A 115,343-nucleotide genomic window follows, 5' to 3' on the forward strand; every position below is an offset into this window, starting at 1 on the left:
GAGCATCCTGGCCTCTTCCTGGGCCAGGACGACAACCCGCCGCGCGCGGTCGGTGAACCTCTCGAACATCTCGTCGCTCCTCACAGAGCGGTTGGGCAGCGTCCAGAACGTCCGGACCTGTCCTTCCGCATGCTAGCCCGCCCCGAGGAGGCCGCCCGGTGCAGTCCCACCAGGAGACGTTCCCCAGCTAAGCGCTGTTCATCCTCATCCAACTACCGCGACGGTGCGCGATGTTCCCGCTACGCCTCAAGCGAACGGGGCCTTTCCGCAGGTCGCCGCGGCTGCCTTCGAGACGCGCCGAATGCACGAATCCGTCGCGTCACCTCCGCACCTCCGACACGAACAGCACCGGCGTCCTCGGGAAGAAACCCGGAGCGCACGCGCGAGCCTTGCCCGGGTTCTGCGGATCGCGCCGAGAGAGCCGGTCAGGCCCCCGCGACGGCGGGCGTCCGCCGAAGGAGAAGCGGCCGCATGTCTTCGCACTGAGCGTTCTGTGCGTGCCGCAGCCGGGCGCCCCAGGGGTCATCCCCCGGGAGAAACCACACGCGGAACTTCACGAAGGCGAGCGCCCGCTCACCGAGCGGTTGCACCCCCGCGCACCTCCCGCAGCGAGCGTTCTACGCGAGCCGCAACGGGGTCCGAGGGTCGCCCCCCAGAGAAACCAAGGACTGGCCGCCGACGAAGGTAAGCCAGGCTCACCGAGCAGGTCCGCCCCACGCCCCCGCGGCGAGCGTTTTACGCGAGCCGCAGCGGGGGGTTCCGGGGGGTCGCCCCCCCGGGAGAAACCAAGGACGGGCCACCGGCGAAGGTGAGCGAAGCTCACCGAGCAGGGTGGCCCGCCCGGACGGACGAACGGGCTCAGTTGGCCGCCTCGTACTGCTCGATCACATTCTGCGGGATGCGGCCGCGCTCATTGACCTTGATGCCATTGCGCTTGGCCCACGCGCGGATCTCGGCGCTGCGCTCGCGGCTCGACGCGCCGCGCTGCCGGCGGCCGCCCCGGCGGACACCGCCCGCCTTGCGGGACTTCTCGACGAACGGCTGCAGGGAATCCCGGAGCTTCTTAGCGTTGGCGCTACTGAGATCGATCTCGTACGAGGCGCCATCGATCGAGAACTGCACGGTCTCGTCCGCCTCGCCACCGTCGAGGTCGTCGACGAGAAGCACCTGAACCTTCTGTGCCATGGAGACAGACCTTTCAGCTGGAGCAAACTGCATTCGGTTGACAAACATATACCGCGATGCTTGCCGATGACAATTCAACACTCGCGATGAAGTTTGCTTGCCCCACGGTAACTCTTCGTAATCACGAGGACCGAAACCGGGTCGAGGGGCCCTTAGCCGCCGCGCCGGCCGGGCGCGCGGGAGGGCCGGGGGTGGCGGAATTGTCCGACCCCTGGAGCCGGATCACGATTTCGGCGTGACCGAGATCACGTCGCCCGGGCGGCCCGGACGATCTTGCATTGGGCGGGGTTTCCGGCCCGGCGGCTTTCGGGACGGCCCGCCGCGCCTGCGGAAATGAGGGCCCGGCCCACCTTAACGGGGAGGGCGGCACCGCCCCCCGCCACCCCCATTAACCCCGACGTAACGGCACTAACCACACCGGTGCGGGAATGCCGCGGCGGCCGCACCCCCTGTGACGTCGGCGTTGACGCCTCTGGAGGCCGGTCGTGTCGATAGATTCCGGCCGGGAGCTCCGTCGCGAAATCCATTGCCATCGCCGGGCGGCAGGGCCGACTTCCGGCGCTCGACCGCCGGTCGACCGCCGCCACACCACGTCGATAACAGCGGATAAGCAAGCAATCCCGTCACGCCGTCGAGCGCTTCACCCGGGGAACGGACATCGTTACGGGCCGCCGCCTGCGCCACGTCACCGTGCACCTACACCTCGGCACGCGACCGGAGCATACGGCACCGGCAGCCCAGGAGGCATGTCCGGTACCACCGCCCCGGCCATATCGATCACGCTCAGTAATCACCGGGGCGTCCGCGGTCCGATCCCGCGTTGAGCCGTGCGCAAGTCTTTACCCTTTGTCTCGCCGTTGACGCACGCCGGCCGTCCCAGGCGGCTCGGAAGGCGACAGCCGGCGCACTCGATGTGCGCGGCCGGTGAGCGCGCCCCAGCCGGATCCGGGCTCCCGTCTTGTGTACGACGCACAGAGATCTGGGCGGCGCGTTCTGACCTCTCTGAGCGACCCCGCCGACAATACGCCCTCATGGACACCCCATGGCCGATCCCGTCCGGTTCTCATAGCTCCCACGGCCGTATGGGCTCGCCCATCACCCTTAGACCGTCGACATAAGGCCATCGGCGTAGGCTCCGAGCACGGAACGGCCGCCGTTGTAAGGGGCGTCCGGGGGAAGAGACGCCTCGCGGAAGGGCCGACGGCGTAAGGGGTGGAGTAGGGCTTGGCCGCGCCGGGGAAGCGCGGCCGTTAGGGGGCCGGCCGCTCGTATGGGTCCGGGTAAGCGTAAGCGCTTGGACCGGCGTATGGGACCAAGGACGCTAAGCGCCCGCTGTAAGCGGCCCCTATAGCCGTACCGGCCTCCTATCGAGCTTCAGCCTTCTATGAGGGCATATGAGAGGTGTATGAGAACGAGGCGGAAGTACGGCGCGAAGTACGAAGCGCTCAGGCCTCCTGGGCGTCTGCCGCCGCCGCGACGGCGGCGGGCCGCCTGACCACGACCGTCCCCGCGAAACGGTCGTGCAGGGCCCTGCGGCGTGCGGACCGCTCCAGCCGCGACTCGAAAATCGCCCCGGCGTTCGCCACCCAGAACAGTCCCGCCACCGCCCCGAACACCGGGACGGGACGAACCGCGATGGGCAGGCAGTACGTAGCGGCCCGCAGCAGCGAACGGAGCACGTCCGGGCGTCTCCTGTCCACGGCGGGGCGGCCCGGGTCCTCACGGACGACTTCGATGCCCGCGACGCGCTTGCCCACGGTGCGCCCCCACAGCGCGAGCTGGATCCACTCGTAGACGAGCAGCAGCCCGGCCACGAGCGGTGGCGCGACCTTCTCGATGCCGAGGTCGGGGAAGCCTTCCCGGATCACCATGACCACGGGAAGGCCCACCACGAGCGTGTCGACGATGCGCGCGACCAGCCGCTGCCCCGGTTCGGCGAGTTCCGGGGCGCTCTCCCCCTCCGCCGGGGGAAGGGGGTCGGCGCCGGGTGCGGGAGGGGACGCCGCCACGGCGGGCTATCCCTCGTAGCCGGTGTGGCCGGGGTACTCGACCGTCCGGTCGGCGTGGTCGCCCGTCTGGTCGGAGTACTCGGAGTACTCCCCGCGCTCGTCGATGACGAGCGTCCCCGAGAAGCGGTCGTGCAGGGACTGGCGCAGCGGCTGGTCCCAGATGGCCCACAGATAGGCCATCACGGTGCCGATACTGACCAGCAGCATGCCGTAGGCGAAGTAGTCCCACACCTTCACGGCGAGCGCGAGGAAGAAGAAGAGGCCGAGCTGGTAGCCGATGTGCATGACGCCCGCGCGCCACACGGCCTGCGTCGTCGTCAGCGGCTCTCCCGCGGGCCGCGCCTGTACCACCCCCAGGTGCAGGACGCGCTTGCCCAGGGTCCGCCCCCACATGGCGAGTTGGACCGCCTCATAGAGGAACGGCAGCACCGCCAGTACCGCGAAAAGGGTGAAGATGATGGGCCAGTTCCAGATGCCGCCCTCGCTGCTGGCCTTGCTCCCGGAGGTGTCCAGGCCGATGATGCCGACGCTGATGGGAACGATGAGCGCGAATCCGAAAACGGCCACCAGGACGTTGTCGATGAGGCGCGCCCCGGCCCTGCGGAGGATCGGCGCCAGGGGAAGGTCCGCGGCGGCGGCGTCGTAGCCGCCACCGTCATATCCCTGGGCGGGCGGCTGCTGCCATTGCTGTTGCCATTGCTGCTGGGGGGCCACCCCGCCCTGCCACGGAGAACCGTGCTGCTGGGGCTGCTGCCACTGTGAGCCCTGCTGGGAGGGTGGGGCACCGTAGGACGGTCCGCCTTGGTAGGGCGGGCCCGGGGGCTGCCGCGGATAGGGCTGTCCGCGGTGGGGGGAGTCGCTCATCGATCAGTCCTCCAGGCGAAGCAACATCCGGGTATTGCCCAACGTATTCGGCTTGACCCGGTCGAGGTCCAGGAACTCTGCCACGCCTTCGTCGTAGGAACGGAGAAGCTCGTCGTACACCTCGCGCGACACGGGGGTTCCGAGGATCGGCTCGAAGCCGTGCCGGGCGAAGAAGTCCACCTCGAAGGTAAGGCAGAACACCCTTCCCACTCCCAGTTCCCGCGCGGTTTCCAGAAGCCGCTCGACAATCCGGTGCCCTATGCCGTGGCCCCCGTACTCCTTGTCCACGGCCACCGAGCGCACCTCGGCCAGGTCCTCCCACATCACGTGGAGGGCCCCGCAGCCCACGACGCGCCCCCCGCGCCCCCCTGGACGTCGCTCGTCCCCCGGCGCGGCGGCCCGGACGTCCTCGGCCACCCAGAACTCCTGGACGTCCTCATAGAGCGTCACCGTGGACCTGGCGAGCATCCGCCGCCCCGGCCCGGCGTACGCGTCGATGAGCCGCCGGATGTGCGGCACGTCGGCGGTACGGGCACGCCTGATCACGACTTCCACAAACAGGCGACATTATCGGACCGCGGGCGGCCTCCCGTGGCCGGTCCGTCACGCACGGCCGCCGGCACGGCGCCACAGACGACGCAGATGTACCGAAAGACGCGAACGGCATCGTCCGATACCGACCGTCCCCTCAAGCGGACAGAAAGTGAAATAGCGCACAGCGAAGTGATCGCACAAGCCCGCGAGCACCCGTGTTACATCTGAGCGTCCTCGGGTCACCTGCGATTTCGCATGTTCTGGTTGGCAGGCGACGAGCGCTCCGTTAGTCTCCTGCGCTGACATCGGACCCCCGTGATCGGGAGGCCGAACCGCCGAGTCCCGCGGGCCGCAGCCGGCGCCCCGCAGGAACCGGGGACCCGCGATCGGACGGTTCCGGGACCACTCCAGAGCCATGCCGACTGGGGTGAATCCGCACGGTGCGGACGCTCCGCACGTCCGCGGAAGGTGCAGCTCCGGCCCGAACCCGTCAGCTCACCCGGTAGGCGGACGAGGAGAGGAGAGTTCTTGGAGCCCTCGCGCCCCGCGTTCCTTTCGCGCCCGCTGCGTGCCGCGCAGGCCGCGGTCACCGCGTGCGCCGCCGCCCGCCCCGGCCGCAGGGCCGCCGCGGCGACCGGCGCGCTCGCCGCCGTCTCCCTCGTCGTGGCCGCGCCCGCCCCCGCCGCGCAGGCCGACCCCGAGCCCTCCACCAAGGAGCTGCGCGAGCAGGCGACCAAGCTCGCCGACCAGCTGGAGCAGCTCACCGAGCAGTACAACGGCCTGCGCGTCAAGCTGAAGCAGTCGCAGCGCGCCGCCAAGGTGGCGGGCGACAACGCCAAGCGCCAGCAGAAGGCGCTGGAGGAGGAGCGCGCCAAGGTCGGCAGCCTGGCGGCCACCAGCTACATGCAGGGCGGCGCCGACCCCACGGTCTCGTTCCTGGCCGCGCAGAACCCGCAGGCGATGCTCGACCAGGCCGCCACGCTGCACTACTTCGCCACCCAGGACGGCACCAAGGTGCAGGGCCTGATGCAGGCCATGCAGGCGGCCGAGCGGGCGCGCAAGTCCGCCGAGGCGCGCGCCGAGCAGGTCGAGCAGCTGCGCACGCAGCTGGAGGGCCAGCGCAAGAAGGTCACCACGGCCTACGAGAAGGTCCGCGGCAGGCTGGTCAAGCGCGACCCCACCCAGCTGACCAAGCTGCCCGTGGCCGGCACCGGCAAGGCCGCCCAGGCGCTGCGGTACGCGATGACCAAGATCGGCAGGCCGTACGTGTGGGGCGCGGAGGGGCCCAACACCTTCGACTGCTCCGGCCTGGTGATGTGGGCCTACCGGCAGGTGGGCGTCAGCCTGCCGCACTACACCGGCAGCCAGTGGAACGCCGGCACGCACATCTCCCGCGACCAGCTGCAGCCCGGAGACCTGGTGTTCTTCTACTCCGACCTGCACCACGTGGGCCTGTACGTCGGCAACGGCAAGATGCTGCACGCGCCGCAGACCGGCGACGTGGTGAAGATCGCGCCGATGGCGGGCCGCCCGTTCGCGGGCGGGGTCCGGGTCGCCTGAGGTCACCGGCGCACACGGGTCCGCGTGCGGGCGTGCTGCGACCGCCACGTCGGACCACGTCCGCGGCGACGTCTCCCACGGGGACCTACCCGAGGGGCCGCCGACGTCGCCGCGCGGGGTCGGACGGTGGTCGCCGATGCTCGGTCGTATGCTTTCGCGCCGCCGCCCGCCGGGGGGCGGGTGCGGGGGCGCGCCCCTAGATGAGCTGTCGCCGGGCCGCCCAGACCACGGCCTCGATGGGCGTGTTGACCTCCAGCCGGTCGCAGATGGTCCGCAGCCGGCGGCGCAGGGTCCGGGCGCTCAGTTCCAGCTTTCGTGCCGCCACGTCCGCGGTGACACCGCTGGCGATCTGCGCGAGGAGCTTGATCTCCTCTTCGCTGAGGCGCAGGTCGTCGGTGCCACGACGTGCGATGGTGGCCTGTTCCACTCCGTCCTCCCTCGTCCGTGGTGATGACCGCGGGGATGCAGCCGTCCGCTGCACAGGCACGGGCGGGCCTTGATCTGTACGCGTCGGGTTGCCGGGTCCGGGGCGGGGGGCCGGACCGAGATCATCGGTGTGCCTTGCCGTCTGGCGTGCTTTGGCCGGAGGTGGCCGATGGGCCGATTGCTCGGCGCCGAACGGGAACCCCGGGTAACGATTCAGTCGTTAGGCCGACCGGACGCGGATGCTCCTCGTCGCCTCGGGCGCGCGCACGATGATGTGGCGGGCTCGTGGCGGAGCGCGTCGTGTCCGGGACGGGTCATGATCGCCAATCACGTCAACCCATCCCTCCTCGTCCGATTCGCCCATACCATCGGGGGCGATGATCGTGAATCGTTTCAAGGCACGCTTCGGCTCGGAACGCTAGGCGGCCGGATCCGGCCCGTCAAGCGCGGATTAAGCACGTTGTGTGCTCTTATGACTACGGTCCGCGACCGGCTTCGCGGGGGTTCGGTGCGGACAACTCGATAACCTGCGAAAACCAGTCCGGGGTCGACGAGGAGAGACTTGCCTCAGAGCAGTATTCGGGAAGTCGCGAGGCGCGCCGGAGTCTCAGTTGGGACCGTTTCGAATGTCCTAAACCGGCCAGACCTCGTGGCCGAAGCCACCCGTGACCGCGTCCGCGCGGCCATCGAGGAGCTCGGCTTCGTGCGCAACGAGTCCGCCCGGCGGCTGCGCCAGGGCGGGCGCCGCGCGGACGGCGGTCCGCCCGGCCCGCGTCCCCGGCCGTTCGGCGTGGTCGTGGAGGACCTGACCAACCCGTACGCCACCGACGTGGCCCGCGGCGCCGAGCAGGCCCTCAACGCGGCGGGCCACGACGCGCTGTGGCTGACCAACGACCACTCCGCCGACAAGGAGCGCCGCTGCCTGGAACTGCTGGAGCAGCAGCGCGCCGCCGGGGTGCTGATCACGCCGGTGGGGCTGGGCCCGGCCGGCATCGTGCGGCTGCGCGCGGCGGGCATGACGGTGGTCCTGCTCGACCACGCCGGTCCGGGCGTGTGCTCGGTGCGGGTCGACCACGTCGCGGGCGGGGCCGTCGCCGCCGCGCACCTGCTCGGCCTGGGCCGCGAGCGGCTGGCGTTCGTGACCGGCGACCCGCATCCGCAGCCCTGCCAGGAGCGGCTGGACGGCGCCGCCCGCGCCCTCGCCCGGGCGGGCCACGAGCCCGCGGTCACGCTGACGCAGGCGTCGCTGTCGCCGAAGGAGGGCGGGGCCGCGGCGCGCCGCCTGCTGGCGCTGGACTCGGTGCCGACCGGCGTGTTCTGCGCCAACGACCTGCTGGCCGTCGGGCTGGTGAACGAGCTGGTGCGGCAGGGCGTGCGGGTGCCCGAGGACGTGGCGGTGATCGGCTACGACGACATCGAGCTGGCGGCCACCGCCGCCGTCCCGCTGACCACGATCCGCCAGCCCCGGCACGAGCTGGGCCGGGCGGCCGCCGAGCTGGCCCTTACCGAGGCCGCCGAGGCGGCCGAGGGCCCCGGGCACCAGCACCGCCAGATCGTCCTGACGCCCGAGCTGGTCGTGCGCGAGTCCGCGTAGCCGGTCGGCGGCGGCTCGCCGTGCCGCGAGCCGCCGCCGGTCGCGTCACTCCGGCTTGACCAGCGGGAACAGGATCGTCTCGCGGATGTTCTTGCCGGTGAACGCCATGATCATCCGGTCGATGCCGACGCCGACGCCGCCGGTGGGCGGCATCGCGTACTCCAGGGCGCGCAGGAAGTCCTCGTCCAGCTGCATGGCCTCCGGGTCGCCGCCGGCCGCCAGCAGCGACTGCTCGGTGAGCCGGCGCCGCTGCTCGACCGGGTCGATCAGCTCCGAGTAGGCGGTGCCCAGCTCGGTGCCGAACCCGATGAGGTCCCACTTCTCGGTCAGCAGCGGCTCCTCGCGGTGCTGCCGGGTCAGCGGCGAGGTCTCCAGCGGGTAGTCCATGACGAACGTCGGCTGGACCAGCGTGTGCTCGACCAGCTCCTCGAAGATCTCCTGGACGAGCTTGCCCTGCCCCCACTTGGGGTCCCAGGTGACGCCGCGCGCGTCGGCGTACTTGCGCACCTGCTCCAGCGGCGTGTGCGGGGTGATCTCCTCGCCGAGCGCCTGCGACACCGCCCCGTACAACGTGATGCGCGGCCACTCCGCGAGACCGAGGTCGATCTCCCGGCCGTCGCGCACCACCACCGACGTGCCCAGCGCGGCCACGACGCACCGCTGGTACAGGCGCTGGGTGAGGTCGGCCATGTCGTTGTAGTCGAGGTAGGTGCCGTACGCCTCCAGCATCGTGAACTCGGGGTTGTGCGTGGAGTCCGCGCCCTCGTTGCGGAAGTTGCGGTTGATCTCGAAGACCTTCTCGATGCCGCCGACGACGAGCCGCTTGAGGTACAGCTCGATCGCGATCCGCAGGTAGAGGTCCATGCCGTAGGCGTTGATGTGCGTCACGAACGGCCGTGCCGCCGCCCCGCCGTGGATCGGCTGCAGCATCGGGGTCTCGACCTCGAGGTACCCCTCCTCGTGCCAGAAGTCGCGCGCCGCCCGCACGGTGTCGCTGCGCAGCCGGGCCATCCGGCGCGCCTCGTCGTTGACGATCAGGTCGACGTAGCGCAGCCGCACCCGGGCCTCGGGGTCGGTGAGGCCGACGTGCTTCTCCGGCAGCGGCCGCAGGCACTTGGCGGTGATCTGGAACCGGTCGGCCATGATCGACAGCTCGCCGCGGCGGGAGGTGATGACCTCGCCCTCCACGCCGATGTGGTCGCCGAGGTCGACCTCGCGCTTCCAGAAGTCGAGCTGCTCCTGCCCGACGTTGGCCAGCGACAGCATGATCTGCAGGTCGCCGGAGCCGTCGCGGATGGTGGCGAAGCACAGCTTGCCGGTGTTGCGGATGAGCATGACGCGCCCGGCGACGCCGACCTTCTCACCGGTCTCGGTGCCCGGCTCCAGGTCGGGATATTTCTCCCGGATCTCGCCGATGGTCGCGGTGCGCGGGAAGCCGACCGGGTACGGGTCGATGCCGTTCTCGCGGAGCCGGTCCAGCTTCTCCCGGCGCACCCGCATCTGCTCCGGAAGCTCGTCGTAGGTCGCGTCACTCACGGGCTCAAGGCTATCGACCCACGTGAGTCGCTTGCGCGAGACCTTCGCTAGGCGACTAGCGCGCCGCCGCCTGGAGCACGTGTCGGGCCGACGCCCAGAGGCGCCCTGCCGACGCTGGGGCGGCGTCAGGCGGTGTTGCGTTCGTAGATCAGGCGCAGGCCGATGAGGGTGAGCCACGGCTCGAAGACGTCGATGCAGCGGGCCTCCTCCAGCACCAGCGGGGCCAGGCCGCCCGTGGCGATGACCGTGACCTCGGCCGGGTCGGCGGCCAGTTCCTCGGCCATGCGCTCCACGATCCCGTCGACCTGTCCGGCGAAGCCGAAGATGATGCCCGACTGCAGCGCCTCCACGGTGTTCTTGGCGATCACGTTGCGCGGCCGGACCAGCTCGATCTTGTGCAGCTGGGCGCCGCGCACCGACAGCGCGTCGATGGAGATCTCGATGCCGGGGGCGATGGCGCCGCCCACGTACTCGCCCTTGGCCGACACCGCGTCGAACGTGGTGGCGGTGCCGAAGTCGACCACGATCGCCGGGCCGCCGTGGGTGTGCACGGCGGCCAGCGCGTTGACGATCCGGTCGGCGCCGACCTCCTTGGGGTTGTCCATGCGGACCGGCACCCCGGTCTTCACTCCCGGCTCCACGATCACGGCGGGCACGTCGCCGTAGTAGCGGCGGCACATCTCCCGCATCTCGTGCAGGACGGACGGGACCGTCGAGCACAGCGCGATGCCGCTGATGTCGGTCTCGGCCAGCAGCGGGCTCTGCTGGACCAGGCCCTGCAGGACCACGGCGATCTCATCGGCGGTGCGCCGCGGATCGGTGTTGATCCTCCAGTGCTCGATCACCTCCGTGCCCTCGAACAGGCCGAGGACGGTGTGGGTGTTACCGACGTCGATGGTGAGCAGCATCAGGTCCCCGCTGGTCAGGTGAAGTCAAGGCCGATGTCGAACACGCGCGCCGAGTGGGTCAGCGCACCAACGGAAAGGTAGTCCACACCGGTCACGGCGACGTCTCGGGCCCTGTCCAGAGTGAGCCCGCCGCTGGCCTCCAGCTCGGCGCGGCCGTCCACCAGGCGGACCGCCTCGGCCATGTCGGCGGTGCTCATGTTGTCGAGCAGGATCGAGGTGGCGCCCGCCGCGAGCGCCTCGCGCACCTGGGCGAGGGTGTCGCACTCCACCTGGACGCGCAGGGACGGGTAGACGTCGCGGATCGCCGCGTACGCCTTGGTGATCGAGCCCGCGGCGGCGACGTGGTTGTCCTTGATCAGCGCGGAGTCGTGCAGGCCCATCCGGTGGTTGACGCCGCCGCCGCAGCGCACCGCGTACTTCTGCAGGGCGCGCAGGCCGGGCAGGGTCTTGCGGGTGTCGCGGACCCTGGCCTTGGTGCCGGCCATCGCGTCCGTCCAGGCGCGCGTCGCGGTGGCGATGCCGGACAGGTGGCACAGCAGGTTGAGGGCGGTCCGTTCGGCGCGCAGCAGCGCCCTGGTGGGGCCGTGCGCCGACAGCAGCACCTGCCCGGCGGTCACCCGGTCGCCGTCGGCGGCCCTGGCCCGGTAGGTCACGTCCAGCAGTTCGAGGACGACCTCGGCCACGGGGATCCCGGCGACCACGCCGTCCTCGCGGGCGGTGAAGTCGCCGGAGGCGGTGTCGTGCGGGGCGAAGACGGGCTCGCTGGTGACGTCGGTGTCCCCGTCCTCGGCCAGCGCCGTCCGCACGAGGTTTTCCACAGCCTGTGGATCGAGCCCGGCGTCGCGCAGCCGAGTCTCCAGCTCCGGCGTCATCGGATCGCCTTCCCTTCGTAGGTGGTGGTGAGACCGCCGCCGGCGAGGCGGGTGACGAGGTGACCGCGCCAGGCGTCGTCGTCGCGGTCGGGGCGGTCCTCGCGCCAGTGGCTCCCGCGCGTCTCGTCGCGCAGCCCGGCGGCGGCGACGATCGCGGACGCCACGGTGAGCAGGTTCGTCGCCTCCCAGGCCGCCACGCCCGGCTCCGCGGCGCCGCTCGACGTCGTGGCCGCGAGGCGGTCGAGTTCGCGGGCCGCCGTGGCGAGGCCGTCCGCGTCGCGGAGCACCCCGGCGTACGCGGTCATGATCCGCTGGATCTCGCCGCGCGCGTCCGGGTGGACGAGGCCCTGCGCGCCCCGTGGCGGCTCGGGCTCCCCGGTCGCCTCGCCGAGGTCGGCGGGCAGCGCGGCGGCGATGCGCTCGGCGAACACCAGGCCCTCCAGCAGCGAGTTGGAGGCCAGCCGGTTGGCGCCGTGCACGCCGGTGCAGGCGACCTCGCCGCACGCGTACAGGCCGGGGACGGAGGTACGGCCGAAAAGGTCCGTGCGCACGCCTCCGCTCGCGTAATGGGCAGCCGGAACCACCGGAATCGGGTCGATCACCGGGTCGATCCCGTGGTCGCGGCACGCGGCCAGGATCGTGGGGAAGCGCCGCTCCCACGTGCGCGCGCCCAGATGCCGGCCGTCCAGCAGCATGTGCGACGCCCCGGTCTCCCTCATCCGGATCATGATGCCCTTCGCGACGACGTCACGGGGCGCGAGTTCCGCCAGCTCGTGCCGTCCGAGCATGAAGCGGGTGCCGGACGCGTCGACGAGGTGGGCGCCCTCCCCGCGGACGGCCTCGGAGACCAGCGGCTGCTGCCCGCGCGCGTCGTCGCCCAGCCACAGCACGGTCGGGTGGAACTGGACGAACTCCAGGTCGGTGACCTCGGCTCCGGCGCGCAGTGCCAGCGCCACGCCGTCGCCCGTGGACACGTCGGGATTGGTGGTGGCCGAAAAGACCTGGCCGAGCCCTCCGGTGGCGAGCACCACGGCCCGTGCCCGCACCGCGCCGACCCCGCCCGGCTCCCCCTCCCCCATGACGTGCAGGGTGACGCCGGCGGCGCGGCCGGCGGCGTCCTTGAGCAGGTCGAGGACGAGGGCGTGCTCGACCACCTCGATGTCGGCGTCCTTGAGCGCGGCCCGCAGCGCCCGGCTGATCTCCGCGCCGGTGGCGTCGCCGCCGGCGTGCGCGATGCGGCGCCTGCGGTGGCCGCCCTCCCGGGTCAGCGCGATGCTCCCGTCGGCGGCGCGGTCGAACTCGGCGCCGAGGTCGATGAGCCGCCGGACCGCCTCCGGCCCCTCGGTGACCAGGACCCGCACCGCCGCCTCGTCGCACAGCCCGACGCCCGCGGTGAGGGTGTCGGCCAGGTGCTCGCCGGGTTCGTCGTCGGCCGCCAGCGCGGCGGCGATGCCGCCCTGCGCCCACCGCGTCGAGCCCGCGTCCAGCAGCGCCTTGGTGACCAGCAGCACCCGCCCGTGCGGGCGGCAGCGCAGCGCGGTGACCAGCCCGGCGATGCCGGACCCGATCACCACCACGTCCGTGTCGACCGTCCATCCGGGCGCCGGGGCGGCGAGCAGCCGAGGGATCATGCCCCCTCCTCAGGGATCGGTTCTCGTCATTGTGACATTAATCCGATCCGCCCCGAACGCCCGGGTATGAGGTTGGCCGCCGGAGATCAGCCGTGGACGAGGTCGCCGCGGGTCTGCGCGCTGCCGGGGACGGGCTCGGCCGGGTCGTCCCCCAACGAGATGATCTTGTTGTCGCGGTCGACGTGGACGACCGAGGGCCGGAACGACCGGGCCTCCTCGTCGGTCATGGCCGCGTAGCTGATGATGATGACCAGGTCGCCGGGCTGGACCAGCCGGGCCGCCGCGCCGTTGATCCCGATCACGCCCGAGCCGCGCTCCCCGGCGATCAGGTACGTCTCCAGGCGGGCGCCGTTGTCGATGTCGACGATCTGCACCTGCTCGCCCGGCAGCAGGTCGGCGGCGTCCATCAGGTCCTGGTCGACGGTGAGCGAGCCGACGTAGTGCAGGTCGGCCTGGGTCACGGTGGCACGGTGGATCTTCGACTTGAACATCGTCCGGAACATCAGGACTCCTCGCCGAACCGCAGGGGGACGTTGTCGATCAGATGGGTGGCGCCGACCCGGCCCGCCACGGCGAGCACGGCCGGGCCGGTGTGGGCGTCGTCGACCTCGGTGAACGTGGCCGGGTCGACCAGGACCAGGTAGTCGAGCGCGAGCGGGGGGTCGGCCGCGGCGGCCTTGTCGAGCACGGCGCGGGCGGCGCGCAGCACCGCGGACGGCCCGTCCGCGACGGCGTCCGCACCCGCCTGCAGCGCCTGCGACAGCGACACCGCCGTGCGCCGCTCGTCACCGGACAGGTAACGGTTGCGGCTGGACAGCGCCAGCCCGTCGATCTCCCGGACGGTCGGGCCGCCCACGATCTCGACCGGCACGTCCAGGTCGGCCACCATCCGGCGGATGAGCGCCAGTTGCTGGGCGTCCTTCTCGCCGAACACCGCCACGTCGGGACGCACCAGGTTGAACAGCTTCAGCACGACCGTCAGGACCCCGTCGAAGTGGCCGGGACGGGTGACGCCCTCCACGACGCCTCCCATCGGCCCGGAGTCGAGCCGCACCAGCGGCTCGGACGGGTACATGACCTCGCGGGTCGGCGCGAAGACGATGTCGACGCCCTCGGCGGCGCACGCCTCGACGTCGGCCGCGAACGTGCGCGGGTAGCGGTCGAAGTCCTCGTTCGGGCCGAACTGCAGCGGGTTGACGAAGATGCTCACCGCGACCGTGTCGGCCAGCTCGCGGGCCCGGCGGATCAGCGACCGGTGCCCCTCGTGCAGCGCCCCCATGGTGGGGACGAGCGCGAGCCGCCCGGACACGCCGCTGCGCACGGCGGCCAGTTCCTCGCGCGTCTTGGCGATGACGGGGGTCACGCCCTCTCCTTCACCCGTTCGACACCGGTAGCCCCGGTCATGTGGTCCCTCCTCCTTCGGTCCGCCAGGACGGTCCGGCCGCCGGGACGATCCGGCCGCCGGGACGGGTCAGTCGGCCAGGACGCCGAGCAGCCGTTCGGCGTCCTCGGCCTTGAGCAGCCCGGCGGCCAGGGCACGGTCCGCGGTGAGCCGGGCCAGCGCCACGTAGGCGCGGCGGCTCTCCGGCGACACGCGGCCCAGCTCGGCGACGTGCGCCTCGACCGTGCCCGCGTCGCCGCGGGCGACCGGGCCGGTGAGACCGTCGATGCCCAGGCGCAGCGCGTTGTCCAGGGCGGCGCCGAGCAGCGGGCCGAGCATGCGACCCGGCTCCGGCGCGCCCGCCGCGCGCAGCAGGTCCATGGCCTCGACCACGAGCGTGACCAGGTGGTTGGCGCCGCCGGCGAGGGCGGCGTGGTAGAGCGGACGGCGTTCCTCGGGGATCCACACCGGCTCGCCGCCCATCTCCACCACCAGCGCCTCGGCGACGGGACGCAGCGGCTCGGGCGCGGTGACCCCGAAGGAGATGCCGGTCAGCCGGTTGAGGTCGTCGGGCCGTCCGGTGAACGTCATCACCGGGTGCAGCGCCAGCGGCAGACCTCCGGCGCGGGTGAGGGGCGCCAGGACGTCGGCGCCGTACCGTCCGCTGGTGTGCGCCAGGAGCTTGCCCTGGATCGGGACGTCCGTGGCGGCCAGGCCCTCGGCCAGCTCCGGCAGCGCGTCGTCCGGGACGGTCAGCAGCACCAGGTCGGCGGCGGCCACGGTCTCCTGCGGGGTGGTGACGGCGGCTCCGGGCAGGCGTTCCTCGGCGCGCCGCCGGGACGCCTCCGACACGGCCGCCGCGGCGACGACGCGGTGCCCGGCGCGGGCGAGGGCGGCGCCCAGGGCGCTGCCGACCCGGCCGGCACCGAGAACGCCGACCGCCAGGCGGGCGGGACGGTCCTCGGGCCGCCCGCCGGACCCTCCCGGCCCGTTCCCGGGCGCGGCGGAAGACGGCGTGACGTGTGAGTCCATGGGTTCGTTCCAGTCCTCGGCTAGGTACCGGACGTGCGCGACCCAGAGTACCCGCGCGGCAAGCGCGTTTCCCCGCCGGGCCGAGTGCGCGCTGTACCGGATCGACGTTACATACCGGTGACGATATGCCCACCCAGAGTCACACGGTCGTCCGCGCACCAGGTCCGCGAACAAGACGAGGGGCGGCATGGCTCCGCCCCGCCGTCCGTCGGAAGACGGACGGCGGGGCGGGCCGTTTCGTCCGGGCGTCAGTCGTGGGAGAGGGCCTCGACTACGGATGTCCTGGCGGCGCGGCGGGCGGGCAGGACGGCCGCCAGCGTCCCGGCGACCGCCGCCAGCGCCACGAACGCCGCGATCCGCGGGTACGGCAGCGAGAAGACGATCTCGTCGGTCATCGCGGTGACCGACGCCCACCCGAACGCGATCCCGAGCGCCACCCCGGTGACCGCGCCGATCAGCGCCATGACCAGGGCCTCCACCGACAGCATCCGGCGCAGCTGGCGCCGGGTGACGCCGAGCGCGCGCAGCAGCGCCGACTCGCGGGTGCGCTCGACCACCGACAGCGTCAGCGTGTTGGCGATGCCGAACAGCGCGATGAGGATCGCCAGCCCCAGCAGCGCCGCGAAGATCACCAGCATCATGTCGATGGCCTCGGTGAACTGCTTCTTGATCTCCGCGGCGGAGGTCACCCGGACCGTCGGGTACGGCTTGGCGGCGGCCTCCACGGCGGCCCGCGCGCCCTCCCCGGCGGCGCCGTCACGCGCGTTGACGTAGAGCACCGACGCGTCCCGGACCCCGAAGTACCGGTCGAAGTCGGCCTCGGTGACCAGGTACGGCGGGACGGGGCCGTCCATGCCGGTGGTGCCGACGACCTTCAGCGTCAGCGGGCCCTGCCGGGTCTGCATCCGGACGGTCGAGCCGATCCGCAGCCCCTGGGACCGCGCGGTCATGTCCGTGACCGCCACCGTGCCCGGCCGCAGGTCCGCCAGCGCGCCGCTGGTGAACTCCGGCTTGAGGACGGTGCCGAGCGAGGACGCGGTGAGCGTGCCGACGATCCCGTCCTCGGCGCGGCCCGTGGCGCCGCCGACGCGCACCTCCTGCTCGCGCTGCTCGGTGACGGCGGCGACCTGCGGCAGCGCGCGCAGGCGGGTGGCCAGCGCGTGCGGGATGCGCTGCTCGTCGGCGCCGCCCCACTGGGTCTCGAGCTGGAAGTCCACGGGGAACTCCTCGGCCAGCTTCTTGTCGGCGGTGGCGGTGACGCTGGCGCCGAGCACCGCGAACATCGTCATCAGGCCGACGCCGATGGTCAGCGCGATCGTCGTGGTGGCGGTGCGCCGCGGGGAGCGCCGCGCGTTCTCCACGGCGAGCCGTCCCGGCACCCCGGCCAGGCGGGCGGGCAGCGCGCCCGCGACCCGTCCCAGCGGCCGCACCAGGGCGGGCATCAGCGCGGTCACCGCGAGGAACGCCAGGCCGCTGCCGGCCGCCACGACGAACATCGCGCTCTGGCCCTTCTCCATGACCGTCCCGCCGTACCCGAGAACGGCCAGGCCGGGCAGCCCGCACAGCACCGCGACGGCCAGGCGCGCCCAGCCGAGCCGGAACCGGTCCGTGCCCGGTTCGAGATCGGTGCGCAGCGCGGCGACGGGGGCGACGCGGGTGGCGGCGCGGGCGGGCAGCACCGCCGACACCATCGTGACGAGCACGCCGATCAGCAGGCCCAGGACGACCGTCCGGGGCGCCAGCGTCAGGCCGTAGGTGGGGATCTGCGCGTCGGGGCCGCCCAGCAGCGCCACCGTGCCCGCGCCGAGGCCGAGCCCCACGGCCAGGCCGAGCAGCGAACCGACCAGCCCGACGACCGCCGACTCGATGAGCACGCCGCCGAACAGCTGCCGCCGGGTGGCGCCGACGCAGCGCAGCAGCGCCATCTCGCGCATCCGCTGGGCGATGAGGATCGCGAAGGTGTTGTAGATGACCAGCGCCGACACCAGCATCGACACCAGCCCGAAGATCAGCAGTCCGGCCCTGATGAGCTTGGTGTCGGCGCCGGCGGCCGCGGCGAGCCGCTCGCCCAACTGTTCGCCGGTCAGCACCTCGGCGCCGGGTCCGGCGGCGGCGGCGACCGCGGCGCGGTCGGCCGGGCCCGCGATGTCGATCTCCCGGTAGGTCCGCTTGCCGGTGACGCGCATGGTGGTGGCGGCGTCGAAGCCGACCGCGCCGCGCATGCTCGCCTGGGTGTCGATGCCGAAGTCCGCCAGCCCGACGACGGTGAAGCGGTGCGGGCGCTGCCGGTGGTCCAGCACGGTGATCGTCTGGCCGACGGTGAACTTCTCGCGCTCGGCGGTCTCGGTGTCCAGTACGGCCTCGGCGGGGCCCGCAGGCGGCCTGCCGCGCTCGATCTCGTAGCGCAGCAGCCGTCCGGACGGCACCGAGATCCCGGCGGTGGGCATGTTGCCGACGGCCTTGCCGTCGCGGCCGATGAGCACGGCGTCCCCGCGTACGGTGCCCTGCGCGTCGGTCACGCCCGGCACGGCGCGGACGCGGTCCAGCAGCGCGGCGGGCAGTTGCTTCTCGGCGTCCTTGGGCAGCACCGCCATGTCGACCTTGTCGGCGGAACGGGCGAACTTCTCGTTCACGCCCGTCTGCATGGTGTCGGTCAGGACGAACGTCCCGGCGATGAAGCCGACGCCGAGGGTGATGGCCAGGCCGGTGAGCAGCAGCCGCAGCTTGTGGGCGCGCAGGCCCGCCAGTGTCGTCTTCAGCACCGCTCAGCCCCCAGGCCCTGCTCGCTCTGGGGGGACGACCCGACGGAGCCACCGGTGATGCGGGAGAGCCGGTCGAGCACGGCGTCGGGGGTCGGCTGGAAGATCTCCGAGACGATCTCGCCGTCGCGCAGGAACACGACGCGGTCGGCGTACGAGGCGGCCACCGGGTCGTGGGTGACCATGACGATCGTCTGCCCCATCTCCCGGACCGACGCCCGCAGGAAGCCGAGCACTTCGGCGCCAGCGCGCGAGTCCAGGTTGCCGGTGGGCTCGTCCGCGAAGATGACCTCGGGCCGTGCGACGAGGGCGCGGGCGCACGCCACCCGCTGCTGCTGGCCGCCCGACAGCTGGTTGGGCCGGTGGCCGAGCCGGTCGCGCAGGCCCACCACGTCGACGACGCGGTCGAACCACGCCTGGTCGGCCCTGCGTCCGGCCAGTTCCAGGGGCAGCCGGATGTTCTGCTCGGCGGTGAGGGTCGGCAGCAGGTTGAACGCCTGGAAGATGAACCCGATGCGGTCGCGGCGCAGCAGCGTGAGCTGCCGGTCCTTCAGGCCGGTGAGCTCGGCGTCGCCGAGCATGACCCGGCCGCCGCTGACGGTGTCGAGCCCGGCCAGGCAGTGCATGAGGGTGGACTTTCCGGACCCGGACGGGCCCATGATCGCGGTGAACGCGCCGCGGGCGAACGCGACGCTGACCCCGCGCAGCGCGTGCACCGCGGCGTCACCGCTGCCGTACACCTTGGACACCTCCACGGCGGTGACGGCGGGCGGCGCGGCGGCCCCGGCGGACGCGGCCGCCCCTTCGCCGGGGGTGTTGGTGAACGTGCTGGTCACGCTGGCTCCTTCGGGGACGTGGACAACGTGTTCCACGCTAGGAATCCGGCGCCGTCCCGCCATCGACCGCGCGTCCATGATCGGTGTCGGCGTCGGGGCTACCGCGCGGCGCCGCGTACGACCTGAGTCGTACGGCCCCGTCCCCCCGCGAGGCGACCGGGTGCCCGCCGCCGCGCGCACATGACAGAGCGCCGGAGACCAGCTCGTGGTCTCCGGCGCTCTCGTCGTTCGCCGTGTGCCGATCAGGGGCGGCGTCCCCGGGACCGCGCCGCGCCGATCGGCGGCGGCGGATCAGTAGCCGTACGGCCTGGGGTAGACCACCGCGGCGCCGCCCTTGCACCCGGCGCCGGCGAGGCCGACGGCGGTCAGCACCTGCGTGGAGTTGCCGCAGACGTTGACCGGCACGTTGGCCGTGACGGGGATCTGGTTGCCGGAGAGCACCCCGCCGGCGCCGCTGGTGACGATGTCGGCGTTGGCGGGCGCCGCGGCGATCAGGGCGGCACCGGTGACGGCGAAGCCGAGGACGCCGGTGGCGGCGAGCTTCTTGAGCACGTGAATCCTCCCGATAGATGGGGCCCGGACGGGCCCCGCCACTCGCATGGGCGCGTCACCTCGGTGAGGTAACCATCGGTAGTTATTCAGCTACTCACTGGTAATGAAAAGCGATCGGCAACTCCGGCCGCAAAAAGTCACCTCGGCGCAATGTTATCGTTACTCTATGTGACCATTCTGCCCGCTTTTGACCAGCCCCGTCTCGTACGCGAACACCACCGCCTGGACCCGGTCCCGCAGCCCCAGCTTGGTCAGGATCCGCCCCATGTGCGTCTTGACGGTCGCCTCCGACACGAACAGCCGCCCGGCGATCTCGGCGTTGGACAGGCCGCGCGCCACCAGCAGCAGCACCTCGCGTTCGCGCTCGGTCAGCGCGTCCAGCGCCCCGACCGCCTTGCGCTCGGCGTCCGGCAGGTGCATGGCGAACCGGTCCAGCAGCCGCCGGGTCGTGCTGGGCGCCACCACCGCGTCGCCCGAGTGCACCGCCCGGATCGCCTCGATCAGCTGCGCCGGCCCGGCGTCCTTGAGCAGGAATCCCCCGGCCCCCGCCTTGATCGCGGCGAACGCGTACTCGTCGAGGTCGAACGTGGTCAGGATGATCACCTTGGGCGGGCCCGGGTACGCGCCGGACACGATCCGCCGGGTCGCCTCGATGCCGTCCATGCGCGGCATCCGCACGTCCATGAGCACCACGTCGGCGCGCGTGGCCCGCAGCCGCTCCAGGGCCTGCGCGCCGTCCCCGGCCTCCCCGACGACCTCGATGTCCGGCTGGGCGTCCAGCACCATCGTGAAGCCCGCCCGCACCAGCTCCTGGTCGTCCACCAGCAGCACCCGCACCGGCCGCTCGCCGTCGGGCCCGCCGCCGGGGGCGCCTCCAGCCGCGTTCCCGGGCCACTGCGGCTCGCTCACGTCCTGACCTCCTCGCGCAACGGGATCCTGGCGACCACCTCGAAACCACCGCCCGGCCGCGGCCCGGCGCGCACGTGCCCCCCGTACACCGCGACGCGCTCGCGCATCCCGGCCAGGCCGTGCCCGCGGCCGTCGTCGGCCGCGGCGGCGCCGCGCCCGTCGTCGGTCACCTCGATCTCCAGCGCGTCGGCGCCGTAGCGAAGCCGGACCCGGGCGGTGGCGTGCGGGCCGCCGTGCTTGAGGGTATTGGTCAGCGCCTCCTGGACGATCCGGAAGACGGTCAGCTCCCGGCCCTGCGACATCTCCGGCGGCGTCCCCTCGCCGTCGAACTCCACCGGCAGCCCGGCCTCGCGCACCTTCTCCACCAGGTCGGCGAGCTGGTCCACGCCGGGCTGCGGCGCGTACGCGCCCTCGGACGGTTCCGGCACGGACGCCTGGGACGGCACCGCCTCGCCGCCCTCGCGCAGCACGCCCAGCAGCCGCCGCATCTCGGCCAGCGCCTGCCGCCCCGTCGCCGAGATCGCCTCCAGCGCGCGCCGCGCCCGGGCCGGGTCGCCGTCCATGGCGTACCAGGCGCCGTCCGCCTGCACGACGATCACGCTGACGTTGTGCGCCACCACGTCGTGCAGCTCGCGCGCGATGCGGGCCCGCTCGGCCGCCATCGCGATCTGCACCTCGGTCTCGCGCTCGCGTTCCAGCCGTTCGGCGCGCTCCTCCAGGGACCGCAGGTACTCGCGGCGCGTGCGCATGTGCAGCCCCAGCAGCCACACCCCCAGCGCCATGGCCGTCAGCGTCAGGAAGGCGTACCTGGGATCGGAGGCCTCGGTGGTGTACCGCGCCGTCGCCATGGCCGCGCCCAGCACCGTCACGGCCAGCGCGGCCAGCCCCCAGCGGAACGACGGTCCCGCCGCGATGGTGTAGAGCCCCATCAGCACCGCGGCGTTGGCCGGGACGATCTCCAGGTCCGCCGTCCACTGGACGAACGACACCAGCGCCACCACGGCGAACGTCGTGCGCGGCAGCGTGCGGCGCAGCGCCATCGGCCCCAGCAGCCCGGCGATCAGCGCCACGCCCTGCCAGGGGCCGATGCCGTGGATCCCGCCGTAGACCCCGGGGATCGTCATCAGCAGCCACGGCGAGGCGAAGAAGCAGTCCACGAGCGGGCGTTTGCGCCGCACCCAGTCCCAGGCTCTGCCGACCATGCCGTCCACCCTAGGTTCACGCACGTCAAGCGGGATCAGCCTGAGGTCGGACGCGCCTACCCCCGGGGACGGACCACCCGGCGGCCACGTCCGGTGCTCGTCGTCCTCCGCTCGCGGCGCGGCGTCAACCGGTAACGTCAAGGTGTGGCGGCGGCGTGGTTGACGTGGCGCACGGCGATGGAGCGGGCGCTGTACGGGCGGGACGGTTTCTATCGGCGCGGCGAGAACCCCGGCGACCACTTCCGCACCTCCGTGCACGCCTCGCCCCGGTTCGCCGAGGCCCTGGCCCGGCTGCTGGGCGAGGTGGACGCCGCGCTGGGCCATCCGCCCCGCGTCGACCTGGTCGACGTGGGCGCCGGATCCGGACGGCTGCTGGCGGGCATCCTCGACGCCGTCGACCCCGGCCTCGGCGCGCGGCTGGCGCCCACCGCGGTGGAGATCGCGCCGCGCCCGCCCGGCCTGCCCGGCCGGATCGCCTGGCGCGCCGACCTGCCGGACGCCGTCACCGGGATGGTCATCGCCAACGAGTGGCTGGACAACGTGCCGCTCGACGTCGTCGAGCAGACCTCCTCCGGGCCGCGCACCGTGCTCGTGGACCCTTTCACGGGCGACGAGCGTCCCGGCCCGGAGCCGTCCGACGAGGACCGCCGCTGGCTGGAGCGCTGGTGGCCGCTGCGCGAACCCGGCGACCGCGCGGAGGTGGGCCATCCACGCTGCGCCGCGTGGGCCTCGGTCATCGGACGGCTGCGCCGGGGCCTGGCCGTGGCCGTGGACTACTCCCACACCCTGGCGTCCCGTCCCGTCTACGGGACGCTGACCGGCTACCGCGACGGCGCCGCCGTCCCCGCCGTGCCCGACGGTTCGTGCGACGTCACGGCCCACGTGGCGCTGGACGCCTGCACGACGGCGGGCGAGGAGGCCGGAGCGACCGCCTCACTGCTGACCACCCAGCGCGAAGCCCTGCGCGCCCTCGGCCTGACCGGCACGCGTCCCCCCGTGGAGATGGCGCACAGCGACCCTCGGGCGTATGTCGCGGCCCTGTGCGCGGCCGGCGAGGACGCCGAGCTCATCGATCCGGACGGGCTGGGCGGCTTCGGCTGGCTCGCCCAGACGGTGGGCATCGACATGCCCGCGTCCCTGGCCGTACGGGCGTCCGTCTAGACCTCGACGTTCAGCGCCTGCAGGCCGCGTAGGACGAACCCGGGCTTCCACTTGGGCTCGTCCACCAGACGCATGCGCGGGGCGAGCCGCAGGAGCGCGCCGAACGACTCGGCCATCTCGATGCGGCCCAGCGGAGCGCCCAGGCAGTAGTGAATGCCCAGCCCGAACGTGATGTGCGGATTGGGGTCGCGCCCCAGGTCGAGACGGTCGGGCTCAGGGAACACGTCCTCGTCCCGGTTGGCGGAGGCGAACTGCAGCGCCACCTCGGCACCGCGCGGAATGTCGACCCCCGCCACCTGGACGTCCTCCAGCACCCACCGTTCGAACATCGGCGCCGGGGTGTCGTAGCGCAGCAGCTCCTCGACGGCCGACGGCACGAGCGAGTGGTCGGCGCGCAGCCGCTCCAGCTCACCCGGGTTGCGGAACAGCGCCCACCAGGCGTTGCCGGTGGCGTTGACCGTCGCCTCGTGCCCGGCGTTGAGCAGCAGCACGCAGGTGCCGACCAGCTCGTCCTCGGTGAGCCGGTCGCCCTCGTCCACCACCTGGGCCAGCGCGCTGATCAGGTCGTCGCGGGGCGCGGCCCGCCGCTCGCGGGCCAGGCCGCGCAGGTAGTCGGAGAACTCCACGGCCGCGCGCACCGCCGTGCGCTGCGCCTCCGGCGACGGGTTCAGCTCGTACATCCCGCAGATGTCGGCCGACCAGGGCCGCAGCAGGCCGCGGTCGGACGCGGGCACGCCCAGCATCTCGGCGATCACGGTGACCGGCAGCGGCTCGGCGACCTCGGCCAGCAGGTCGCCGCCGCCCTCGGCGACCAGCGCCCCGGCCAGCTCCTCGGCCAGCCCGCGGATCATGGGCCGCAGCCCCTCCACCATCCGCGCGGTGAACGCCTTGGACACCAGCCGCCGCAGCCTGGTGTGCACGGGCGGCTCCACGTCCAGCATCCCGGCGCGGATCAGGTCCCAGAACGGCTTGAGGAACTCCGGCTCGGGCTCGCGGCCGAACTCCTCGTGGGTGGCGACGTGCAGGTAGGACCGCCCCAGCCGCCGGTCGCGCAGCAACGCGTCCACGTCCGCGTGCCGCGTGACCACCCACTGCTCCGTGGGCTCGTGATAGAAGACGGGCCGCTCGGCGCGCAGCCGCGCGAACACCGGATACGGATCCGCCACGAACTCGGGCGACCACGGATCGTACTCCCGCTCCGCCGGAGGAACTTCGCTCATACCCCGGACCCTATGCCCCCCAAGCTGCACAAACCCCACCGCCGCGGGGGCGCCGGGGTCAGCGGGCGGCCCAGCGGCCGGGGTCGCCGCCGGCGGCTCGCGCGGCCTGGGCGCGCCGGGCCGTCGACTCGACGATCGCGCGGGCCTCACCGAGGTCGCGGTCGGCCGCCGCGACCCGCACCGGGCCCGGCGGCGCGTCGATGTGGACGGTGGCGAGCCCCAGCAGGCGCTGCAGCGGATTCACCGTCAGCCGCACGCTCTGCGCTCGCGCGTGCGCGATCACGTCCGTGCGGCGGCAGAGGTGGCCGTGCCGGGTCACGAACACCCGGTCGTCGGTGCCGGCGCTGGCCGCCCCGCCCGCGAGGCCCTTGGACGAGGCGGGCAAAAGCTGGACGGCGTCCACGTTCGCCCCTGGAAACACCTGCGCCACCAGGTGCAGCGCCACCTGCCGGGGCGCCACGGGCAGCAACACGGACGACAGCGCTTGGCGCTCCCCCGCGTACCCGGCCACGGTCACGTCGAGCCGCGCCCACCCGAAGGGCCGCCACAGGGACGGCTCCACGATGCTGATGGCCTGCACCCGTCCCGGGGGGACGGTCTGCATACGGGTCTCCAGGACCCCGTACCGCAGCCGTATCCCGTCGGGGGACGTCGCCACGGTGAAGGCGCCGTACATCACCATGGGCGCGACCACGGCACGCACCAGGCCCAGCAACGCGGGAATGGCCACGGCCAGCATGCCCAGCTCCGCGTACAGCAGGAGCAGCACCAGCGACACGAAGAGCAGCAGAGCCGTGCCGAGGACCGGCAGCCGCAACACGAGCGAACCGAACAGCGCCCCGCCGGAGACCCGCCACAACGGTCGTTCCGGGGCCTCCGGGGTGTGGCCGGGAAGACCCGCCGCGCGCGCCAGCAACTCCGCGCGCAACTGCTGCGCGGTGTTGCGCCCCAGGTAACGCAGTGCGATCTCGCTCTGCTCGCCCCCGGCCAACTCCACCCGTACCTCGGCCAAGGCGAACAGCCGCGTCACCAGGGGACGCACCACGTCGATGGCCTGGACGCGCGACAGCGGAATCCGCCGCTTGCGCTTGCGCAGCAGCCCCGTCTCCACCACCAGGTCGTCGCCGTCCACGCGGAACCGCAGGGCCAGCCACGTCCACAGCCCCACTCCCACGGTGATGACCGTCATGGGAACGGTGACGACGAGGAATCGCGTCGCCACCTCGGGGGTGATTTCGAGGACGACGCCGTCGTCGGTCTGGGTCAGCAGCAACGGCAGGCCCAGCAGCACGAAGTAGATGCTGAGAATAACGAACGTCCGCAACGGCCCGGTCGCCCAGTGCAGCCGATGCACACCCTCCGAGAACCGCACCGGCGGTGGGGCCTGCCCGAAATACGGCCCGTGCGGGCCCGGTGGATACGGATATCCGGCCGGGTGCCTCTGCGGCATCCCATGCGGCCCTGGAGGCCCGTAACCACCCGGGGCTCGATACGGCCCTCCGTACGGAGCTGGAGGTTGAGGAGGGCCGCTCACAAGCCCATGCTCCGTTCCTCGCCCTTCTGCGCCAGACGGTCGCGCAGCGAGGCCGCCTCGGCGGCCGGCAGGCCGGGGATCACCGCGTCGGTCGCGGCGGCGGCGGTGTGCATGCGCACGGTGGCGATGCCCATCCACTGCTCCAGCAGGCCGGCCGTGACGTCCACGAACTGCATCCGCCCGTACGGCACCACCACCAGGCGCTTGACGAACACGCCGTGCATGACGAGCAGGTCGTCACCGCGTTCGGCGTACCCCCACGACCGGTACGCCAGCTCGGCCACGACCCACGCCAGCACCAGCGAGATGAGCGCCGCGGCTCCCCACAGGGCCGCCCCCAGCGCCCCGCCGCCGCGTGACACCAGGAACGCCCCGAGCGCCGCGATCGGCACCGCCCACAGCGTCGCCGCGATCCGCCGATGCCAGGTGTACCGCTTCGAGATCCCCGCCCACGCCAGCCCGCCACCGGGCTGAAACGCCTGTCCCGCCGGATACTGCGGCACACCCATAGGCACACCCGGATTCGGCGCCCCCGGGTTCGGTGCGCCCGCATTCGGAGTCACGCCGTACGCCGTGCCCGCGCCCTGCGACGGGACCGCGCCCTGCGACGGGGCCGCGTTCTGGGGCGGGGCCGCGTTCTGGGGCGGGTTCGCGGCAGGCGGAACGCCCGGCTGGGGGGAGCCCGGAGGCTGCCTTGGCGCCGTCGAGGGGGCCTGCGGGGGCGGGTATCGCTCATGGCTGGGGTTCATTGCGTCCTAGTCAACCGGAAACCGCCGGAATACCGCGAGCCCGAAGCGTGGGACGATGTGCAGATGAGCATCGCACCCGCAGGTGAACGGTGGCGAAGCGGATGACCACGGAACGCATCGTCGGGATCGGCGCGGGGGCCAAGGAACTGGCCACCGAGGACATGATCCTCAACATCGGCCCGCAGCACCCGTCCACGCACGGCGTGCTGCGGCTGCGGCTCACGCTGGACGGCGAGCGCATCGCCACCGCAGAGCCGATCATCGGCTACATGCACCGGGGCGCGGAGAAGCTGTTCGAGGTCCGCGACTTCCGGCAGATCATCGTGCTGGCCAACCGGCACGACTGGCTGTCGGCGTTCGCCAACGAACTGGGCGTGGTGCTGGCCGCCGAACGCATGCTCGGCATGGAGGCCCCGCCGCGCGCGGTGTGGGCGCGCACCCTGCTGGCCGAGCTGAACCGGGTGCTCAACCACCTGATGTTCCTCGGCTCCTATCCGCTGGAGGTCGGCGCGATGACGCCGATCTTCTACGCCTTCCGCGAGCGCGAGCAGCTCCAGCGGGTCATGGAGGAGGTCTCCGGCGGCCGCATGCACTACATGTTCAACCGGGTGGGCGGCCTGAAGGAGGAACTGCCCGCCGGCTGGACGGCCCGCACCCGGCACGCGATCGCCGACGTGCGGGCGGGCATGTCCGACATCGCCGACCTGATCCTCGGGAACGAGATCTTCCGGGCCCGCACCCGCGGCGTCGGCGTCCTGACCCGCGAGCAGATCCTGCAGTACGGGGTGTCCGGCCCCATCGCCCGTGCCAGCGGCGTCGACTTCGACCTGCGCCGCGACGAGCCGTACCTGGCCTACGGCGACCTGGACGTGCGCGTCGTCACCCGCACCGAGGGCGACTGCCTGGCCCGGTTCGAGTGCCTGCTCGACCAGGTGTACGCCTCGCTGGACCTGGCCGACGCCTGCCTGGACCGCCTGGCCGACCTGCCGCCCGGCCCGATCAACCAGCGCCTGCCGAAGGTGCTGAAGGTCCCCGAGGGCCACACCTACGCCTGGACGGAGAACCCCCTCGGCATCAACGGCTACTACCTCGTCTCACGCGGCGAGAAGACCCCGTGGCGGCTGAAACTGCGGTCCGCCTCGTACAACAACATCCAGGTGCTGTCGGAACTGCTGCCCGGCAACCTGGTCGCCGACATGATCGCCATCCTGGGGTCGATGTTCTTCGTCGTCGGCGACGTCGACAAGTAGGCGGCGCGGGACCCCCGCCCCGGCGCCCGGCGCGGCGCCCGACGCGGCCGGGGGCCGCCGAGCCTCGGCCGTCTCAGGCTCGGGAGGCCCCCCGGTCGTGGTGCTCCTCGTCCGGGCCCTTGGGGACGCGGCAGGCGTACTCCAGGAAGTACGCCGCGCCCACCAGGACCACGGCGGCCACGAAGGTGGCGGTGCTGACGAAGAAGTCCTCGCGCGGAGTCGGCTTGTCCAGCGACCCCGACAGCGCGGCCGCGAACCCGGCGAACACGCCCGCCAGGACGGCCGCGGCGTGCGCGCTGGCCTTGCCCAGGGCCGCCATCCGGGCGACGACCAGCGGCTCCACCGGCTTGGTCCCCGGCCGTCGCCGGATGCGGCGCAGGATGTTCACGCCCGTGAACGCCTCGCCCAGCGCAAGCAGCAGCAGGGTCGGCACCGCCGTCCACGGCAGCGGCGGCAGCGACACGTACGCGGTGTCCAGCACCGCCCAGGTGATCAGTCCGATGACGATCACCAGGGCGAGCAGGAACGTCGGGCGGGACGGTCTCATGCAGGAGGCTGGAGGCTCAGGTCGTCGCGGCGGCGCACCGCGGTCGCGGCCTCGGCCTGCTTGGCCGCGGCCAGGTCGCCGACGCGTCCGTGCCCGGGCAGCAGCACGTCCGGTTCGATGTCGGCCCACGGCACCAGCACGAACGCCCGCTCGTGCGCGCGCGGGTGCGGCAGCGTCAGGTCGGGGTCGTCGGAGGTGATGTTGCCGAACATCACGATGTCGATGTCCAGCGTGCGCGGGCCCCAGCGGACCTCGCGCGTGCGCCGCATCGAGTTCTCGATGTTGAGGACCCGCTCCAGCAGGTTCTCGGGTGGCAGCCGGGTGTCGGCCACCAGCACGACGTTCAGGTAGTCGCCCTGCTCGGGAAGGGTCTCGCCGGGCGGGGCGTACGGGGCGGTCTCGTAAACCGGGGAGAGCGCCACGAAGTCCAGGCCGGGCGCGTCGAACAGCGCGTCGACGGCCTCCTGAATGTTGTCCAGCCGGTCGCCGAGATTGCTGCCCAGGGAGAACACGACGCGATGGGCGACCAGCATGTGGCCACCGGTCGCGGTGCGGTCGGGCATACGCTCGGACGCTGTCATGGACGACTCCTCCTGATCCTCACGGCCACGTCCGTGAAGGGGTGCGGCACCGGGGCGTGCGGCTTGTGGACGGTGACCTCCACCTCGGCCACCGCCCGGTCCTGCAGGCAGACTCCCGCCAGCCGGTCGGCCAGCGTCTCGATGAGGGCGACGGGTTCGCCCTCCACGACGGCGACCAGCCGGTCGGCGAGAGATCCGTAGTCGACGGTACGGGACAGGTCGTCGTCGGCCGCCGCCGGGCGGGTGTCCAGACCCAGCGTGACGTCCACCACGAACTCCTGGCCCAGCTCCCGCTCGGCGGGCAGCGCGCCGTGCCGCCCCCGGGCGCGGAGCCCGCGCAGTTCTATCCGGTCCAGCTCATTGCTCCTCTGTGTCGTTCAGAATCGGGGACCCGTGATGGACCAGCAGCCGCCAGCCTCCGCCGACGCGGACGAACACGTTCGTCGCGATCATGCTTCCCGCGGCCAGGAATCCGTTCTCGGCGCCCTCCTCGGCGGTCAGGATGTTCTCCTTGCACGTCACCACGGCCTGCTCGCCGTAAACGTCGGCCTCGACATCGGTCAGCACGAACTGGATGTACTCGGTGTTCGCCATGATCAGCGCCCATGACCGCAACACCTCGTCCCGCCCGCGCAACCGGGTCCACCCCGGATGCACGCAGGTCACGCCGGACGCGTACGGCCCGTCCGCCCACACCGCCGACATACGGTCCAGGTCGCCCGCCTCGAACGCCGCGTAGAACTCGGCGTTGGCCTCGACCAGCTCGTCACGCTCCACCGCACGACTCATCGCCTGCCACCCTGCACACCACCACCGCCACCCCACAACCCCCCGTCGCCACGCAACTCTCCCAAGCGCCCCACACCACCCGCCTGCACAACACCACCACCAGCCTGCGCCGCGCCACCACCACCCTGCGCGAGACCACCGGCCTGCGCGGCACCACCAGCCTGCGTACCACCGGCTTGCATGCGACCTTCGGCCTGCGCGGCGTTGTCGGGCTGCGGGTTCCCGTGGGGCGGGGGGCTGGACTGGGGGCTTGTCGAGGACGAGGGGAGGGGTGCGGTCTTGGCCGCGGCGGTGCGTACTGCGGCCGCCACCCGGACGGCGTCGGCGTTGGGGCGCACGTGGTGCACGCGTACGCACCAGGCGCCCGCCGCCGCGACCAGGGAGGACACCGCCACTGTGGCGTCGTCGCAGTCGGCGAACGGACGCGGCGTTCCGTCCGGGCCCGACAGCAGCCGTCCCAGGAAGCGTTTGCGGGAGGCGCCCACCAGCACCGGGTAGCCGGTGTCGTGCAGGACGTCCAGGTGGGCCAGCAACATCCAGTTGTGCTCGGCGTGCTTGGCGAACCCCAGCCCCGGGTCCAGCACGATCATGGACGGGTCGACGCCCTCGTCCAGCACCGCGTCCACCCGGCTCAGCAGCTCGTCGCGGACCTCCCGGACGACGTCGTCGTACACGGCCCGCGTCTGCATGTCGTGGCTGTGCCCGCGCCAGTGCATCACCACGTACGGCACGCCCGCCGCCGCCACCGCGCGCGGCATGTCCGGGTCGGCGAGGCCGCCGCTGACGTCGTTGACCAGCCGGGCACCGGCGGCCACCGCGGCCTCGGCCACCTCGGCGCGCATGGTGTCGATGCTGACCGGGATCCCCTCGGCCGACAGCGCCTCGATCACGGGGACGACCCGGCGCAGCTCCTCCTCGCGCGACACCCGCTGCGCTCCGGGACGGGTCGACTCGCCGCCCACGTCGATCAGGTCGGCGCCCTCGGCCACGAGGTCCAGCCCGTGCCGGATCGCCTTGTCGACGTCGAACCAGGCGCCGCCGTCGGAGAAGGAGTCCGGCGTCACGTTGACCACGCCCATGACGAGGCAGCGCCCTGGCGTGGGCAGCCCTGGGACGGCGGCGTCGGTCATGTTCCAACCCTATGCCTTGATCGCGTTGCCCCGGTCCACGGCCCCTTACCAACGGTGACCCGGGACGCCCACCGACGAACAGGGCCCCCGCCGTCACGGCGAGGGCCCGTCGGTGGCGTCGGGTCAGCTTCCGAGGATCAGCCCCATGGCCTCGGCGCGTGTCTCGGGACGGTCTCGGAACGCGCCGCGCACGGCCGAGGTCACCGTCTTGGCGCCCGGCTTGCGCACGCCGCGCATGGTCATGCACAGGTGCTCGGCCTCGATCACCACGATCACCCCGCGCGGCTCCAGGATCCGCATGAGCGCGTCGGCGACCTGGCTGGTCAGCCGTTCCTGCACCTGCGGCCGCCGGGCGTACACGTCCACCAGCCGCGCCAGCTTCGACAGGCCGGTGATGTGGCCCTTCTCGTTCGGCGTGTACCCGACGTGCGCCAGCCCGTGGAACGGCGTGAGGTGGTGTTCACACATCGAGTAGACCTCGATGTCCTTGACCAGGACCATCTCGTCGTGGTCGGCCTCGAAGACCTTGTTCAGGGCGTCCTCGGGGTCCTGGCGGAGGCCGGCGAACTGCTCGGCGTAGGCGCGGGCGACCCGGGCGGGGGTCTCGCGCAGGCCGTCGCGGTCGGGGTCCTCGCCGATGGCGATGAGGATCTCGCGGACGGCGCGTTCGATGCGCGCGTGGTCGAAGACGCGTTCGCCGCGGCCCGGCACCACCAGGCCGGAGCCGGCGGGCTCGCCGGTGGTGGCGGGCTCGCCGCCGTTGGCGGCGGGGTCACCGGAGACGCCGGTGGACCCGGCGGCCAGGTCGGCCGCCGGGTCCCGGAACGCGTCGTCGTCGTACCGTTCGGTCAAGACGATCAGCTCTCGCCCGAGGACGGGTGGTCGGGGGCGGGCTCTGCCTGGCCCGATCCCTGGCCGTTGTTCTTGGTCAGGTCCGCGACGTCCTGCGGGCCGAGCAGGGCCAGCTCCTTGGGCGTCAGGACCGGTGGCCGGTCGGACGGCAGCCGCTTGCCGTAGCCGGTGTAGGAGTTCTGGTGCGGCCGCTTGCGGATCGGCGCGAAGATCTCCAGCACCTGCTCCTTGGAGAGGGTCTCCTTCTCCATGAGCTGCAGTACCAGGTCGTCGAGGACGTCGCGGTACTCGACGAGGATCTCCCAGGCGGTGTCGTGCGCGGCCTCGATGTAGCGGCGGACCTCGTCGTCGATCGCGGAGGCGATGTCCTCGGAGTAGTCGCGCTCGTGGCCGACGTCACGGCCGAGGAACACCTCGCCCGCGCCGGTGCCGAACTTGCGGGCGCCGAGGCGCTCGCTCATGCCGTACTCGGTCACCATGTTGCGGGCGATCGAGGTGGCCTTCTCGATGTCGTTGGCCGCGCCGGTGGTCGGCTCGTGGAACACCAGCTCCTCGGCGGTGCGGCCGCCCAGCAGCATGGCCAGCTGGTCGGTCATCTCCGACCGGGTGGTGAGGAACTTGTCCTCCATCGGCAGGGTCATGGTGTAGCCGAGGGCGCGGCCGCGCGGCAGGATCGTCACCTTGTGCACGGGGTCGGCGTTCGGCAGCGCGTGCGCCACCAGTGCGTGCCCGCCCTCGTGGTAGGCGATGATCTTCTTTTCCTTCTCGGACATGACCCTGGTCTTGCGCTCCGGGCCGGCCATGACCCGGTCGATGGACTCCTCCAGGGTGTCCATGTCGATCAGCTTGCGGTCGAACCGCGCGGTCAGCAGCGCCGCCTCGTTGATCACGTTGGCCAGGTCGGCGCCGGTGAAGCCGGGGGTGCGCCGGGCGATGACGTCCAAGTCGACGTCGGGCGCGAACGGCTTGCCGCGGCCGTGCACCCGCAGGATGCCCTTGCGGCCCTCCAGGTCGGGACGGTCAACGGTGACCTGGCGGTCGAAGCGGCCGGGACGCAGCAGCGCCGGGTCGAGGATGTCGGGCCGGTTCGTGGCGGCGATCAGGATGACGCCGCCCTTGACGTCGAAGCCGTCCATCTCGACCAGCAGCTGGTTGAGGGTCTGCTCACGTTCGTCGTGGCCGCCGCCCAGGCCCGCGCCGCGGTGCCGGCCGACGGCGTCGATCTCGTCGATGAAGATGATCGACGGGGCGTTGGCCTTGGCCTGCTCGAACAGGTCGCGCACCCGGGAGGCGCCGACGCCGACGAACATCTCGACGAAGTCGGAACCGGAGATCGAGTAGAAGGGCACACCGGCCTCGCCGGCCACGGCGCGCGCCAGCAGGGTCTTGCCGGTGCCGGGCGGGCCGTACAGCAGCACGCCCTTGGGGATCTTGGCGCCGATCGACTGGAACTTGGCCGGGTTCTGCAGGAAGTCCTTGATCTCCTCAAGCTCCTCCAGGGCCTCGTCGGCCCCGGCCACGTCCGCGAACGTGGTCTTCGGCGTGTCCTTGGTGATCAGCTTGGCCTTGGACTTGCCGAAGTTCATCACCCGCGAGCCGCCGCCCTGCATCTGGTTCATGATGAACAGGAAGATCAGCACGATGACCACGATGGGCAGCAGGCTGAACAGCAGGTTGAGGAAGAAGCTCTGCTTGGGGACCTCGACGTTGTAACCCCCGGGCAGCTTGCCGGCCTGGGCCTGCTGCTGGAGCTGCTCCTGCAGCCGCAGTCCCTGGCCGTCGACCCAGCTCGCCTGCTGGTGCTTGCCGTTGGTGAGGGTGACCTCGATCCGCTGGTCCTTGTCAATGATCTTGGCGGAGCGGACCTGGCCGGCGGCGATCTCCTGGACCACCTTGGAGGTGTCGGTCTTCTCGTACGAGCGGCCGGGGTTCATCCCCCACATGACCATGGCGACCAAGAGGCCCAACAGCAGGATCCACAGCAGCGGCCCGCGAAAGTAGCGTTTCACGTCCATTTATCCGGTAACCCCTCCGGGGCCCGTCCCTCCTATTGCGATCCTCGCCCGTCCCGCAGGACGGACGCCACTGTGATCCGGCTCCATGCGTGCGGCGGACCCTCGCCGGAGCCCCCGGCCCGCCGAGGCGACCGGCCCCACCGGGCGGTTTCCCCGGCGCAGGTCCGGGACACCGACGGTACACCGGGCGGAGCGGGGGGCGCAGCCAGCGCGGATCCCTGATCCTTCCGGTATACCCGTCAGCCTCCAATGCAACGATCCACGCCGGTCTGATGTTCCCTGACGGCCGTCCGCGGGGTCTCCGCGGCCCCGCGCGGGCGCTTCACCGACGCCGGTGCCGGGCTCCCTCAGACGCTCTCACCTCCGTAAACGTGGGGCGCCAGCGTCCCCACAAAGGGCAGATTCCGATACTTCTCGGCATAGTCCAGGCCATACCCGACGACGAACTCGTTCGGAATGTCGAACCCGATGTAGCGGACGTCCACCTCGGTCCTGACCGCTTCCGGCTTGCGCAGCAGCGCGCAGATCTCCAGCGAGGCCGGGCCGCGTGAGCGCAGATTGCTGACCAGCCACGACAGCGTCAGGCCCGAGTCGATGATGTCCTCGACGATCAGAACGTGCCGGTTCATGATGTCTGCGTCCAGGTCCTTCAGGATACGCACGACCCCCGACGACTTGGTGCCCGAGCCGTACGAGGACACCGCCATCCAGTCCATGGAGACAGGTGTGTGCAGCGTCCGGGCAAGGTCCGCCATGATCATCACGGCGCCCTTGAGCACACCGACCAGCAGCAGGTCCTTGCCGGCGTAGTCGGCGTCCACCTGCGCCGCCAGCTCGCGCACCTTGGCCTGGAGCTGATCCTCCGGGATGAGCACCTTCGCCAGGTCGGCGCCCAGGTCCTTCTCGTCCACTACCCCACCCTCCGGGAAACGCATAGTCACTCGGGCCGGCCCGGGCCGAACAGCAGCCTTCCCTCTCGCCGGTACGCGCGCACGCCCCCGGGCAGGTCGACGTGCCGCTGTCCGCGCCAGGCGGTGACCAGCCGATCCACGTGTTCCACGTGAACGGCCGCGAGCGTACCGGGTGGGCTGCCCGCGGCTATCGCCGCCTTCCTCAGCACCCGTGTGCGTACGGCCTTGGGAAGCCCTGCCAGGCCGTCCAGGGTGAGCGCCACGGAGAACGGTTCTGGCGCGGTGGTTTCGCAATCGGCGTAGGAGCGGTCGGCGATGCCGTCCAGGGCGTCGGCGTCGTCGCGCAGCATACGTGCGGTACGGGCAAGCGCCTCGGTGATTCCGGGGCCGAGCGCCTTCTCCAGGACGGGCAACGCTTCGTGGCGTACGCGAACGCGCGTGTACGCGGGATCGTCGTTGTGGGGGTCGTCCCAGGGTTCCAGTCCCATGGCCAGGCACGCCCGTCGCGTGGTGGCCCTGTCGATGTCCAGAAGCGGCCGCACATAGCGGATCTCCCGCGCCTCAAGGGTGCGGACGAACGAGGGAGGCATGCCCGCGAGCGAACGGGCTCCCGAGCCTCGGGCGAGCCCCATCAGGACGGTCTCGGCCTGGTCGTCCCTGGTGTGCCCCAACAGCACGGCGGCCGCCCCCAGATTGGCGGCGGTCTCGTCGAGGGCGGCGTAACGGGCGTCCCGGGCCGCGTTCTCCGGCCCGCCATGGTCCCCCACCGTGACGTTGATCGCCCCCGCCGGGTCGAGCCCGAGGTCTGCCATCGCCCTGACGACCTTCTCCGCGCGCGTGGCCGAGCCCTCCTGCAGGCCGTGGTCGATCGTGACGCCCCCCGCCGGACGCCCCGCCCGGGGAGCCTCGAACGCCAGCGCCCCCGCCAGCGCGAGCGAGTCGGCGCCGCCGCTGCACGCGACGAGCACCATGCGTTCGGGCGGCAGCATGTCGAGGACGCGCCGTACCGCCACACGAACCGTCGCCACGGCCGGGTCAGGCCCCATTGCCCCTACCGCCCGCCGGTGACGCGCCCGGGGCCGGACGAGATGGCGGCGTTCACGCCCCGTTGGCCTCGGGGGTCTGCGCATCGGGAGTCGTCGCCTCGATGGCTCGGGGGCCGAGCACCCGGTCCATCCACAGTGCCGGCTCCTTGATCTCGTCGTGGGTGGGCAGCGTCTCGGCCGAATCCCACACCCGGTTGAAGCCGTCCATGCCGACCTCGGCCACCACCCGGTGGACGAACCGCGACCCTTCGGCGTACTGCCGCATCTTCAGGTCGATGCCGAGCAGCCGCCGGATGGTCTTGTCCATGCGGGTGCCGCCCTCACGGCGCCGCTGGAACTTGGCGCGGATCTGCTGGACGGACGGCACCACCTCGGGGCCGACCGCGTCCATGACGTAGTCGCCGTGCCCCTCGACCAGCGTCATCACGGCGGTGAGCCGGTCCAGGATCTCGCGCTGCTCGGGGGTCTGGATCGCGTCGATCAGGCTGGACTCACCGCCGCGCACGGCGTCGGCGATCGCGTCGGCCGCGTCCCTCAGGCGGTCCAGCAGCGCCCCGGGGTCGAGGTCGGAGGCGAGCAGGAACTTGGTCATCTGGTCCTGGACGTACTCGCGCAGCCACGAAACCCCGGTGAACTGGGCGCGGTGCGTCTCCTCGTGCAGGCACACCCAGAGGCGGAAGTCCCGCGCGTCCACGCCGAGCTCCTGCTCCACCTGGACGATGTTGGGGGCGACCAGGGTGAGTCTTCCGGTGGGAGCACGGCCGGACGGGTCCGGAGGCAGGAACAGCTCGTACTGGCCCAGCACCCGGCTCGCCATGTACGCGAGGATCGCGCCCACCTGCATGCCGGTCACGCGGGAGCCCACGGCCTGCACGACGACGCCCGCGCCCCCACTGCCGAGCAACCCCGTCCCACGGCGCTCGGCCATCTGCTCCATGAGGGGTTCGAGCACCACCCGGAAGCCGTCCACGTTCGCACGGATCCAGCCGGGCCTGTCCACGATCGTCGCCGGGGCGGGGGCGGCCTCCGCCCGCATGCCGGTGAAGTCGCCGACATGCCCGTGTGCGACGCGGGACAGCTCGCGCAGCTGCGCCACCACCTCGCGCGCCTCGGCCTGCCCGACCTGCGGCCCCGGCCGGACGAGCCGGGTGCCGGTCTGCACCGCGACGTTCCAATCGATCATTGAGGCGCTCATGTACTCCACCGTACGTTTCGACCCCGGCGCCTGAGCGCCCCTGCAGATCGTTCAACGAACAACCGATTCCGTTATCTCCCGTACGACCACATCCATACCCTCGGAGAACCGCGTACTCCACCCTCAGTTCGCCCCCAAACGCGGGCCGAGGCGGCCAAGCGCGCGCGGCGGCGGCCCCAAGCGCGCGCGGGCGCGGCCTCAGAAACGGCCGGGGCGGGCTCAGGTGCAGGCACAGGAGGCGACGACGGCGGCGAGGGCGTCGAGACGGGAGGGGTCCACCGTGCCCGTCCCGTCCCCCGCCATGAACGCGAACGCCAGCAGGCGCCCGTCGGCGTCGTAGGCGTATCCGGCCAGCGTGCTGACTCCCGCGAGCGTCCCCGTCTTGGCCCGGACGAGGCCGGCGCCCGCCGCACTGGAGGGGGCCATGTAGCGGGGCGGGGACAGGGTGCCGGAGAACCCCGCCACCGGCATGCCGGTGATCGCCGCACGCAGTTGGGGACGGTCGTCCGACGCGGCGAGGGCGACCAGCCGCGCCAGCGCGATCGGCGTGATCCGGTTGCCCGTGGACAGCCCGCTACCGTCGTTGACCATCACCCCGGCGGAAACGCCGAGTTCGCCGAGAACCTCCATGACGGCCTGGGCGCCCCCGGCGAAGGAGGGCGGATACCCCCTGTTCATCGCCACCTGACGGGCGACCGCTTCGGCGACGTCGTTGTCGCTCTCGGTCATCAGATGCTCCACCAGCACCGACAACGGCGGTGACTGCACGGCGCCGAGCCGGGCAGCGTCCTCGGGCGCCCTGGTCGGACGGCCCCGGGTGGCGGCGACGCCGTTACGGGTGAGCATGCGCGCGAACGCAGCGGCCGCTGCGGCGGGTGGGTCGCCCACACGGGACTTGGTGAGCGTGCCAGGGGCGACCCTGCCCTCGTCCACAGTGAGCGCGCTCACGGGGGCGACCTCGCCGTCCGGCAGGTAGTTGGGCTTCCAGCCCGCGGCGGTGCGCGGGCCCTGGTAGGCGGTCGCGTCGTAGTCCACGCGCACGCGACGCGTGCCGGACGCCTTGAGGGCCGCGGCCGTCTGCCGCGCGAGATCGGCCAGCGACGCGAACGCCGGACGCCCCTGCCCTGCGGACGCGGGGAGCGCGGTCAATGTAGGATCCCCGCCGCCGACCAGCACGACCCCGCCCCCGCCTCGGACGACCTTGGTGGCGATCCGGTGCTCGGGTCCGAGCGCGGCCAGCGCCGCCACGGACGTGACCAGCTTGGTGGTGGACGCGGGCGTGGCGGGTCGGTCACCGTTCTGGGCGAACAGCTGCCGGCCGGTACGGGCGTCGATCACGACCGCGTTGGTCGGGGTCTGCGAGCCGCCGAGCAGCCCGGCGAGCCGTCGTCCCAGAACGGAGGCGTCCGCCACGCCGTCGGCGGCACCGGCCGGTACGGCGGTGGCGAACGTGCGTACCGGCTCGCGTTCGGCAACGCCAGGTGGCTGTGGGGACAAGCGTCGGTCGGGTGTGAGTTTGGCCACTGCCATGCCCGCGCCTGCCGTCGAGACGTGAAGGAGGGAAAGTGTGACCATGACGAGGGCGCGCGTGCGTTTCGGCACGTGACCGCCCCTCTCCCCCTCAGCACCCACCAACGTGCGACATCCTTGTATAAGGGAACACCATCCTGTGCGGGCCGCCCTCGCCCGCGCGGGCTCCCGAAAGACTATTCACTGCGACGGCGCAGGGAGCGGAGGACATCGTGGATTTCGACGTCACCATTGAGATCCCGAAGGGTCAGCGGAACAAGTACGAGGTGGACCACGAGACCGGTCGCATCCGCCTGGACCGGATGTTGTTCACCTCGACGCAGTATCCGGCCGACTACGGGTTCATCGAGGACACCCTGGGCGAGGACGGCGACCCGCTGGACGCCCTGGTGCTGCTGCAGGAGCCGACGTTTCCCGGCTGCCTGATCCGCTGCCGCGCGGTCGGAATGTTCCGCATGACGGACGAGGCCGGGGGCGACGACAAGGTCCTGTGCGTCCCGGCCACCGATCCGCGTATGGAGCACCTGCGCGACATCCACCACGTGCCGGAGTTCGACCGCCTGGAGATCCAGCACTTCTTCGAGGTCTACAAGGACCTGGAGCCCGGCAAGTCCGTCGAGGGCGCCAGCTGGGTGGGCCGCGTCGAGGCCGAGGCCGAGATCGAGCGCTCCCTCAAGCGCGCCGCCGACCTGGGCGACCACAAGGGCGGCCACTGACCGCCCGTGCCCGGTCGTTGACCCGAGTCGTCGTCGGCTGGGCGGGGCAGGCCGGACGGCGCCGATCCGCTCCCGCCGTCCTCCGGCCGTGACCGCGCCACCGCCACCGCCCCGCCCCTGCCGCCGCTGTCGGGCGCCCCGCCGGACGCCACGGCTCACCTGTCTGGACGGGTGGCGCCGATGAGCCCCGGGCGCCAGATGCTGGAGATGCGCACCCTGCCCCCCGTGTAGGGGGCTTCCACCATGCGTCCCTTGCCGATGAACAATCCGACGTGGTGGATGGTGTCTGGGTCGGCGGTGTTGTACGCGTAGAACACCAGGTCGCCCGGGCGGAGACGGTTCAGTGGGATGTGCGGCCCCGACGTCCACTGCGTACCGGTCCAGTGGTCGAGTTGCACGCCCGCCTTGGCCCACGCGTACATCGCCAGCCCCGAGCAGTCGAATCCGTGAATACGGGAGCCGTGCGCGATGCCGTAGCTGGGCCCGCGGACGGTGCCCCCGCCCCACGAGTACGGCGTGCCGAGCCACCGAAGCGCTGCCCGGACCACGGCCGACCCCTGGGCGTGACTCCCCTCCAGGTCGACCCTCGTGGCGTTGGCGCTCGCCACCGCCTGACGACGCTGGCGAGCCAGATCGTCGGCGCGTTCCCGGGCGATGCCGAGTTCGCGTTCCAGACGCCGTTTCTCCGCACCGATCTCCCGGACGGCCTCCTGCTGCCGCTGCACGGCCTGTTCGGCCATCTGGCGGGCCCGCATCGCCCGCCGGGTCGCCGCGTTCTGTTCGGCCAGTGCCGACTGGGCTTGCGCGCGGAACACGCCGGCGACGTTGCGGGCGGCCTCCAACGCTTGGAGGAGCCCTGTACGGCGGCGCGCGAGCACTTCCAGGAGGCCGGCGCGGTCCATGAAGCCCTGCGGCCCGTCGCCCCCGGCGACGACCGACGGCCAGGCGTTGTAGCCGGTGTTGGCTTGGTACGCCTCGGCGGCGAACGCGGCCAGGTTCGAACGGACCTGTGAGTGCCTGCGTTCGGCCTCGGCCAAGCGCGTCAGGGCGTCCCGGTAGGCCGCGGCCGCCCTGGCGAGTTTGACCTGCTCGCCGTTGTAGCGCTCCACGGCGAGCGCGGCTGCGGCCGCGAGCCGGTCGAGTTCGCCCGTGGCCTGCGCGAACCGCACTTTGGTCCGGGCCACCTCGTCAGCGCGTTCTTCCGCACGACGCCTGGCCTGGTCCACGTCGCGGGCGTCCGGCACCGGATCGGCCATCGCCGGGCCGGGGGTGGTCGCGGCCGCCCCCGGAGAAGCCTCGAACCCAGGAACGGGCGGTACGCCCGTCACCGTGAAGACGGCGATGCCGCCCAGGGACACCAGGCGCTTGGCCGCACTCCACCGGCGCGCTGACGGCCGCTGCCCCGTGCGCGTTCCCAGAAACACGGTCCCCCCCACCGTGATCACCTGACGCGAGGACTTCTCGCACAGCCCCACGGGTGCGAGTCAGTCACTCAGGCCACAGAGATCACTACCCTAAGCGATCAGAACGCACACGCTGCAACCTTCCACCCCGGGTCGTCCCAACGGACGCGGACACCCGACCGGACGCAGCGCAGCACTGGCCGACCTGTTCAGGCGCCGGAGCCCTGCGGTTGCGGTGTTCCTTCGGAGGGCGACGGCGTGTCGGGCTCACGGGACGAGGGGGGCGGCGGCGTGCTCGTCTCTGACGGCGGCGAGTCCGACGGAGTTGGAGCCGAAGGGGACGGGTCGGAAGGGGACGGCTGCGGCGACGACACCGTGGGATCGGAGTCGCTGGGCCTCGGACGTGTCGTCGGGTCGGGCTGGGTGGGCGGACGCCACATGACGCGCACTCCCACACCGCCGGGTTGGAAGACGACGCCGCCTTCCCCCGTCGAGCCGCCACGCCTGGTGACGTCCACGTCGAGCGTGACGGTCTTCCCTGCCTCGATGCGTCCGGAGGTCCGGCCGAGCCGTATGGGTCCCCATGGCTTCGCCCGCCAGTTCACCGGACCGCCCTCGGCAGTCAGTTGGAGTGTGCCGTGAGCGCCCCCTGCCAGGTCCAAGTAGAGAGGCGCCACTGCCAGGCCGGCGGGTTGGCTGCGGGCGTCCCCGTGGTCCACGAGGCGAACCCCCGGAAGATTCACCAGTGCCGTAGGCGGGGCGGACGAGACGCGCGCGCCAAGCGGATAGGTCGCCGCCACGGGGGCGCTTCCGACGTCCGCCCCCGGCGACGGCTCGCCGCCCGTAGGCAACGGCAACGCGGACGGCACCGACGGACGCGGGAAGCCCCCGGCCCCGGCCGCCGCCGTACCCGTGCCGCCCTCTGCCGCGATCAGCCAGCGGAAAGCCACCCCACCGCCTCCCAGCAGCAACACGACCACCGCCACGGCCGCCACCGCACGCCCCGCCGCGGGACGCCGCCCCACGTACGGAAGACGGCGCCCCGACCGTGACATCCAGCGCGAAGAGGCGGAATGGCGCGATTGCTTGGGAAAGCCTGCCGGACCGAACGCGCCGACGCGCGTTGCGACGAACAACCGGTAGCCCACCAACTCGGGGTCGTAGAAGCAGGCCATCACCCGTGCCCGTAGGGACGCAGGCGGGCGGGCCCATGGCAGCAGCCCGTACACCTTGACCGCCGACACCGTCCGGGGACGCAGGGCCCGGCACACGTCGCACTCACGGGCGTGCCGCAAGAGCCGCTCGTTGAGATCCCCCGTGAAGGGGCCACGTCGCTGCCGCAGCAATGCCCCGCGTCCGGCACAGCCATACGGGCCCTTGTGGGCGAGGATCTCGGCGGTCAGAGCCGCCTCAAGGGCGGAGTGAGCGCGCCGGAGGTGGCTCTCCACATCCTTGACGGGCAGGCCGACCACCGCCGCCAGGTCGGACACCGGCAATCGGTGCCGCACCCGCAGTTCGAGCATCTCCCGGCTGAGCGGTTCCAGGGCCTGGACGGCCTGCCACGCCATCACACGCTGGTCGACGTCGTCCTGGTCATGGCTGGCGACGGGCAGGTCGGGAGGCTGGTCGTCCCCGGGCAGACGGCGCGCGCACTCCAAACGGGCGATGGCGTAGAGCCAGGCACAGAACCGATCGGCGTCGCGCAGCCGCCCGATATGCGCCTCGGCCACGATGAACGAGTCCCGCAACGCCGCTTGCGCGGCGTCCCGGTCGCGCAGGTGGAACCAGCAGTACCCGTAAAGGCGTCCGGCATAGGCGTCGTACACCGCCGCCGGTGCGGCCGGGTCCCGTTCACGCAGGGCCTCGACCAATAGACGGTCGTCCATGCCCTGCAAGGTAAGTGTTCCACGACCCCTCTACCGCCAATTCCACAAGATCGGAATGCCCGGCCCTCGATACATAACCAATTTCCACCAGATCGCCATTACCAGCGTGCGATGCCTGCATTGACCGCCTCATGCCCGAACCTCACCACCTGCCGCGAGTAGCTCAGTGCGACAGCAAGATCACCTCACGTAATAGCGGCAAAGCGGGCCGCATCCCGACACAACCCCTCACTCGCGAACGAAACCAACCGCCCTACAGCCTCCCTCGACCGGAACAGCTGCCCCTCAATCAGAATCGCCAGCGCAATACCGTCACACGGCGGCAAACCTTCACGCCAGCGCACACCGCGGCCGAAACCAACTCTCACCCCGGCAAAACCACCTCCACATCAGACTCCGCACGCCCTGCCAGCACCGCAGCAGGACCACCGGCGCAGCACTCCTCTCCCACAGACCCCAACGGGACACCGCCGCAGATCCGTCCTGCACCGCAGCCGCCCACTGCTCACCCCGTCGGCCATGCCGCCCGCCACTTCCGGCGGCCGAAATCCGCCGGCCGCCGACGATCAAGATCAAGAACGATATTGACAGTGTCACAATGACAGTGTCATCATGGGTGGCATGGCAGGCACCTGGACGATCAGCGAACTGGCCGAGCGGGCCGTCGCCGCCCTGTCGGCGGGCGATCCGCTGCACGTCAACGGCCGGGTGCGGGACCTGCCCAACGAACGGCTGATCCGCTGGTACACCACGATCGGGCTGGTCGACCCGCCGCTCGGGCGCCGCGGCCGCACCGCCGTGTACGGCCCGCGACACCTGCTGCAGATCGTGGCCGTCAAGCGACGCCAGGCCGCCGGCCGCACGATCGCCGAGATCCAGCTCGAACTGGCGGGCGCCACCGACGACACCCTGCGCGAGATCGCCCAACTCCCCGGCGCGCCGGCCGGCACCGAGACAGCAGAGGCCGCTCAGCCGCGAAGCCGCTTCTGGGCCACCCGCCCGACCACGCCCGACACTCCCTCGGACGTGACCTGGAAAGCCGACATCCGCCACACCTCGGATGCGAACAGCCCAGCCTCCTCACCGGCCCTACCTCCTGCGGCCACCACCAGCCCCCGCCGCGCCCACGTCGCCGCATCCACAGCAAGCGGCGGCGACCGCAACGACGCGCCCCCTCAGCGGAAGGCTTCGCCAGCCCCCGAGGCCGCCCCATTCCCAGAGACGGAAGCGCCGCCCCAGCACAACGTCTCCCAACCAAAGAGGGGCGCCGCCCTTCCAGAGGCACCACAGGCCGCAGCCTCATCCCTGGACGCCCCCGCTCCAACCCCCAGCGGTAACGCCTCACGCGAAAGCCGCCCCGCCGCGACCGCATCAGCCCCAAGCACAAACGCATCGCCCTTGGGCGACACGGCCCCAGGCCCAGCCGGACACGAACACGCTTCCCTCGTCCAAGGCGTGCGCCTGGCGCCCGGCCTCACCGTGATGCTCGACGCTCCGACGCTCAGCCAGGACGATCTCGCCGCGATCGCGAGCGCCGCCCGTCCACTGCTCGACGAGCTACGGCGCCGCGGGCTGCTCGCCCCCTTGGACACGCACATCGACCCCTCCGGGAGGCCTCAGTGACCGTCCACATCAGTCCCCTGCCCGACTCCGAGGCGCCACCGGATCCCGAGGGCGGGCTCGGCGCCCTGTCCACCGACCGGGGGAACCTGCCTCTCGACGCCGTCGACATCAAGGCCTCGATCACCGGGCTCGCCGCGGGAATCGAGCTGACGCAGGGCTTCCGCAACCCGTTCGACGTGCCGCTGGAGGCCACCTACGTCTTCCCGCTGCCGGACCGCGCCGCGGTCACCGCGCTGCGCATGGAGGCCGCCGACCGGGTCATCGAAGGGGTGCTCAAGGAACGGGAGCAGGCGCGCCACGACTACGACGCCGCCATCGCCGCGGGCCGGCGGGCCGCCATCGCCGAGGAGGACCGCCCCGACGTTTTCACCATGCGGGTGGGCAACATCCTGCCCGGCGAGCGCGTCACCATCCGGCTGACGTTGAACCAGCCGCTCCCCTACGAGGACGACCAGGCGACCTTCCGGTTCCCCCTCGTCGTCGCGCCCCGCTACATCCCCGGCACGCCACTGGACGACTCTCCGGCGGGGGATGGCGTGGCCTCCGACACCGACGCGGTGCCCGACGCGTCCCGAATCAGCCCCCCGGTGCTGCTCCCCGGCTTCCCCAACCCGGTACGCCTGTCGATCAGCGTGGACGTGGATCCGGCCGGCCTGCCGCTCACCGAGATCCACTCCGCCCTGCACGTGGTCGCCGAGGAGAGCGAGGGCGAGCGCACCACCATCCGGCTACGTCCCGGTGAACGGCTCGACCGCGACTTCCTCCTGCGCCTCACCTACACGCCGCAGGAGACCGCCTCGCTGACGTTGGTCCCGGACGACCATTCCGAAGAGGGAACGTTCACGCTGACCGTCCTGCCGACCGGACGGCACCGTCCCCGGCCGCGCGATGTCGTGCTCGTTCTGGACCGATCCGGCAGCATGCACGGCTGGAAGATGATCGCGGCCAGGCGCGCGGCCGCCAGGATCGTCGACACCCTCCGCAGCACCGACAGCTTCGCCGTGCTGGCGTTCGACAACGTGGTGGAACGGCCCCCGAACCTGGGCCCGGGACTGCTGCCGGGCACCGACCGTAACCGGTTCCGCGCGGTCGAGTTCCTCGCGAAACTCGAGGCACGCGGCGGCACCGAGATGATCGGCCCGCTCACGAACGCGTGCGACCTCCTGCGTGACTCCGGATCCGACCGGGTGCTGATTCTGATCACCGACGGCCAGGTCGGCAACGAGGACCAGATCCTCGCCCATCTGGGGCCCCGGCTGCACGGCATCCGGGTGCACACCGTCGGCATCGACCGGGCCGTGAACGCGGGATTCCTGCAACGGCTCGCGCAGACCGGTCAGGGGCGTTGCGAGCTGGTCGAGTCGGAGAACCGGCTGGACGAGGCGATGGAGCACATCCATCACCGCGTCGGCGCCCCGCTGGTGACAGATCTGCGTCTCGTCCCCGACGGCCTGCGTCTCGTCCCCGACACGGTGACCCCCAGCCGCCTCGGCGCCCTGTACCCGGGCGTACCGCTGGTGATCTCGGGCCGGTTCCAAGGCCCGCCCCAAGGAAGCCTGACCGTGCACGGCGTGACGCCCGAGGGGACGGCTTGGCAGCAGGGTTCCACCGGCGTCGTCTCGTCGGACGGCACCGTGGTCTCCCTCTGGGCCCGTGCCCACCTGCGAGACCTGGAAGACCGCTACCTCACCTCCGGCTCCGCCGACTTCGAGCGCCGGATCGTGGACACCTCCCTCCGCTTCGGCGTGCTGTGCCGCTTCACCGCGTTCGTCGCGGTGGACAGCCGAGTCGTGGCCGAGGGAGAAGCCCCGCACCACGTGGTGCAGCCGGTCGAACTCCCGGCAGGCTGGTCCGCCCCCGCCACCCCGATGGCGGCGTACGGCGCTGCGATGCCGGCCCCCGCAGGCCCGCTCCCACCCGCCGGCACCGGCGCCCCACCCGCATACGCGGGCCCCCCTCCCGCCGCGCCAGGCAGCGCCCACATGCCGGCCCGGGCACGAGCAAGGCGCCCCGGGTCTGCTCCCATCCCTGCCCCACGCCGACGCGACACCGCCCACACCAACGAACTCAACGAGACCCGGGAACGGCTCGCCGACTACCTACGGCGGCTGACCTCGACCCCCATCGCCGACCAGGCCCTACTGGCCGAACTGCTGGCCTTCCTGGAAGCAAGCGTTCAACGCCTCGAATCCGTCGGCACCGACGTCAGCGCCCTCTCGGCCCTGATCACTGACCTGCAAGCCGTCCGCACCCCGCTCGACGCCCCCCGTCTCCAGCAACTCTGGAACCGAACCATCACAACGCTGACCGACTTCACCACCCCAAAACCCCGCCCGAAACGCCCCTTCTGGAAACGCACCCCCTAGCCGGAACCGCCGGACGAGGCACCACCCGCTGGGACGACCCGCACTTCACCACCGGCTACGGCGGGCCCACAGGAACCCCCACGTGGGCGCCGCCGTGTGCGCACCGCAGGTGCCGTCGGTGCGGCTACACCACCTGTCGCTAACAACGCAGCCGCCCACGACTGCGCAACGGACGCCGCCATGCCCCGGCCGGATCAGCACCGGCTGGGGCCCTGCGCCACCTCCAGCGGCAACCGTGGCGGCACACCGGGTGCTGGCGGCCGGTTCCCGGGGGGCAGGGGGCGGGGTCGAGGGTGCCACGGCGGCCGCCACCGGGTCCGGTGTGGAGGCGACCAGTGGTCAAAGTCCTCACCGGGTCTGGGGGTAGCCGACCGTCGCCACCGCGCATACACCCACGACGAACACAGCGGCACCGCCCCCACGCGCTAACCGGAACAGGCAATGCCCTCACAGATCAACGGTCACACCGCTCTGGAGACTGGCTGGCACGTGCGGCAGCGGCCATGTCGGGCCAGTACAGGTATTGAGGCTGCATAAGGTGTCGAACGCTCAGTCATCGGCCGTCCCCCAAGCTTCCCAGGTCAGGCGTGCTTGGCCCGGTAGCGGCGGAAGAGTGGAAGGAGGTTGAGGGCCAGGCCGACCACTGCGACCGCCGTCACGAGGTTGACGCCCGGGTGGTACTGACCGAAGTCGGCGGCGCCTGCCGTGCCGGTGTGCGAGCCGCCTGCGACCAGGGCGGTGACGACGGCCAGCACCAGCGCGGCGCCGACCTGGCCGGAGGTCTGCACCAGTCCGGAGGCCAGTCCCTGCTCGGAGTCGTCGATGCCGTCGGTCGCCTGGGCCATGATGGAGCTGAAGCCGAACGCGAAGCCGCCGCCGAGCAGCAGCATGGTCGGCAGGATCGTCACCACGTAGTTCGGCGTGCTGCCCGCGGTGGCCAGAAACCACACGTACCCGAGGCTCAGCGAGGTCATCGAGGCCAGGATCAGCCGGGGCGTGCCGTACCGGTCGATGAGACGTCCGACGAACGGCGAGCCGACGGCCACGATCAGTCCGGCGGGCAGCAGTGCCAGCGCCATCCGCAGCGGCGACCAGCGCAGAACGTCCTGGAGGTACAGGGTCATCATGAACTGGAAGCTGAGGTAGGAGCCGAACAGCGCCACGATGCTGAGATTCGCGCGGACGATCGTGCCGATACGGAGGATGCCCAGCCGGATCAGCGGATGCCGGACGCGTGTCTCGGTGACGACGAAGCCGACGAGCAGGGCCGCGGCGAGCACCACCGCGCCGACCGTCACCGGGTCGAGCCAGCCGCGGTCCGGGGCGGACACCACCGTGTAGACGGCCAGCAGCATTCCTGCGGTCAGCGTGACAGCGCCGATCAGATCGTGGCCGCCCTCGGCGGCCGGCTTGTCACGGGGGATCAACGCGAGACCGGCGACAAGGGCGAGCAGCGCCAGCGGCACCGGGGTCAGGAACGTCCAGCGCCAGCCGAGGCCGGTGAGCAGCCCGCCCAGGATCAGTCCCGACGAGTAACCACTGGCTCCGAACACCGTGAACACCGACAGCGCACGGTTGCGCGCGGGTCCCTCGTGGAAGGTGGTGGTCAGGATCGACAACGCGGTCGGCGCGGTGAAGGCGGCGGCCAAGCCCTTGATGAAGCGGGTGGCGATCAGCAGAACACCGTCGTCCACCAGCCCACCCACCAGCGACGCGACGGCGAAGACCGCGAGCGCTGCCAGGAAGATCCGGCGGCGGCCGAGCAGGTCCGCCATGCGACCGCCGAGAAGCAGCAGCCCGCCGTAACCCAGCACGTAGCCGTTGACGATCCACTGCAGCGCGGTGGTCGACAGGCCGAGTTCGGCGCCGATGGACGGCAGTGCCACGCCGACCATCGAGACGTCCAGCCCGTCAAGGAACAAGACGGCGCACAGCACCGCGAGCACTCCCCACAGCCGGGGTGTCCAACTCTGCTGCTCGGGCACGGTCGCCGGTGGCGCGGCAACCGACACTCGTGAGGTTTCGGTGATAGTCACGAGGGAGGACAATACATGCACGTGCATCCAATGTCGACGCACAAGTTCCACGCGCATTTAATGCGGGTGCATCTGATGCGCGCGCATGATAAGATGCGCGTCATGGACACCGAGGCTGGCCTGGTCGCGCGGTGGCGGTCGCTGCTGACCTGCTACAACACCATCGCCTGCGAGCTGGACCGCCGCCTCCAGGAACGGCACGGCCTGAGCATGAGCGAGTTCGAGACGCTCGACCGACTCATCGACACCGGCTGTGACAAGTGCCGCATGCAGGAACTGGCCGGCGACATGTATCTCAGCCAGAGCGCCCTGTCCCGCACCGTCGCCCGGCTGGAGAAACACGGCCTCGTGGAACGCGCCATGTGCGACTCGGACCGCCGCGGAGTGTTCGTCAAGGCCACCGACGAGGGCCGCCAGCGCCACGCCGAGGCCCGCAAGACCCACCTAGAAGTCCTGGGCGAGCACCTCGACCCCTGACCCCTGCGTACGCCCCGCCACGAGCCTGCCCCATCACCGCACACCGCCGACCCTGCAGCGTTCACCACACCGGCCCCCGCCCTTGCCAGACCAGCACGCCCTCCCCGAGCAACACGGCACCCACGCCTAGCCGCGAACGCTACGTGCCCCGTACGCCAGCAACACCGCCCCCGCAAACCCTCCCGTCCTGGCGGCCTGCGACCCGCTGACCGGGCAGCAGATCCGGGCGTCCCGGGCGAGCACGCGCCGCTACGAGGATCCGGCCCCGGGCGCGATGGTCCACTTGGACGTCAAGAAACTCGGCCGGATCCCCAACGGCGGCGGCCGGCGCGTCCACGGCCACAGCGAGGCCGTGCGCGGCCGTGGCATCGGCTACGGCCACGTCCACACCGCCATCGACGACCACTCACGGCCGGCCTACGCCGAGATCCTGCCCGACGAGAAAGGCGTCACCTGCGCCGGCTTCCTGCCGTGGGCGGCGCGTTTCTTCGCCGCCCACGGCATCACCCGCATCCAGCGGATGAGGACCGACAACGCCAAGAACTACCGGACCAACCGCGCCTTCGCCCAGGCGCGCCGACCTAGGAGCCCGGCAGAAGTTCACCCGGCCCCGCCACCCGTGGACCAACGGTAAGGCCGAACGCCTCAACCGCACCCTGGCCACCGAATGGGCCTACCGGCAGCCCCACATCAGCAACCCCCAGGGCACCCAAGCCCTCGGCCCTGGCTCGACCACTACAACACCCAACGCCCTCACTCGGCCCTGGGCTGCCGACCACCCATCACCCGACTGACACCAAGACCATGACCAAGTACAGCTAGCGCTGCGGAGTGAGCCGTATGTGCTCAGAGAGCGATCGGCGGGTTCGGGAGGTACGCCATTCATCATGGACGGAGCATCAGCTACAGCCGGAGTCGGCGGACAGGAAGCGTTGCCAGCCCACCCACGTTCCCGACGACATCATTGGGTAGGTGCCGAGGCTACGTTGCGGTGATGCCACTGCGCGATGCCGCGTGCATCTGGTGAAGGACGACAGCCGCCTATGGCCGAGGTGTACGACGGGACCGTGTGAGAGACGGCTGGTGTACCAGTCGACGGCGTGTCACTTCGCGAGGGCGCGGCACCTCAACGAGGATCATGGACTGCGACTCCGTCCGTACGGAATGCTGGGCGCGGCAGTGTCGCGGTCGGTCTGGGGCGGGCTCAGTGGAAAACAAGGACGACCTCCCGAAGTGCGGCCACTGTGCCGGGTCGGGCGAAGTCACCTACGAGCGACCGCAGAAGGAGAACGACGGTTCGATCACATGGCGCACGAGCGTGGAGAACTGCCACGTCTGCCGGGGCACCGGAAGGTGCCGATGAACACTAAGCGCGCGCGTTGTGGGAACGTGCCATGCGAGTGGTGCGACCGCGACGACCGGGCATGCCGGTTCTGTCGCGGGTCAGGATGGTGGCGCCCGGAGCGTCCGCATCAGACTGCCGCCGGTGAGCTGTCGTGGGCGCGCGTGGACGAGCCTTGCCGCATGTGCGGCAACACCGGCAAGGAGCACAATGCCTTGAGCGCCCCTCCGGCGCACTGAGTGCGCCCGAGCAAGGTTCATTCACGAAGGCACGGCGGCATGCTTGGGCCGCAGGGGATATAGCGGTCTTGAAGAGTACGTCCGGATATCTGGGCGGGGCGAGGTTCGAGCCCTGCATGAGTCTGGCAGGGGTGGCGTGCCGTCCTTGCGGTCGTGTGCAGTGTCGCTGGCCCGGACGTCGTCCTAACGGCGGTGTCTGCGGCGACGGCATCTGTTTCACCGCGAGTTCGGCTGGTGACAGATGCGCCGTCATCTGCAGGACCGCTCTGGCTTGGCCTGCCGTCGATAGCGCCCCACCCGGAATCCGGCACGGCCTACCCTCGACGCATGGAGGACTCCGCGCCGCCGGTGCCCGGCATGGTCATCAGCATCCGCTCCCGCGAGGACGTGGTCATCGTCGATCCGGAACGTTTTCTCGCCACCGCCCGCCGTGCCTACCTCGAACTTCACCCGGAAGCCACCGAGGCCACCGCTGCCGAGGCCGTCGCCGACGTCCACGACGCGGTCTGGGCCTTGTTCGAACGCCACGGTCGCCTGGTGGAATCGCAGCCCTTCCCCACCGTCGGCCGCGGCGCCCCGCTTCCCGGCGTCCGCACCCTTGACCGCCCCGACGGCCTCTCCCCCGCAGGGAGCATCCAACGGATCGTCCTCAACGAGGACCGTCCCCTCCAGGACCACGGGTGTTTCCTTCCCGAAGACCCGTTCGCCCTGCCCTGAAAACGTCGGGGCGTCCTGTCAGCTGAACGCAACGGCCACGAATCGGGCGACCTTCAGTTGATTTGCCGGTCTGGCTCACGGATTCCGGATTCACCGGCCAGTTGGATTAACTGACGCGTCTTCAAGGGATCAGAAGTGCACCCGATCTGCGATTTCTCGACGCCGACGATGAAGGAGTGCGCATGACTCACAGGCATCCGAACTACCGGCGATAGCAGCGGCTCGTCAGCCACAAGGATGGAACGCTTTTCGAGCCCGGCTTGGCCGTTCACTGGAGGTGGGTGGCTCAACATCGTCGGTGGGGCGGGGCGTTCAAGGCGCGGCCGTGCAGCGCTTGCCTGGCCAACCGCGAGGCCGAGCGTCGGGCCGTGTGGAAGGCGGCCCGACGTCATCGAGTCCGCCCTGGCCAGCGGCTGGGGAGCGACGCGCTGTGGAGGACGACAGCGATCACACGAGGAGAACGATGGCGGCGGCCGCCGTGATGCAGAACAGCACACGCCACACCCACAGATGGTGGTCGATGTCATCGCCAAGCGCATACCGAGCGAGGGCGGCCGGGGTCGTGACGGATGTCGGCCTTGGCGCCCGGTTTCACCTCAGGCTCACTCCCTGACGAGCAGGCCGACTCGGCCTCGATCATCTGGCCGGTCCATGAAGGCGTCACCGGACCTGGTGGAGCGAGTGCGCCCCTGCCGCTGCGTCGACCGGCCCCTCGCACCGCTGGAAAACGATCTTCCTCGACGTGGCATCGGCTGGTCTGGGCTCGCACTGTCGCCGCTGGTCAGGGAGTTTCGTCAGTGGCCCTGTTCAGGTCGAGTGGGCCAGGTGGGCCGTCCTGTACGGCTGTGTTCAGTTGGGAGCGCCGTACCGATCTTTGAGATGGTCGGCGTAGTGCTGCAATGAGCGTGTTATGGGGTGGTGTTCGCCGAGGGCGTCTGCAGCACATCGCTCCGCCCGTGAAACTGCTGCGATTGCCTCAGATGCGCATCCCAGATCGCTGTAGCTGGAGGCCACGTTCCCCAGCCGGATGGGGACATCAGGGTGCTCGGGCCCCAGCGCGGTTTCGGTGATGGCCAGCGCACGCTTCCCCACCGCCAGTGCCTCGGCGGCACGTCCCAGAGCGTTGTACGTCAAGGCCAGATTCCCGAGGCTGATGGCCACGCGAGGATGGTCTGGGCCCAAGGCCGCCTCCGCGATGGCCAAGGCGCGCTCCTCCAACGGCAACGCCTCGGCGGCACGCCCCAAAGCGCAGTAGGTGATCGCCAGGTTCCCCAACCGATTGGCGACGTCAAGGTGCTCCGGGCCCCAGGCGGCCTCGCTGATGGCGAGCGCGCGCTTCTCCAACGGCAGCGCGTCAGCGGCACGTCCGAGACCACGGAAGGTGGAGGCCAGGTTCCCCAGGAAGATGGCCACACGAAGGTGGTCAGCGCCCAGTGTGCTTTCGGTGATGGCCAGCGCACGCTCCCCCAGTGCCAGTGCCTCGGTCGCACGTCCCAAGGCGCTGTACGTCGAGGCCAGGCTTCCCAGGCTCATGGCCACACGAGGGTTGTCCGGGCCGAAGGCCGCCTCGGTGATGGCCAGCGCACGTTCCTCCAGCGGCAGCGCGTCGGCGGCACGCCCCAGATCGCTGTAGGTGGAGGCCAAATTTCCCAACCGGACGGCCACATCGGGATGGTCAGGTCCCAGGGCCGCCTCGGTGATGGCCAACGCACGCTTTCCCAGCGCCAGCGCCTCGGCGGCACGCCCCAAAGCGCAGTAGGTGACGGCCAGGTTGCCCAACCGGACGGCCACATCAGGATGGTCGGGCCCCAGGGCCGTCTCCGTGATGGCCAGCGCGCGCTCCTCCAACGGCAACGCCTCGGCAGCGCGCCCCAGGCCGTTGTACGTCGAGGCCAGGTTTCCCAGACTGATCGCCACACGAGGATGGTCCGGGCCCAAGGCCGCCTCGGCGATGGCCAAGGCGCGCTCCTCCAGCGGCAGCGCCTCGGCGGCGCGCCCCAAAGCGCAGTAGGTGACGGCCAGGTTCCCCAGCCGGATGGCGACTTCGGGATGGTCGGGGCCCAAGGCTGTCTCGGTGATGGTGGTCGCGGTGGTGAGCATGGCCTGGGCTCGCTGGTGTTCGCCCTGAGAATGCAGGAACAGCGCCGTCTGGTTAAGGACCCGGCCGAGTTTCTCGGGTAGGCGCTCGGCCCGGTAGCGGCCGGCGAGGGCCTCGACATGTGGAACCAGCGACCGCCACAGCGGCCAGCCACCGACGTTGGAAGCCGGGTCGTCGGGCATGGCGTGGTCAAGCCAGTCGAGCGCGACCGCGCGGCTCACGCTGTGGTCCTGGTCCTCGGCGAAGGCGGGTGTGTGGGCCAGGACGGTCGCCTGGGTGAGGCGGTGCATCGCCACGCTCTGATGGGTCAAGGTGACCATGCTGTGGGAGGCCAGGGTTCCCAGCGCCTCGTCCACCGACTCCTCGATCTCGTCATCCATGCCGCCGAGCAGGACGCGGGGGATGTCGTCGGGGGCGTAGTGCGCCAGGATCACCGCGAGCGCCACCGCTTCGGCCGCCTGGTCGCTGAGGGTGTCCAGGGTGATGTCCCACAGGCGGGCGATGGTCGCCTGGGCCTTGTCGCCGTCGGCGGCCTTGTCGTAGTAGCGGGCCGGGTGCCGCCGCAACCGTTCCAGATACGTCCCCAGACCGATGCGGGTCTGGCGGATGTAGGCGGCGGCCTGGTCCAGAGCCAGCGGCAAGAACCCCAGTTCCTCGGCGATGGCCAAGGCGGTCTGCCGGTCGGCGGAGGTGTCGTGCCCGGTGACGGTTGTGATCAACTCGGCGGCCGCCTCCGGTGCCAGCAGGTCCAGCGGCAGCGTGGCGGTGGCACCGGGCCAGCGCACATCCCGGCGGCTGGTGATCACCACGTGGCCGCCCTCCACGCTGCCGAGCAGGCCGCCGATATGGGCGGGGTCGGTGACGTTGTCCAGCACCAGCAACCAGCCCGGATGCGCCCGCAACCACCCCAGTGCCCACGCGGCGGCGTCCTCGGTGGTGGCGGTGCGCGCCGCGTCGGGGACCAGGTGCCGGGCGAGCTCGGCCAGCCCCGCGTCGATCTGCCCTGGGTCGTCGGCGGTGATCCACCACACCAGGCTGTAGCGGTCGCGGGCGTGGTGGGCGTACTGCAACGCCAACTCCGACTTGCCGACCCCGCCCATCCCGTAGACCGCCTGTGACACCACGACCTCGACACTGGCCGCCAACGCCTGTTCCAACCCCCGGTAGGCGTCATCCCGTCCTACGAACACCGCGGTGGCGGGACGGGGCAACCCCACCACACGCGCCGCGGGCCGCACCCGATCCGGCGGCGGGAACGGCACCGCCTGCACTTGGTTGATCCGCACATGGTCGCCGGTGGCGATGACCCCGAGGTTGTCACCGCCGACCGCCGGCGCTCGGGCCCCAAGGGTTCGCGTCCCGGCCGCAGGCGACGGACTGACCCGATCCTCAGCAGGGTTGGTGCGGTCGGCCATCGCCGGTCACCGGGTGAAGCCGTTGTGGTCGCCGGTGGCGATGACGCCGTGGTTGGTGTGCACGGCCGGCGACCGGTCCCCGAGCGTCATCACCTGCGCCCCCGCATCGCGTGCCTCCTCTGCCAGCCGCGCCACCCGCGCGGCCAGGTCCGCATCGGCGGCCAGCGCCTTGCGGATCGCCTTGCGCAACACCGCCACGTTGTCGGCGTCCTCGGGATCGTCGATCACGTCGGCCAGCTCCTCGGGCGGCTCCTCACCGTCGGCACGGCCCCCGAAGATCCGCTGCGCCATGCGCCGCCCGAACCCGACCACGGCGGTGGCGGTCTCGTCCTGCACCTGGGCCAGCACCGCGCCCCCGTAGGCGGTGGCCGCCGCCGTCACATACGGCGTGACCTCACCCGCCAACTGCGCCAGATCCCCGGACATCCGCGTCTCCCCGTGAGCGTTCACAGTGACCGCGCCGCCACTGACGGTCACCTGGGAGGAGGGTAGACGCATCCCGCGCCCCTCGGGGATCAATCGCCTGCACCGGCCACAGTGGCCGCCGTGGCGCTCTGTCTGAGCGTGCAGGGACAGGGGCCTTCTCGTGGGCGTCCCCGTCTGGGCTGAGACGGCCGTGGCCGGCGCAATGAGGCGGGACCGGACGGAACACCGCTCGGCCATGCTGACCCGACGATCAGCGCCGACGTGCACATCGTGGGAGCCGCCGAGAAGGGCCGTTTCGCGCGATACGAGTGCCCTGGCTCGCGGGGTCCAGGGAGCGGCGAAGCCCCTTGGTTCGAGCTTGACCAGCCGACAGGCCAGTGGACTGGAGCTGTGCCGACAACGGCCCGCCGGAGCGATCGCCTGCCTGGTGGTCACCGCCCTCACATCGCATGGGCGATCACGCTCACCACCATGGCCGACCGCGGATCATCGACGTCGCCGACGCCGCGCCATGGCCTCGCGGCCCTGATCGAACTTCTGAATCAGCGTGATCGTTCTCGGGTACGAGGCGGCGTGATCCATGACAAACTCGAGCAGATGACCATTGGTAGCGCGATCCTATGGGGTCTCATTGTCGGCGGTTGGCAGCTTCTGGTCCACGACGCCAGAACCCGCATGGTCTACATCTACATGTTCGGAGTTCTGGCCCTGGGTTCACTGGGCTGGGCGTTCTTCGCCGCGTCCGGCGACGGGTTCGACTCGGACCTGGGGATAGCAGCACTCCACTTCGGCATCGCCACGGCGCTGGTGGCTGCCTTCACTCCGCTTACCCGGCGCAAGAGGGGCGCCCAGGAAAGGGACGCAGAGACCGTCGCCGGAAAACACTGGCAAGACCTGCCCTGAGTCGCTCGTTCAACCTGGGCGGACGGGCGACGCGGCGTGGCGGGACCAGGCAGGACAAGCCGCACGCCCGGCGCGCCGGGGGCACGGCCGCCTGGCGACGCGGAGCGGCGCCCCTGATTTCACGCGGCGTCACAGGCTGTTCGCCTTCTTGCATCTGACGGGCCTACACGGGCGCTCGGCGTGGTGAGCTGCTCAATCTCCGGTGGCGGGACGTCGACCTGGAGAACAAGCGCATCACGATCACGGGTTCCGTCGGCGTGGTCGACAACAGGCGCGTGGCGGACACCAAGAGCGGCCGGGCGCGGGTCGTCACGAGCGATGACGAGACCGTGAAGGTCCTGGATGATCAGCGCAGGGCGCAGGAGATCGACAGGGAGACGGCTGGCGACGCGTGGCGCGGTGAGCGAGACGGGTTCGTCTTCACGACCGGATGGGGTGATCCGCACGGCGTTAGCGCAGAGGGCCCTTCCGAGATCGGAAGGGCCCTCTGGCACGCGGAGCCGCCTGTCGGAATCGAACCGACGACCTGCTCATTACGAGTGAGCCGCTCTGCCGACTGAGCTAAGGCGGCGTGCCGTACCGGAGTCTACCGGTTCCTGGGGGCGATGCGTGCATCGGTTTTCAGCGGCAGACGGTGCCGTCCTTGGGAGGTTGGCCGGTGAGGAGGTAGCGGTCCGTTGCGGCGGTTATGCACGGGTTGCCCTGGAGGTAGGCGGTGTGCCCGTCGCCGTCGAGGGTCAGCAGGACGCCGGAGGAGAGTTCGCGGGCGAGGTTCCGGGCCCAGGAGTAGGGGGTGGCGGGGTCGCGGAGGGTGCCGATGACCAGGATGGGGGCGGCGCCCTTGGCGGCGAGGGGCTGGGGCTGCTGCTTGGTCTGGGCGGGCCAGTAGACGCAGGGCAGGCCGCCCCAGACGACGAACTGACCGAAGCGGGGGGCGACCTTCTCGGCCTCGTCCACCGACTTGCGGTAGGCGGACAGGTCGGGCGGGTTGGGCTTGTCGACGCAGTTGACGGCCATGTTGGCGTCGGTCTGGTTGCTGTAGGTGCCGTTCTGTTCGCGTTCGACCATCTGGTCGGCGAGCGTGATCAGCAGGGTGCCGTCGTTCTTCTGGATGGCCTGGGCGAGGGCCCGGCGCAGGATGGGCCAGTACTCCTTGGCGTACAGGGCGGTCGCCACGCCCATGGCCGCCCAGGACTCGGTGACCTGGCGGGAGTCGCGGGTGTTGGTCAGGGGGCGGGCGTCGGCTCGCTTCTGCAGGTCGGTGAGCCGGTCCAGGGCGGCGTCGGGGTCGGTGCCGAGGGGGCAGTCGGGGCGCTTGGCGCAGTCGGCGGCGAACGCGCGCAGGGCGGTTTCGAAGCCCTTGGCCTGCTCGACGAGGGTTTCGGTGGACGAGAGCTTCGGGTCGACGGCGCCGTCCAGGACGAGGGCGCGGACCTTGCCGGGGAACTGTTCGGCGTAGGACGCGCCGAGGTACGTGCCGTAGGAGGCGCCGTAGTAGGTGAGCTTGTCGTCGCCTACCGCGGCGCGCAGGACGTCCATGTCGCGGGCGGCGTTGGTGGTGCCGACGTACGGCAGGAGCTTGGCGGCCTTGGCGCGGCAGTTGTCGGCGTACTTGCGGCCCTCGGACGCTAGGGCGTCGACCTCTTTCTGGTCGTCGGGGGAGGTGTCGGCGGCGTAGAAGGCGTCCAGTTGCGGGCCCGTCATGCAGCGGAGCGGGGAGCTGGAGCCGACGCCGCGGGGGTCGAAGCCGATGATGTCGAAGCGCTTGCGCACGTCGGAGCCGAAGGTGCGGGCGGCCTGGCGGACGAACTGGACGCCCGAGCCACCGGGGCCGCCGGGGTTGGTGAACAGCGATCCGACGCGCCGGGAGCCGTCCTCGGCGGGCAGCCGGGTGAGGGAGATCCGCAGCCGGTCGCCGCCGGGCTTGGCGTAGTCGAGGGGGACCTCGGCGGTGGCGCACTGGAAGCCGTCGCCGCAGCCGGACCACTTGAGCCGCTGCTGGTAGTAGGTGTCCGTGCCCGCGGCGGCGCCGGCGGGCGGGCTCTGCTGGGACGTCTGCCCCCGTTGGGCGTCGCATCCGGCCACCATGGCCAGGGTGAGCACGATGGCGGTGGCGATGAGCCTCACTGGGTCCCCCGTCTCGTCGTCGCGGCCCGGCGTGCGCCACCCACGCTACGTGGTCGGACGGCGAGCTTCGCCCAGGCGGCGCCGGTTGGGGCGGCATCCGGCCCGGCGCGGCCACGGCAGAAGCCGAGCGAGGTGCGCCGAACCAGCCGACACGGGGGTCAGGCGTCGCCGAGGGCGCGTTCGATGCCGTCCAGCAGCCAGCGCAGCCCCTCCTCGAAGGACTCCTGCTGGGGGACGCCCTCGCGCATGGCGCGGCGCAGGTGCGGGAAGTCGCCTTCGGCGATCATCTGCTGGACGTAGGGCTCGCCGAGGTGGACGGGCTGGTGGTCGCGCAGCATCCGTTCGCGGACGACGTAGCCGGTCATGTAGTGGTCGACGGCCGTGACGATGCGGGCGGCGGTGGCGGTGTCGACGTCCAGGCCGGACAGGGCGCTCAGGTTCTGCTCGCCGTGGCGCAGCCCGTTGGGGCCGACGCGGGGACGGCGGGCCATCAGGTCGATCACCCAGGTGTGGCGCAGGATGACCTCGTGCTCGCGCCGGGCGATCACGGTGATCGCCTCCCGCCAGTCGGACGGCAGCTCGCCCTCGATGATCAGTTCCCGGTTGACCTCGTCGAACATGAGGTCGAATAGGTCCTCCTTGCGCTCGATGTGCGTGTAGAGGCTCATCGGGCGCACGCCGAGCGCGGCGGCGACGCGGCGGATGGACACCGCGTCCAGGCCCTCGGCGTCGGCGATCTCGATCGCGGCGGCCACGATCGCCTCCCGGGTCAACCGGGGGCGGCGTCCGCCGCGCTGCCGCGCCCAGACGGGTTCGGGGGGCGAGCTGCGGTCTCTGGCGGTTCCTGGCACGTCCCGATCCTACCGGTACGCCGTACCGGCCGACCGATACGGTGTACAACTCTGACCGTACGGCGTATCGTTCTCACCGATACACCGTACGGAGAGAGGACTGCTCTGCATGACCACCATCGACGCGCGGTTGCGGCGGCTGGCGATCGTCGTGCTGCTCGGGGCGATCATGACGGTGCTGGACACCACGATCGTCAACGTCGCCGTCACCACCCTGGGCACCGACTTCGACGCCTCGCTGTCGACCGTCCAGTGGGTGCTCACCGGGTACACGCTGGCGCTGTCCATGGCGATCCCGCTGACCGGATGGGCGGTGCGCCGGTTCGGCCAGCGCACCATGTGGCTGGTGTCGCTGGTGTTGTTCATCGGCGGGTCACTGCTGTGCGGGCTGGCCTGGTCGGTGCCCGCGCTGATCGTCTTCCGGGTGGTGCAGGGCGTCGGCGGCGGGATGCTGATGCCGGTCGGGCAGATGATGCTCGCGCGGGCGGCCGGGCCGGACCGCATGGCACGGGTGATGGCCATCGTGTCGGTGCCCGCGATGCTCGCCCCCGTGCTCGGTCCGGTGGTGGGCGGACTGATCGTCGGCCACCTCTCGTGGCGCTGGATGTTCTACGTCAACATCCCGTTCTGCGCGGTCGCGCTGGTGGCGGCGCTGCGCATGCTGCCCCGCGACACCGAGCGTGACGCGGGCGCCCGGCTGGACGTGCTGGGCCTGGCGCTGCTGTCGCCCGGCCTGGCGCTGCTGGTGTACGGGCTGTCGGAGGCCGGCGACGGAACGAGCCCGACCCGGGCGCTGGCCGGTGCCGGGGGCGGCGCCGTGCTGGTCGCCGCGTTCGCCGTGCACGCCCTGCGCAAGGGCGACGGCGCGCTGGTCGACCTGCGGCCGCTGCGCGCCCGCTCGTTCACCACGGCCACCGGCGCACTGTTCCTCTACAGCGGCGCGGCGTTCGGGCTGACGGTGCTGATCCCGCTGTTCGCGCAGGTGGTGCGGCAGGAGACGCCGGTGCGGGCCGGGCTGCTGCTGGCCCCGTTCGGGCTGGGCGCGATGGTCACGATGCCGGTCGCGGGACGGCTGGCCGACCGGTACGGCGCCCGGTGGCCGGCCGCGGGCGGGATGCTCGTGGCGCTGGGCGGGATGCTGGGCCTGACCATGGTCGAGCCGGGCACGGGCGAGCCGCTGATCATGGCCGCGGTGCTGGTGGTCGGCGTGGGGCACGGCGCCGTCGCGCCGGCGCTGATGGCGGCGGCCTACCAGGGGCTGCCGCGGGCGTCCGTCCCGGCGGCGACGACGGCCGCGAACATCCTGGTCCGTGTCGGCAGCGCGTTCGGCATGGCCGCACTGACGGTGATCCTGCAGATGTCCATGCGGGACGAGATCCCCGGGGCGAGCGGAAACCTGGAGGAGGTCGCCGCCCAGGCGTCCCGTCTGCCGGACGCGCCCGCGCTGCTGACCGACGCGTTCACGCACAGTCTGTGGTGGGCGCCGGCCATCGCGGCCGTGGCGCTGGTGCCGGTCGCGGCCATTCCGCGTAGGACGGGCGCTCCGCAGGTAAAGGATGTTTCTGAAAGGCCCGCCGCTCGGAAATAGCGGTAGGACGGCGCCTGTTGCCGCGATACATGAGCAGCAGCAAAAGCCGCATCCGAGTCGAGCAGTCGGCCAAGCGGGTCAGGGCCTACCTCGGGGGGCAGGTCGTGGCCGACACCGTGAGGCCGACGCTCGTCTGGGAGAGCCCTTACTACCCGACCTACTACATCCCGTTGGAGGACGTTCGGGCGGAGCTGGTGCCCGACGGTCCCGGCAGGCGCTCGCCGAGCAGGGGGGACGCGACGGCGTTCACCGTGAAGGCCGACGGGGCGCAGGCCCCGGGGGCGGCGCTGCGTTACGAGCAGTCGCCCATCGAGGAGCTGCGCGACCTGGTACGGCTCGACTGGGACGCGATGGACGCCTGGTTCGAGGAGGACGAGCAGGTCTTCGTCCATCCGCGCGACCCGCACCACCGGATCGACGTGCTGGCCAGCTCGCGGCACGTGCGCATCGAGGTGGACGGGGTGACCGTGGCCGAGTCGGGCAGCCCGCACCTGTTGTTCGAGACGGGGCTGCCCGTCCGCTACTACCTGCCGAAGACGCACGTGCGCATGGACCTGCTCGAACCGTCCGACACCGTCACCGGCTGCCCGTACAAGGGAGAGGCCGAGTACTGGTCGGTGCGCACCGGCGGTCAGGTGCACGAGGACCTGGTCTGGTCGTACCGCAACCCGCTGCCGGAGAGCCAGAAGATCGCCGGGCTCGTCTGCTTCTACGACGAGAAGGTCGACGTGTTCGTCGACGGCGTCCGGCAGGAGCGGCCCAAGACGAAGTTCTGACGCATTTTCGCAGGCGGGGACGGGAATTACGGCGCCTTTTTGTCACCGGGCATTACACCGTTCCGGCAAGGGATCGTGCGATGGTGTGAGGCCCGTAGCCGGAGAGGTCCATGCCCCGTTCATTCGCGCCGTCCGACCGTCGCCCGCGTTCCCGCCCGGCGATCCCCGCGCCGTCCCGGCTGCGGGGACGCCTGGCCGACGCCGCGCGCTCGCTGACCACGCCGCTGCTGCCCGACGACTACCTCGCGCTGGTCAATCCGCTGTGGTCGGCGGACGAGCCGCGCGGCCGCGTGGAGCGGGTGCGGCACGAGGCGCCGGACGCGGCCACGCTGGTGATCCGGCCCGGCCGCCGGTCCGCGCGGCCGCACCGGCCCGGCCAGTGGATCAGGCTCGGCGTGGACATCGGCGGCGTCCGGCACTGGCGGACGTTCTCGCTGTCGTCCCCGCCCCGCCCGGACGGGCGCCTCGCCGTCACGGTGAAGGCGGCACCGCACGGGCGCGTCTCCCGGTACCTCGTCCATGAGATCCCGGTGGGCGCGCTGGTCCGGCTGTCGCCCGCCGAGGGCGACTTCGTGCTGCCGGACCCGGTGCCGCCCCGGCTGCTGTTCGTCACCGCGGGCAGCGGGATCACCCCCGTCATGGCGATGCTGCGCGACCTGGCCGCACGGGACGCCATGCCGGACGCGGTGCTGCTGCATTCGGCGCGTACCGCCGATGAGGTGATCTTCGGGGCCGAGCTGCGCGAGCTGGCCGCCCGTCTCCCGGGCCTGCGGCTGTACGAGCGGCACACCGCCGTGGACGGCCGGCTCGTCCCCGACCCGGATCTGAAGGCGCTGTGCCCCGACTGGGCCGAACGCGACGCCTGGGCGTGCGGACCGTCCGGCATGCTCGACGACCTGGCCGCGCACTGGCGGGCGGCCGGGGTCGCCGAGCGGCTGCGCGTCGAACGCTTCCAGGCGACGTTCGCCGCGTCGAGCGGCGGAGGCGGCGGAGGCCGGGTGCGGTTCGCCGTCAGCGGCGTCGAGACCGACGCCGACGGCGACACCCCGCTGCTGATCGTCGGCGAGGACGCCGGGGCGCCGCTGCCCAGCGGCTGCCGGATGGGCATCTGCCGCGGCTGCGTCGGCCTGCTGCGTTCGGGCAGCGTGCGCGACCTGCGCACCGGCGAGGTGCACGACGAGGAGGGCCACCCGGTCCAGACGTGCGTCTCGGCGGCCGCGGGTCCCGTGGAGATCGATCTGTGAACCGCTCGGAGGAGAACGCCATGACCGCCACCACCGCCCATCTCACCGCGGACGACCACGCGGCGATCGCCCGCGAGCTGGACGCGTTGCGCGCGGAGATCACCGCCGACCTGGGCGACCGCGACGCCGCCTACATCCACCGGGTGATCCGCACGCAGCGCGCGCTGGAGATCGGGGGGCGGGCGCTGCTGCTGGCCTCCTCGCTGCCGCCCGCGTGGGTCGCCGGGACGGCCGCGCTCGCGCTGGCCAAGATCCTGGAGAACATGGAGATCGGGCACAACGTCATGCACGGCCAGTGGGACTGGATGCGCGATCCCAAGATCCACTCGATGACGTGGGAGTGGGACAACGTTTCCCCCGCCGAGCAGTGGAAGCACTCGCACAACGTCGTCCACCACACGTTCACCAACATCCTGGGCAGGGACAAGGACGTCGGCTACGGCATCCTGCGGGTGGCGCCCGAGCAGCCGTGGCATCCGATGTACCTGGCGCAGCCGCTGGTCAACGTGCTGCTGGCGATGTTCTTCGAGTACGGCGTGGCGGTGCACGACCTGGAGATCGACAAGGTGCTGGCGGGCACCGACGACCCGGAGGAGACCCGCGCCAAGCTGGCGGCGATCAAGCGCAAGATCCGCCGCCAGTGGGCCAAGGACTACCTGGCCTTCCCGCTGCTGTCGGGCCCGCAGTTCCTGTCCACGCTGGCCGCGAACTTCACCGCCAACGCCGTCCGCAACGTCTGGGCGCACATGGTGATCTTCTGCGGTCACTTCCCGGGCGACGTCGAGGTGTTCACCGAGGACCGGCTGGACGGCGAGACCAAAGGCGAGTGGTACGTGCGCCAGCTGGTCGGCTCGGCCAACATCTCCGGCGGCTGGCTGCTGCACCTGATGACCGGCAACCTCAGCCACCAGATCGAGCACCACCTGTTCCCCGACCTGCCCAGCAACCGGTACGCCGAGATCGCCCCGCGGGTGCGGGACCTGTGCGCGCGCTACGGCCTGCCGTACCACACCGGGCCGCTGCCCCGGCAGGTCGCGAGCACCTGGAAGAAGATCGTCCGGTACGCCTTCCCCGGCCCCCGCCGTCCGCGGCGTCCCGAGCCCGCCCCGGCCGCCGCCCCCGTCGCCGCCTAACCGGAGAACGCCCCGACGCCCCGGCAAAGGCCGACTCGCCTACCGCAGGGCCCTCTGGCACTGTGGAGCGCGGACCTGCCTGTCGCGAGGAGCGTCTATGAGTTCGGCTGTCAAGCATTGGGCGGTGGGGGCCGCGGGCGTGGCGGTGGCCGCCGGGGTGAACCTGGCCACGGGGCTGATCACCCGGAACTGGGGCGTCGCGTGGTTGGCGACGGCCGGGCTGGTGGTGGCCGGGGGCTGTCTGCAGGTGTGGATGTGGCGCCTGAACGGTTCCCAGGCCAGGCAGCGCGTCCACCGGACCACGGTCGACGGCAACGTGCGGCAGCGGCTGCCGGGCACGGGTGAGCAGTCGGTGACCGACTCCCATGTGGGCAGGGATCTGGAGCAGTCGCAGGGCGATGGCGCGTAGGCGGCGGCCGATCCGGATCGACCAGTCGATCCGCGGTGTGAGCGCGGGCGGCAACGTCCGGCAGATCGTGCGGGTCGGGCCGGAGAACGAACTGGACTCCGCCGCCGGCCTGCTCGCGGAGAAGGTCCTGGCCGATTTGGAGAACGAGGTGGGGTGCCAGGAGCTCAACCGTCCCCACCCGATCGGCATACGGTGGTCCCGCACCGAACGCCCCGGCGCGGAACTCGGCGGAACGGCGGCGGGGCGGCAGACGCTGCGCGACGGTGACGTCACCCAGATCTCCGCGTTGATCCGCGAACTGCCGCGGCGGCAGCTCGTGGTGCTGGGCAGGCGGGGCGCGGGCAAGAGCGTCCTGGCTCTGCTCGTGGCACGCGACATGGCGCGCTCCCGGAAGCCGGGAGAGCCGGTCCCGGTGTTGTTGCCGTTGTCGTCCTGGCGGCCCCGGCTCGACCTGCACACCTGGATGGCCAAACGCATCCTGGCGATCTGCCCCGAACTGGCGACCGAGTACGACCGCGAGACCGCGGCCAGGCTGGTCGAGCGGGGGCGGGTCATACCGATCCTGGACGGTTTGGACGAACTTCCCAGGGCCCTGCACGCGCCTGCCATAGAGGCCATCGACAAGGCCGTCCCGGACACCGTGCCGCTGGTGGTGACGTGCCGCGCCGGCGATTACGAACGCGCCGTCGCCGCCAGTGGCCAGTACCTCACCCGCGCCGAAGTGGTGCGGCTGGAAGAGGTCAAACCCACGACCGCGGTGGCCTTCCTGCGGGAGTCCGCCACATCGCAGGACCGTTGGGAACCGGTCTTCGACCATCTCCAGGCCGAGCCGGACTCCCCCTTGGCCGAAGCGCTGGCCAGCCCGCTGATGCTGTACCTGGCGCGCACGGCCTACCGGCCGAGCGACAAGAACCCCGCGGACCTGCTGCGGTACGAGACCCAGGAGGCCATCGAGAGCCACCTGCTGGAGAACTACGTCAGCGCGGTGTACGCCGAATCCTCCCGGCGGCGCCACCGGCCCCGTCAGGTCAGGCGATGGCTGGAGTTCATGGCCCGCAGGATGCGCGACCAGAACACGGTCGACTTCACGTGGCGGCAGGTGATCTCCCCGTTCACGGTTCCGCTGTTCGCCCTGGTGTACGGCACCCTCTGCGGCTGGTTCTGGTACCTGTTCTTCGGCGTCACGGCCGCGCTGGTGACGTTCTCGGTCACCGGGATCGCGTCCGCCGTCCTCGTCTTCTTCCTGCGGATGAACGACCGCCAGGAGCGCGACGAGGACCACGGCGACCTGACGTCCACGCTGCGGCGGCAGGCGTTGGCGACCGCGCTGGTGAGTGCCGTCGGCGCCGGCTCGACGATGCTGCTCGCGGCGTTGTGGCTGAACGCCGAAGTGGGCGTGGCCCCGGGCGTCGCCTGGCGGTACGGCGTCATCCTGGGGCTGGGCTTCGGCTCGGCGGTCCTGCTCGGTTCGAGCTGGGTGTCGTACGTGGTGTCGCATGTGTGGTTCTGGCTGACCCGCAGGCTGCCGCGCCCGTGGCGGCTGGCGGACTTCCTCGAGGAGGGCCACCGGCTCGGTGTGCTGCGCCCGGCCGGACCGGCGTACCAGTTCCGCAACGTGCGACTGCTCGAACAGCTCAGCGGCACGGCATGGTCGCCCGACGTCGCGGAGGACGAACCGCAGCAGGCGGTGGCCGAGGAGGCGCCGTGGTGGCGGCGGTGGATCCAGCCCGTCAAGACGATGGGCGTGCTGCTCGGCCTGATGATGATGGTGATCGCCTTCCTGTTCCTGTTCGCCGACAGTGTCGCCTCCCAGCAGGAGCTCAGCTATCGCTCCGGCCACCAGCCCGCCAGCTTCATCCGCTGCGACCCCTACGACCCCCAAGGGACAGGGGGATGTGTGGTCCGCGACACCACGCACACCTGGACGCTGCAAGCCGCGTCGACCATGGACACGGTCTTCGACGCGCCCTCCAAGGACAGGTACTCGGGCCTGCGCGTCGACGCCCTGAACGGGATACTCAAAGCCGACGGCTGTGCCGGGACCTCGGTTCAGGTGCTGTTGACCGTCGGGGATCTACGGCTGCGGCCCTTCGTCCTGAGGGACGGGACGTCGCGTTCCGCGCCCGTGGCCGGGTTCGGCGGCGACAGCCCCGCCATCGGACCGGTGCGGATCACGCTGCGCAGGCTCGACGGGCGACCCTGCGCGCTCCGCGTCCACTGGAGCAACCCCGGGATCCACATCGATCGCTACGGAGACGTCAGGCGGCGGCTCTCCTGAGCGGAGGGACGTGCGGGCCGGGGGGATCTCCTCGGCGCGATCCCGGTGTCGCGTGGCGCGGCGTCGTCAGTCCGCGGACGCGTCGCCGTACGAGGTGTTGCCGTACGAAGTGTTGCCGTAGGCGGCGTCGTGCTGGCGGCGCGGTGAGCAGACGGAGGCGGACGGGCACGAGCAGCGGCCGCCGCCGTTGAGGCGGACGGTCACGGTGTCGGACGGCACGTTGCGTCCCACCACCTGGCCGGGGCCCTCGGGCGTGTCGACGCGTTCGCCGAGCCGGGGCATCCGCTGGTGCGCCTGCACGTACAGCGGGTGCTCGTACTTCAGGCAGCACATCAGGCGCCCGCACGCCCCCGCGATGCGCAGCGGGTTGACGGGCAGGTCCTGCTCCTTGGCCATGCGGACCGACACCGGCTCGAAGTCCTTGAGGAACGTGGCACAGCACAGGTCGCGGCCGCACGGCCCGATGCCGCCCTGCAGGCGGGCCTCGTCACGGGGCCCGACCTGCCGCAGTTCGACCCGGGCGCGGATGTTGCGGGCCAGGTCGCGCACCAGGGCGCGGAAGTCCACCCGGTGCGGCGCCGAGAAGTAGATCTTGAAGACGTTGTCGGCGTCCAGGTAGTCGACGCCGATGACCTTCATCGGCAGCCCGTGCTTGCGGATCAGCCGCTTGGCGATCGAGCGTCCCTCGGCGCGGCGGCGGCGGTTGGCCTCGTCGCGGGCCAGGTGCTCGTCGGTGGCGGGACCGGCGCACACCGGCAGCCCCTCGATGTCCTCCGACACCCACTGCGGCGCCCACACGCACTCGGCGACCTCCGGGCCCGCGTCGGTCGGGACGAGCACCTTGTCGCCGACCTTGGGGGAGTGCGGGCCGGGGTCGAGGTAATAGAGCCGTCCGTAACGGGTGAAGCTGACGGCCATCACCATGCCCACGGTCTGTGCTCCGTTCGCCCGGTTCCGTGGGTCCAACCCTACGTGGTCCAGACTTCCACCGGTATGGACGGGTTGGCGGGACTACCGTGCGGTCACCGCGCCGACCGCGTCACCAGGCGATCGCGTCACCGTGCCGACCACGTGACCGGGCGACCGCGTCACCAGGCGACGTCGATGAGGTCGGCCGCCTGCAGGGGCCGTGCGCCGTCGGCGTAGAGCCGTCCGTCGGCGCCGAAGGCCAGCAGGTGCTTGCCGGTGTGGTCGCGGACGATCCGCAGGAGGCGGGACGTCGCCCCGCTCTGCTTCCACAGCACCTTGCCGGGCTGTCTGGTCTGCACCGTGTACGTCTGCAGCGACAACTGCCCGCGGGCGGCGAGGCCCGCCACGACCGTGCGGCCGTCGCGGCTGCTCAGCGCGGCCCCCGTACCGGCGGGCAGCTTCAGCACGGGAGTGCTGGCGCGCAGGTCCCCGGTTTGGCCCCGGGTGTCCAACGCGCGCATCTGCGTGGCGGTCTTCGTGGCGCCCGCACGCACCGGGGTCCACAGGAAGTTCAGGGTGTCGCCCGCCCACGACAGGCTGGCGACGCGCGCGGGTGACGCCGTCCGCCACATCTTGCGCTGCCCCGTCTTGGTGGACACGACCTGCACCTGGGGCGTCATGCCCCGGTAGGTGACGTAGGCGATGCGGTCGCCGTCCGGGTGCACCGCCATCTCCGACCACGCGGCCGACACCCCGGGCACGGCCGCGCGCGGGATGTCCGCGAGCCGCTCGGGACGGCCTTCCTTGTCCAGGTCGAGCCGCTGGAAGGTGACCCTGCGGGAGGCGTACGACGCGACGACGTACTTGCCGTCGCCGCTCGACGCGACCCGCTGGAACCGCCGTCCGGCCGGCGCCGCCACGGGCACTCCGACCGCGCCGCCGGTGCGCACGTCCCGCACCACCAGCGCGGCGCCGTCGCGCTGCACCCCCACGAAGCGACGCGGCTCGGTGCGCTGGCGCTCGGCCGCCGGTTTGGCGGCGTGCTGGTCGTCGTCCGAGCTCTGGTGTGCGTGCACCAGGTCGACGAAGCCCGCGATTCCGAGGGCGATCGTCGTGGCGACACCGACCGGCACCATGCTCCGCCAGACGCCGCGCACCCGGGGTCCGGCGCCCGCCTGCTTGTGCTTGCCGTCCATCGGGGAAGCCCAGCCACCTCTCCGCGTTCCCTTGGGTTAACGGACCCGTCGTTTCTATCTCATCTGCCACACACGGAATGCCATGATTGCGGAGTTAGTCGGCGGACGCTAACGAGTCCGGCATGTCGGCCATGCTGCCAAGCACGTTCCGCCGGGACACGCCTCCCCGCGTCTCGCCGCGGCAGCCCCGCACCGCCCAGCAGCGTAAGCCTTTCCACCGCGCACAGTGATCATCCGCGTCGGAGGCACGACCCGCCGTGCTGGTCAGGACGCCGCGGCCAGCGCGGCGGTGGCGGCTTCGATCGTCCGTGCCCGGTAGGAGGCGCCGAACAGGGCGACGTGGACGAGCAGCGGGTGCAGCTGGTGCAGTGCGACCCTCTGCCGCCAGCCGTCGGCGAGCGGCGCCGCCTCGTCGTAGGACGCCAGGACGCGCTCCAGGTGCGGGGCGCCGAACAGCGCGAGCATGGCCAGGTCGGTCTCGCGGTGGCCGCCGTGCGCGGCCGGGTCGATCAGCATGGCGCGGCCGCCCGTCCACAGCACGTTGCCCGACCACAGGTCGCCGTGGATGCGGCTCGGCGGCTCCGGCGGCCCGGCCAGTTCCTCGACGCGGTCGATGACCCGCTCCACCAGCCGCACGTCGGACGCCGACAGATGCGGCCGGGCCCGGCGCAGGAACGGCGCCAGGCGCCGCTCGGCGTACCAGCGCGGCCAGCCGCCTCCGTCGAGGGTGTTGTCCAGCGGCAGGTCGGCGATGTAGCCGTCCCAGGGCGCCCCGTACGCCTCCGGCGCGGACGCGGTGTGCAGGGCGGCCAGGTCGCGTCCGAAACGTTCGGCGGCCCGCGGCGTGGGCGGCTCGGCCGGCAGCCACGGCAGGACGAGCGTGTGCTCGTCGGCGGCCAGCACCTCCGGGACGGGCGCGTGCGGGCCCGCCTCGGCCAGCCAGCGCAGCCCCGCCGCCTCGGCCGCGAAGAACCCGCCGTCGGCGCACGCGGCCTTGACGAACACCTCGCGGCCGTCGGCCAGCGACGCCCGGTGCAGCGTCCACGAGTGGCTGCCGCCGAGGTCGGTGACGCGCTCGACGCGCGTGCCGAGCAGGCCGGCGACGTGCTCGGGGCGCGCCGCCACGGTCACGCCTCCCGGGCGAGGGACGTCTCGGCGCGCACGTGGTCCAGCAGCCTGGGCATCGCGGCCTCGACGAGCTTCAGCACGTGCTCGAAGTCGTCGTGCCCGCCGTAGTAGGGGTCGGGCACGTCCAGGTCGTCCCCGGCGTCGGGATCGAACTCGCGCAGCAACCGGATCCGCCCGCGTGCCGCGTCGTCGGGGGCCATGGCCCGCAGGTCCCGCAGGTGTCCCTGGTCCAGCGCGAGGATCAGGTCGTACTGCTCGAACCACTCGGGCTCGAACTGCCGGGCGATGTGCGCCGACCGGTACCCGGCCCGCCGCAGCGCGCGCACCGTGCGGGGGTCGGCGTCGTCGCCCGCATGCCACGGGCCGGTGCCCGAGCTGTCGACCTCGACGTCGAGCCCCTCCTCCTCGACGTGGTGCCGGAACACCCACTCGGCCATGGGCGAACGGCAGATGTTCCCCGTGCAGACGAACGTGACGCGGTAGGACATGCCCCCATCCTGCCCGACCGTCCCGGCCTCCCATTCCACGCGCTCGCCCCGGCAGCCCGGTGCCGGCGCCCCGCAGACCTTACTCTTTGTAGCTGGACAGAGACCCACAGTGACGGGCAGGGTCTGTCACGGGAGGTAACCATGCAGAAGACCAAGATGACGCTCGGCCTGACGATCGTCGCGACGCTGGGCCTGGGCCTCGCCCAGCCGTCCGGCGCGTCCACCGCGACGACCGCGACCGCCGGCCGCGCCCACGCCGTGGCGGCACCGGCCGACGCCCGGATCGCCGCGAGCTGTACCGGCCGCCTCATCCACCGGTGGCCGCTGCGCCACGCCAACACCACGATCGGCGAACTGGTGCTGTACTGGAACGCCGCCAACAAGACCAACTGCGCGCGCATGAACCACCTCGGCCCGACCCGCGGTGTGCGGCTGCGCACGGCCGTCTGGCTCGCCGCCTGCCGTGAACGGCGCGGCAGCACGTGCACCCCCGTCGCCGGGTCTCCGAAGGCCGAGGACGGCGTCTACGCCTCCTACGCCGGGCCCGTCACGGTGCACGCGGCGGGACGATGCGTCCACGCGGCCGGGGACATCTACTACCAGGGCGCCAAACGCCACGTCGACAGCAGCCCCTGGCTGGCCCACTGCGCCTAGCACTGCGGCCCCCGGCGGGTTCTCCCGCCGGGGGCCGCGTTCACATCGGCGGGGTCAGCGCGTGACGGCGCTCTGGGCGTCGACGATGCCGTACCCGTAGAAGCCGTTGCGGCTCTTGGTGCCCTCGCACGTATGCGTGGCGACGACCTTCTGGAACGAGCCGTCGGCCTGCTTCACGTACCGGGTGTAGGTGTACGACCCGCCCGCCGGGCAGGCGGTCTTGGTCGCGGTGCCCGTCAGGACGGACCGCACGGCGTCCGGGGCCATGGTCAGGCCGCCGTGGGCGCGGTCCCGCTTGCCGTACTTGCTGACGATCAGCGCAGCGACACCGGCCGCGTGCGGCGAGGCCATCGAGGTGCCCTGGATCGACTGGTAGTAGGCGCAGGTGCCGCCCTTGCAGTCGCGGATCACCCGCGGGGTGTTGGGCGTGCCGTCGGCGTTGAGCTCACCGCGCGCCCGCGCGATGGACTCGGGGTAGGCGGCCCAGATGCCCACCTTGTCGTCGAGCTTGCCGTCCGCGGTGTCGTACTTGTCGCCGCCCGGCGCGGCCACCTGGATGTAGCCGTCACCGTAGCTGGAGTAGTACGCCTTGCGCTTGCTGATCCCGGTCGAGGAGACGGGGATGACGTGGTCGCCCTCACCCGGCAGCGACAGGCAGCTCGCCGGGATCGTCCGCTCGTAGGGCTGCTCGCCGGGCTCGGACGCGAAGTCCGGGCTGGTGGCGTCGACATTGGTCTTGGTGTAGTCGATCGCCTCGTTGCCCGCGGCGGCGACCAGCGTGACGCCGTGCCTGTGCGCGAAGTTCAGCGCCCGGTTGGCCGCCTTGATGATCGTGCGCTGCTCGGCCTGGTCCTCGGGCGAGTCGGCCGGGTTGGACGCGCAGTTGAACAGCCACGGGTCGATGTAGTAGCTCATGTTGACCACGTCGATGCCGTGCTTGCCCGCGTAGGTCAGCGCGTCGACCGTCGGCTGCAGGAAGAAGTAGCCCGAGTCCTGGCCCGCGCGCAGGTTGACCAGCTGCACGTTCGGCGCGACACCCGCCATGCCCAGGCCGTTGCGCGGCGAGGCGATGGTGGACGCCACGTGCGTGCCGTGCTCGTTCTCGTCCACGTCGGCCGGGTCGTTGCAGGACTTGTCCGGCTCGTCCTCACACGGCCCGTCGACCTCCTCGCCGTTGGCGTCGGTGGGGATGTCGACGGTGAAGTTGCGGCTGAGCGCCCGGTTGAAGTTGGCCCGGATGTCGGGGTGGCTCCCGTCGATGCCGGTGTCGATGACGCCGACGAGCACGCCCCGGTCACCCGGCTCGGTCTTGTACGAGCCGTCGGCCGTGGCGCGGATCTGCTTCATGTCCCACTGCAGGTCCGCCAGCGGCTCGCCCTTCTTACTGGGCTTGACGGTGGTCGTGCCGGTGGTCTGGCCGCGGCCCTCCTTCTCCACGGAGAACTGCTTGGTGACCTTCCCCACCTTCGGGGCGTGGCCGATCACGCGGTTGGACGCGGTGCCGTCCAGGGCGCCCTGCCGGGCGGCCGCGGCGGCGAAGCCGGCGTTGGTGGTGCGGACGGTGGCCACGCCGACGTCGGCGTTCTCACTGACGATCGCGCCTCCGGCCGCCTCCACGGCGGCGCGGGCCTTGCTGAGGGAGACCCCCTCCTTGTAGAGGACGACGTACTCCGACGCCTTCCCCTGGGTCTCGGGTTGGGCCGGTACCGCCGACGCTGGCAGCGCGAGTGCCGTCGATGTGACGACGGCACAGGCGGCGGTGATCACGACGCGCCGCAAGGCAACCTCCTGGCGAATGGGGTGCTTGGCCCCGGTAGGTAGTAGATGGCCAGGAGAAGCTACGTGTGCGGCTGTTGAGAGTCCGGTACGGATATGTAACGAAACGGGACATGTCTTGTTATCCCGTTGATGTCCGAAATCCCCATCGGTCACCCTCGCGGCGCGTCCGGGGACGGCGGTCAGCCAGAGCCGGTGCGCAGGGCCAGCGTGAGCGCCTCGACGGCCAGCAGCGGATTGACGTTGGCGTCCAGCCGCTCCCGGCACTCCATGATCGCGTCCAGGCGGCGGACGGTGTCCTCGGGCGTACCCGCCGCCGCGGCCGTGCGCAGCTCCGCGGCGATGTCGGCGTTGACCAGCTCGCTGCCCGCGCCCAGCTGCAGGACCAGCACGTCGCGGTAGTAGTACGCCAGGTCCAGCAGCGCCCGGTCGAGGGCGTCGCGCTTGACCCGGGTGGCGCGGGACTTCTGCCGGTCCTCCAGCTCCTTGAGCGCCCCCGCGGTGCCGCGCGGCATGCGCCCCTTGGCGCTCTCGCCCAGCGCCTGCCGCAGCGCCGCCGTCTCGCTCTCGTTCAGCTCCTCGGTGGTGGCCTTCGCCTCCTCCTCGGCCGCCTTGACCAGCGCCTCGGCCGCCGTCACCGCGGGCGCCACCGACGTCAGCCGACGCGGCACGGCCAGCACCTGCTCCCGGCGCCGCCGGGCCTGCTCGTCGGTGGCCAGCCGCCGGGCCCGCTCGATGTGCCCCTGGGCCGCCCGCGCCGCCGCCTCGGCCGTCGCCGGGTCGATGCCGTCCCGCCGCACCAGCACGTCGGCGACGGCCGCGACCGGCGGGGTGCGCAGGGTGACCAGACGGCACCGCGACCGGATCGTCATCACCAGGTCCTCGGGGGACGGCGAGCACAGCAGCCACACCGTCCGCGGCGGCGGCTCCTCGATCGCCTTCAGCAGGGCGTTGGCAGCCGCCTCGGTGGCCCGGTCGGCGTCCTCGAACAGCACGATCTGCCAGCGTCCGCCGCTGGGCGAGGACGAGGCGCGCAGCACCAGCTCACGCGTCTCGCGCACGCCGTACGACAGCCCGGACGGACGCACCACCTCCACGTCGGCGTGCGTGCCCTGCAGCACCTGGTGGCAGGACGCGCAATGCCCGCAGCCGCGCGGCGTCTCCGAACACTGCAGGGCCGCGGCGAACGCCCGCGCCGCGGCGGAACGACCCGACCCCGGCGGCCCGGTGAACAGCCAGGCGTGCGCCATCTTGCCCGCGCCGCCGCCCGCGTCCCCCGCCGTCCGCCCCGCCACCGTGGCCTCGACGGCGGACCGCAGCTGCGCGACGACCGGATCCTGCCCCACCAGGTCATCCCACACGCTCACCCTGCTCCCCCGCTCACCTCCGGGGCGCCGAGAAGGCGCCGCCTTCCCTCCTCGCTCGTCCCTCGCTCGTCAGTCCAGGCGACGCCGCGCCCCTCCGGCTCGCTCACCCCTGCTCCCCCGCTCACCCGCTCGCCTCCGGGGCGCCCTCTCGGCGGCGCCTGCTCCTCGCCCGACAAGGCTACGGCCCCGCGGAAGGTCAGACGTCGGTGATCGCCGGGAAGGTGCTGGTGATGTCCTCGGTGCCCGCCGGAACGGGGTCGGGGAGGATCTCCCGGATGCGGTCCTGCACCATGCGGCTGATCTCGCTCTGCGGCAGGCTCGCGTCCACCACCAGGTAGCGGTCGGGGTCGGCGTCGGCCAGCGCGCGGAACCCCTCGCGCACCCGCTCGTGGAACTCGCGCGGCTCGGACTCCATGCGGTCGGCCGGGGACGCCAGCCGCCCCAGGCCCGTGTCCGGCGGCACCTCCAGCAGGACGGTCAGGTCCGGCACCAGCCCCTCGGTCGCCCACGCGTTGACCCCGGCGATCTCGTTCACCGGCTGGCGGCGCCCGTACCCCTGGTAGGCCAGGGACGAGTCGACGTACCGGTCGCTGACCACGATCGCGCCGCGCTCCAGCGCCGGCCGGATCACGTTGGCGACGTGGTCGGCGCGGTCGGCCGCGTACAGCAGCGTCTCCGCCCGCGCCGACAGCCCGGTGTTCTGCTTGTCCAGCAGCATCGCCCGCAGCCGCATGCCGATCTTGGTGGCGCCCGGCTCGTGCGTGGTGACCACGTCGTAGCCATGGTCGCGCAGCCAGATCGCCGCCAGCCGGGCCTGGGTGGTCTTGCCCGCGCCCTCGCCGCCCTCGAAGGCGACGAACACGCCGCGGTCGCGCGGGGCGGCCGCCTGCTCGGCGACCTGGCTCGGCGGCGTGTAGACCTCGCCGCGCAGGGCGGCCAGCAGGTCCGGCAGCAGCGGGACGCCGCGCCGGTCGTCCAGCCGCCGGTAGGCCAGCAGCCCGGCCAGCAGGGCGGGAACGGCGGCGATCAGCAGGGCCGCGCCCGTCCCGGCCAGCTCGTACGACCCGATCGCGTTGTCGCCCAGCGCCGCGGCCAGCGGCGGGATCACCGCGACCGCCACCAGCCCGGTGACCAGCGCCACGGCCCGCAGCCGGGCCAGCGCGGCGGCCGACGCGTCCGCCGCCGCCTCGGCCAGGCCGGTGGCGGTGGACCACGCCACCCCGGCCGCGACGCTCATGAACGACGTCACGAACACCACGACCACCAGGTCCCGCACCAGCGCCACCACGATCAGCAGCAGCGCGGCGGCCACCACCGCCAGGCCCAGCAGCCGGCTGCGGCTGAACGGGCCCAGCACGCGCGGCCCCAGGAAGACCCCGACCGCCAGCCCGACCGTCAGGCCGATGAGGACCGAGCCGAACCCGGCGTCGCCGCCGCCCATCTCGCGGGCGTGCCCGACGGCGACCGCCACGATCGCGGCGGCCGTCAGCACGGCCGCCGCGGCCGCCAGGAACAGCCCGCGCGGCGCGGGAACGCCGCGGAACAGCAGCAGCGGCGGCCACTGCGCGGTGCCCGGCGTCCCGCCCCCGCGCAGGTCGCGCAGCAGGGCGACGGACGCCGCCGCGCCCAGGAACACCACGGCGGTCGCGTACAGCGGAAGATCGGCCAGGTCGGCGGCGCGCGCGATCAGCGCCAGCACCGCGTACAGCACGGCCGCGACCGGCGCCGACCCGTAGGCGGCGCGCAGCACGGCCCGGCGCGCCTGCCCCTGCCGCTCGTCGTCGACCAGCGCGGGGACGGCCGCGTCCGGCACCGCCGTCCACGGCAGCGCCAGCACCGCCACCAGGAACGCCGCGACCAGCGTCCACGGCGTGGCCCCCACCAGCGGCACCGACAGCACCAGCGCGAACCGCAGCACGTCCGCCGCCGTGAGCAGCACCCGCGCGTCCAGCCGCGCCGCGGCCGTCCCCGCCAGCGGCGCGAGGAACACCGCGGGCAGCGCCATCACGACGAGGACCGCCCCGGCCAGCCGGGCCCGGGCGGCGGGCCCGCCGTCGGCCAGCGCGGCGGCCGACGCGGCGAGCGCCGGAACGCTCAGCCACAGGCCGAGGCCGGACAGCGACAAGGCGAGCCACAACCGGCGGAACGGCTTGCTCGACCACGCACCGGTGGGCTCGGCGGCATGCGGCGGAAGGGCGCCCGTTCTGGTCATGTTGGTCAGCGTATCGGCGCCGCTATCACGTTGGGGGAACCTCTCGGCAGCGATTCGAAGGCGCTTTCCGCACCGTTCCCCCGAACGCCGGCGGACACCACGGGGCGCGCCCGCCCCGCCACGCTCAGGAGCCGGACTTGGCGGACGCGCGACGCCTGGTCGTCGTCTTCGCCGTCTTCTTGGCGCCGCCCGCCTTCTTCTTCGCCCCGCCGGACGCCGCGACCTTCTCGCGGCGCTCGGCCAGCAGCTCCGCCGCCCGCTGGATCGTGATCGACTGCGGGTCGTCGCCCTGCCGCAGGCTCGCGTTCGTCTCGCCGTCGGTGACGTACGGGCCGTACCGGCCCTTCTTCACCACGACCTTCTTGCCGCTGCCCGGGTCCTCGCCCAGCTCGCGCAGCGGCTCGGCGGACGCCGCGGCCCGGCCCCTGCCGCGCTGCTTGGGCTGGGCGAACAGCTCCTTGGCCTGCTCCAGCGTCACGGTGAACAGCTCGTCCTCCGAGCCGAGCGACCGGCTCTCGGAGCCCTTGCGCAGGTACGGGCCGTACCGGCCGTTCTGCGCGGTGACCGTCTCACCGTCCAGCTCGCCCACCACGCGCGGCAGCGACAGCAGCCGCAGCGCGTCCTCCAGCGTGACCGTGTCCAGACTCATCGACCGGAACAGCGACGCGGTGCGCGGCTTGGGGGCGTCGGACTTCTTGGTGCGCTTCTTCTTCTCGCCCTCGGCCGGGGCCGGCTCCTCCGGCAGGATCTCGGTGACGTACGGCCCGTACCGCCCGCTCTTGGCGACGATCGTGTGCCCCGTCTCCGGGTCCACCCCCAGCTCGCGGTCGCTGCTGGGCTGGGCGAACAGCTCCTCGGCCTTCTCGGCGGTCAGCTCGTCGGGCGCCACGTCCTCGGGGATGTTGACGCGCTCGCCGTCGCGGTCCAGGTAAGGCCCGTACCGGCCGACCCGTACCACGATGTCGCTGCCCTTGATCGGGAACGAGCTGATGCCCTTGGCGTCGATGTCGCCGATGTGCTCCACCAGCGCCTTGAGGCCCTCGTCTCCGTTCTCGCCCTTGTAGAAACGGCTCAGCCAGCGCACCCGCTCGGCCTCACCGCGGGCGATCTCGTCGAGACCGTCCTCCATGTGCGCGGTGAAGTCGTAGTCGACCAGGTTGCCGAAGTGCCGCTCCAGCAGGTTGACCACGGCGAACGCCAGGAACGACGGCACCAGCGCCGTGCCCTTCTTGAACACGTAGCCGCGGTCCAGGATCGTCCCGATGATCGAGGCGTAGGTGGACGGCCGCCCGATCTCCCGCTCCTCCAGCTCCTTGACCAGGCTGGCCTCGGTGTAGCGGGCGGGCGGACGCGTCGAGTGCCCCTCGGCGGTGACCGAACGCGCCGACAGCGCGTCGCCGCGCTCCAGCGCCGGCAGCCGCCGCTCCTGGTCGTCGCGGTCGGTGGTCGGGTCGTCGGCGCTCTCCACGTACGCCTTCAGGAACCCGTGGAACGTGATCGTCTTGCCGGTCGCGCCGAACTCGGCGGTCTCGCCCGCCGTGGACACGCCCGTGACCCGCACCGACACCGACTGGCCCTGCGCGTCCTTCATCTGGGACGCGATCGTGCGCTTCCAGATCAGCTCGTACAGCCGGAACTGGTCGCCGGTCAGGCCGGTCTCGCCCGGGGTGCGGAACGCGTCCCCCGCCGGCCGGATCGCCTCGTGCGCCTCCTGGGCGTTCTTGACCTTGCTGCTGTAGACGCGCGGCTTGTCGGGCACGTACTGGTTGCCGAACAGCGTGGCCGCCTGCCGCCGCGCCGCCGTGATCGCGGTCTCCGACAGCGTGATCGAGTCGGTCCGCATGTAGGTGATGTAGCCGTTCTCGTACAGCTTCTGCGCCACCGACATCGTGTACTTGGCGGAGAAGCCCAGCTTGCGGCTGGCCTCCTGCTGCAGCGTGGTGGTACGGAACGGCGGGTACGGCTTGCGCGTGTACGGCTTCTGCTCGACCGACTTGACCTCGTAGGGACGGCCCGCCAGCCGCTCGGCCAGGCCGCGCGCCGCCTCCTCGTCCAGGTGCAGCACGTCCCGGGTCTTCAGGGTGCCGTCGGCGGCGAAGTCACGGCCCTGCGCCACCCGCTTGCCGTCCACCGAGACGATCCCGGCCTTGAACCTGCGCGGCTCGTCGTCCTTGCCGGTGTCGAACTCGCCGGTGATGTCCCAGTAGTGGGCCGGGACGAACGCGATGCGCTCGCGCTCCCGCTCGACCACCAGCCGGGTCGCCACGGACTGCACCCGCCCGGCCGACAGGCCTTGCTTGACCTTCACCCACAGCACCGGGCTGACCTCGTAGCCGTACAGCCGGTCCAGGATGCGCCGGGTCTCCTGCGCGTCCACCAGCCGCAGGTCGAGGCTGCGCGGGTTGGCGGCGGCGCGGCGGATGGCGTCCGCGGTGATCTCGTTGAAGACCATCCGGTGCACCGGCACCTTGGGCTTGAGCACCTCCTGCAGGTGCCAGGCGATGGCCTCGCCCTCGCGGTCCTCGTCGGTCGCGAGGAAGAGCTCGTCGGCCTCCTTCAGGAGCTTCTTGAGCTTGGCGACCTGCTGCTTCTTGTCGGAGTTGACCACGTACAGCGGTCGGAAGTCGCCCTCGACGTCCACGCCGAGCTTGGCCCACGGCTTGTCCTTGTACTCCGGCGGCACCTCGGAGGCGCTCCCGGGAAGGTCCCGGATGTGGCCGATACTGGACTCCACGACGTAGCCACGGCCCAGGTACCCGGCGATCGTCTTCGCCTTCGCCGGCGACTCGACGATCACCAGACGGGTACCGTTCCCCCCGCCCTGACCACGCTTCGCAGTGCCGTTCTTGGCTGGCACAGTCGCTCCAACCTCGCTGTCTGGTCTCGTTAACCCGGGTACCTACAACGTCGCACGACCCGAGGTTCATGCCCGTGGGTCCCCGCCGTGGCAAACCTCCGACAGGATGACACGTCGCGGCGGGAGCCGGGACACACGCCCTTCGCGGCGGTCCGCGCCGACGGCTGTTCTCCCGCCGTTCACCGGGTCATAATGGTGGCAATGGTGGAGTACACCTACCTCGTCCTGCAGCTGCCGCGCGGCACCACACGTGACGTCGCCCGGCAGATCATGACCGAGCACGCGGAGTACGGCGGCTGGGAACTCGACCGTTTGCGCCTCTACCCCGACGGAAGCCGCCGAATCCAACTACGTCGGAAGATCATCCGTCAGACCCGTACGTTCTGACGTCCCTGCCCCCTGTCCCGCCGGAGGGTAGCACGACGTGCGAGCACCCTAACGTCGGGTAACCACATCCGGCCAAGCGCCGTCCCCCGCGCCCCCGAACAGGGCTTTGCCCGCCCCGGACCGCGCCTCCGAGACGGACAAAGCGTCCACAACCCCCCTGCGGCGACACTCCCGCCGCATGATCAGGGCTCTACTTTTTTGACGCTCCCTTGACCTTTCGGCCCTCCAAAACCACCCCCACCTAGCCGTTCAGCCACACTTCCCCCACCACCAAGCCCACACCGGCCGCGCGGGCGACCGGGCCGGGTGGTCCGCCAGGTCCATGGGGTGGACGGCGGTCGGCCCGGCCCGGTCGGCTCGGCGGCCTGGTCAGCCGCGGTGCGTGCGGAAGCGGCGGGTCAGCGACAGCGCGCCGGACATCGCCGTGAGCGCGGCCGCCGCACCGACCACCCAGGGCCGGCCCTTGGCGGAGCCGTCGGACAGGGACGTCTCGGCGGACATCGGCTTGATCGCCGCGGTCTGGAGCACCGCGTTCTCGGCACCCGCCGCCTCGCGGCCGACCTTGTCGGTCACACCGTTCACCTTGGGGGCGTCGATCTTCCCCGTCGCCGGCGGCTTGGGCAGCTTGACGGCGCCCACTCCGGAGACCTGCGGTCCGGCGGGCTTGTCAGCGCGCGGCTGCAGCCGGGACTCCGCGGGCGCCACCGACGTGGCGGGCAGGGACGCGGAGTTCACCCGCGGCAGGTTCTGGCCCGGCACCAGGGAACCCACCAGGGGAAGCCCCGGCTGGGCGGCGACGCGCGCCGCCTTCGACGGCTTCTTCACGCCGGACGGGCCGTGGTGGTGGATGATCGGCGCGCGCTTCGGGTCGACGGGCAGCCGGCCGGGGACCTTGGTCACCCCGGGCAGGGAGTCCGGCCCGAGCGACACCGGCGCCGGGACGCCTCCGCCCGGCACGACCCGCGCGTTCGACGGCTGCGCGGCCAGGAGCCTGCCGACGGGCAGCTTGGGCGCGTCCACCGGCAGCGCCGACGTGGCCCCGTACCCGGCCGTCCCGTACCCCGGCGTGAGGAGAGAGATCGGGGGCAGGGCGGACGGGCCCGCCGGAACCGCCGGGCCGTTGACCGCGTGGAGGGTGTCGGCCGGGGCCGGCAGGGTGTGGACGGGGGCGCCGGTCAGCACCTTCTTCCCGTCGGCGACGGGCGGCACGTCCAGGAGGTTTCCGGGCGCCGAGACGGGCAGGCGGTCGACGCCACGGGGGCCGTAGCCGTACCCGTACGGGTCGTCCTGGCAGACCGGCTCGGGGTGACCGAGGACGGCGGTCGCGTTGCCGCACACCTGGGCGGGGGCCTCCGCGGGCGTGTTGACCTGGTTGCCGCCCCCGGCGGAGCCGTGCCCGGAGGTGTTCCCGCCCGAGCCGTGCGGGCCGGTGACGGCGGCGGTGCCGTCGCAGGCGGCGGCCGCGACCCCCACGAGCGCGGTGGCGTTGCCGCACACGTTGGCCGGGATGTTGACCGGCGCGTTGGCCTGGTTTCCGGCGCCGACGCCGCCCGCACCGGAGGTGTTCTGCCCGGCGCCGCCGCCGTTGCGCGTGTGCGCACCGCCGTCGCAGAACGCGCCGGTGTGCCCGACGATCGCCGTGGCGTTGCCGCAGATGCTCACCGGGGCGGCCACGGGCGCGTTGGCCTGGTTGCCCGACAGCACCGCCGCCGCGCCGGACGTGCCCTGCCCGCCGTACCCGGAACCGCCGTCGCGGACGGACGCGCCGCCCTTGCAGCCGGCCAGCGCGTTGCCGACCGCGTTGCCGCAGACGTCGACGGGCACGCTGATCGGGGCGTTGACCTGGTTGCCGGCCCCGACGCCGCCCACGCCGGAGGTGTTCTGCCCGGCGCCGCCGCCCCCGTTGGCCGCCTTGGCGCCACCCTCGCAGCTCGCCTGGGCCACGCCCAGGACCGCCACCGCGTTGCCGCAGACGTTGACCGGCGCCGAGACGGGCGCGTTGACCTGGTTGCCGCCGCCGACGCTGGACCTGCCGGAGGTGTTCTGACGGGAGCCGGAGTTGCCGCCCGCGGCGGTGGACCCGCCCTTGCAGGACGCCTGCGCGGTCCCGACGATCGCCACGGCGTTGCCGCAGACGTTGACCGGCGCGGAGATCGGGGCGTTGACCTGGTTGCCGCCGCCGACGCTGGACCTGCCGGACGTCGCCTGGCCAGAGCCGGTGCCGTTGCCGACGCGCGCGCCCCCCTTGGACGAGGCGGCCGAGGTGCCCGCGACGGCGGCGGCGTTGCCGCTGACGTCGATCGGCGCGGAGACGGGCGCGTTGATCTGGTTGCCGCCGAGGACGCTGGACGCGCCGCTGGTGGTGTCGGCGAGGGCGCCGCTGGGGAGCACGGGCCCCGCGCCGAGCGCGACGAAGCCCGCGGTGAGCAGCACGGCCCGGGCGGCGGTGCCTTTGGACAGCGTTCGCATGATGCTCCGTTCGGGGAGATGACTCGGGTTGATGGATGGGTCGAGATCCGCGGGCGCCTTCCTTGGGCGCCGCTGAGGCCGCACCGGTCGCGCGTGACGTCCGTCCGGCGCCGTGGCCTCCCGGGAATGGCCCGCCGGACGACATCCGTCACCTTCGTGTGCGGACGCCGACGTCGTGTCGGATCTCGATGGGGATGACGTGCCTCCGCCTACCGGCCGCGGGCACCGCGCTCCTGCGCGCGCACCGCGTCATGAACCGGGGGGCACGTTTCCGGCCCGTCCGTCCAGCCCGGGCCTCGTTTGCCTCACGGGGGCACGAGACGGCCGGACGCGGACCGGAGCCTGAGAATGATCAGTCAGGTGAGAAGAACGGCTCGTCCACGGCCGTGCGGACGGCAACGGGGATCGAGCGGGGCGCGCGCAACGGCGCCCAGTCCGACGGCGGCGCGGGCCAGGACCAGCGGCCGAGATGACCGCCGGGTGCCCCGCCGCCGGGCAGTACGGGCCCGGCGGTGCCGGACAGCGTCCCGACCTCGTGGTCGTGGACGGGAGCCGACGGCGCCGGCTCGACGGGAACCGTGGAGCGCCGGATCTCGGCGCCCGGCCGCGCCGCGCCGTCCCGCGGCCCGACCCTCATGCCGCGCACGACGCTCGCCCGCCGCTTCGCTTTCTGCGCGGCCGGATGCGCGGTCGTCTCCGCGCGGCCCGCCCCCACCGGCACCGGACGGGACGTCTCGTCACCGATCGCCTTGCCGGGCCTGGCCGGGGACGTGGTGTCACCGACCGGCAGGATCTTGACGGGCGGCTCGTCGGCGACCGGCGGCCGGGGTTTGGCGACCGCGTCCCCGGCCTTCCCGGCGTGCTCGGAGACCGCCGCGGCCACGTCGCGGACGACGCCGCGCAGCCGCGGCGCCTCACCGCCGGACAGCACCGGGGTGGTGTCGGCGTGCGCCGCGTGCGAGGCCAGGCCGCCGAGCAGCCACCCGGCGACCATCAGCCCCGTCACGACGAGCAGACGGCGCATCCCCCGGCTGAGGACGACACGGCGCAGCCGGACGGCGACCGTCCGCTGCCACACCGGGTCGTACGTCACTGGCCCTCCTCAGACCGGAGTCAAGAGCACGTCAGCTCACGGGCAGTGACACTAGCACCACGCAGCGCGCTCACGCCGGAATTCGGAGCACCTTTCCAAGAAATCTCAGGCGTGATCAAGGAAATGGTCAAGGACGCGCACGCCGAAGCGCAGCCCGTCCACCGGAACCCTTTCGTCCACGCCGTGGAACATTCCGGAAAAGTCCAGATCCGGGGGAAGGCGCAGCGGCGCGAATCCGAAGCAGCGCATGCCCAGCCGGGCGAACGCCTTGGCGTCCGTGCCGCCGCTCAGGCAGTACGGGACGGGCAGCGCCCCGGGGTCCTGCGAGGTCAGGGCGTTCTCCATGGCCGCCACCAGGGCGCCCTCGTAGGCGGTCTCCAGCGCCCAGTCGTGGTACACGAAGTCGCGCTCGACGTCCGGTCCGAGCAATTCGTCCACGGTCGCGAAGAACTCGTCCTCGTACCCGGGCAGGAAACGGCCGTCGACCTCGGCCGTCGCCTTCTGCGGAATCACATTCGTCTTGTAACCGGCGTCCAGCCGCGTCGGGTTCAGCGTGTTGCGCAGCGTCGCCCCGATCATCCGGGCCAGCGGGCCGATCTTCTCCAGGCTCCGCTCCGGCCGCTCCGGGTCGAACTCCACCCCGTACGCCAGGCACGCGCGCTCCAGGAACGCCCGCACGGTGTCGGTCAGCCGGATCGGGAACTCGTGCGACCCCAGCCGCCCGACCGCGGCCGCCAGCGCCGTGACGGCGTTGTCGGGATGCACCATCGACCCGTGCCCGGCCGTCCCCTTGGCGGTCAGCCGCATCCAGGCGATGCCCTTCTCGGCCGTCTCGATCAGGTACATCCGCCGGTCCCCCGGCACGGTCAGGCTGAACCCGCCGACCTCCCCGACCGCCTCGGTGCACCCCTCGAACAGCTCGGGATGCTCCTTGACCAGCCACTGGGCGCCCCACGTCCCGCCCGCCTCCTCATCGGCGGTGAACGCCAGCACCAGATCCCGCTTCGGCCGGCGCCCCTCCCTGAGCCGCTGCCGGACGACCGCGAGGATCATCGCGTCCATGTCCTTCATGTCGACGGCGCCGCGGCCCCACACGCACCCGTCCGCGATCTCCCCGCCGAACGGGTCGCGCGTCCAGTCGTCCTTCTGCGCGGGCACGACGTCAAGATGCCCGTGCAGCAACAGCGCGTCCCGCCCGGGCTCCTCCCCCTCGACCCGCACGACGACGCTGGCCCGCTTCGGATGCGACTCCAGCAGCCGCGGCTCCAACCCCACCTCGGCCAGCTGCTCCGCGACGTACTCCGCCGCCACCCGCTCCCCGGGCCCCGAGTGGTCCCCGGGATTGCTCGTGTCGATCCGGATCAGCTCCTGGCAGAGCCGGACGACCTCGTCCTCCGCGGTCGGCTGAACAGCCACAATGATCACCTTCGCACCTGGGGTCCCGTACCCGACCATGGTGCCGCGCGATCGACTTCGCCGCGAGTCGGGACCTTTGGTATCGTGAACGCGCTGCGGCGACGCGCCGCGCGCATGTCCGGGTGGCGGAATAGGCAGACGCGCTAGCTTGAGGTGCTAGTGCCCTTTACGGGGCATGGGGGTTCAAGTCCCCCCTCGGACACACCGTGAAGAAGCAGGACAGGTCCGCCCTGTCCTGCTTCTTCGTATGTGAAGGGACAGGTACGGCTGCGGCGCTCTCGCCCGGGGACGGGGTTGTGGGGAGGGCTGACGGGCCGGGCCGTGGCCGCTTGGCGCCTCCCGTGGACGTGCCCTGGTCATGCGTGGGCTGGTACGGCCGTGTCGGTGGGGTGATGGCCGGGGAGCCAGTCGCGGGTGGGGTCGTATTCCAGCCAGCGGTTGCGCTGCGCTTCCGTGTCGAAGGCGTTCATCAGGGCTGCCAGCAGCGGATGGTCGCCGTTGCCTCGCCAAAGCAGCGACCAGGCGTACAGGGGTGTCGGGTCCACCAGTGGAACCGGACGGACCGCCGGGTGGGGCGGCAGGGGCACGTCCGCGGGTAGCAGGCAGAAACGGCGGGGGTCGGCCGCCAGGTCGGTCAGGCAGTGCTCCAATCCCAGGTTCGGGTCCTCGATGTGGTCGCGGATGCCGAAGCGTTCGGTGAAGCGGTGCAGGAAGTCCAGCCGGTGGAGCGGTCCCGGGGTCCACAGCACGCTGTCCTGTAGCTGCTCGGGTCGGATCGCCGGCGCGTGTGCCAGTGGATGATTCGTGTTGAGGACGACGTCCACGGGTTCCAGCCGTACCAGGCGATGCGTCAGCCCCCTGGGCAGTGGCGGGTGGACGCGGCCGAAGGCGGCGTCGATGTCGCCGTGCAGCAGTGCGGTGACCACCGAGGGCAGGTCGCGGCCGTGTCCGATCTGCAGCCGTGGCTCGTGGGCCGCCACCTGCACCAGCGTGCGCATGGGTGCGTACAGGTGACCCCACACGTCGATCCGCAGGGGGCGGTGCACGTCCAGCACCGCGGCGACGGCCCGGTCCGCGGCGGCCAGCGCCTGCCGGGCCGGACCGAGGAACCGCCGCCCGGCATCGGTGAGCCGCACTCCCTGGCCGCCGCGTTCGAACAGGCGTCTGCCGAGCGCGGACTCCAGGCGGGCGATGCGTTTGGACAGCGCCTGCTGGGAGATCGACAGTTCCTCGGCCGCATGGCCGAAGTGCAGTTCCTCGGCGGCCAGCACGAACGCGCGCACCTGTGCCAGGTCGAGATCCACGCCCGTCACCTTAGGCGACAACCGATGGTTGTCGGCCTGTCGCGTACGTTGTTGGAGCGCACGGCCCGGATGCCGGTTCTCTAACCGCATGCGAAGACTGATCCCCACGGGAGATCCTGCGCGTCCGGTGGAGTTCGCCCGGGACTCCCAGCCCTCACCCGCCCCGGACGAGGCGCTGGTCAGGGTCGAGGCGTTCGCGCCGAACCGAGGAGAAACGTTCCTGCTGGAAGATCCGGATCCCGGCCTGCGGCCCGGCAAGGACGTCGCCGGCCTGGTGGTGCAGGCCGCCGCCGACGGATCGGGGCCGCCGGCCGGCACCCGGGTGGTGGGCCATCCGCCGATGGGTGGCTGGGCGGAGTACGTGGCCGTGCCCGCTCACTCCCTCGCCGTCCTGCCCGACGAGATCACCACCGTCCAGGCGGCCGCTCTGCCGTTGGCCGGGATCACCGCGCTGCGGTTGCTCCGCACGGTCGGCGCCCTGACCGGCAGGCGGGTGCTGTTGACCGGCGCGTCGGGCGGGGTGGGGCACTACGTGACCGAGCTGGCCGCGGCGGCGGGGGCCGAGGTGACCGCGGTGAGCGCCACGCCGATGCGGGGCGCCCGCCTTCGGGAGCTCGGGGCGGTGGCGGTCGTGCATGACGTGACCGACGCGCATGGCCCGTTCGACGTGGTGCTGGAGTCCACCGGCGGCACCGCCCTGCCGGCAGCGCTGGCCAGGCTGGCCGCGCACGGCATACTGGTCTGGTTCGGCCAGGCCAGCCGTACTCCGGTGCGGCTGGACTTCTTCGACTTCTTCGCCGGTCCGCAGAACGCCACGATCCGGCATTTCCACTACCTGGGCGCCCCGTACGGTCCCGACCTGGCCTGCCTGGTGCGCCTGGTGGCCGATGGGCGGCTGCACCCGGAGATCGGATGTACCGCCGACTGGAGCCGGACTGCGGAGGTCCTGGTCGACCTGCGGGAACGCCGCATCCGCGGCAAGGCCGTCCTCACGGTCGGAGCGTCACGGTGAGCGCCGCCGACTTCGCCGCCGCCAACTTCTCACGTGCCACCGGAGCCGGGCTGGACCCGCACGAATACCAACGGGTCACCGGCGAGCTGACCGACCTGGACCAATGGGGCCAAGCCTTCATGCGTGCCGCGGGCGAGCACTCGGCCCGCGCCGAGCAGGCGGCCACCGCGCTCTCGGCGGGCGAGCACCACCGAGTCGCGGCGCGCTGGTTCCACTTCGCCACGCTGGGGCCGAACCGTGAGCAGGCGGCCGCCGCGGCCCAGGCGGACGCCGCCATGGGCCGCGCGCTGGAACTGCTGGAGCCGGATGCGCGCCGGATCGAGGGGCCGGGTTTCGCCGGCTGGCTGCGCGGCGCGGCCGACGCGGCGGCCACCGTCATCGTGGTGCCTGGGCTGGACTCCGGTAAGGAGGAGTTCCACGACATGTCCGCGGCCCTTCTACGCCGGGGCCTGGCGGTGTTCGCCATGGACGGTCCCGGGCAGGGCGTGCTCGCGGCCACCTCAGTCGTCCGGGCCGACTACCACCATGTCATCGGCCAGGTCATCGACGCGCTAGGGGCCGAAAGCGTGGGGCTCGTCGGGCTCAGCCTCGGCGGCTACTACGTCGCGGAGAGCGCTGCCCACGACACGCGCGTCGCGGCCGCCGCCACCGTCAGCGGCCCCTTCCGGCTGGAATGGGACGCCCTGCCACCCCCCGTACAGGAGCTTCTCGTCCAGCGTGCCGGCGGACAGGAGGCGGCCCGCCGCTTCGCCCGCCAGGTGGACCTGTCCGCCCTCGCTCCGCGGATCGCCTGCCCGCTGCTGGTGGTGGACGGCGGCCAGGACGTCATCCCCGGCGTGACCAACGGCGAACCGCTGGCCCGCCTTGCACCGCGCGGGGAGTACCTGCTCATCCCCCATGGCGACCACCTGCTCGGCAACGCCCGTGCCGACTGGCTGGCGGCCACCGCCGACCGGCTTCACGGAGAACTCACATGACCCGCTTCACCGGCAGGACCGCACTGATCACCGGTGGTACGAGCGGCATGGGCCTGGCCACCGCGCACCGCCTCATCGCCGAAGGCGCCCACGTGGTCGTCACCGGCCGCACCCGGCGGCGAGTGGACCAGGCCGTCGCCGCGCTGGGCCCGCGTGCCCTCGGTGTGGCGGCGAACGCGGCCGATCTGAACGAGATCGACGCCCTGATGGACACGATCAGGACCCGGCACGACAGGCTGGACGTCCTCCTTCGCCAATGCCGAGGTGGGTACCTTCGTGCCTTTCGGAATGGCACCTGGCCATAACTCCATGAGGATGCGGGGGCGTCGCCGATTGGGGGCTGTCCAGCTGCGGTGGGTGAGGCCGCCCCACGGGCCCGCGCCCAGCACACATGTCGGCGGACGCGCGGCGGTGGTCAGGCGGCGGGTGCGAACGCAAGCGTCTCGGTCACGGTGATGGCGTTTGGGGTTTCCGGCCTGGACGCCCCTCGGACACAAGCCAGCTGCACATGTGGGGGTCCGGTACGACACGGGCCTCCACTAGTTGTTCTGGTGGTGGAACGTCTTCCTGAGGCCGAGCTCCCGGTAGAGCTCGGCCTTGTCGTCCGGGCCGGCGGTGGCCGCCGTCTGGGCCAGGTCACCGACGCGTTCGGGGAGCTCGGCGATCTCGCCGGTGCTTACCGGTTCGGGCGGCGTGGTGCCGCGTAGGTCGGCCTCAAGCTGCGCGCGTTCTGCTTGGCGTCGTTGATCCACTCGGTGACCTCGCCGGCCCCGGCGTCCAGCGCGGCCCGGTACTGGCCGAGCCCGCGATCGCAGGCTCAACCAGCTTCTTGGTGATCTCCGCCGCAGAAATACGGTTCTGGTGACGCGCTCGGACACGTAGCGTGCCCCCGCTGCGTACGCCGGCAGGGGGCAGGGACCTTCCTCGGCCTGCACGGCCCCCTGCCGTCGGCGGCCACGCTTGTGATCGCGCCGGTCGCCGGGGTCGTGCCGTCGCGTGCCCGGCTGAGAAGTGGAGATCGGGCACGACGTCCTGCTCGGCCAGTGGGACGGGATGCGCGACCCGAACGACCACCTGAGAGTGGGCCACCGCGGGTTTTCGTGGACGGGCCAGGTGAAGATTGCCCGGCCGTAATGTCCACTTTTGGCAATACCGGTGCCTGCTGTTGGCAGTAAGGCACGAGATGGCAGGTACGACCAGAAGTCGAGAGGAAACGCGGGGGTGAGCGTTAGATGATCGAGAAGGTCGCGGCTGCGCGGCCCGATGCAGCGGGCGCGGCCGAAGAGTCCGGCGCCACCCCGCCGACGTCCCGGCCGGCGACGACGCGCGGGGCGGAGTTGGTGACCGAGCACGGCAAGACATCCATAGCGGACACGGTGGTGGCCAAGATCGTGGGGATGGCCGCCCGTGATGTGCCCGGAGTGCACGCCATGGGTGCCGGGATGGCCCGGGCGTTCGGCACGATGCGTGAGCGCCTGCCTGGAATCAGCGGCCCGGGCGTCACCCAGGGCGTCGTGGTGGAGGTGGGCGAACGGCAGGCCGCGGTCGACCTGGACCTGATCGCCGAGTACGGGGTTTCCATCCCCGATCTGGCCGCGGGTGTCCGCCGCAACGTGGTCGCCGCGGTGGAGAAGATGTGCGGCTTGGAGGTCACCGAGGTGAACATCATCGTCGGTGACATCCATCTGCCCGGCGATGAGGCCGAGCCGACCCAGGAGCCGCGCGTTCAATGAGCCCTCCTCTCAGCAGCCGGGATGCGGATCGGGTGGGGCTCCTCGCGGACCGGATCGCCGGCGCGGTCGCCGGTTGCCCGGCGGTGGCCGCCTTGGCGGCCGGGCCGGTGGCCACGTACCTGCCGGGACGCATAGTGGCTGGGGTGGCGATCCGCGACACCGACGTGCAGATCGCCGTGATCGCCCGGTACGGACCACCGTTGTCCGAGGTCGCCGCGCAGGTGCGGGCTGCGGTTGCGTCACTGGTACCCGGGTTGCGGCTGGACGTGCACATCGACGACATCCAGATCGACGACGACCACGCCCCCGACACCGCAGCCGGTGGCGGTTCGGGTGGGGGCGCTGCGGAAAGTGATCGCGTCGGTGCGCAATGAGTGGAATGAGCGGGATGAGCATCTGCGGTCGGCGTACCGCGCGTGGGTCCGTGCCCATCACCCAGACCTGGGCGGGGATGTGGAGGAGTTCATTGCGGGTCTGGCCCACTGGAGGGCCCGGATCGCGCCTCCGATGTCCCCGCCCGGTCACCAGGTCCAGGTGGGCGTGTTCCGCAGCCGTGGCGGGCTGTGGCAGGTCGCGCGGTGGTGGCGCCGCCGGCGCCGGTCGAACCGGCGCGTGCTCTGACACAGGCGCTCTCACACAGGCGGATAGGTGAGCGAGATGGATGAGATGCGGTGGTGGCCGGCGATCGGGCTGGCGTTCGGGACCGCGCTGGGGTTCGCCGGGGCATTCGGCGGCTTCACCGCGTTCCTGATCGTTCTCGTCCTCGGCGCGATCGGGTTCCTGGCTGGCCGGGCACTGACCGGGGAGCTGCACCTCGGCGATCTGCTGGGCGCCCGGAGGCGCCAATGAACCCTCATGCCGGCACCGGCAGCAGCGCCGACAGGGCCGCGACGGCACCGGGCGGTGGCCGTGCGGAGCCGGGCGCCGGCACGGTCGCGGTGTCGTCCGTGGCGCCATCGGTCCTGGGGCCGCCGGAAAGCCGGGGCCAGACCCAGATCGCCGACCGGGTTCTGGAACGGATAGCCGCCCGCGCGGTCACCGAGACGGCCCAGGTGGGCGGTGCCGCACCACGTCTGCTCGGCATACCGCTGGGACGCGACACCGCCCACACCGCCGCGCGGGTCACCGCACACGTCGACGGGCACCTGGCCATCGTGAAGGTGACCCTGTCGGTGCCCTACCCGGCGCCGATCCGGCAGGTGACCCGCCGAGTACGCGAGCACGTGACCACCCGTGTCGGTGAGCTGACCGGTCTTGATGTCCGCCAGGTCGACATCGACATCGCCAGCCTTCCCAGCCCTGAACAGCAGCCGAGGCGAGTGCTGTGAGCACCCCGGATGCAACCATCACGGGTTCGGGGCCTCATGCCGCGGGGTCACCGCCGCCGCCCGCGGCAGACCGAGCGGGGCAGCGAGAACAGCGGCGGGCGTCGGCACGCGCGTTCCGGCGCCGCCGGGTCCTGCCCGCGACCGTGGCCGCCGTCCTGCTGGGCGCCGCCGCCGTCCTGACCTTCATCGAGGTGGTCGCGGCGCTGCTGGACCGGCAGGCGAACGTGCTGCCGGTGGGGTGGCTTGCCCGCCTCGGCCGCGACACCCGCTTCGACGATCCTCTCGCCGTCACCGCGGCCGTCATCCTGTGCGTTCTCGGGGTCACGGCGATCGTCCCCGCGGTGAAGCCAGGCCGTCCCCGCGTGATCGCCCTGGACTCCCCCGACCGGCAGACGGTGATCGGCATCACCCGCACCGCGCTTCGGCGCCAGCTGACCGCCGCTGCCACCGGCATCGACGGCGTGGCCCGCGCTCGTATACGGGTGGGCCGCCGCCGGATCCGCGTCCGCGCCACCAGCCCGCTGCGCGACCCCAGCGGGCTCGCCGCCCAGATGACCGACGCCGTCACCGCCCGGCTGCAGGAACTGGCGCCGCTGCGGCCCCTGCGCGTCCGCGCCACCGTCCGCCGCCGGGAAGACTGACACGGCCGGAGAGGGACGGAGGAAGGACGATGACCCGCCGCACCGGCCGCACCAACCGCCTCGGCCTGGCCCTGCTCGGACTCATATTGACCGCGGTCGGCGGAACCGCGCTCGCCCGCGCCCTGGACCTCAGCCCCCGCCTGCTCGGAGAAGGCCACGGGCTCGTCCTCGGTGAACCGACCCGCCGCTTCGCCGCCGACCACTGGTGGTTCTGGCCCGCCCTGGCGGTCGCCTCCGCGGTGATCGCACTACTGGCGCTGGGCTGGTTGGCCGCCCAAACCCGCACCCAGACCGTGCGCCACGTCAGCCTGGAGCCCGACCCCCGCCACGGCGCCACCCACCTGCCCGCCCAAGCCGCCACCCACGCACTCGAAGATGACCTGACCAGCAGCCCTCACATCCACCGGGCCCACGCCACACTCACCGGCGCTCCCACCACCCCCCAGCTCACTCTCGTCGTCACCCTCCGCACCGACACGGACCCGACGGACGCCCGTCTTCGCATCCAGCACGCAGTGGCCCGACTTCGCAGCGCCCTGGAAACGGACCACCTCCCCGCAACCATCCAGATCCGCAGCCTCCCACCCCACCGTTAGTTGCTCTGTCCGGCGAGGTTGGGAACGCGGCCGGCGGGTGGAAGACCGCCAGCGCGGTGTGGCAGCGGTGATGGTTATGGATGTGCAGCCAGAGCGCGAGCGCGACGCGGCGTTCGGTCTCAAAGGTGGAGGGGCGGGCGTAGGCCCGTTCGTCAAGACAATGATCATCGTCAACCCGAGCCGACGCTACAGGTACACCTTCCTACTCGCGCAGATTCACCCCTTGGGCTGCACGATCTTGCTGTCGAGCGCGTAATCGTCAGGGAACCCGTCCAGTGCCCCTTATGAGGCCAGAGATACACCGATCGCCAGTGGGGCTTCCCTGGATTGGTGCAGGTCAAGGTCGACCCACACCGTGTGTCCAAGGGCCGGGCTGCCGTGTATGCCCAGAGAGAGCGCGAGCTGCGACAGGGCGTACAGCCCCCTGCGTGTTCCAGTAGCTCCTCTGAGGGGACGCGGACGGAAGGAACAGCGCCCCCTCCCATGTCGGTCACGGCGACGTAGACCGGATCCTCGTACACCAACTCCACCCCGAACCAACCGCCGTCTTCGCCGGACCGGGTGTGCCGCAGGGTGTTGCCGCCCTGTGCCAGTTTGGACGGCTTCCTGGTTGCGTGAGCCGCGCAAGCCTGCTCACGGGCTTTGGCGGCCTACGCGGGGCAACCCTTCGCTGGTGACGAAATAAAAGCACGGCAGCAGCAGAAACACACCTAGCGCGATGGCCGGATGTGCGAACCAGCCCAGTGCGCCGCCCAATGCGTAACCGATGACACCGGAGAAGGAGCGAAGTACGCCGTGACGGATGTAACGTCCATGATCTCGATCCGAGAGTAGGACGGGATGATGGGCCAGATGAATGTAAATCCACAGCCAGCTCGCGCACATGGCCGCTGCAATGAGCGCGTACAGGACGACGGCGGTTCGGGCGTCCGCGCCGACGAGGTCGGACTGCACGGCATCGGAGACGACCGCGGTGGGGAAGGCCAGCGCAGCGGTCGTCAGCAGCAGGGTGAGATTGGCCGCGTGCAGACCGCGGTCGACGGTGCGGATGCGCGTGAACGCCTGATGGTGGTTCAGCCAGATCACCCCGATGTAGGCGAACGAGGTGACGAACCCCAGGTAGGCGGGCCACTGGTGCCACAGTGCGGGTAGCAATTGGCCGCTGGAGTGTCGCGGGGTGCGCATCTCCAAAGCCAGGATCGTCATCGCGATGGCGAACACTGCGTCGCTGAACGCCTCCACCCGGCCGGTACCAGCCTGGGCAAAGCTTTCCTCTTCGCGCGCCCCCGAAGAGCGTCCGGTCATCATGAACCCCGGGGTGCGTCCTACCCCGTGCCGGTCCCGACGTCACCAGGGCCGCTCGCAGGTCTCCGGCACCATCACCAAGTTCCTGGCCCTCCGCGTGCACGCCATCACCAGCTATACGGCAGCCATACGCGTGTGGTGGCGCCGCGTGCGTCGGCTGAGCGCATCGCGGGGTCTCAGAGGCGCCGCGGTGGTGCACAGGCGTTCAACGGGTGCCGCAGGGGTGAGGGTGATCCGGCGGTATCGCTCAAGCCGGTTCGGCGCCGTGGCCGGCGGCTATCGCGTCGATGTGGCGGGTTCAAAGGCGCCCCACCCACCCCCCCGGTACCATCGCCGGGCCGGCCCCGTCTCTTGCCGAAATCGTTCGACGGGTCCGCCCACCACGATCGGATCTCCTACTACGTCAGTGCGGCATCACGCCTGCTGACCTACCCGGGCTTGGCTCAACGTCTGGGCCGTCCCCTTGAGGTCGCCCTCCTTCTGCGGAAAGTCGCCCAGCGGAAGGACGATCGGCGGGTGGTTCGAGGCCGGATCTGGTCTGGTAGAAGCTTGCGTCGGCTGCCGTGGGCGAATCTACGATGCCCATGCCGCTCCCCATCCGACTGGTCGTTTGGGCCGCCGACGGAGAAGGGTGATCGATGCGCGTTTTCGACACGCTCGGCCGCCGCAAGGTCGTGCTGGGGATGGTTCATCTGCGGCCGCTGCCCGGGACCCCGCTGTACGAGGAGGGCAGCTTTCCGGAGATCCTCGACGTGGCGGTGGAGTCGGCGCGGGCCTTGGACGAGGGCGGGGCGGACGGGTGCCTGGTGCAGACGGTGGACCGCGTCTACAGCGCCGGTGAGGACTCCGACCCTGCGCGGACGACGGCGATCGGGCTGATCACCTCGGCCATCGTGGCCGCCACGCGGCCGGAGTTCCAGGTCGGGGTGCAGCTGATGCGCAACGCGCTGAAGGCGTCGCTGGCGGTGGCGAAGGTGGCGGGCGGCGGCTACATCCGCGCCGGCGCTCTGGTGGGCGCGACGTTGACCACGCACGGTCTGGTGCAGGCCGACCCGCTGGCGGTGGCGGAGTACCGGCGGAAGATCAACGCTCAGCAGATCAAGGTCATCGCCGACGTGGACTCGATGCACTTCAAGTGGTTCGGCGAGCCCAGACCGACCGGGGAGGTCGCGCGCGCGGCCATGCAGGTGGGGGCGGACGCGGTGGCGCTCGGCCACCCCGACGAGGACACCACCCTGGAGATGGTCGCCTCGGTTCGCAGGGCGGCACCGGACCTGCCGGTCATCCTGGCCGGATACACCGACCACGACAACGCCGCGCGGCTGCTGGCTGCGGCCGACGGGGCGTTCGTGGGCACCTGTCTGGAGGTCGGCGGCTGGGGCGGCCGGATCGACGTCGAGCGGGTCAAGGAGTACGTGGACATCGTCCGCTCCCTGGAGACCTGAAGAACGACGGCCCCGATTCGGGAGGTGTGCGGGTGGAGGCGGAGGTGATGGTCCGGCAGGTCGACGCGCTGGCGGGGGACATACGCGCGTTGACGGGCCGGTTCGATGAGCGGGCCCGCGGCCTGCTGGACGCGGCGGGGTGGGCTCGGGTCGAGCGGGTCTACCTGACCGGGGACGGTGACTCCTACCATGCCACCTGCGCCACCGAGATGGCCTTCGAGTCGATCGGCGGGGTCGTGTGCGAGCCGTTGAGCGCCATGCGGTTCGCGCATTACGGGGCCGAGTGGATGCGGCCGGCCGCGCCGGGACGGGTACTGGTGATCGCGATCTCCGCTTCGGGCGGGACGGAGCGTGTCGTCGAGGCCCTGCGTGCCGCTCGCCGGTACGGCGCGCTGACGGTGGCGGTGACCGGGAGGCCCGGCAGCCCGCTGACGCGGGTGGCCGACCGTACGCTGCTGGTCGACCTGCCCGACACCGAGCCGTCCCCCGGGATCCGGACCTACCAGGCGAGCCTGCTCGGCCTGCTGCTGATCGCGCTGCAGCTGGGCCGGGCGCCCCGTCCGGACATCACGCGCGATGCGGCCCGGGATGCCGACGCTCTGCGCGAGGAACTGGTCGTACTCGCCGACCATGTGGACGCCACCGCCAAGGCGATCAAACGGGAGTGCCGGCGGGTGGCGGACCTGGTCGCGGACGCCCCGGTGATGGTGATGCTGGGCAGCGGCCCCTCCTACGGCACCGCGCTGTTCGCCGCCGCCAAGATGGTGGAGGGAGCGGGCGTCTTCGCCGTCGGACAGGACCTGGAGGAGTGGGGCCACGTCGAACGGCTCGCCTACCCCGACGACATGCCCGTGTTCGTCATCGCCCCGCCCGGCCGCTCGCGTGACAAGGCCACCGAAGTCATCGCGCGGGCTCACGAGCTGGGGCGTCGGGTCGTCGCCGTCACCAGCCGTGGCGACACCGCCGCTGCCGCCCACGCCGTGCTGCCCGTGCACGGGCAGGTCCGCGAGGAGTTCTCTCCCTTCCTGTACCACCTGTTCGCCGGGTACGTGGCGTGCTTCGTAGCCCAAGCGCTGGGGCGGCTGCCGTTCCAGACGCATCGCTCTTGAGCACAGGGCGGGATGGGCTGTCCCCGAGTTCGGTCATCGTTCAGTGGCGGGAGGTCAGTTGCTTTCGTCGTCGGTCGTAGATGGTTCGTCGCCGTTCGTCGGGGGTCGTCTTCGCGGCGGCCTCGTAGTAGCGGGCAGCCGTCACGGGGTCGGGATCGCGGTCGCGGAGCCGTAGAAGGCTGGTGGCGCCGAGCATCGCGTAGGAGTCGGCGGTGAGCATGCGCAGCCAGGTCTTGCGGCTGTCCTGCTCGAGAGCGGCCGCCGCGGCCCGGAAGCCGTCCTCGATCTCGCCTATCGAGCCTCTGCCGCGCACCAGCAGAATGCACAGACGCGTCCTCGCCAGCGCGAACTCGACCCTGGGGCGCAGGTCGTGCCGGTCGTCATCGAGATCCGCGCGGACGTTCAGGTATTTCCGTTCCAGCCGCCGCAACGTCGCCAGCCGGGAGACCGCCGGGGTGCACATGCCCTCGCTGAACGAACCGCCCGCCCGCAGGTAGTCGATCTCGGCCAGCCCGAGCTTGGCGCGGATGGAGCCGGGGTCGACCGCCAGCGCCTTGCGGTAGGCGCGTACGGCCTCGTCCTGCCGTTTCAGCCGCGCCTCGGTGTTGCCGATCAGCAGCCAGCCGAAGGCCTTCTCGGCGGGCTCGGTGAACTTCGGCAGCAACGCCTGCGTGCTCCGCAGACTTCGCACCAGGCCCTGGGTGCCTCCCGTCCCGTACCAGCCGACCGCCACGATGAGCTGTGTGTACAGCCGCGCCTTGCGGACCAGGAGGTCCTGTGCGTGTCCCTGGGCGGCGGGGTTCAGCGACACGTCACCGAACTCCTCGACGGACAGTTTCTGCAGCCCTCCGAGCTGATAGGCCTCGTCGAGCCTGTTGCGGTCCAGGTAAACCTCGACGCGGAGCCGGTCCACGGTTCCGGGGACCAGCGTCCCGGAGATCGCTATGTGCCCGCCGCGGGAGGCGAGATCCTTGCGCAGTCGCTCGGTGCGGGCGTCCTCGGTGCGGTAGACGCTGACGTCGCGGTTTTTCGCATGCCCCACCTCGATGCGCCCTGCCTTGCCGAGCTCCTCCTGGACGCCCGCGAAAAGCGCGTCCGTCAGTTTCCGGGCGACCTTTTCATCTCTTTCGGTCTTCTTCTCGGTGTCGAGCGCGATCTCGGGGACGACGATGTTCACGGCGCCATTGAGGGGCGGAGGGTCGACCCAGGGGAGCTTACTGGCAACTGCCGGAAAGTCGACGGTGAAGCCCACCGTCGCGGTCAACAGGCCGTACAGCGGAGCGAACACGGCGGCCACGCCGACGACCACCTTCCAGAGACGCTTCCAGCGGCTCGGCCGTTCGGTCTGCGCGGGCTCCTCCGATCGGCTCTCCGTCTCCCCGCCGGCTGACTCCATAGCGGTGGCTCCTGATCATCCGCACTGGCCGGTTACTGTCAACCAGATATATACGAGCCGGCCGTGTACCAGAATGCCTCCGGCTGCATCTGTTGACCATGCGAGCGAAAGGGCGACATATGCGATCTTCTGCAGGAACCGCCGCGATCGTGCTGGTACTGCTGGGGGCCGTCGTCGCTTGTGGGGGAAATGATGCGCCAGAGAACCCTCCGCCGGTGCGCCACCCGGTCCCGACGTCCGCCACGCCGGGTGGGGTGCCGCGCGGCGAGGCCGTACTGGCGGACCCGCAGCAGCGCCCGGCCGGTCTGGTCGAACAACTGGAAATGCCGGTGGCGGGAGGCGGCGATCCATGTCCTGCGACCGACGAGCCCCTCCTGTGGACCGACCTCGAAGACGACTTTCGCGAGGCGGACCAGATCGATACAAACACCTCCATTGCCATACAGGTCCCGGAAGTCGTGTCCGTCTGCGTGGGCGGCATGACTCCCGGAAGGTCGGTCTCCGTCACATTGACGGCACCTTCCGGGAAGGTCGTCCACAAGGCAGACGCTGTACCACAGAACGGCGAATCGCCAAAGGTCGCCCTTCGCTTTCTCCCCGGGAACGAAGTGGGGAGGTACACCATCACGGCACGCCAGGACGGCCGGACCGTCACCCGCGAAGTCAATGCGAAAACCGCCACCAAGCCCCGCATATTGCTGATCTCGCAAGATCCGGACAACACGGGAATCCAGCGCGCTCACATCGACCGGCTGAAGTTCGCGTTCGGCGGTCTTTCCTCAGGAAAGCCCACGATGTTCTACCTGTATCACGACCCGACGGGGATGAGCACGATGCGCTTCCATTCCGCCTACCGGGTGACGGGCGGCGCCGACGGCGGCGCGTTCCTGGACCTCCTCGTCACGGCGAAGACCCCACTGGGCCGCTACTGGATGGTGTCGGATCCGAGCAAGCAGGATCTTCCCGGAGCCTTCTGGATGCTGAACTAGCGCCGTCGCCGACGGTGGCGAAGGTGGCGGGCGGCGGCTACATGCGCGCCGACGCCCTGGTGGGCGCGGCCTCGGGCACGTCACCGTCGCCGGCCCTGCGCACCGCAACCGCCGACCTGCCCGGCCTGGCGGCCCCCGGCCAGGTGGAGGTGCGCCTGTTGCACTCGGGAACCTCCCAGCCGACCGCCTGACCGGCGGAGCAGCCGACGGACCAGCCGGCCCCCTTCCGGAGGCCGGCTGGTCCTGTGCCCGTTGTGGCCGCCTCAGACCTTCGCCGGCCCGCGGCGGCGCGCCGCGGCGCCGCCCGGACGCAGCCGCGACAGCTCGTCGGCGGCCGCCTTGAAGCTGAAGGACAGCGGCGGGACGCCGGTGTGCGCAGGCTCCGGTTCGGTGACCGCCCGGACGACGGCCTTCTTCAGCAGGCGCATGCCGTGCCGCAGCTCGTACAGGTCGTCGCCGGGGCCCGCGAGCACGGCGAGCCCGTCGCGCGTCCGGTAGACCGTCGCCTCGCTGTTGAGGATTTCGCCGAGACGGCCGACGAGGGTCCGCAGCACCGTCCCGGCCCGCTCGCCGTCGAGTTCCGCCGGCTGCTCCACGTGGACGGTCACCAGGGCCCAGTAGCCGTCACGGCCGGAATCCAGCATCCGGTGGAGCGCGTGTTCATCCGGCAGGTCCACGCCCCGGTCTTGGACGGGCTCCAGCTCGTCGCGCACCGGTGCGTCCAGCGCGGCACTTCCGGCTCTCCCAGGTCCTCGCATGCGGTTCTCCACGTCTCCGGGGGTGTCGGCGGCCTCTGATGCCGATGGCGTCAGGAAGAACCGTCCTCGCCCAGGCGCCGACAGCAACGACATCTGGGGGGGCCGGCTCGCGACCTTCGGTCAGGCTTCGACCGGTGTCGTCGCGACGCCGCCCCAGGGGCCGGCAGTGCTTTGCCCTTCCGTTGAAGAGAACCCACGGGAGCCTTACCGCACCGGGTGCCTGCCGGCGCTGTGAAGTGCCGTGGCGGGTGCTGGAGTCGGTCGTCGGCGTATTTGTCGTAGCGGCTCGTTATCTTGCCTGCGGGTGGTACGGGGTGAGTCGCAGCGGAAGCGCACCGGGTGCGTGGAAGCGGTGTGACGACGCACTCGCCCTGGTCAAGGGAAATCTGGAGGCATGGGGGCCTTGCTTCGGATACCGCCGGGCTTTGCCGGGGCGCTTCCTGAGCCGGTCTCCACAGTCGAGAGGGCGCTGATGAGCCATGGCACCGCCGGGAGCCTCGGTGCGGCGGATCACCATCCGGTCGGCGCCGGGCGTGTCCGCCCGGGCCATCGTCGCCCTGCCGCCGTGCCCCGTCTGTCGGACCTGCGTCGGCTGCTGGCGGAGGAGCCGGCCGACCCGGAGGTCGTGGAGGAGGCCCGGCGGCGCAAGGAGGCCGCGCTGCTGGACTTCGGTGTCGGGCAGAGCGTGGTGGCGTCCTGGCTGTACGCCAAGTGCCATCACCACATCCCCACGACCGCGATCCCCACCGCCGCGGTGGTGGCCACCGGCGACGGCAGCTGCGCCCTGCTCTACAACCCCTGCTTCTTCGTGGAGCTGGACTTCGACGGCGTCAAGTTCGTGCTGTTCCACGAGGCCCGGCATCTGATGCACCGGCACCTCTACGTGGACGAGGAGCTGCGCACCGATCCGGCGTTCACGCTGGCCGCCGAGGTGGTCATCAACCACGTCGCCCTGCGCCGGTTGGGACGGTCCACCCTGCCCACGATTCCGGCACGCGCGCGGTCCGGCGGCGGGGGCGCCGACGGCGACGGCAAAGGCGAGGGGCTGCGAGAGCCGGTCGGGGTCGATCCAGAGCTGGTCTACCAGGCGTACCGCGAAGATCTGCGGCGGCAGGGGCTGTCCGCGCTGCCGTACGACGAGTTCATCCACACAGATCTCACCGTGTACGGCGAGTTGCGCCGGATGAAGGCGTTCGACGAGCCCGTTCCGGCGTACTGCATACACGCGAGCGGGGACGGCGACGGGAGCGGCGGCCGCGAGCGGGATGCCGGCCGGGCCGGTCGCGGGGACGTCCCGCTGGACGCCGAGACCGTGGAGCGGCTGGGCGACGAGGTGCTGCGCGAGGTGATGCAGGCCGCGCTGCGCGGTGGTGCGGCGGCGCGCGAGGAGTTGCTCGATCTGGCCGACCGCACGGCCGACGGCGGGGAACGGCTGAACCGGCTGTGGGGCGGCCTGGGCCTGGACAAACTGCGCGGCACGACCCCGCAGACCCGCCGGGTCGACTGGTGGCAGCGGTGGTTGACCGACGTGCTCGCCTCGAAGCTGGCCGAGAGCGACCGGCTGGTCTACCCGAAGAAGCACGGCGCGATCATGCTGGCGCTGGGCCATGACCCGATGCTGGCCCGGCGCGGGCCGGAGCGGACGAAGGTGGTGCTCATCGCGTTCGACACGTCGGGGTCGATGCCCGACTCCGTGGTCGACTGGCTGACCACCCTGGTCGGGCGGACCGACGGGGTGGAGAGCCACTGGCTCAGCTTCGACGGCGTGGTCAGGCCGTTCGTCCCCGGGGAGCGGGTGACGGGCGGGGGCGGCACCGACTTCCAGAACGTCGTCGACTACGCCGAGGGCCGGCTGGAGGTCGACGGCAAACGGTTCGAGGCGGAACCCGACGCGATCATCATGGTGACCGACGGGTACGCGCCCCACGTCACCCCCGCCGATCCCGACCGATGGATATGGCTGATCACCGACGGCGGCGATGACTGGCCGGAACGGCATGATCCCCCGATGGCCTGCCACCGCGTCACCTCCGGACGATGACCGAGGAGAATCCAGTAGTGGCCGCTGCGGAACCGTCCCGAGTGGATCCAACGACCACGCCGAACGCCCGGCCCGGCCAAGGCGGGAAGCCGCGGCGGTGGAAGGCCACGGCCACCTATCCGGATCCGCCGCAGGACGGCCCCACCGCCAAGCTCGAGAAGTTCATCGACGCGATGATCGCCACCGGCCAGACCGGGCAGATCTTCGGCGAGCACGGCATCGGCAAGACGTCCACGTTCGTGTCGTACATTCCGCAGCGGTTTCCCGACACCGTCCTGGTGGTCCTGCCCGCGGCCAACCTCGCCCCGGACGACCTGCTGATCAACGCCCCCGTACGCGACGACCGCAGCGGAGAACTGGTGCTCCGCCAGCTCATCATGCGGCAGCTCGTCCCGGGCCGGCCGTTCGTGCTGCTCATCGACGACTCGCTGCAGGCCGGCACCACGGTGCAGTCGCAGCTCATGCAGATCGCCTGCGACTGGACGCTGGGCGAGCACGACCTGCGCGAGCTGGGCTGCGTCGGGGTGTTCCTCACCGACAACGAGTCGCTGGCCGAGACCGGCGTGCGCCGCTCCGACCTGGCGATTCTGGACCGGATGGTCACCATCCGGCTGACCGCCAACGACACCGCGTGGCGGCTCGCGTTGGCCGAGCGGTATCCCGACTGGGATCTGCGTGAGGTGTTCCGGTTGTGGGCCGCCCTCAGCCCGCATCTGCGCCACCTGCTCTCGCCGCGCACCCTGCAGCACGTACTCGACTGCGCCCGCGCCGGGTTTCCGCTGGTCTGGGGGCTGCCGTTGCACAACGGCCGCCGGCTGGCGCTGACCGAGCAGGGTACGAACGGCGAGCCGGGGCGGGACCGCACCAGGGAAGTGCTCGACGGCATCGCCGCGGCGGTGGGGGCGAGCAACCCGGCCACCGTGCCCGACCCGGTCCGCCGCATTCTCCGGGCCGCGATGACCCACCGCTGGGCGGTCCTGCTGCAGGGGCCGCCGGGGTGCGGCAAGACGGAGATCACCAAGCAGATCGCGCGGGAGGAGACCGGCCGTGAACCGGTCTACTTCTCGCTGCCGGTGACCAATGTGGAGGATCTGTGCGTGCCGGTGCCCACTCCGGACGGGGCGCTGGAGGCCATGCTCGCCCGGTCGCTGCTCTCCCCGGAGCCGAAGGTGCTGATCTGGGACGAGTACAACCGGCCGAAGGACAAGGCGACCTTCGCCAAGCTGATGGAGATCACCCAGGAGTGGACGCTCGCCGGACGCCCGCTGCCGAACCTGCGGGCGCAGGTGGCGTTGCAGAACCCGCCCTACCACCTGGGCCGCAAGATGCTGGTCGCGAGCAACAACGTGGCACAGGCCAGCCGGTTCACGATCAGCTACGAGGTGCAGCCGGAGGACATCCCGGCCAACGAGTGGCTGATATCGACCTACGGTGAGACGGCCGAGACGGTCCTGGAGTGGTGGAAGAACGACATCGACGACGAGGGCCGGAACTGGATCACCAAGCGCACCCTGGAGCGGCTGATCAAGCTGCACCGGGCGGACATGCCGTTGGAGCCGGCCCTGATCTACCTCGGCGACGGCGAGTACGCCCCGGTGCCGCTGTCCGCGCTGGAGGCCCGCCTGGCCGACCGCCCGCGGATCGGCCTGGCCGAGCTCGCCGACGACTGCCCGAGCTGGGAGGCCCGGCTGTCGGCCGCCGCGGAGACGGCCGAGGAGGGCACCAACGACACCGACCTGGTCCACCAGGTGTTCTCCAACGCCGAGGTGTCGCAATTGGAAAGGCATCTCGACGTGGTGGCGCGGCTGCTGCCGTACCTGCCGCCGAAGCTGCGGGCCACCTATCTGGTGGGGCAGACCCCGGAACGGCAGCGCTTCTGGATAGCCGCCCTGGCCCGGATGGCGGAACTGTCCGCGTCCGGCCGCGGGTGAGACAACCGGGCCTGGTCGCCTCTAGTCGTCGTCCTCGTCGTCGTAGTCCTCGTCCTCGTCCTCGTCTTCTTCGTCGTAGTCCTCCCAGTCCCAGTCGATGTCGTCGGAGTCGAACGGGCGGATCATCGGGACGGACACGGTGGACTGCTCGTGGCCCACCATCCAGGAGTTGCGGAAGAAGTCGAACTTCAGGTGGTAGCAGCCGGCGGACTCGGCGAACAGGATCGGCGGGACGAGGAAGTGCGCCACGCCGACGGTGCCGGCTGTGTCGATGAAGGTCTCAGCCGAGGGAAAGGAGGGACCGCCCTGGCAGGAGGCGAAGTTCACCGGCGTCAGCGATTTCTTGCCGAGTACGTGGATGCGGTTGCCCTCGACGACGAACATGTCCGGATCAAGAAGGACGTCCTCGCCGAGCATGAGGATGGGCGCGGGCAGGATCTCCGCCTTCGCGGCGTCCTGTGCGCGCGTGTAGTGCTTGATGATGTCGGCGTTGCGCGTGGTGTCGAAATGGGGGCCGAGCATGCCGCCGTCGCACAGCCCGCAGGCACAGTCGGGCAGCTCGCCGGTGGCGGGCTCCTCCGGCTCGGGGAACAGCATGGACTTGTCGAACGGCACGACCGGCGACTCACCGCGCCTGTCCTTGAGGAACGCCGGGATCCAGGCGGTGTCGTCCGCCTCGATCACCTCGGAGTCGCACAGGGCGCGGAACGCGGTGTCGCCCAGCCTGCAGTTGAAGTAGTCCAGAAGCGTGATCGCGGCGCACTCGGCGAGCGACAGTTCGTCGCTCTTGGCGAACCAGAAGTCGTAGCCGTTGGCGACGAAGTGCACGCCGCGGAACCGCTTGTGGACGAAGGGGACGCGGCCGGCGCCGGGGGCGAGGCCTCCGTTCCAGTGCGCTGCGGCGACCTCGTTGTAGTAGACGTCGGCGTGGCGGGCGAGTTCGGGTGCGAAGACGCTTTCGCCGGTCAGGTAGCACGCCTTGCTGAACAACGCGGCGATCTCGGGATCGTGCTCGACGTCCGGATCGGTGAAGACGAGTTCGGTGCGCAGGAAGACCTTGCGGCCGTCACGGTAGGGCGCGCCCTCGTGCTCGTACCGCTGGTCGAAGATGACACAGGTGAAGGGCTCGATCTCCGTGAGCGCGCCGCCGTCGGTGAGGTCGAGGACGGGCGCGCCCGAGCCGCCGGTGAGGTACAGCAGGATCGTGTAGCGGGAGACGTGCCCGCGCGCGGCGTCGTAGTAGGGAGTGTCGCGGTGGCGATGGAAGTTGGCGTCGTCCGGCTCGAAACGGTTGCACCGGAACACGGGATTGACGTGCGAGAAGCCGTCGAGCAGCGAGCGCGGCATCGCCTCGGCCACCGCCGCGGTGAGCGCCTCGGCGAGCAGTGCCGAGTGGAAGATGAAGCGGTCACCGCCGCGTGAGGCGGCGTTGAGCGGCGGGACATAGAGGTTCAGCGCGTCAAGGCCCTCCAGGCGGGCGCGGGCGGAGGCCGGAAGCCGCAGGGAGAACGAGTAGGCGCCCTTCGCGAACTCCTCGCGCCGGGTGAGCTCGAACGCCAGCCCGGCGTCCGCGAACAGGTGGTCGAGCGGGAGGATGTTCTCGAACGTCCGGAACGACAGCTCGCGCGGGTCGACGAAGACGGCGGCCAGGTACGGCGCGGTCTCGCTGGGCCGGGCGAACAGCTCGCGCACGCCGGCGTCGATGCGCTCGGCGTCGACGAAGCGCACCGCCTTGAACCGCGCCGTCGGGTGCCAGCAGATCGCCAGCCCGTCGAGCGTCGCGGTGGGCTCGGTGTCGGTCTGGTCGACCTGGGCGCGGTACCGGGCGATCTCGTCGTCGGGGGCCCGGCCGGTCGACAGGGCGAAGAAACGATCGCGGAGCTCGACGCTCACACACTCCTCCAATAGCTGCGCAGCGCGGGTGAAAGCCGGGGGGCGGAGGCGAGCATCTTCACGCCGACGTCCCCGACGTCGGCGGGGTACAGCAGCAGCCGTCTGAGTGATCCGGTGAACGGCGCCGCGAGCAGGGCCTGCGCCCCTTCCTCGCCGATCTGGTTGTATCGCAGGTCGAGTTCGGTGAGCCCCTCGAAACGGTGCAGCGAACGCACACCCTCGGCGGTGAGCGCGTTCCGTTGGAGGCGCAGGCGGCGGACACCGCCGAAGCTCGGGGACGCGGCGAGGGCCGCCAGGCCGGTGTCACCGACATGGCAGTACCGCAGGTCGAGCACCTCGATCCGCCCCGTCGCCGACGAGATCGTGAGGGCGTTGCCGGCGGACGCCTCGCTGCGGAAGTACGTCGAAACGGCGAGGGCCTTGGCGCCGAGCGCGCCGATGCGGAGGTAGGAGAGATCGAGTTCGACGAGCCGGCCGAGGTCGAGCGTCGCGAGGGCGCCGACCTCGACGGACGGCGTCGGCTGCCCGTCCTCGTCGAGGTGCTCGTCCCAGTACAGATGTTCGTCCTCGGCGTGGGCGGGCGGTGCGATGCGCAGCGCGGTCACGAACGTCCCCCGCAGGGCCTGCTCGATCAGCACGGGCGCGGTGTCGGACCATTCGACGGCGACCTTCGTGGCGAATCCGTACCGGCGTGCCAGGACGGTGACTCCCGGCGGCGTCTCCGCGTCCCAGCTCCGCTGGTGCTCCTGCACCAGCGCGGCGATCTCGCGCTCCACGGCATCGCGATCGGCGGGGCCGACACGGGCGCGGCGCTGTTCGAGCCGGATCAGCGCGCCTCTGGGGTCGCCCCGCTCCAGAAGCCGGTCCCCGTAGGCCAGCCACAAGGCGGGATCGTCGGGTTGATCCCGCAGCTTCTGTTCAATGGCCGCAAACATCATCGGAGGAAGCTAACACCGGCCTCGGACAGTTTCGGTAAGGGTCGCTCCATCGCCCTCTGACGCGATTTATCACGGTGTGATGATGAATGCGGTGACATAAGCGTTTTCTAACGCAATGCGGCGAATGGGGTGACGACGTTCGCCAAGCCGTCGCCTTCCGCCACCGATGCGTCCGAGTGCACGGAAGGCAATGACCCGCCACCGGCATGCCGACCGTCCGGTGCACCGGAGACGGCGCCGGAAGGGCCAGGGCGCTGACTACGGTCGGCGCCCAGCTCAGGCAGCGCTGTGCCGACCGGTGAGATTCCTGCAGCGCGGCGGCGCTGAAAGCTGCACTCATGCGATAGCGCCCACATGATTACGGACTGCACGCAGATTCAGTGCGTCGTCGCGGTCGTCACCTTGAACGGCAGGGCGTCGCCAGCGCCCCATCTCGTTCGAGAGAACCCCAGGTCCGGTCACCCGTGAAGCCGATGCCGGGTTCACCGCCCTCGGCGGGCCCGGCATCGGTCGTGCGGGCCATGGCCGCGCGGGGGCGGCGCGATGTTTGTGAGGGGGCGATGGGGAAGGGGTCAGCGGGTAGACGGTTCCGTCTTCGCGGACAGGAGCACGCGGGGCCGTGCGACGCCTGGAGGGCCAGGTCCGCGTGCGGGTTCCACATGCCGCTCCCAAGAGGAGAAATCATGAAAGGTAACGTCGCCGTCGGGGGGCTGGCCGTCGTCGGTGCGGGCATGGCATGGCGGAGGCTGGCGCGGCGAAAGCGTGCGCGGGACGCCGGGAGCCGGTGGCTGGCCGTCACGGTGAACTGCGCGCCCGAGCGGCTGAGCCCCGAACCCGAGCCGATGGCCCGGATCCGCGACATCGCCGAGGTCACGACGCGTCCGGCACCCGGTGGACGCGGTACGGAGCTGGCGGCCCGGCTGCTCGACCCCCGGTCGGCCGGGAAGATCCGCCGCCTCACGGGCACCGATCCCCGGCTGCGCGTGCGCACCGCCCTGCGGGACGCCAAGTCGCTGGTCGAGACGGGCGAGGTGCTGCTGCCGGACGCACCGCCGACCACGCATCCCCCGTCGCCCGCGGGCAAGGTGCTCGATGTCGCGATCCGACGTGCCGGAGGGGAGGGACGGCTGTGAAAGCACTGTGCTGGGAGGGCGTCAACAAGCTGGCCGTGGAGAACGTGCCCGAACCGGTCATGCGCAACGACCAGGACATGCTCGTCAGGGTGCGGTCCAGCACCACCTGCGGGTCGGACCTGCACCTGATCGGCGGCTACATTCCCGCGATGCGCGCCGGGGACGTGATCGGCCACGAGTTCCTCGGCGAGGTCGTCGAAACGGGCCCGGCCGTCCGACAGCACAAGGTGGGCGACCGGGTCGTGGTCTGCTCGTTCATCGGCTGCGGCCGCTGCTGGCACTGCGCCAACGACCAGTGGTCGTTGTGCGACAACAGCAACACCAACCCGGGCCTGGCCCAGGCGGCCTACGGGTACGAGACCGGAGCCGTGTTCGGCTACTCCCATGCCATGGGCGGCTTCAGGGGAGCCCACGCCGAATACGTACGGGTCCCGTTCGCCGACTACGGGGCCTTTCCCGTACCGGACGAGGTGGACGACGTGTCCGCCACGTTCGCCTCCGACGCGGCGCCGACCGGCTGGATGGGCGCGGACCTCGGCGGAGTGGGCCCGGGAGACGTGGTGGCCGTGTGGGGCTGCGGCGCGGTCGGCCAGATGGCGGCCCGCGCCGCGATGCTGCTGGGCGCCGAACAGGTCATCTCGATCGACCGGATCCCCGAACGGCTCGCCATGACGCGCGAGCACATCGGATCGGAGGTCGTCGACTACACCGCGACCGACGTCGGCGCCGAACTGCGGGAGCGCACCGGCGGCCGGGGGCCCGACGTGTGCATCGAGGCGGTCGGCATGGAGGCGCACTCCCCCGGCCCGCAGCACTGGTACGACAAGACCAAGCAGGCGCTGCGGCTGGAGACCGACCGCGCCTCGGCCGTGCGGGAGGCCATCCACGCCTGCCGCAAGGGCGGTTCGGTGTTCGTCCTGGGGGTGTTCGGCGGGCTGGTCGACAAGTTCCCGCTGGGCGCCGTGATGAACAAGGGGCTCACCCTGCGCGGCGCGCAGCAGCACGGGCAGCGCTACATCCCCATGCTCCTTGACCGCATCGCCGCCGGAGAGCTGAGCACCCGCCACCTGGCCACGCACGAGATGTCTCTGGACGAGGCCCCGCGAGGCTACGACATGTTCAAGAACAAAAAGAACGGGTGCGTGCGGGCGGTCTTCCACCCCGACGGCGGCTAGCCCCCCGCACGGGCCAGGGCCGTGCAGGGGTTCGAGACCGAGGTGCCGTTCGCCGACGGCATGGCGGAGTTCGCGCGGATCAGGTCGTCAGGGGCAGCCGGACGACGAAGCGGCAGCCGGGGCCGGCGTTGCTCACTCCGATGTCGCCCGCGTGGGCCTCGACGATGCCGCGCGCGATGGCCAGGCCGAGGCCGGCGCCGCCACCGGGGGTGCGGGCCGTCTCCCCGCGGAACGCCACGTCGAACACGCGGGGCAGGTCGGCCTCGGGGATGCCGCCGCAGGCGTCGGCGACGGTCACGCAGGCCGTCCCCTCGCGGACGTCACCGGTGATCTCGACGGTGCCGTCGCCGGGGGTGTGCCGGATCGCGTTGACCACGAGGTTGCGCAGCGCCCGCTGCATCTCGCCCACGTCCACCTCGACGGGCAGGCCGTGCCGGACGTCGCCGTGCAGCCGGACACCCTTGGCCCGCGCCAACGCCTCCGCACCCGCGACCGCTTCGGCGACCAGGTCGTCCAGCCCGACCCGGTGGCGCGTCAGCCGCAGTGCCCCCGCGTGGATGCGCGACAGCTCGAACAGGTCGTCCACCATCTCCGAGAGCCGGTCGGCTTCGACGCGGATGCGGTTGTGGTAGCGGCGGACGGTACCGGTGTCGGTCACCACCTCGTCCTCCAGCGCCTCGGCCATGGCGCGCAGCCCGGCGAGCGGAGTGCGCAGGTCGTGGCTGACCCAGGCGACCAGCTCGCGGCGGCTGGACTCCAGGGCCTGCTCACGGGCGTGCGCCTCGCCCAGCCGCCGGTACGCGTCGTCCAGCTCGCCCGCCAGCTCGGCCAGCTCGGCCGGCAGCCGCACCCGGGGCGCATGGAAGGGGTCGGCGCGGACGGCCGCGACCATGACGCGGTTGGCCGCGACCAGGCGGCGGCCCAGCATCACCGACACGCCCATGGCGATGACGCCGGAGGCGGTGACGACCGCCAGCACCACCGACTGGTCGTGGTCGTTCAGCAGCATCATGAACGTGATGACGACGATGCCGGAGACGGTGGCCAGCACGGTCGCGACGCCGACGACGGTGAGCTGCGTGGCGATCGACCGGCCGCGCAGCAGGTGCAGCAGCGCGAGCGCGGTCGCGGCGACGCCCAGCGCGGCGACGGCGGCGTACCAGCACACCCACAACAGGTCGGCCAGAGGGATCATCGCTGCTCCCGTGAGACGGGCGAGTCGGCCGGTTCGTACCGGTAGCCGACGCCCCACACCGTGACGATGCGGGACGGCGCGGTGGGTTCGTCCTCGATCTTCTCCCGCAGCCGCCGGACGTGGACGGTCACCGTGGACGAGTCGCCGAACGACCAGCCCCACACCCGGTCGAGCAGTTCCTGCCGGGTGAAGGCGCGCCGGGGGTGGCGCATCAGGAACGCCAGCAGGTCGAACTCGCGGGTGGTCAGGCCCAGCCGGACGCCGCCGCGTTCGACGTGGTGGGCGTCGACGTCCACGGCCAGGTCGCCGTCGCGCAGCACGCCGCCGGCACCGGCGGGGGCGACCAGGCCGCGCGCGCGGCGCAGCACCGACCGCACCCGCAACGCCAGCTCGCGCGGGCTGAACGGCTTGGTGACATAGTCGTCGGCGCCCATCTCCAACCCGGCGAGCCGGTCGGTCTCCTCGCCCAGCGCGGTCAGCATGACGATCGGCACCGCCGATTCCGCGCGCAGCCTGCGGCACACCTCCAGGCCGTCCACCCCGGGCAGCATCAGATCCAGGACGACCAGGTCGGGCGGGTCGTCGCGGGCCCGCTCCAACGCCCGCGCCCCATCGGCCACGCATTCCACCCGATGACCGTCACGCATCAGGTACCGCGCGACGACATCGGCAACCGTCGGGTCGTCGTCCACGACCAGGATCCGCCCGGTCTCCGACGCCGGACTCACCATGGCGACCTCACCAGTCCTGAAGGGCCACGGCGGTGGCCACCTGTGCGAACAGCGTTCCACAGGGCGGGCGATGCGCCGCCGCGACGGTCACCCATGCGGCGCAGGGCAGCCAGATGCGTTCGCCCTCGCCCCGCGCGACTCCCGCGAGGCCGAGGGCCGCGACGCCCAGCAGCGCGGCGCATGCGAGCAGCGCGACCGGGACGACCGCCGGCCCGGCCGCCGGGGCGAGCAGCACGGCACGGCTCGGCCTGCGCAGGGTCATCACGGCCGCGGGCACCGCGAACAGAGGCAGAAGGCCATAGCGGAGGTATGGAAGCATGCCCGGCAGCGGTCCCGCCAGCAGGCGTTCAGCACCGCCCGGCGGGTGCCGGTGCAGGCCGTGGCCGGCAGCGCCGTCCCCCACGCGCCCACGCCGAGGAAGACGGCGCCCATGCTGGGTCAGCAGCGGGTCCGGCGATCCCGTGTGTCAGAGGAAGCGGGAGCTGGGGACGGGGCCGGGGGAGCGGACGCGGTGGCGGGGGCCGGTCAGCCAGTGGTCGCGGACGGAGGCGACGAGGTGGGCGAGCGCCTCGTCGGAGTCCGGGGGCGCGCCGTCCTCGCCCTCGTACGAGGTCGGGGCGGCGTGGACGATCTCGGCGGCCAGTTCCTCCACGGGCCGGTCGTCGGGCGGCAGCCGCTGCACGGAGCCGTCCGGCTCCACGTGCAGCCGTTCGCCCCACGGGTGCGTCACCGTCTGGTGCAGGAAGCCGCTGACGTCCGCGCTGACCTGCGGCGGGTCGGTCCAGCAGGTCGCGTGCTCGAACAGCACCTGGCCCGGCGCGCGTTCCCACAGCCCGCCGGTGTCGAGCTCGTTGAGGTCGTAGGCCACGACGAGGGCGTCGGGACGGGCCGGGTCGAACGGCTCGGCGGGCAGCCCGAAGAGCCCCGCGGCCGCGAGGCCGAGGATGTGGCTGGAACGGTCGGGGAGCAGGCCGACCACCGTGGGCCGGCGTCCGGCCGCGTCCAGGATCAGGCGGAGCCGGTCCAGGGTGCGGCGGCAGCCGCCGAACGCGTCGCCCGTGTAGGCGTACCGGCCCGTCATGCCGTCGTCGAACCCGAACGGGGAGATGGTGGCCAGCACGCCGCCGGTCAGCGCGAAGTGCCAGCCGCGCAGGTCGCGCCGGTCGAGCGGGCTCACGGCGCGGACGGCGTGGGCGCGGTCGAGCATCCGGGCGAGCCGGTCGCGGGCGGGCAGCCAACGGTGGTCCTCGGGGTCGGGCAGCCGCCGGGCCTCCGCAGTGGCGCGGGTGAGGTCACCGGCCATGAGCGCGTTGAACGCCAGCAGGTAGCGGTCGGGCCAGGGCCGCAGGGTGGCGGCGTTCTCGTCCAGCACGGCGACGGCCTCGGCGTGCCGGACCTCGTCCTCCAGCGCGGAGACCAGTTCGTTCAGCAGCGGCTGCGCCCCGGGCGCCAAGACGAGTGCCTTGCGCAGCGCCGGAATGGCGAGGTAGGAGACCCCTCGCTCGACGCACGCGTACCCGTAGTCGTACAGCTTCCCGGGGTCGTCCGGATCGGCGGCGACGGCGGCGGCCGCCTGCCGGAGGTCGTCGAAACCGGACCGGGCGGCGGCCTCCTCCATGAGCCGCGCCACCTCGGCCTGCTCCATGTCCTCGGCGTTGAACCGCAGGTGCCGCAGCAGCCCCGGGATGTCACCGGCCCGCAGGAGTTCCCGTGCCTCGTCGCTCATGGTGCGGCACCGTACAGGTCGCCCCCAATCGGGACATCCGATTTTCGTGGTCACTTCCCGGGTCGCTGGTCGCGCTCGTCGCGGGCTGGCTATGCTTGCTTCCTCCTCAAGGTGGCACCCCGGTCAAGGGACGGTGGTCTGTGGGCTATTACCCGCCCGGCAACGAACAGGTACTGCTGACCATCGGCGATATGTCGGTCACCCAGACCCATGTGATCGTTCCGCATGGTCGTTTTCCGTTGCAGGGAACGGCCTGGGCCGTGCAGGACTCCACCCAGGTGCACGAGGGAATTCCGCCGGTCGCGATCGTCCTGACCATCATCTTCGTGTGGTTCTGCCTGCTGGGACTGCTGTTCCTGCTGATGAAGCAACGCCGTTACACCGGTTTCGTGTCGATCTCGGTCACCGGCCAGGGGCTGTACCACACCGTCCAGTTGCCGCCCGGCCCGGAGTCCGGCGCGTGGGCGGCGCACGTGGTCTCGCAGGCCCGCGCCCTGGCGGCCTCCGCTCCCCCGGCCATCGGCTGACCCGGCCCCCTCGGACGACCGACGCCACAGGGCCCGCGCGACCTCCGCGGGTCTCTTTTCCGATGCCTGCGCGCCCACTGGCACGGACATTGCGCTGAACGTTTTCACCGACCGCGCGAGTCGCCACGATCTCCACATTCTTTGACCTGCCGGACGCGCAATACCCGGCGGCGAACCATCCCCTCCGGCCCGGTATTCGCCGGTCAGTTCGCGTCATCGGTGACACGTCGCCGTCGATGGTGACTGATCGTGATTAGGTGCAGGTCAGGGGGGTAGTGAGCCGCCGGGAGACCGGTTCCGCGAGCGGACGTGTCACGCGCCTCGCGGTCATTTCCGTGGCCGGTCGCCCGATTCTCTGACGGTGTTCGCACGAGCAACAAGGAGAAGGGCATATGAGCACGAGCGAGCAGGCCGATCTGGCTCCTTCCGGCTACCGCGACGATTCCGGCACCCGTTATCGCGTCCTGTTCTTCATGCGGGTCGAACCCGGTGAGCAGGAGGCGTTCCGCCGCGCCTACGAGCAGATCCGGTGGAAGGTCGCCGAGGTCCCGGGGCACCTGCGCGACCAGCTCTGCCAGTCCACCCGGGACCCGGCGGAGTGGCTGATCACCAGCGAGTGGGCCAGCGAGGAGCACTTCCTCACCTGGGAGGGCGACCCCGCGCACCGGCGGATGGTCGCGCCCATGATCAGACACACCGCCGAACGCGAGTCGCTGCGCTTCGCGGTGCGCGCCACCACCGAGACGCCGCACTGACCGTCGCCCGCCGCCGCGCCCGCCGCGCCGGCCGCGGAGGCGCCGCGGGGATCGTCCGGAACGTCTCGTCTCGGGAGGCATGCGATGACCATTGACTGCCACGCGCACATCAGCCCGCCGGACATGGTCCGCCGCTTTCCGATGCCGCCGAGCCTCGGCGACGTCGAAGGCATGATCGAGGACAAGCTGGCGCTGGGCGTGCGGATGTCGATCGTCGGCAGCCCGGTCGGCGCGGGTGTGATGGCGCCGATTCCGGGCGTCGACAACTACGCGCAGACCGTCGACCAGCTGAAGGCCTTCCACGACTGGCTCGGCGGCACCGTCGCCGACCACCCCGGGCACCTGCGCGCGCTCGTGTACGCCAACCCGTTCGGGGACGACGCGCACCTGACGGCCGCCGCCCGCACGCTGGCGAACCCGGAGTTCGTCGGGTTCATCGTCAACACCAGCGTCGCCGGACGGTATCTGGACGATCCGCGCTGCGACGGCTTCTTCGCCCTGGCCGCCGAACACGACGTCCCCGTGATGCTGCACGCCCCGGCCTGGCCCGCCGCCGGCGCCGGGCTGACGGACCCGCTCCTGCTGGAGGGGATCGGCCGGTTCGACGACGTGTCCACGGGCACCGCCTGCGTCATCTTCGGCGGCTGGCTGGAGAAGTACCCCGGCCTGCGGCTGATCGCCACGGCCGCCGGCGGCGCGCTGGCCCTGCTGGTGGAACGGCTGGACCGCGCCTACCACGCGCCGCACTGGGGCGGCGGCCGCCCGGGCGGCGAAGGCGGCTGGCCGATCAGCCGCCCGCCGAGCTCCTACCTGCGCCAGATCTGGGTGGACACGGCCACCCCCAGCCGTCTCGCGCTGCGCGCCGCCCTGGCCGTCTTCGGCTCCGACCGCATCCTCTTCGGCACCGACTCCCCACCGCTCCAGAACGTCGTCGGCGACGGCCTGCGCGCCCTGGAGGAGGTGTCCCCCAGTGCCGAGCAGCTGCGGGCCATGTGCCACGAGAACGCGGCCAGGCTCTTCGGCCTGCCGGTGCACACCACGATGTGACCCCGCCGACCCGCCACGCCTCCTCGGTGCCGCGGCCCGTGCGGCCTCGCCGCGGACGGGCCGCCGCACCTGAGAGAGCGCGTCAGCAGAAGCAGGGAACGCCGGTGCCCCGCACCTCTCCCTCTTGAGTTGAGACGTCCACCGCGCTGTCCGGTGCCCGACGCATCGAGAGCCGCCGCTCGGGCCCACGCGCCGATCCGCAAGGAATCCGGGTGCGCGGTCGCCCGGATTCCTTTCTTCCCGCGAACACGGCGCGCCGGTGGGCCGGTGGTCATGGTCAGTCGATGGTCAGGCGGCCGGTGCCGTGGATCGAAGGGATGCCCTGGCGGGTGAAGCAGCGGGTCAGCCGGCCCCTGGGCCGGACGCTGCCGTAGAAGGTGCGGCCGGCCAGGTAGCCGGAGGTGACGCGGCCGTTCAGCTGGGCGTCGGCGCGGGCGCGGTTGCCCTGGGTGCCGGTGCGCAGGCTCGACCGTGCGAGCGGACGGTCGTAGGCGTCGTACCAGGTGACGGTGGCGCGACCGCGCAGGTCGCTGACGCCGGTGCAGTTGGCCAGGGCGTTGCCGGTCAGCGTCATGACGCCCGAGGCGATGCGGGACCGGCGGGGGTCGGCCGAGGAGCAGTCGCGCAGGACCAGCCTGGCGCGGGTGTTGACGTACTGGCGCCGCAGCCGGATCGGCGGGCTGAACGTCATCGGCCTGCCGGACGTGGTGGTGACCGTGCAGGTCAGCGCGCCGTAGCGGGCGGGTGCTCGACGTTCGGCGGGCGACGGCGGGGACGCGAGGGCGGAGTCGGCCGCAGGGGCCGGGACGGCGATGCCGACGAAGACGAGCGGCCCGGCGAGACCGCACCGCACGAGACGTCCGGACAGAACAGACATGGCTCCCCCACGATCAGCACACATAGTGACTACATCGCTACTATTTGTAGCATCACCCGATGGGCTGCCAGGAACCGGGCCGTCCAGGACGTTGAGCCGCACGCCACACGCCCCCACGGGGCCGGTGGCCGAATCGCGGAAGCCGCCGGCGCGTCAGTCGTGGCGGGGCGGACGCGGGAGGTGGCGGTTGACGTGGGGGGCCATCATCTGGGCGCGGAGGCGTTCCAGCTCGCGGCGGTCGCGTTTGGTGGGACGGCCGGTGCCGGGTTCGCGGCGGGCGATGGGCGCGATGAGTTCGCGCGGCGGCGGGGGCGGGCTGTTGTCGATGAGGCATTCCTGCGCGACGGACGCGCCGACGCGGCGGCGGATGACGCGCTGGACCACCACGACGCGTTCCCGGCCGTCGTGCCGCAGGCGCACCTCGTCACCGGGCTTGACCAGGGACGACGGCTTGGCGCGCTTGTCGTTGAGGCGGA

The 115,343-nt window shown here is 71.7% G+C and carries 99 protein-coding genes, 2 tRNA genes, 4 pseudogenes and 1 riboswitch (1 of these 106 running past the window's edge); of the genes and pseudogenes, 41 read left to right on the forward strand and 64 right to left on the reverse strand.

Annotated features, from left to right (window positions below):
• Positions 1–858: 858 nt before the first annotated feature.
• The 4 genes from ABD811_RS19105 to ABD811_RS19120 all read right to left on the reverse strand — a co-directional run bounded on the left by ABD811_RS19105 (position 859) and on the right by ABD811_RS19120 (position 4,613).
• Positions 859–1,185, reverse strand: a complete 327-nt coding sequence (locus ABD811_RS19105) for a histone-like nucleoid-structuring protein Lsr2 (protein ID WP_285497337.1) — start codon at positions 1,183–1,185, stop codon at positions 859–861.
• Positions 1,186–2,630: 1,445 nt separating this feature from the next.
• Positions 2,631–3,194, reverse strand: coding sequence for an RDD family protein (locus tag ABD811_RS19110; RefSeq protein WP_344949162.1), 564 nt, complete (start codon positions 3,192–3,194; stop codon positions 2,631–2,633).
• Positions 3,195–3,200: 6 nt separating this feature from the next.
• Positions 3,201–4,058, reverse strand: coding sequence for an RDD family protein (locus ABD811_RS19115; protein WP_344949165.1), 858 nt, complete (start codon positions 4,056–4,058; stop codon positions 3,201–3,203).
• Positions 4,059–4,061: 3 nt separating this feature from the next.
• Positions 4,062–4,613: an amino-acid N-acetyltransferase gene (locus tag ABD811_RS19120; RefSeq protein WP_360704229.1), complete on the reverse strand. Its 552-nt coding sequence runs from the start codon at positions 4,611–4,613 to the stop codon at positions 4,062–4,064.
• Positions 4,614–4,915: 302 nt separating this feature from the next.
• Positions 4,916–5,117: riboswitch (cyclic di-AMP (ydaO/yuaA leader) on the forward strand.
• Positions 5,118–5,120: 3 nt separating this feature from the next.
• Here ABD811_RS19120 and ABD811_RS19125 point away from each other — a divergent pair.
• Positions 5,121–6,152: an NlpC/P60 family protein gene (locus tag ABD811_RS19125; protein WP_344949168.1), complete on the forward strand. Its 1,032-nt coding sequence runs from the start codon at positions 5,121–5,123 to the stop codon at positions 6,150–6,152.
• Positions 6,153–6,348: 196 nt separating this feature from the next.
• Here the strand turns inward: ABD811_RS19125 and ABD811_RS19130 are convergent, their stop codons facing one another.
• Positions 6,349–6,579, reverse strand: coding sequence for a LuxR C-terminal-related transcriptional regulator (locus tag ABD811_RS19130; RefSeq protein ID WP_344949171.1), 231 nt, complete (start codon positions 6,577–6,579; stop codon positions 6,349–6,351).
• Positions 6,580–7,140: 561 nt separating this feature from the next.
• On the opposite strand from ABD811_RS19130, the gene ABD811_RS19135 reads away from it, so the two are divergent.
• Entirely contained in the window at positions 7,141–8,172 is a 1,032-nt protein-coding gene (locus ABD811_RS19135; RefSeq protein ID WP_344949174.1) for a LacI family DNA-binding transcriptional regulator, read from the forward strand.
• 45 nt (positions 8,173–8,217) lie between these two features.
• Here the strand turns inward: ABD811_RS19135 and lysX are convergent, their stop codons facing one another.
• The 12 genes from lysX to ABD811_RS19190 all read right to left on the reverse strand — a co-directional run bounded on the left by lysX (position 8,218) and on the right by ABD811_RS19190 (position 21,790).
• Positions 8,218–9,708, reverse strand: a complete 1,491-nt coding sequence (gene lysX / locus ABD811_RS19140; protein ID WP_344949177.1) for a bifunctional lysylphosphatidylglycerol synthetase/lysine--tRNA ligase LysX — start codon at positions 9,706–9,708, stop codon at positions 8,218–8,220.
• A 125-nt stretch (positions 9,709–9,833) separates the two neighbouring features.
• Entirely contained in the window at positions 9,834–10,616 is a 783-nt protein-coding gene (locus ABD811_RS19145; RefSeq protein ID WP_344949180.1) for a type III pantothenate kinase, read from the reverse strand.
• A 14-nt stretch (positions 10,617–10,630) separates the two neighbouring features.
• A complete protein-coding gene (gene nadC / locus ABD811_RS44035; protein ID WP_425549434.1) occupies positions 10,631–11,488 on the reverse strand; it encodes a carboxylating nicotinate-nucleotide diphosphorylase in 858 nt (285 codons plus the stop codon).
• Entirely contained in the window at positions 11,485–13,119 is a 1,635-nt protein-coding gene (locus ABD811_RS19150; protein WP_425549435.1) for an L-aspartate oxidase, read from the reverse strand. The genes nadC and ABD811_RS19150 overlap by 4 nt, the downstream gene beginning before the upstream one ends.
• 86 nt (positions 13,120–13,205) lie before the next feature.
• Positions 13,206–13,622 (reverse strand): aspartate 1-decarboxylase, encoded by a 417-nt coding sequence (gene panD / locus ABD811_RS19155; RefSeq protein WP_344949183.1) that lies wholly within the window; start codon positions 13,620–13,622, stop codon positions 13,206–13,208.
• Complete coding sequence (gene panC, locus ABD811_RS19160; RefSeq protein ID WP_344949186.1) at positions 13,622–14,482, reverse strand: pantoate--beta-alanine ligase; 861 nt, start codon at positions 14,480–14,482, stop codon at positions 13,622–13,624. The genes panD and panC overlap by 1 nt, the downstream gene beginning before the upstream one ends.
• 108 nt (positions 14,483–14,590) lie before the next feature.
• Positions 14,591–15,532 carry a Rossmann-like and DUF2520 domain-containing protein gene (locus tag ABD811_RS19165; protein WP_344949189.1) on the reverse strand — a complete coding sequence of 314 codons (942 nt, stop codon included), beginning with the start codon at positions 15,530–15,532 and terminating at the stop codon, positions 14,591–14,593.
• Between the two features lie 248 nt (positions 15,533–15,780).
• Positions 15,781–18,294: an ABC transporter permease gene (locus ABD811_RS19170; protein WP_344949192.1), complete on the reverse strand. Its 2,514-nt coding sequence runs from the start codon at positions 18,292–18,294 to the stop codon at positions 15,781–15,783.
• The gene (locus tag ABD811_RS19175; protein WP_425549436.1) at positions 18,288–19,127 is read right to left on the reverse strand and encodes an ABC transporter ATP-binding protein; all 840 of its coding nucleotides are present in this window, start codon (positions 19,125–19,127) and stop codon (positions 18,288–18,290) included. Before ABD811_RS19175 ends, ABD811_RS19170 begins: the two co-directional genes overlap by 7 nt.
• Before the next feature lie 291 nt (positions 19,128–19,418).
• Positions 19,419–19,679: a chaplin family protein gene (locus tag ABD811_RS19180; RefSeq protein WP_344949195.1), complete on the reverse strand. Its 261-nt coding sequence runs from the start codon at positions 19,677–19,679 to the stop codon at positions 19,419–19,421.
• Positions 19,680–19,838: 159 nt separating this feature from the next.
• Complete coding sequence (locus ABD811_RS19185; RefSeq protein WP_344949857.1) at positions 19,839–20,516, reverse strand: response regulator transcription factor; 678 nt, start codon at positions 20,514–20,516, stop codon at positions 19,839–19,841.
• Positions 20,517–20,584: 68 nt separating this feature from the next.
• Entirely contained in the window at positions 20,585–21,790 is a 1,206-nt protein-coding gene (locus tag ABD811_RS19190; RefSeq protein WP_344949198.1) for a sensor histidine kinase, read from the reverse strand.
• 144 nt (positions 21,791–21,934) lie between these two features.
• On the opposite strand from ABD811_RS19190, the gene ABD811_RS19195 reads away from it, so the two are divergent.
• Positions 21,935–22,951: an SAM-dependent methyltransferase gene (locus ABD811_RS19195; RefSeq protein ID WP_344949201.1), complete on the forward strand. Its 1,017-nt coding sequence runs from the start codon at positions 21,935–21,937 to the stop codon at positions 22,949–22,951.
• On the opposite strand, the gene ABD811_RS19200 is transcribed toward ABD811_RS19195, so the two are convergent.
• The 3 genes from ABD811_RS19200 to ABD811_RS19210 form a co-directional block, all read right to left on the reverse strand.
• Entirely contained in the window at positions 22,948–24,171 is a 1,224-nt protein-coding gene (locus ABD811_RS19200) for a cytochrome P450 (RefSeq protein WP_344949204.1), read from the reverse strand. The genes ABD811_RS19195 and ABD811_RS19200 overlap by 4 nt on opposite strands.
• 58 nt (positions 24,172–24,229) lie before the next feature.
• On the reverse strand, positions 24,230–25,525 hold the full coding sequence (locus tag ABD811_RS19205; RefSeq protein ID WP_344949207.1) for a PH domain-containing protein: 1,296 nt from the start codon (positions 25,523–25,525) through the stop codon (positions 24,230–24,232).
• A 176-nt stretch (positions 25,526–25,701) separates the two neighbouring features.
• Positions 25,702–26,214, reverse strand: a complete 513-nt coding sequence (locus ABD811_RS19210; protein ID WP_344949210.1) for a PH domain-containing protein — start codon at positions 26,212–26,214, stop codon at positions 25,702–25,704.
• A gap of 341 nt (positions 26,215–26,555) precedes the next feature.
• Here ABD811_RS19210 and ABD811_RS19215 point away from each other — a divergent pair, with 341 nt between their 5' ends.
• The gene (locus tag ABD811_RS19215) at positions 26,556–27,704 is read left to right on the forward strand and encodes an NADH-quinone oxidoreductase subunit D (RefSeq protein ID WP_344949212.1); all 1,149 of its coding nucleotides are present in this window, start codon (positions 26,556–26,558) and stop codon (positions 27,702–27,704) included.
• Positions 27,705–27,777: 73 nt separating this feature from the next.
• Here the strand turns inward: ABD811_RS19215 and ABD811_RS19220 are convergent, their stop codons facing one another.
• From ABD811_RS19220 to dacB, 11 genes and pseudogenes are all read right to left on the reverse strand, one after another.
• Positions 27,778–28,251 (reverse strand): DUF3180 domain-containing protein, encoded by a 474-nt coding sequence (locus tag ABD811_RS19220; RefSeq protein ID WP_344949215.1) that lies wholly within the window; start codon positions 28,249–28,251, stop codon positions 27,778–27,780.
• A complete protein-coding gene (gene folK / locus ABD811_RS19225) occupies positions 28,248–28,832 on the reverse strand; it encodes a 2-amino-4-hydroxy-6-hydroxymethyldihydropteridine diphosphokinase (protein WP_344949217.1) in 585 nt (194 codons plus the stop codon). Before folK ends, ABD811_RS19220 begins: the two co-directional genes overlap by 4 nt.
• Complete coding sequence (gene folB, locus ABD811_RS19230; RefSeq protein WP_344949860.1) at positions 28,829–29,188, reverse strand: dihydroneopterin aldolase; 360 nt, start codon at positions 29,186–29,188, stop codon at positions 28,829–28,831. Before folB ends, folK begins: the two co-directional genes overlap by 4 nt.
• Before the next feature lies 1 nt (position 29,189).
• Positions 29,190–29,621 (reverse strand): nuclear transport factor 2 family protein, encoded by a 432-nt coding sequence (locus ABD811_RS19235; RefSeq protein WP_344949220.1) that lies wholly within the window; start codon positions 29,619–29,621, stop codon positions 29,190–29,192.
• Positions 29,622–29,899: 278 nt separating this feature from the next.
• Positions 29,900–30,751, reverse strand: a pseudogene (gene folP, locus ABD811_RS19240) (dihydropteroate synthase); the annotation flags it as partial.
• A 123-nt stretch (positions 30,752–30,874) separates the two neighbouring features.
• Positions 30,875–31,468 carry a GTP cyclohydrolase I FolE gene (gene folE, locus ABD811_RS19245; protein ID WP_344949863.1) on the reverse strand — a complete coding sequence of 198 codons (594 nt, stop codon included), beginning with the start codon at positions 31,466–31,468 and terminating at the stop codon, positions 30,875–30,877.
• A 140-nt stretch (positions 31,469–31,608) separates the two neighbouring features.
• Positions 31,609–33,618, reverse strand: coding sequence for an ATP-dependent zinc metalloprotease FtsH (ftsH, locus tag ABD811_RS19250; RefSeq protein WP_344949223.1), 2,010 nt, complete (start codon positions 33,616–33,618; stop codon positions 31,609–31,611).
• Between the two features lie 347 nt (positions 33,619–33,965).
• A complete protein-coding gene (gene hpt, locus ABD811_RS19255) occupies positions 33,966–34,529 on the reverse strand; it encodes a hypoxanthine phosphoribosyltransferase (RefSeq protein ID WP_344949226.1) in 564 nt (187 codons plus the stop codon).
• Between the two features lie 26 nt (positions 34,530–34,555).
• The gene (gene tilS, locus ABD811_RS19260; RefSeq protein ID WP_344949229.1) at positions 34,556–35,575 is read right to left on the reverse strand and encodes a tRNA lysidine(34) synthetase TilS; all 1,020 of its coding nucleotides are present in this window, start codon (positions 35,573–35,575) and stop codon (positions 34,556–34,558) included.
• 52 nt (positions 35,576–35,627) lie between these two features.
• Positions 35,628–36,770 carry a zinc-dependent metalloprotease gene (locus ABD811_RS19265; RefSeq protein WP_344949232.1) on the reverse strand — a complete coding sequence of 381 codons (1,143 nt, stop codon included), beginning with the start codon at positions 36,768–36,770 and terminating at the stop codon, positions 35,628–35,630.
• A gap of 219 nt (positions 36,771–36,989) precedes the next feature.
• On the reverse strand, positions 36,990–38,267 hold the full coding sequence (gene dacB / locus ABD811_RS19270) for a D-alanyl-D-alanine carboxypeptidase/D-alanyl-D-alanine endopeptidase (protein WP_344949235.1): 1,278 nt from the start codon (positions 38,265–38,267) through the stop codon (positions 36,990–36,992).
• A 245-nt stretch (positions 38,268–38,512) separates the two neighbouring features.
• Here dacB and ABD811_RS19275 point away from each other — a divergent pair, with 245 nt between their 5' ends.
• Entirely contained in the window at positions 38,513–39,016 is a 504-nt protein-coding gene (locus tag ABD811_RS19275) for an inorganic diphosphatase (RefSeq protein WP_344949238.1), read from the forward strand.
• A gap of 155 nt (positions 39,017–39,171) precedes the next feature.
• On the opposite strand, the gene ABD811_RS19280 is transcribed toward ABD811_RS19275, so the two are convergent.
• Both ABD811_RS19280 and ABD811_RS19285 read right to left on the reverse strand, forming a co-directional pair.
• Positions 39,172–40,440: a C40 family peptidase gene (locus ABD811_RS19280; protein WP_344949241.1), complete on the reverse strand. Its 1,269-nt coding sequence runs from the start codon at positions 40,438–40,440 to the stop codon at positions 39,172–39,174.
• A 188-nt stretch (positions 40,441–40,628) separates the two neighbouring features.
• Positions 40,629–42,305 (reverse strand): RNA polymerase sigma factor, encoded by a 1,677-nt coding sequence (locus ABD811_RS19285; protein ID WP_344949243.1) that lies wholly within the window; start codon positions 42,303–42,305, stop codon positions 40,629–40,631.
• A gap of 621 nt (positions 42,306–42,926) precedes the next feature.
• Between ABD811_RS19285 and ABD811_RS19290 the strand changes: the two genes are divergently transcribed.
• Positions 42,927–43,928 (forward strand): MerR family transcriptional regulator, encoded by a 1,002-nt coding sequence (locus ABD811_RS19290; protein WP_344949246.1) that lies wholly within the window; start codon positions 42,927–42,929, stop codon positions 43,926–43,928.
• Positions 43,925–46,294, forward strand: a complete 2,370-nt coding sequence (locus ABD811_RS19295) for a VIT domain-containing protein (RefSeq protein WP_344949248.1) — start codon at positions 43,925–43,927, stop codon at positions 46,292–46,294. Before ABD811_RS19290 ends, ABD811_RS19295 begins: the two co-directional genes overlap by 4 nt.
• 581 nt (positions 46,295–46,875) lie before the next feature.
• On the opposite strand, the gene ABD811_RS19300 is transcribed toward ABD811_RS19295, so the two are convergent.
• A complete protein-coding gene (locus tag ABD811_RS19300) occupies positions 46,876–48,330 on the reverse strand; it encodes an MFS transporter (protein WP_425549437.1) in 1,455 nt (484 codons plus the stop codon).
• Positions 48,331–48,432: 102 nt separating this feature from the next.
• On the opposite strand from ABD811_RS19300, the gene ABD811_RS19305 reads away from it, so the two are divergent.
• From ABD811_RS19305 to ABD811_RS19315, 3 genes and pseudogenes are all read left to right on the forward strand, one after another.
• Positions 48,433–48,807, forward strand: a complete 375-nt coding sequence (locus ABD811_RS19305; RefSeq protein WP_344949254.1) for a MarR family winged helix-turn-helix transcriptional regulator — start codon at positions 48,433–48,435, stop codon at positions 48,805–48,807.
• A gap of 181 nt (positions 48,808–48,988) precedes the next feature.
• Positions 48,989–49,615 (forward strand): annotated as a pseudogene (locus ABD811_RS19310) (integrase core domain-containing protein); the annotation flags it as partial.
• 1,100 nt (positions 49,616–50,715) lie between these two features.
• On the forward strand, positions 50,716–51,105 hold the full coding sequence (locus tag ABD811_RS19315) for a hypothetical protein (protein ID WP_344949257.1): 390 nt from the start codon (positions 50,716–50,718) through the stop codon (positions 51,103–51,105).
• Positions 51,106–51,954: 849 nt separating this feature from the next.
• Here ABD811_RS19315 and ABD811_RS19320 read toward each other — a convergent pair.
• Entirely contained in the window at positions 51,955–54,618 is a 2,664-nt protein-coding gene (locus tag ABD811_RS19320) for a tetratricopeptide repeat protein (protein ID WP_344949260.1), read from the reverse strand.
• A gap of 6 nt (positions 54,619–54,624) precedes the next feature.
• Positions 54,625–55,044: a hypothetical protein gene (locus tag ABD811_RS19325; RefSeq protein WP_344949263.1), complete on the reverse strand. Its 420-nt coding sequence runs from the start codon at positions 55,042–55,044 to the stop codon at positions 54,625–54,627.
• 471 nt (positions 55,045–55,515) lie between these two features.
• Between ABD811_RS19325 and ABD811_RS19330 the strand changes: the two genes are divergently transcribed.
• Together ABD811_RS19330 and ABD811_RS19335 are read left to right on the forward strand one after the other, a co-directional pair.
• Positions 55,516–55,947, forward strand: a complete 432-nt coding sequence (locus ABD811_RS19330; protein ID WP_344949266.1) for a hypothetical protein — start codon at positions 55,516–55,518, stop codon at positions 55,945–55,947.
• Between the two features lie 218 nt (positions 55,948–56,165).
• Positions 56,166–56,243: pseudogene (locus ABD811_RS19335) on the forward strand (hypothetical protein); the annotation flags it as partial.
• Between the two features lie 202 nt (positions 56,244–56,445).
• Here ABD811_RS19335 and ABD811_RS19340 read toward each other — a convergent pair.
• The 3 genes from ABD811_RS19340 to ABD811_RS19350 all read right to left on the reverse strand — a co-directional run bounded on the left by ABD811_RS19340 (position 56,446) and on the right by ABD811_RS19350 (position 58,925).
• Positions 56,446–56,518 (reverse strand) — tRNA-Thr (locus ABD811_RS19340).
• A 50-nt stretch (positions 56,519–56,568) separates the two neighbouring features.
• Entirely contained in the window at positions 56,569–58,074 is a 1,506-nt protein-coding gene (locus ABD811_RS19345) for an alpha/beta hydrolase (RefSeq protein WP_344949268.1), read from the reverse strand.
• Positions 58,075–58,232: 158 nt separating this feature from the next.
• The gene (locus ABD811_RS19350) at positions 58,233–58,925 is read right to left on the reverse strand and encodes a TetR/AcrR family transcriptional regulator (protein ID WP_344949271.1); all 693 of its coding nucleotides are present in this window, start codon (positions 58,923–58,925) and stop codon (positions 58,233–58,235) included.
• Positions 58,926–59,034: 109 nt separating this feature from the next.
• On the opposite strand from ABD811_RS19350, the gene ABD811_RS19355 reads away from it, so the two are divergent.
• From ABD811_RS19355 to ABD811_RS19380, 6 genes are all read left to right on the forward strand, one after another.
• Positions 59,035–60,513 carry a DHA2 family efflux MFS transporter permease subunit gene (locus ABD811_RS19355; RefSeq protein WP_344949274.1) on the forward strand — a complete coding sequence of 493 codons (1,479 nt, stop codon included), beginning with the start codon at positions 59,035–59,037 and terminating at the stop codon, positions 60,511–60,513.
• A 29-nt stretch (positions 60,514–60,542) separates the two neighbouring features.
• Entirely contained in the window at positions 60,543–61,289 is a 747-nt protein-coding gene (locus tag ABD811_RS19360; RefSeq protein ID WP_344949276.1) for a DUF427 domain-containing protein, read from the forward strand.
• 110 nt (positions 61,290–61,399) lie between these two features.
• On the forward strand, positions 61,400–62,533 hold the full coding sequence (locus ABD811_RS19365; RefSeq protein ID WP_344949279.1) for a ferredoxin reductase: 1,134 nt from the start codon (positions 61,400–61,402) through the stop codon (positions 62,531–62,533).
• Positions 62,534–62,553: 20 nt separating this feature from the next.
• Complete coding sequence (locus ABD811_RS19370; protein ID WP_344949282.1) at positions 62,554–63,666, forward strand: fatty acid desaturase family protein; 1,113 nt, start codon at positions 62,554–62,556, stop codon at positions 63,664–63,666.
• A gap of 97 nt (positions 63,667–63,763) precedes the next feature.
• Complete coding sequence (locus ABD811_RS19375; RefSeq protein ID WP_344949284.1) at positions 63,764–64,075, forward strand: hypothetical protein; 312 nt, start codon at positions 63,764–63,766, stop codon at positions 64,073–64,075.
• The gene (locus ABD811_RS19380) at positions 64,065–66,353 is read left to right on the forward strand and encodes an NACHT domain-containing protein (protein ID WP_344949287.1); all 2,289 of its coding nucleotides are present in this window, start codon (positions 64,065–64,067) and stop codon (positions 66,351–66,353) included. Before ABD811_RS19375 ends, ABD811_RS19380 begins: the two co-directional genes overlap by 11 nt.
• 66 nt (positions 66,354–66,419) lie before the next feature.
• Here ABD811_RS19380 and ABD811_RS19385 read toward each other — a convergent pair whose 3' ends face one another.
• The 4 genes from ABD811_RS19385 to ABD811_RS19400 all read right to left on the reverse strand — a co-directional run bounded on the left by ABD811_RS19385 (position 66,420) and on the right by ABD811_RS19400 (position 70,074).
• A complete protein-coding gene (locus tag ABD811_RS19385) occupies positions 66,420–67,277 on the reverse strand; it encodes a PSP1 domain-containing protein (protein ID WP_344949866.1) in 858 nt (285 codons plus the stop codon).
• A 164-nt stretch (positions 67,278–67,441) separates the two neighbouring features.
• Entirely contained in the window at positions 67,442–68,458 is a 1,017-nt protein-coding gene (locus tag ABD811_RS19390; RefSeq protein ID WP_344949290.1) for a hypothetical protein, read from the reverse strand.
• Between the two features lie 264 nt (positions 68,459–68,722).
• Complete coding sequence (locus ABD811_RS19395) at positions 68,723–69,589, reverse strand: fructosamine kinase family protein (RefSeq protein WP_344949293.1); 867 nt, start codon at positions 69,587–69,589, stop codon at positions 68,723–68,725.
• Positions 69,586–70,074, reverse strand: coding sequence for a low molecular weight protein-tyrosine-phosphatase (locus tag ABD811_RS19400; RefSeq protein WP_344949296.1), 489 nt, complete (start codon positions 70,072–70,074; stop codon positions 69,586–69,588). The genes ABD811_RS19395 and ABD811_RS19400 overlap by 4 nt, the downstream gene beginning before the upstream one ends.
• 141 nt (positions 70,075–70,215) lie before the next feature.
• Between ABD811_RS19400 and ABD811_RS19405 the strand changes: the two genes are divergently transcribed.
• On the forward strand, positions 70,216–70,728 hold the full coding sequence (locus ABD811_RS19405) for a hypothetical protein (RefSeq protein ID WP_344949299.1): 513 nt from the start codon (positions 70,216–70,218) through the stop codon (positions 70,726–70,728).
• 54 nt (positions 70,729–70,782) lie between these two features.
• Here ABD811_RS19405 and ABD811_RS19410 read toward each other — a convergent pair whose 3' ends face one another.
• The 4 genes from ABD811_RS19410 to topA form a co-directional block, all read right to left on the reverse strand.
• On the reverse strand, positions 70,783–72,507 hold the full coding sequence (locus tag ABD811_RS19410) for a S8 family peptidase (RefSeq protein WP_344949301.1): 1,725 nt from the start codon (positions 72,505–72,507) through the stop codon (positions 70,783–70,785).
• A 179-nt stretch (positions 72,508–72,686) separates the two neighbouring features.
• Positions 72,687–73,871 carry a DNA polymerase III subunit delta' gene (locus ABD811_RS19415; RefSeq protein WP_344949304.1) on the reverse strand — a complete coding sequence of 395 codons (1,185 nt, stop codon included), beginning with the start codon at positions 73,869–73,871 and terminating at the stop codon, positions 72,687–72,689.
• 196 nt (positions 73,872–74,067) lie between these two features.
• Positions 74,068–76,083 (reverse strand): dTMP kinase, encoded by a 2,016-nt coding sequence (tmk, locus tag ABD811_RS19420; RefSeq protein ID WP_344949307.1) that lies wholly within the window; start codon positions 76,081–76,083, stop codon positions 74,068–74,070.
• Positions 76,084–76,207: 124 nt separating this feature from the next.
• Positions 76,208–78,940, reverse strand: a complete 2,733-nt coding sequence (topA, locus tag ABD811_RS19425) for a type I DNA topoisomerase (protein ID WP_425549438.1) — start codon at positions 78,938–78,940, stop codon at positions 76,208–76,210.
• Positions 78,941–79,141: 201 nt separating this feature from the next.
• Here topA and ABD811_RS19430 point away from each other — a divergent pair, with 201 nt between their 5' ends.
• On the forward strand, positions 79,142–79,327 hold the full coding sequence (locus ABD811_RS19430) for a DUF5703 family protein (RefSeq protein ID WP_285497280.1): 186 nt from the start codon (positions 79,142–79,144) through the stop codon (positions 79,325–79,327).
• 369 nt (positions 79,328–79,696) lie between these two features.
• Here ABD811_RS19430 and ABD811_RS19435 read toward each other — a convergent pair whose 3' ends face one another.
• The 3 genes from ABD811_RS19435 to ABD811_RS19445 all read right to left on the reverse strand — a co-directional run bounded on the left by ABD811_RS19435 (position 79,697) and on the right by ABD811_RS19445 (position 84,305).
• Complete coding sequence (locus ABD811_RS19435; RefSeq protein WP_344949312.1) at positions 79,697–81,796, reverse strand: chaplin family protein; 2,100 nt, start codon at positions 81,794–81,796, stop codon at positions 79,697–79,699.
• A 352-nt stretch (positions 81,797–82,148) separates the two neighbouring features.
• A complete protein-coding gene (locus ABD811_RS19440) occupies positions 82,149–82,889 on the reverse strand; it encodes a hypothetical protein (protein ID WP_344949314.1) in 741 nt (246 codons plus the stop codon).
• Positions 82,890–82,994: 105 nt separating this feature from the next.
• Complete coding sequence (locus ABD811_RS19445; protein ID WP_344949317.1) at positions 82,995–84,305, reverse strand: M20/M25/M40 family metallo-hydrolase; 1,311 nt, start codon at positions 84,303–84,305, stop codon at positions 82,995–82,997.
• A 116-nt stretch (positions 84,306–84,421) separates the two neighbouring features.
• On the opposite strand from ABD811_RS19445, the gene ABD811_RS19450 reads away from it, so the two are divergent.
• Positions 84,422–84,507 (forward strand) — tRNA-Leu (locus ABD811_RS19450).
• A gap of 154 nt (positions 84,508–84,661) precedes the next feature.
• Here ABD811_RS19450 and ABD811_RS19455 read toward each other — a convergent pair.
• The gene (locus ABD811_RS19455) at positions 84,662–85,609 is read right to left on the reverse strand and encodes a LysR family transcriptional regulator (protein WP_344949319.1); all 948 of its coding nucleotides are present in this window, start codon (positions 85,607–85,609) and stop codon (positions 84,662–84,664) included.
• A gap of 88 nt (positions 85,610–85,697) precedes the next feature.
• Here ABD811_RS19455 and ABD811_RS19460 point away from each other — a divergent pair, with 88 nt between their 5' ends.
• From ABD811_RS19460 to ABD811_RS19470, 3 genes are read left to right on the forward strand one after another with little or no spacing between them, the layout of a single operon-like run.
• On the forward strand, positions 85,698–86,621 hold the full coding sequence (locus ABD811_RS19460) for a zinc-binding dehydrogenase (RefSeq protein ID WP_344949321.1): 924 nt from the start codon (positions 85,698–85,700) through the stop codon (positions 86,619–86,621).
• Positions 86,618–87,598 carry an alpha/beta hydrolase gene (locus tag ABD811_RS19465; RefSeq protein WP_344949324.1) on the forward strand — a complete coding sequence of 327 codons (981 nt, stop codon included), beginning with the start codon at positions 86,618–86,620 and terminating at the stop codon, positions 87,596–87,598. The genes ABD811_RS19460 and ABD811_RS19465 overlap by 4 nt, the downstream gene beginning before the upstream one ends.
• Positions 87,595–87,903 (forward strand): SDR family NAD(P)-dependent oxidoreductase, encoded by a 309-nt coding sequence (locus tag ABD811_RS19470; RefSeq protein WP_344949326.1) that lies wholly within the window; start codon positions 87,595–87,597, stop codon positions 87,901–87,903. The genes ABD811_RS19465 and ABD811_RS19470 overlap by 4 nt, the downstream gene beginning before the upstream one ends.
• A 234-nt stretch (positions 87,904–88,137) precedes the next feature.
• Here ABD811_RS19470 and ABD811_RS19475 read toward each other — a convergent pair whose 3' ends face one another.
• Complete coding sequence (locus ABD811_RS19475) at positions 88,138–88,350, reverse strand: hypothetical protein (RefSeq protein ID WP_344949328.1); 213 nt, start codon at positions 88,348–88,350, stop codon at positions 88,138–88,140.
• Between the two features lie 480 nt (positions 88,351–88,830).
• Between ABD811_RS19475 and ABD811_RS19480 the strand changes: the two genes are divergently transcribed.
• The 6 genes from ABD811_RS19480 (at position 88,831) to ABD811_RS19505 (ending at position 91,896) form a co-directional block, all read left to right on the forward strand.
• The gene (locus ABD811_RS19480) at positions 88,831–89,331 is read left to right on the forward strand and encodes an Asp23/Gls24 family envelope stress response protein (RefSeq protein ID WP_344949330.1); all 501 of its coding nucleotides are present in this window, start codon (positions 88,831–88,833) and stop codon (positions 89,329–89,331) included.
• A complete protein-coding gene (locus tag ABD811_RS19485) occupies positions 89,328–89,705 on the forward strand; it encodes a hypothetical protein (protein ID WP_344949332.1) in 378 nt (125 codons plus the stop codon). Before ABD811_RS19480 ends, ABD811_RS19485 begins: the two co-directional genes overlap by 4 nt.
• Positions 89,706–89,988: 283 nt before the next feature.
• Positions 89,989–90,180 (forward strand): hypothetical protein, encoded by a 192-nt coding sequence (locus tag ABD811_RS19490; protein WP_344949869.1) that lies wholly within the window; start codon positions 89,989–89,991, stop codon positions 90,178–90,180.
• The gene (locus ABD811_RS19495) at positions 90,177–90,659 is read left to right on the forward strand and encodes an Asp23/Gls24 family envelope stress response protein (RefSeq protein ID WP_344949334.1); all 483 of its coding nucleotides are present in this window, start codon (positions 90,177–90,179) and stop codon (positions 90,657–90,659) included. The genes ABD811_RS19490 and ABD811_RS19495 overlap by 4 nt, the downstream gene beginning before the upstream one ends.
• A gap of 143 nt (positions 90,660–90,802) precedes the next feature.
• The gene (locus tag ABD811_RS19500; protein WP_344949338.1) at positions 90,803–91,300 is read left to right on the forward strand and encodes a DUF6286 domain-containing protein; all 498 of its coding nucleotides are present in this window, start codon (positions 90,803–90,805) and stop codon (positions 91,298–91,300) included.
• A gap of 29 nt (positions 91,301–91,329) precedes the next feature.
• Entirely contained in the window at positions 91,330–91,896 is a 567-nt protein-coding gene (locus ABD811_RS19505) for an alkaline shock response membrane anchor protein AmaP (RefSeq protein ID WP_344949341.1), read from the forward strand.
• Here ABD811_RS19505 and ABD811_RS19510 read toward each other — a convergent pair.
• Both ABD811_RS19510 and ABD811_RS19515 read right to left on the reverse strand, forming a co-directional pair.
• Positions 91,893–92,053, reverse strand: a pseudogene (locus tag ABD811_RS19510) (IS481 family transposase); the annotation flags it as partial. The gene ABD811_RS19505 and the pseudogene ABD811_RS19510 overlap by 4 nt on opposite strands.
• A gap of 476 nt (positions 92,054–92,529) precedes the next feature.
• Entirely contained in the window at positions 92,530–93,204 is a 675-nt protein-coding gene (locus tag ABD811_RS19515; RefSeq protein ID WP_344949343.1) for a TMEM175 family protein, read from the reverse strand.
• Positions 93,205–93,839: 635 nt separating this feature from the next.
• Here ABD811_RS19515 and ABD811_RS19520 point away from each other — a divergent pair.
• Both ABD811_RS19520 and ABD811_RS19525 read left to right on the forward strand, forming a co-directional pair.
• On the forward strand, positions 93,840–94,646 hold the full coding sequence (locus ABD811_RS19520) for a BtpA/SgcQ family protein (RefSeq protein WP_344949346.1): 807 nt from the start codon (positions 93,840–93,842) through the stop codon (positions 94,644–94,646).
• 32 nt (positions 94,647–94,678) lie between these two features.
• Positions 94,679–95,755, forward strand: coding sequence for an SIS domain-containing protein (locus ABD811_RS19525; RefSeq protein WP_344949349.1), 1,077 nt, complete (start codon positions 94,679–94,681; stop codon positions 95,753–95,755).
• Between the two features lie 40 nt (positions 95,756–95,795).
• On the opposite strand, the gene ABD811_RS19530 is transcribed toward ABD811_RS19525, so the two are convergent.
• Positions 95,796–97,151, reverse strand: a complete 1,356-nt coding sequence (locus tag ABD811_RS19530; RefSeq protein WP_344949351.1) for a tetratricopeptide repeat protein — start codon at positions 97,149–97,151, stop codon at positions 95,796–95,798.
• Positions 97,152–97,300: 149 nt separating this feature from the next.
• Between ABD811_RS19530 and ABD811_RS19535 the strand changes: the two genes are divergently transcribed.
• Both ABD811_RS19535 and ABD811_RS19540 read left to right on the forward strand, forming a co-directional pair.
• Positions 97,301–98,140, forward strand: a complete 840-nt coding sequence (locus tag ABD811_RS19535) for a hypothetical protein (protein ID WP_344949354.1) — start codon at positions 97,301–97,303, stop codon at positions 98,138–98,140.
• 14 nt (positions 98,141–98,154) lie between these two features.
• Positions 98,155–98,331, forward strand: coding sequence for a hypothetical protein (locus ABD811_RS19540; RefSeq protein ID WP_344949357.1), 177 nt, complete (start codon positions 98,155–98,157; stop codon positions 98,329–98,331).
• A 72-nt stretch (positions 98,332–98,403) separates the two neighbouring features.
• Here ABD811_RS19540 and ABD811_RS19545 read toward each other — a convergent pair whose 3' ends face one another.
• Positions 98,404–98,898 carry a hypothetical protein gene (locus ABD811_RS19545; protein WP_344949359.1) on the reverse strand — a complete coding sequence of 165 codons (495 nt, stop codon included), beginning with the start codon at positions 98,896–98,898 and terminating at the stop codon, positions 98,404–98,406.
• Between the two features lie 565 nt (positions 98,899–99,463).
• Between ABD811_RS19545 and ABD811_RS19550 the strand changes: the two genes are divergently transcribed.
• Both ABD811_RS19550 and ABD811_RS19555 read left to right on the forward strand, forming a co-directional pair.
• Positions 99,464–100,939 carry a DUF2201 family putative metallopeptidase gene (locus ABD811_RS19550; protein ID WP_344949362.1) on the forward strand — a complete coding sequence of 492 codons (1,476 nt, stop codon included), beginning with the start codon at positions 99,464–99,466 and terminating at the stop codon, positions 100,937–100,939.
• Between the two features lie 41 nt (positions 100,940–100,980).
• Positions 100,981–102,870, forward strand: coding sequence for an ATP-binding protein (locus tag ABD811_RS19555; RefSeq protein ID WP_344949365.1), 1,890 nt, complete (start codon positions 100,981–100,983; stop codon positions 102,868–102,870).
• A gap of 21 nt (positions 102,871–102,891) precedes the next feature.
• On the opposite strand, the gene ABD811_RS19560 is transcribed toward ABD811_RS19555, so the two are convergent.
• Together ABD811_RS19560 and ABD811_RS19565 are read right to left on the reverse strand one after the other, a co-directional pair.
• A complete protein-coding gene (locus tag ABD811_RS19560) occupies positions 102,892–104,763 on the reverse strand; it encodes a hypothetical protein (protein WP_344949368.1) in 1,872 nt (623 codons plus the stop codon).
• A complete protein-coding gene (locus ABD811_RS19565; RefSeq protein ID WP_344949370.1) occupies positions 104,760–105,701 on the reverse strand; it encodes a TIGR02996 domain-containing protein in 942 nt (313 codons plus the stop codon). Before ABD811_RS19565 ends, ABD811_RS19560 begins: the two co-directional genes overlap by 4 nt.
• A 683-nt stretch (positions 105,702–106,384) precedes the next feature.
• Between ABD811_RS19565 and ABD811_RS19570 the strand changes: the two genes are divergently transcribed.
• Positions 106,385–106,834, forward strand: a complete 450-nt coding sequence (locus tag ABD811_RS19570) for a hypothetical protein (protein ID WP_344949372.1) — start codon at positions 106,385–106,387, stop codon at positions 106,832–106,834.
• Positions 106,831–108,009: a zinc-dependent alcohol dehydrogenase gene (locus tag ABD811_RS19575; RefSeq protein WP_344949374.1), complete on the forward strand. Its 1,179-nt coding sequence runs from the start codon at positions 106,831–106,833 to the stop codon at positions 108,007–108,009. The genes ABD811_RS19570 and ABD811_RS19575 overlap by 4 nt, the downstream gene beginning before the upstream one ends.
• A 79-nt stretch (positions 108,010–108,088) precedes the next feature.
• Here the strand turns inward: ABD811_RS19575 and ABD811_RS19580 are convergent, their stop codons facing one another.
• The 4 genes from ABD811_RS19580 to ABD811_RS19595 all read right to left on the reverse strand — a co-directional run bounded on the left by ABD811_RS19580 (position 108,089) and on the right by ABD811_RS19595 (position 111,661).
• Positions 108,089–109,204, reverse strand: coding sequence for a sensor histidine kinase (locus tag ABD811_RS19580; RefSeq protein WP_344949376.1), 1,116 nt, complete (start codon positions 109,202–109,204; stop codon positions 108,089–108,091).
• Positions 109,201–109,935 carry a response regulator gene (locus tag ABD811_RS19585; protein ID WP_344949379.1) on the reverse strand — a complete coding sequence of 245 codons (735 nt, stop codon included), beginning with the start codon at positions 109,933–109,935 and terminating at the stop codon, positions 109,201–109,203. Before ABD811_RS19585 ends, ABD811_RS19580 begins: the two co-directional genes overlap by 4 nt.
• Before the next feature lie 7 nt (positions 109,936–109,942).
• Positions 109,943–110,254, reverse strand: coding sequence for a hypothetical protein (locus ABD811_RS19590; RefSeq protein WP_344949382.1), 312 nt, complete (start codon positions 110,252–110,254; stop codon positions 109,943–109,945).
• 147 nt (positions 110,255–110,401) lie between these two features.
• Positions 110,402–111,661, reverse strand: a complete 1,260-nt coding sequence (locus ABD811_RS19595) for a tetratricopeptide repeat protein (RefSeq protein ID WP_344949385.1) — start codon at positions 111,659–111,661, stop codon at positions 110,402–110,404.
• Between the two features lie 140 nt (positions 111,662–111,801).
• Here ABD811_RS19595 and ABD811_RS19600 point away from each other — a divergent pair, with 140 nt between their 5' ends.
• The 3 genes from ABD811_RS19600 (at position 111,802) to ABD811_RS19610 (ending at position 113,990) form a co-directional block, all read left to right on the forward strand.
• On the forward strand, positions 111,802–112,188 hold the full coding sequence (locus ABD811_RS19600) for a hypothetical protein (protein WP_344949388.1): 387 nt from the start codon (positions 111,802–111,804) through the stop codon (positions 112,186–112,188).
• 392 nt (positions 112,189–112,580) lie between these two features.
• The gene (locus ABD811_RS19605; protein ID WP_344949391.1) at positions 112,581–112,943 is read left to right on the forward strand and encodes an antibiotic biosynthesis monooxygenase family protein; all 363 of its coding nucleotides are present in this window, start codon (positions 112,581–112,583) and stop codon (positions 112,941–112,943) included.
• 84 nt (positions 112,944–113,027) lie between these two features.
• Positions 113,028–113,990: an amidohydrolase family protein gene (locus tag ABD811_RS19610; RefSeq protein WP_344949394.1), complete on the forward strand. Its 963-nt coding sequence runs from the start codon at positions 113,028–113,030 to the stop codon at positions 113,988–113,990.
• A 277-nt stretch (positions 113,991–114,267) separates the two neighbouring features.
• On the opposite strand, the gene ABD811_RS19615 is transcribed toward ABD811_RS19610, so the two are convergent.
• Together ABD811_RS19615 and ABD811_RS19620 are read right to left on the reverse strand one after the other, a co-directional pair.
• On the reverse strand, positions 114,268–114,867 hold the full coding sequence (locus ABD811_RS19615) for a hypothetical protein (RefSeq protein WP_344949397.1): 600 nt from the start codon (positions 114,865–114,867) through the stop codon (positions 114,268–114,270).
• Between the two features lie 153 nt (positions 114,868–115,020).
• Positions 115,021–115,343 carry the 3' portion of an RNA-binding S4 domain-containing protein gene (locus tag ABD811_RS19620; RefSeq protein WP_344949400.1) on the reverse strand. It continues 100 nt past the right edge of the window, so 323 of the gene's 423 nt are visible here — the last part of the coding sequence; the start codon falls outside the window, past its right edge; it ends in the stop codon at positions 115,021–115,023.

This window comes from Actinomadura miaoliensis (assembly GCF_039536785.1).
Classification (GTDB): domain Bacteria; phylum Actinomycetota; class Actinomycetes; order Streptosporangiales; family Streptosporangiaceae; genus Spirillospora; species Spirillospora miaoliensis.

Bases quoted from the DNA above. Each gene is read 5' to 3' on its own strand.
- ABD811_RS19590 (WP_344949382.1), bottom strand. From the start codon at position 110,254: ATGCTTCCATACCTCCGCTATGGCCTTCTGCCTCTGTTCGCGGTGCCC.
- ABD811_RS19430 (WP_285497280.1), top strand. From the start codon at position 79,142: ATGGTGGAGTACACCTACCTCGTCCTGCAGCTGCCGCGCGGCACCACA.
- ABD811_RS19545 (WP_344949359.1), bottom strand. From the start codon at position 98,898: ATGCGAGGACCTGGGAGAGCCGGAAGTGCCGCGCTGGACGCACCGGTG.
- ABD811_RS19495 (WP_344949334.1), top strand. From the start codon at position 90,177: ATGAACCCTCATGCCGGCACCGGCAGCAGCGCCGACAGGGCCGCGACG.
- ABD811_RS19150 (WP_425549435.1), bottom strand. From the start codon at position 13,119: ATGATCCCTCGGCTGCTCGCCGCCCCGGCGCCCGGATGGACGGTCGAC.
- ABD811_RS19480 (WP_344949330.1), top strand. From the start codon at position 88,831: ATGATCGAGAAGGTCGCGGCTGCGCGGCCCGATGCAGCGGGCGCGGCC.
- ftsH (WP_344949223.1), bottom strand. From the start codon at position 33,618: ATGGACGTGAAACGCTACTTTCGCGGGCCGCTGCTGTGGATCCTGCTG.
- ABD811_RS19460 (WP_344949321.1), top strand. From the start codon at position 85,698: ATGCGAAGACTGATCCCCACGGGAGATCCTGCGCGTCCGGTGGAGTTC.
- ABD811_RS19305 (WP_344949254.1), top strand. From the start codon at position 48,433: ATGGACACCGAGGCTGGCCTGGTCGCGCGGTGGCGGTCGCTGCTGACC.
- ABD811_RS19605 (WP_344949391.1), top strand. From the start codon at position 112,581: ATGAGCACGAGCGAGCAGGCCGATCTGGCTCCTTCCGGCTACCGCGAC.
- nadC (WP_425549434.1), bottom strand. From the start codon at position 11,488: ATGACGCCGGAGCTGGAGACTCGGCTGCGCGACGCCGGGCTCGATCCA.
- tmk (WP_344949307.1), bottom strand. From the start codon at position 76,083: ATGACCAGAACGGGCGCCCTTCCGCCGCATGCCGCCGAGCCCACCGGT.
- tilS (WP_344949229.1), bottom strand. From the start codon at position 35,575: ATGGGGCCTGACCCGGCCGTGGCGACGGTTCGTGTGGCGGTACGGCGC.
- ABD811_RS19370 (WP_344949282.1), top strand. From the start codon at position 62,554: ATGACCGCCACCACCGCCCATCTCACCGCGGACGACCACGCGGCGATC.
- ABD811_RS19200 (WP_344949204.1), bottom strand. From the start codon at position 24,171: ATGAGCGAAGTTCCTCCGGCGGAGCGGGAGTACGATCCGTGGTCGCCC.
- ABD811_RS19220 (WP_344949215.1), bottom strand. From the start codon at position 28,251: ATGAGACCGTCCCGCCCGACGTTCCTGCTCGCCCTGGTGATCGTCATC.
- ABD811_RS19610 (WP_344949394.1), top strand. From the start codon at position 113,028: ATGACCATTGACTGCCACGCGCACATCAGCCCGCCGGACATGGTCCGC.
- ABD811_RS19145 (WP_344949180.1), bottom strand. From the start codon at position 10,616: ATGCTGCTCACCATCGACGTCGGTAACACCCACACCGTCCTCGGCCTG.
- ABD811_RS19585 (WP_344949379.1), bottom strand. From the start codon at position 109,935: ATGGTGAGTCCGGCGTCGGAGACCGGGCGGATCCTGGTCGTGGACGAC.
- folK (WP_344949217.1), bottom strand. From the start codon at position 28,832: ATGACAGCGTCCGAGCGTATGCCCGACCGCACCGCGACCGGTGGCCAC.
- ABD811_RS19235 (WP_344949220.1), bottom strand. From the start codon at position 29,621: ATGAGTCGTGCGGTGGAGCGTGACGAGCTGGTCGAGGCCAACGCCGAG.
- ABD811_RS19365 (WP_344949279.1), top strand. From the start codon at position 61,400: ATGCCCCGTTCATTCGCGCCGTCCGACCGTCGCCCGCGTTCCCGCCCG.
- ABD811_RS19105 (WP_285497337.1), bottom strand. From the start codon at position 1,185: ATGGCACAGAAGGTTCAGGTGCTTCTCGTCGACGACCTCGACGGTGGC.
- ABD811_RS19565 (WP_344949370.1), bottom strand. From the start codon at position 105,701: ATGATGTTTGCGGCCATTGAACAGAAGCTGCGGGATCAACCCGACGAT.
- ABD811_RS19290 (WP_344949246.1), top strand. From the start codon at position 42,927: ATGGCAGGCACCTGGACGATCAGCGAACTGGCCGAGCGGGCCGTCGCC.
- ABD811_RS19315 (WP_344949257.1), top strand. From the start codon at position 50,716: ATGGAGGACTCCGCGCCGCCGGTGCCCGGCATGGTCATCAGCATCCGC.
- ABD811_RS19530 (WP_344949351.1), bottom strand. From the start codon at position 97,151: ATGGAGTCAGCCGGCGGGGAGACGGAGAGCCGATCGGAGGAGCCCGCG.
- ABD811_RS19375 (WP_344949284.1), top strand. From the start codon at position 63,764: ATGAGTTCGGCTGTCAAGCATTGGGCGGTGGGGGCCGCGGGCGTGGCG.
- ABD811_RS19325 (WP_344949263.1), bottom strand. From the start codon at position 55,044: ATGTCCGGGGATCTGGCGCAGTTGGCGGGTGAGGTCACGCCGTATGTG.
- ABD811_RS19165 (WP_344949189.1), bottom strand. From the start codon at position 15,532: ATGGACTCACACGTCACGCCGTCTTCCGCCGCGCCCGGGAACGGGCCG.
- ABD811_RS19515 (WP_344949343.1), bottom strand. From the start codon at position 93,204: ATGATGACCGGACGCTCTTCGGGGGCGCGCGAAGAGGAAAGCTTTGCC.
- ABD811_RS19390 (WP_344949290.1), bottom strand. From the start codon at position 68,458: ATGGACGGCAAGCACAAGCAGGCGGGCGCCGGACCCCGGGTGCGCGGC.
- ABD811_RS19215 (WP_344949212.1), top strand. From the start codon at position 26,556: ATGACCACGGAACGCATCGTCGGGATCGGCGCGGGGGCCAAGGAACTG.
- ABD811_RS19210 (WP_344949210.1), bottom strand. From the start codon at position 26,214: ATGGGTGTGCCGCAGTATCCGGCGGGACAGGCGTTTCAGCCCGGTGGC.
- panD (WP_344949183.1), bottom strand. From the start codon at position 13,622: ATGTTCCGGACGATGTTCAAGTCGAAGATCCACCGTGCCACCGTGACC.
- ABD811_RS19330 (WP_344949266.1), top strand. From the start codon at position 55,516: ATGGCCGACCGCGGATCATCGACGTCGCCGACGCCGCGCCATGGCCTC.
- ABD811_RS19470 (WP_344949326.1), top strand. From the start codon at position 87,595: ATGACCCGCTTCACCGGCAGGACCGCACTGATCACCGGTGGTACGAGC.
- ABD811_RS19435 (WP_344949312.1), bottom strand. From the start codon at position 81,796: ATGCGAACGCTGTCCAAAGGCACCGCCGCCCGGGCCGTGCTGCTCACC.
- ABD811_RS19520 (WP_344949346.1), top strand. From the start codon at position 93,840: ATGCGCGTTTTCGACACGCTCGGCCGCCGCAAGGTCGTGCTGGGGATG.
- ABD811_RS19360 (WP_344949276.1), top strand. From the start codon at position 60,543: ATGAGCAGCAGCAAAAGCCGCATCCGAGTCGAGCAGTCGGCCAAGCGG.
- ABD811_RS19265 (WP_344949232.1), bottom strand. From the start codon at position 36,770: ATGAGCGCCTCAATGATCGATTGGAACGTCGCGGTGCAGACCGGCACC.
- ABD811_RS19285 (WP_344949243.1), bottom strand. From the start codon at position 42,305: ATGGACGACCGTCTATTGGTCGAGGCCCTGCGTGAACGGGACCCGGCC.
- ABD811_RS19405 (WP_344949299.1), top strand. From the start codon at position 70,216: ATGCAGAAGACCAAGATGACGCTCGGCCTGACGATCGTCGCGACGCTG.
- ABD811_RS19320 (WP_344949260.1), bottom strand. From the start codon at position 54,618: ATGGCCGACCGCACCAACCCTGCTGAGGATCGGGTCAGTCCGTCGCCT.
- ABD811_RS19380 (WP_344949287.1), top strand. From the start codon at position 64,065: ATGGCGCGTAGGCGGCGGCCGATCCGGATCGACCAGTCGATCCGCGGT.
- ABD811_RS19580 (WP_344949376.1), bottom strand. From the start codon at position 109,204: ATGATCCCTCTGGCCGACCTGTTGTGGGTGTGCTGGTACGCCGCCGTC.
- ABD811_RS19615 (WP_344949397.1), bottom strand. From the start codon at position 114,867: ATGTCTGTTCTGTCCGGACGTCTCGTGCGGTGCGGTCTCGCCGGGCCG.
- ABD811_RS19490 (WP_344949869.1), top strand. From the start codon at position 89,989: ATGGATGAGATGCGGTGGTGGCCGGCGATCGGGCTGGCGTTCGGGACC.
- ABD811_RS19570 (WP_344949372.1), top strand. From the start codon at position 106,385: ATGAAAGGTAACGTCGCCGTCGGGGGGCTGGCCGTCGTCGGTGCGGGC.
- ABD811_RS19385 (WP_344949866.1), bottom strand. From the start codon at position 67,277: ATGGTGATGGCCGTCAGCTTCACCCGTTACGGACGGCTCTATTACCTC.
- ABD811_RS19115 (WP_344949165.1), bottom strand. From the start codon at position 4,058: ATGAGCGACTCCCCCCACCGCGGACAGCCCTATCCGCGGCAGCCCCCG.
- ABD811_RS19355 (WP_344949274.1), top strand. From the start codon at position 59,035: ATGACCACCATCGACGCGCGGTTGCGGCGGCTGGCGATCGTCGTGCTG.
- ABD811_RS19190 (WP_344949198.1), bottom strand. From the start codon at position 21,790: ATGGTCGGCAGAGCCTGGGACTGGGTGCGGCGCAAACGCCCGCTCGTG.
- ABD811_RS19595 (WP_344949385.1), bottom strand. From the start codon at position 111,661: ATGAGCGACGAGGCACGGGAACTCCTGCGGGCCGGTGACATCCCGGGG.
- ABD811_RS19400 (WP_344949296.1), bottom strand. From the start codon at position 70,074: ATGTCCTACCGCGTCACGTTCGTCTGCACGGGGAACATCTGCCGTTCG.
- ABD811_RS19505 (WP_344949341.1), top strand. From the start codon at position 91,330: ATGACCCGCCGCACCGGCCGCACCAACCGCCTCGGCCTGGCCCTGCTC.
- ABD811_RS19485 (WP_344949332.1), top strand. From the start codon at position 89,328: ATGAGCCCTCCTCTCAGCAGCCGGGATGCGGATCGGGTGGGGCTCCTC.